Here is an 86,394-nt window from a genome sequence, read left to right as displayed (position 1 = left end):
ATAACTAACTGAAAAATATAGGGGAAATTTCAAAAAATAAACTTCAGCGACGGACAGCCGCTGTAATCAGACGCAGGCGCAGCAGCAGAAGCAGCAAAATCCCGCAGAAAACCACGACCGGGCGCGATTCCCAGACCTTGAGCGCCCAGAGCCAGTGCAGCGCGCCCAGAATCGCCGCGGGATAGATCAGCCGGTGCAGCTGCCTCCATCGCGCGCCCATGCGCCGGATCGAGGCACGGTTCGAGGTCACGGCCAGCGCCAGCAGCATGACAAAGGCGAGCATCCCAAAGATCAGATAGGGCCGCTTGGCGACATCCTTGAGCATCTGCGCCCACAGGAAAGCCATATCAAACACCACCCATGCTGCGAGATGGCAAAGCGCATAGGTAAAACAGATCAGCCCCAGCGCCTGACGAAACCGCATCATGTTCAGCCTCGTCAGTCGCAAAAGTGGCGTCACCGCCAGGGTCGCAAGCAGAAAATAGATGGCGGTGCGGCCCAGCCGATGCTCGATATCGCGCACCGGATCGACACCCAGATCTCCCTGCAGCGTATCCCAGACAAGCAACGCCAGCGGAATCAGCCCCAAAAGCCAGACCGCCCAAACCGGAAGCCGCCGCAGCCAGCCGTTGAGACGCTGCACCATCAGTAGTTCTTTGCCAGATCCATGCCCGTGTAGAGCCCGGCCACCTGTTCGCCATAGCCATTGAACATCAGCGTGTCCTGCCGGCCTCCGAACAGTCCGCTGCCGATGCGTCTTTCCGTGGCCTGCGACCAGCGCGGATGGTCCACCTGCGGGTTCACATTGGCATAAAAACCGTACTCGCTGGGTTGCAGCATCTGCCAGCTTGTCGGGGGCTGCTTGTCGGTCAAGGTGATGCGGACAATCGATTTGATCGACTTGAATCCGTATTTCCACGGCACCACCAGCCGGATCGGTGCTCCGTTCTGGTTGGGCAGCACCCGACCGTACAGCCCGGTCGCAAGAATGGTCAGGGGGTGCATGGCTTCGTCCAGCCGCAACCCCTCGCGATAGGGCCAGTCGATGATTCTGCTGCGCTGCCCGGGCATCTGCTCAGGATCGTGCAGCGTCTCGAATGCGACGAATTTCGCGCCGGACTGCACGCCCGCCTTGTCGAGCACCCCGGAAAGCGGCACGCCAAGCCAGGGAATGACGATGGACCACGCCTCGACGCAGCGCAGTCGGTAGATGCGCTCTTCCAGCGCGGCCTCGGGCACCAGATCCTCGACACCATAAGAACCGGGGCGATCGACCAGCCCGTCGATCTGGACCGACCACGGAGAGGTCTTCAGGCTGCCGGAGTTCTGCGCGGGATCGGTCTTGCCGGTCCCGAATTCGTAGAAGTTGTTGTAATTCGTGATCTCTTGCAGGCTGTTCGGCTTTTCGTCGGTAGAAAAGGCCGAGGGCTTTCCGCCCAGCCCCAGCGCCGGTGTCGCCACCGCTGCAATGCCTGCCGCAATAAAGGCCCTGCGGCTGAGGTAGGCCGCCTCGGGCGTTACATCCGACCATGTCAGCTTCATACCGGTCCCTCCTGCACGCATCATCTCACCCAGAAGCGGTCAGGACGATGAAACTTCGCGTGATTGGACCCGATGCCAATGTGAAGAAGATCAAGAAAGGGGCGGATGCCGCAGCACCCGCCCCGATCCGCTTAATGCAACGGCACCCGGGGTCCGCCCTCGTCCAGGCTGGCCGGGGCCACGCGGTTGCCAACGACCAGCCCTTCGGGTCCGGCAGTGACATGGACGGTCTGGCCGTCCAGAACCTCTCCGGCGAGGATCATTTCGGCCAGGGGGTTCTGCAGGCTGCGCTGCAACACCCGTTTCAGCGGCCGGGCCCCAAAGACCGGGTCATAACCTTCGTCAGCCAGCCATTTCCGCGCAGCCTCGTCCAGATCCAGCATGATCTTGTGCTGGGCCAGACGGCCTTCCAGCTGGGCAAGTTGCAGCCCGACAATGGCGTCCATGTTGCCGCGCGTCAGGCGGTGGAAGATGATGATCTCGTCCAGGCGGTTCAGGAACTCGGGCCGGAAATGCGCGCGAACCGCATCCATGACCTGCGCACGTGCCTGGCTGGAATCGGCCCCTTCGGGCAGGGTCGAGAGCGCCTGCGCCCCAAGGTTCGAAGTCAGGACGATCAGCGTCTGCTTGAAGTCCACCGTCCGGCCCTGCCCGTCGGTCAGCTGACCATCGTCCAGAACCTGCAACAGCACGTTGAACACGTCCGGATGCGCCTTTTCGACCTCGTCGAACAGGATCACCTGATAGGGCCGGCGCCGCACCGCCTCGGTCAACACGCCCCCCTCATCATAGCCGACATAGCCCGGAGGCGCGCCGATCAGGCGGGCAACCGAGTGTTTCTCCATGAACTCGGACATGTCGATGCGGACCATGGCGCTGTCATCATCGAACAGATATTCGGCGATCGCCTTGGTCAGCTCGGTCTTGCCAACCCCGGTCGGACCAAGAAAGAGAAAGCTGCCAAGCGGCCGTTTGGGATCGTTCAGCCCCGCACGCGCACGCCGCACGGCATTTGCAACCGCGCCCACCGCCTCGGTCTGGCCGATGACGCGCTTGCCAAGCACCTCTTCCATCTTCAGCAGCTTGTCACGCTCACCTTCCAGCATCTTGCTGGTGGGGATGCCGGTCCAGCGCTCGACCACCTCGGCGATCTGCTCGGGGCGGACGGTTTCCTCGACCATCAGCCCGTCCTCATTGCTTTCAGCATCGGCAAGCTGACGTTCAAGCGAGGGGATAATGCCATAGCTCAGCTCACCCGCGCGGGCCAGATTGCCCTCGCGCTTGGCCTGATCCAGCTCGGCGCGGGCGCGGTCAAGCTGCTCTTTAAGCGTGCGCGAGCCCTCAAGCTTGGCGCGCTCGGCCTGCCAGCGGGCGGTCAGACCGGCCGATTTCTCTTGCAGATCGGACAGCTGGCGCTCCAGCTTTTCCAGCCGGTCCCTGGAGGCGGCGTCGTCCTCTTTCTTCAGGGCCTCGGCCTCGATCTGCAATTGCAGGATCTGACGGTCCAGCTGATCCAGCTCTTCGGGTTTGCTGTCGACCTCCATGCGCAGGCGGCTGGCCGCCTCGTCCACAAGGTCAATGGCCTTATCGGGCAGGAAACGGTCGGTGATATAGCGATGCGACAGGGTCGCAGCCGCCACCAACGCCGCGTCGCTGATGCGCACGCCGTGATGCAGCTCATATTTCTCTTTGATGCCGCGCAGGATGCTGATCGTGTCCTCAACCGTCGGCTCTTGCACCAGAACAGGCTGGAAACGACGGGCCAGGGCCGCGTCCTTTTCGATATACTTGCGATATTCGTCCAGCGTCGTTGCGCCGACGCAATGCAGCTCACCCCGCGCCAAAGCGGGCTTGATCAGGTTCGCGGCATCCATCGCACCGTCGGTCTTGCCAGCACCGACCAGCACATGCAGCTCGTCGATGAAAAGGATGATCTCGCCAGCGGCGGTCTCGATCTCTTTCAGGACGGATTTCAGACGCTCTTCGAACTCGCCGCGATATTTCGCCCCGGCGATCAAAGCGCCCATGTCCAGCGCCCAAAGCTGCTTGTTGCGCAGCGATTCCGGCACATCGCCGTTGACGATGCGCAGGGCCAGACCCTCGGCGATGGCCGTCTTGCCGACGCCGGGCTCACCGATCAGCACCGGGTTGTTCTTGGTGCGACGGCTCAGCACCTGCATGGCGCGGCGGATTTCCTCGTCGCGACCGATAATCGGGTCGATCTTGCCCTCGGCAGCCGCCTCGGTCAGATTGCGGGCGTATTTCGACAAGGCCTCATAACTGTCCTCGGCACCGGCGCTGTCAGCGGTGCGACCCTTGCGGATCTCATTGATCGCGGCGTTCAGCGCCTGCGCAGTGACCTTGCCAGCCGTCAAAGCATCACGGGCATTGGTGTTGACGACGGCAAGCGCGGTCAGCACCCGCTCGGCCGGAACAAAGCTGTCGCCGGCCTTTTTCGCCAGATTCTCGGCCTCATCCAGCACGCGCACCAGCGAGGTATCAACATAGACCTGGCCCTGCCCGCCGCTGATTTTGGGCTGTTTGGCAACCGCCTGATCCACGGCCTGACGGACTGCCTGGGCATCACCCCCGGCGCGCGCGATCAGGTTGCTGGCAAAGCCCTGCTCGTCATCCATCATCGCCTTGAGCAGGTGCTCTGGCATGACGCGCTGGTTATCCTCGCGGATGGCGATGGTCTGCGCCGCCTGCAGGAAACCACGCGACCGTTCCGTGAATTTTTCCATATCCATATGAAGTTCCTTTCTTCAGCCCCCGCGTTGGATCGCCCGCATTGGCACGATCCGGCTCGGGTCCTGCCTCAGAAATGGGCAGGGACAAACAGGCTTTCAAGTCGGCAGGCATGGGCCTATAAGCGGGTCGTTTGTCGCAGGCTGAGGGGATCCATGGACGACCGTCTGATCGTGGCGCTGGACGTGCCGAATGCGCTTGCCGGGCTGGAACTGGCCCAGAAGATCGGCGACGCCGCCAGCTTTTACAAGATCGGCCTTGGCATGCTGACCGGGGGCGGACTTGCCCTTGCCAATGAGCTGAAGCAGGAACATGGCAAGCGCATCTTCCTTGACATGAAGTTCTTTGACATCGGCGCCACGGTCGAGGCAGCGGTCAGGGGCATTGCCCAATATGATCTGGATTTCCTGACCGTTCACGGCGACCCGCATGTGGTTCGCGCGGCCAAGCAGGGCGCGGGCAGTTCGGGGCTGAGGATCCTTGCCGTGACGATCCTGACCTCGCTTGACCGGGCCGACCTTGACGCCGGACTGATCGTGCCCGGCGATCTGGCCGAAATCGTGACCACCCGCGCCGCCCGAGCCTTTGAGGCCGGGGCCGACGGCGTCATCGCCAGCCCGCGCGAGGCGGCACTGATCCGCGCCCTGCCCGAAGCACGGGGCCGGCTGATCGTCACCCCCGGGGTGCGCCCGGCAGGCAGCGCAGCCGGTGACCAGAAGCGGATCGAGACCCCCGCCACCGCCATCGCCAGCGGCGCCGATCACATCGTCGTCGGCCGGCCGATCTGGCAGGCCGAGGACCCGCGCACCGCAGCACAGGCCATTCAGGCCGAACTGGCCGGGATCTGATCAGCCGAAATTGCGCTGAAAGACCGGGGCAAGATCCTCGCGCGCCGCAGTTGCACGCGCGATCGACCAGATTTTGGGCGTATGCTGCTGAAACCACTCGGGACCGGGTTTCCAGTTGGTCATCACCGCCAGATAGATATCCAGAGCCGAGAACCGCTCGCCAAGGAAATGAGGTCTTCTGACCGCGCCCTCGACGGCAGTCCACAGCTCTTTCAACCGCTCGCTGGTCGCCTCGCCCAGCTCTTTTTGCGCGGTGGGGTCGCTTAGAAAGCGGGACGGATCATCGCCAAAGGTAAAACAGGGATAGACCTGCGCCACCAGAAAGATCAGCCAGCGCAGGAAACGGGGCCGCTCGGTTGCGGTCGGCTCGGGTACCAGATCGTCGCGTCCGGTCATCTCGGCGAGATAGAGAGTGATCGCCGCGCTTTCCGACATCACCCGGCCATCAGGCAGGATCAGCACCGGAATCTGCCCTGCGGGGCTGATCCGCATCAGTTCTCGCCGGGCGGTGGCGTCCAGAAACAGGTCTGCGATCTCGATGCTTTCAGCCTCAAGCCCGTAATGGGCAAGCTGCGCCTCGATCAGCGCCGATCCCCAGCCGTTGCGGCGGTAAAGCTGCATCCGGGACATGCGTGCCTCCTTGCTGTCGATGCGGCGATCATGCACCCAGGCCGACGATTTTCAAATCCCGCATCCCGTCCCGGCAAGAACAAGCCGTACCCGATCCCGGAAATGCGGCACCGCGCGCGGATGGGCGACGAATTCGGCAACCGGCATCATCCGCCACTCTTGCCCCTCATCGCCGAAACGGATCGCCGTGATCTCATCCTTGCTGATCAAGCCGTGAAACAGCCACGAAACCCGGCCCACAGACGCGGACGAATCGAAAACCCGCGCCGTCAGCCGCCTGGGGTCGATCCGCAGCCCGAATTCCTCATGCAATTCGCGCAGGGCGCATTCGATGGGCGATTCGCCCGGCTCGGCCCCGCCACCGGGCAGATCCCAATGCGCCGGAAACGGGATCCAGTCGTAATCATCGCGCAGACATGTCAGCAGGTGCCCACCATGGGTAAGCACCAGCTTGGCACCGACGAAATCTAGTTGTCGTTGATGTCGCGGGTCCAGATCCGCACCTCGCTTCGGCTGGTGCCGAAAATGCGCCGCAGCACCAACCAGATCACCCCTGTCAGGATCGCCGTGACGACAAGCGCCAGTGGCAGCCCGCCGCCCCAGAGACCGGAAAGCAGGGCCAGACCCATCAGCAGAACCGCGGCGGCAAGCCCCAGAAAGAACCAGCCCGGCAATGCCAGCTCAAGCGCCGCGAAAACCAGCGCGACGATGATCCACAACCAACCGTTCGACCAAACCATCGGCTGTCCCCTTATTTCGCGCTGCGGAACATGCGGAACGCGTCGCCAAGCGCCTCGACCGCCGAGGCCGGCACGATCACGGTCTGACGGCCCTGCCCCTTGCCGACCTCGGCCAGGACATCGACCTGACGCATCGCGACCTGATATTGCGCGGCTTCAAGCCCGCCTTCGCGGATCGCAGTGGCGATGGCGGCGGTGGCATAGGCATCGGCATCGGCAAGCATGCGCTTGGCCTTGGCCTGCTGCTCGGCAGCGTAAAGCTCACCATCGGCGGCCAGCTCGACCGCGCGGCGGCGGCCTTCGGCCTCGGTGACCTGAGCGCGGCGGGCGCGCTCGGCATTAAGCTGTTGCAGCATCGCGGCCCGCGTCGCCTCGTCCAGATTGACGTCCAGGATCTCGGCCCGCGTCACCTCGATGCCCCAGTCATCGACGATATTGGCCAGCGCCTCGCGGATCCGCTCGATCAGCTGGGCGCGGTTCGACTGGACCTGATCCAGTTCCATCGTGCCGATTTCCGAGCGCACGATCCCCGCAACAGTGGTGCTGATCGCCGCGTCCACGTCGCGGATGCGATAGACGGCCTTTTCCGGCTCGATGATGCGGTAAAAGACGCTCGTCTCGACCTGCACCAGCACGTTGTCAGCGGTGATCGCATCCTGACGCGCAGTCGGAAGCTGACGTTCGAGGATCGAGATCCGGTGCGCGACCCGATCAAGGAAGGGCACAATGAAGTTGATCCCCGGCCCCAGCACCGAATGCAGCCGGCCAAAGCGTTCGACCACGTATTTTTCAGATTGCGGAACGATTCGGACAGCGCTGCGGACCGCAAAGAGGATCACCACAGCCAGAATGATCAGGGCGAGGTTCCGGCTGATCAGTTCGGCGATTTCAGGCGGCATGAGGAGGTCCTTTCGTTATCATTCAGCCGCAAAGGCCGAATCGCATTCATCAGGGCGCAGACGCGCCAGCCGCGCGATGACGCGGGCAAAGCGAGCCCGAAACTGGTCGAAATCGGCGCGCGGCTCAATCCGGTGTTCATCCATGTACAGCGAGCGGTCAAGCTCTAGCTGCACCACATGCACATTCTCGCGCGGGCGGCCATAGGTCTGGGTGATATAGGCCCCCGAAAAGGGAGAATTGCGCCGCAGGCGGAAACCTTCGGCCGCCACCGCCTCGGCCACCCCGGCGCTGATGCGGGGCGCAGCCGAAACACCGTTACGATCACCCAGCACCATGTCGGGACGCGGACGGGGCAGATGCGTCAGCGCATCGCGCGGCATCGAATGCATGTCGATCAGAACAGCGCCGCCAAAGCGCGACACCGCCTCCTGGATCAGGGCAGAAAGCGCCTGATGATAGGGACGCCACAACCGGGCGATTCGCTGATCGGCCTCTTCGCGGGGAATCGGGCGGTCGTGAATCGCCCTTCCTTGCGAGACGACACGGGGAATCACCCCCAGTCCGGCCATGATCCGCGGGTTCATCATCCCGGGCGCCCCGCCCGAAACGACGAGCGGGTCGATTTCCTCGGGGCCACGGTTCAGATCGACAACGCAGCGCGGCACCCGTGCCGTCAGTACCGCCGCACCATGGTCAAGCGCAGGCGCGATCAGGCGATCGACGAAAGCATCCTCGGACGAGCGCAGCTGCTGCGGGTCCAGCCGTGATTCGGCCAGAAACCAGTCAGGATAGGCCCGGCCCGAATGCGGCGAGGCAAAGATCACCCCACCCAGCCACCGCTGCGGCAGCATCAGATCGAAGGTCGGCTCAGCACTTTTCATTTCTGGCGTTTCCCGGCGGCGCGTCCGGCGCCAGTTCTGGGTGACAGACAGAAATGTTTATAAGCCATGAATGAGAAGCGCCAATAGCTGTCGATTGAGGGCTTGAAAGCCGCACGCGAGGTAGCTATAGACACGCGGACCAAGGCGATATGACAGCGAAAGCTGAAAGAATCACCTGTTCGGGGGCGGTTAGCTCAGCGGTAGAGCACTACGTTGACATCGTAGTGGCCACTGGTTCGATCCCAGTACCGCCCACCATTCAATTCACGCCCCGGGGCTTAACCGGGGGTATTTCGTTTCCAAGGCGCGACCTAGCGATGCGCCGCGATAGGAGAAGACCGATGAAGGTTCGCAATTCGCTCCGCTCGCTGAAGAGCCGTCACCGTGATTGCCAGATCGTGCGCCGCAAGGGCCGTATCTATATCATCAACAAGACCAACCCGCGCTTCAAGGCCCGTCAGGGCTGAGAACCGGCGAATCATCCGATTCGTGAACGCCCGTCGGCCCTGCGCCACGGGCGTTTTCCGTATGCGCGGGAAACCCTGTCATGTGGGGCTGACTGCCCCACACCCCGTGGATATTTGAACACGAAAGAAAATCAGAAGCGCGAGAGAATGAGCCCGCCGCCGACCATCAGGGCCGCAAGAAGGCGTGGGATAGACAGGTCGCGCACCGGCAGGCCAAAGGCCCCGATCCGGTCAAGCAGGATGGCCGCGATGATCTGGCCAAGCGCCAGGGCGCAAAGCGCGGTAAGCGTGCCGAGGCGCGGCAGGCTCCAGACCATGGTCCAGACGTAAAAGGCACCAAGCACGCCGCCTGTCCACATCCACCAATCTGCGGAGACTGCGCGCAGGAAGGCGCGGCCCTGTCCCATGGCGAGGGTTCCGAGCGTCAGCAGGACAAAGCCGATACCAAAGGAGATCGCCGCGGCAGCAAGCGGGCTTTGTACCTCACGCCCAAGGGCGGCATTGATCGGGGCCTGCACGGCAATGCAGACCCCGGCCAGCGTGACAAAGATGGCAGTGAGTAGCGGAAACTGCATGGATGCTCCTTTTACCGGAGGGTCAAGCGGATCGCGCGCGGAATGCGCGATCCCGATAGCACCATGGCAGCCCGGCTTCCAGAGCCGCAGCCCGCTGGGGGCTGTGCCTTATACCAGCGGCATGAACCATCGACTCTGAAGGTGGTTTGCTTTGCGGCCGACCTCTGATTCACTCCCTTGCAAGGCGGAGGAGGATCAGGATGGCAGTGGGCATCACACGCACGGACCTTTCAGCATCGGATCTGCGGCGAGAGGCGGCTCGCGTGAAGGACGCGCGAGCGACGCGCCGGATGCTTGCGCTGGCGCATGTGCTTGACGGGCGAAGCCGGACGGAAGCGGCACAGAGCTGCGGTATGGATCGGCAGACGCTGCGTGACTGGGTTCACCGTTACAATGCCGAAGGGCTGGCTGGCCTTGTCGATCGGCCGCTTCCTGGGCGGCCCCCGCGGCTCAGCGCCGAGCAGATGCGCGAACTTGCCGTGATCGTCGAGACGGGGCCTGACCCGTCGACGGATAAGGTCGTGCGTTGGCGTCGGATTGACCTCTGCGACGTGGTTGAGCAGCGGTTTGGCATTCGCGTGGCGGAGAGGACCATGAGCGCGATCCTTCACCGGCTCAGCTTTGCACGTCTCTCAGTCCGGCCGCGCCATCCGCAGGCCGATGGCGAAGCACAAGCGGTATATAAAAAACTTTGCCGAACTGGCGCGCGCGGCCTTGCCTGACGAAGCGCAAGGAAAGCCCTTGGAGATCTGGTTCCAGGACGAGGCCAGGGTGGGTCAACAGGGAACATTGACACGCGTGTGGGCAAGAAAGGGCACACGCCCGTGGGCGCCAAAAGACTGCCGCTACGCCTGGGCCTACATCTTCGGGGCGGTCTGCCCGGCCCGCAGGATCGGTGCGGCGCTTGTCATGCCCTACGCGAACACAGAGGCGATGAACGCCCACCTGGCCGAAATCAGCGGGCAGGTATCGCCCGGTGCACACGCGCTCCTTGTTCTCGATGGTGCTGGCTGGCACAGCTCCACAGACCTCATCATCCCGCCCAACATCAGCCTGCTGCCGCTGCCACCTTACAGTCCGGAACTGAACCCGGTCGAGAACCTCTGGCAGTTCCTCCGTCAGAACACCCTCGCGAACCGGGTCTTCGACAGCTACGAGGCCATCGTCGACGTCTGCTGCGATGCCTGGAACACGCTCCTCGCAATGCCGGAACGCGTCGCTTCAATCACCTCACGCGATTGCGCGCAGGTCAGTGGATAATGCCGTTGGTATTAGTCGTAGCTGCGGCGATCCTCGATCACCTTGCCGTCGTTTGGCAGCGAACCCGGTGCCACCAGCTCGACCCGACCGCGAAGCTTCAGCGTGTCGAGCACAGTGCCCTCGTATTGCGCGGCGTCTTCGGCCGGGGTTTCCAGCAGAACGGTCATGACATCCATATCCCCGCTACGGTCTGCGACCACGCGGGCGCGCAAGATTTCGGGATGGCGGGCGACCAGTGCCGCGACCTGTTCGGGGCGGACAAACATGCCCTTGATCTTGGTCGTCTGGTCGGCCCGGCCCATCCAGCCCTTGATACGCATATTGGTGCGGCCGCAGGGGCTTTCCCCCGGCAGAACCGCCGAGAGATCGCCCGTCGCAAAGCGCACCAGCGGATAATCGGGGTTGAGCGTAGTCACGACGACCTCGCCCACCTCGCCCTCTGGCACGGGATCACCGGTGCCGGGACGGACGATTTCGACGATCACGCGTTCATCGACGATCAACCCCTCCATCGCCGGGGATTCATAGGCGATCAGCCCCAGATCGGCGGTGGCATAGCATTGCGCCGTAGCGATGCCGCGATCAGCGTAAGCCTGGCGCAGACTTGGAAACAGCGCCCCACCCGAGACAACGGCCCTGGTAAAACGCAGGCGCTCACCCATCTGATCGGCCTTGTCCAGCATCACCTTAAGATAGTCGGGCGTCCCGGCGTAAACCGTGGTGCCGATATCGACAGCGGCGCGGATCTGCAGTTCGGTCTGACCGGTGCCGGCAGGCAGGGTCGCGGCCCCGACCGCGCGCGCAGCGCTTTCAAACATCATTCCCGCCGGTGTCAGATGATAGCCAAAGCAATTGTGCAGGATATCGCCCGGACCAACGCCCGCTGCATGCAGAAAGCGACCCAGCCGCCACCAGTCGCCATCGCGGCGGCCTGGTTCGTAGATCGGGCCGGGACTTTGGAAGATATTCTCAAAGTCATGGGCCGGACGGGTGGTGAAGCCGCCAAACGGTGGCGTCTTTTGCTGCGCCTCGGAAAGGGCGGATTTACGGATCACAGGCAGGCTGGCCAGCGCCTCGCGGCTGGTGATCTGGCCGGGCCCGACATCGGCAAGGATCTCGGCCAGCGCCGGAGCTTGCCGGGCGCGCATCAACGCAGCGGGCAGTTCAGCCGCCAGCCAGGATGCCCGCGCCTCGGCGCTGCGGGTTTCCAGTTCATCATAGAATGTCATGGGGATGCCTTTCTGCGCTCAGGCCAGCCAGCGTTTGCGCCGGCGATAGGATCGCACGTCGCGAAAGCTCTTGCGGCCCTGATCGGACATGCCGAGATAGAATTCCTTGACGTCGGGGTTCTCGCGCAGCGCATCCGCCGGCCCGTCCATCACCACGCGGCCGCTTTCAAGGATATAGCCGTAATGGGCATAGCGCAGCGCGACATTGGTGTTTTGCTCGGCCAGCAGGAAGGTCACGCCCTCCCCTTCGTTCACGGCCTTGACGATCTCAAAGATCTGCTCGACCAGCTGCGGCGCAAGACCCATCGAGGGTTCATCAAGCAAGATCGTCTCGGGTCGTGACATAAGCGCGCGGCCCATGGCGCACATCTGCTGCTCGCCCCCGGACGTATAGCCGGCCTGGCTTTTGCGACGCTCTTTGAGACGTGGGAAATAGGAATAGACCATCTCAAGATCACGGGCGATCTCGGCCCGGCCATCGGTGCGGGTATAGGCGCCGGTGAGCAGGTTTTCTTCGATCGTCAGGTGCTCAAAGCAATGGCGGCCCTCCATCACCTGAATCACGCCCTTCTTGACCAGTGCGGCGGGATCAAGCTCCTGTACCCGCTCGCCGCGGTAGCTGATCGTGCCTTTGGTGACCTCGCCCCGTTCCGAATGCAGAAGGTTCGAGATCGCCTTCAGCGTCGTCGTCTTGCCCGCGCCATTGCCGCCCAAAAGCGCAGTGATGCCGCCCTTGGGCACCGACAGGCTGACGCCCTTGAGCACCAGAATGACGTGATTGTAGATCACCTCGATATTGTTGACCTCCAGCAGGGTTTCGCGGTCAGGTGCGGCGTCGAACATGGGGTTCTCCCTCAAGGCGGGTGAGTGGCCCCGGCGGCGGACCGCCGGGGCAATAGGTCAGCAGCGCGGCGAAATACCGGCTTCCTTGGCATAGGCCTCGCTATCCTCAAGGATCAGCGGGTCCAGAACCTCCTGATCGGGCTGGGTAAAGTCCGAAATCAGCGTCCACTTGCCTGCCGAGGCGTCCCATTGCTGCAGCCGCGCCATCCCGCTGCCGCCATGGTTGTCGCAGGTCATGCGGATCTCGGGGCCAAAGTCGGGCAGGCCCAGTTCGGACAGCCGCTCGGGCGTGATCTCCAGCGCCTCGAAACCATCACGCAGCTGAGCTGCGGTGATATTCGATGTGCCCGACAGCTCTTGCGCCTTGCGGATCGCCTCGGCGATGACGACGGCGGCATACATGCCACGCGAATAAAGCACCGAACCGACGAATTGCCCGCCTTGCGAAGCCTTACCCGGTTCGATGACGAACTTCTTCATGTCCTCATAGATCGGGTAGCCGGTGCCGACACCGTGGAAGGTCAGCGCCTTGTAGCCGTTGGCGCTTGCGCCCACCGGCTTGACGTCCACCTCAGAGCCCGACCACCAGATCCCGATAAAGTTCTCCATCGGGAAGCGGATGTTGGCAGCCTCCTGAATGGCAGTCTGGTTCATCACGCCCCAACCCCACATCAGCACGTAATCGGGCTTGTCACGGCGGATCTGCAACCACTGGCTTTTCTGTTCCTGCCCGGGCGGGTCGACAGGCAGCTCGGTCAGGCTGAAGCCATGTTTCCTGGACAGTTCTTGCAGGGTGCGGATCGGCTCTTTGCCATAGGCCGAGTTGTGATAGATCAGCGCGATCTTTTTGCCTTCCAGGCTGCCGCCGTTCTGGTCTAGCAGGTATTTCACCGCCACGCTCGCCCCGTCCCAATAGTTCGCAGGAGCGTTAAAGACCCATTCGAACACCTTGCCGTTCTTGGCCGAGGTCCGGCCGTAACCCGGGGTGTAAAGCGGAATCTTGTCCGCCGAGACCTTGGGGATCAGCTGATAGGTGATACCAGTCGACAGCGGGTTATAGACCAGCGCACCAGAACCTTTGGTCGCCTCGTAACATTCGACGCCTTCTTCGGTGTTATAGGCGGTCTCGCATTCGGGGGTCTGGACCTTTTCGCCGCCGATGCCGCCGTCACGCTCGTTCAGCAGGGTAAAATAGTCGTTGAACCCATCGGCATATTGCGTGCCGTTCGCACCATAAGGTCCGGTCCGATAGCTGAGGTTCGGCACCACCAGATCGGCCATGGCCGGCGCCGCCGCCATAAGGGCCCCCAGCGCGACAGTTGCAAGCTTCAGTTTCATCTTGGTCTCCTCCCCAAGGGTGTGTTTCGCCGGTTGTCCGGTCGTTAATGCGGGAACGGCCACAGCCGCAGCTTCTCTTTTGCCAGCTGCCACAGCCGGGCCAGGCCATGCGGCTCAACGATCAGAAAGAACACGATCAGCGCGCCAACAATCATCAGCTCAAGATGGGCGGCGAGGTCGGTTGGCCAGCCCAGCTGCACAACCAGCAGGTTCTTAAGAAAGACCGGCAGCAGGACCAGAAAGGCCGCGCCGGCAAAGCTGCCAAAGATACTGCCAAGCCCGCCGATGATGATCATGAACAGGACCAGAAAGCTCTTGTTGATGCCAAAGGCCTCGGTCGCTTCAGCCGCACCCAGATAGACCGCAAAAAGCAGCGCCCCTGCGATGCCGACAAAAAAGCTTGATACGGCAAAGGCCGACAGCTTGGCGGTCAGTGGGTTAACCCCGATGATCTCGGCTGCGATATCCATGTCGCGGATCGCCATCCATTTGCGCCCGACACTGCCCCGGGTCAGGTTCCGGGCCACCCAGGCCAGCACGACAGCGAATACAAGACAGATCAGATACTTAGCCGAAGCCGTAGTCGCAGGCCCGGTCACCGCCCAGCCAAGAATGGTGCGCTCGGGTGCGTTGATCTGGCCCGAGGCCGAATAGTTGTAAAACCACGGCACCTTGTTGAACAACCAGACCAGAAAGAACTGTGCCGCCAATGTCGCCACCGCCAGATAAAAGCCCTTGATCCGCAGGCTCGGCAGACCGAACAGCACCCCGACCACGGCGGTAATCGCCCCGGCCAGCAGAATATGGATGATGATCGGCACCGCTGGCAGGGCAATCATCAGCTTGTAGACGGCATAGGCACCCACAGCCATGAAGCCGCCGGTGCCCAGACTGACCTGCCCGGCATAACCGGTCAGGATGTTCAGCCCGATGGCGGCGATGGCATAGATCAGGAAAGGCACCAGAACCGCATTGGCCCAATAGCTGTCGATGACCAGCGGCACGACCAGAAAGGCCACCGCCAGGATCGCGTAATAGCCCCAGCGGTCCAGCCGGATCGGAAAGGTCTGGCCATCGTCACGATAGCTCGTCTTGAAATCACCCGCCTCACGGTAAAGCATCCGTTCCTCCCAGCGTCAGGCCTTGCCAGCAGGGGCCATGCGCCCCCGCAATCCCGCCGGGCGGTGGCTCACGAAGGACAGGCCCGCGCCCTTCTTTCGTGCCCAAATATCCCCGCCGGAGGCATAGAAAGTTTTCATGTTCAGACCCGCTCGATGATGCGCTCGCCAAACAGGCCCTGCGGCCGAAAGACCAGAAAGATCAGCGCCAGCACATAGGCGAACCAGTTCTCGGTCGCGCCGCCGACCATCGGGCCAATGAAATATTCAAACAGCTTTTCGCCCATACCGATGATCAGCCCGCCGACAATGGCCCCGGGGATCGAGGTGAACCCGCCCAGCATCAGCACCGGCAGCGCCTTGAGCGCGATCAGCGACAGCGAAAACTGCACCCCCGATTTCGTGCCCCACATGATACCCGCGACAAGGGCGACGAAACCGGCAATCGACCAGACCATGATCCAGATGAATTGCAGGCTGATGCCGACGGACAGCGCCGCCTGATGGTCGTCGGCGACGGCGCGCATCGCCCTGCCCTGTTTGGTATATTGTGAAAACCCGACCAGCGCCGCGACCAGAACCGCCGCGATCATCGCCGCCCAGATATCCAGGCGGTCTATAAAGAAACCATAGCCCAGCCAGTCGTTGGTCAGCGTCTCGACAGTTTCGGAAATGCCCTGCGGCAGGCCGACGTCCAGCACTTTGACGTCCGCGCCCCACATTACGTCCCCAAGCCCCTCCAGGAACCATGCAAGACCGATGGTTGCCATGAACAGGATGATCGGCTCTTGCCCGACCAGATGTTTCAGCACCAGCTTTTCGATGGCGATGGCAACGCCGACCATGACCAGCGCGGTCAGAAGGATCGCCACGGCCCCCGGCACGGTCCAGCCAAAGCTGGACACATGAATCCCAAAGACCGCCCCCAAAAGATGGGCAAAGGGCACCCTGCCCTCCATGATGCCAACCAGCGTCATGGCGGCGAAAAGCGCCAGCACCCCCTGGGCATAGTTAAAGACGCCAGAAGCCTTGTAGATCAGCACGAATCCCAGGGCGACCAGCGAATACATCACCCCGGCCATCAGGCCGTTCAGCAGGATTTCGCTTGCATAGAGAAATTCCATCGCCGCCCCCTTACTCGTGCGCCACGCCCAGATAGGCGCTGATCACCTCGGGATTGTTGCGCACCTCGTCAGGGGTGCCGTCACCGATCTTGCGCCCGTAATCCATCACCACCACCCGGTCGCTCAGATCCATGACCACACCCATGTCGTGTTCGATAAGAGCGATGGTGGTGCCGAATTCGTCATTCACATCGAGGATAAAGCGGCACATGTCCTCTTTCTCTTCGACATTCATGCCCGCCATCGGCTCATCAAGCAGCAGGATCTTTGGCTCGGCCGCCAGCGCCCGCGCCAGTTCGACCCGCTTTTTCAGACCATATGGCAGCCGGCCCACCGGCGTCTTGCGGATGTTCTGGATTTCCAGAAAGTCGATGATCTTCTCGACCTGCTCACGGTTTTCGACCTCTTCGCGCTCGGCGCGACCCCACCACAGGGCCTGGCTCCAGATCGGCGCCTTCATCATGTTCAGGCGCCCGGTCATGATATTGTCCAGAACGGACATGCCATCGAACAACGCAATATTCTGAAAGGTGCGGGCAATGCCCAGCCGCGCTACCTCATAGGGTCTCATCGGGCCGCGCCGCTCACCGCGAAACCGGATCTCACCCTCTTGCGGGACGTAAAATCCGGAAATCACGTTCAGCATCGAGGACTTGCCCGCACCGTTCGGGCCGATGATGGCGCGGATCTCGCCCTCGCGGATGTTGAAGCTGATGTCCTTGATCGCCGTCACGCCGCCAAAGCGCAGGGTGATGTTTTTCAGATCCATCAGCACATCGCCGATGCGGCGGCCGTCGGGGGTAAGTTCTTCGGTCATTCGGCAGCCACCTTCTGCGATTGGGCGGTCGGGAAGGTCCGCGCGCTCTCGATCTTCAGCGTCGCGCGGATCTCACCCTTGCGGCCGTCCTCATAGGTCACTTCGGTCCGGGTGCTGACCGTGTCGCGCCCGTCATAAAGCGCATCAATCAGATCGGCGTATTTCTCGGCGATGATGTTGCGGCGGACCTTGCGGGTGCGGGTCATCTCGCCATCGTCGGGATCAAGCTCTTTGTGCAGCACCAGAAACCGGCTGATCTGACAGCCCGAAAGCATCGGGTCACGGGCGACCGAGTCATTGACCGCCTCGACATGCTCTTTGATCGTTGCATAGACCTGCGGATGGCCGGCCAGCTCTTGATAGCTGGCATAGGCGATATTATTGCGCTCGGCCCAGTTGCCGACCGCCGTCAGGTCGATGTTGATAAAGGCCGTGCACATGTCGCGGCCAGCGCCAAAGACCACCGCCTCAAGGATGTTGGGATAGAACTTCAGCTTGTTCTCGACATATTTGGGCGCAAACATCCGCCCGTCGGCCATGCGGCCCACATCCTTGGCGCGGTCGATGATGCGCAGGTGCCCGCTGCCTTCCTCAAAGAACCCGGCATCGCCCGTCGCCACCCACCCCTCGGCGTCCTTGGTCGAGGCGGTGCTTTCCGGGTTGTTGTAATATTCGACGAATACCCCGGGTGAGCGATAAAAGACCTCGCCACTGGGGGCGATACGCAGCTCGACCCCCGGCGAAGGCACGCCAACCGTATCCGAACGCACCTGCCCGTCAGGCTGCTGGGTGATAAAGACCGAAGCTTCGGTCTGGCCGTAAAGCTGCTTCAGGTTGATCCCGAGACTGCGGTAAAAATCAAAGATCTCGGGGCCGATCGCCTCGCCCGCGGTATAGCCGACACGAATGCGGGAATAGCCCAGCGTATTCTTGAGCGGGCCATAGATCAGCACATTGCCCAGCGCATGATGCAGCCGGTCCAGCAGCCCGACCGGCTTGCCGTCAAGCAAAGCCGGACCAACGCGGCGGGCAACAGCCATAAAGTGCCGAAACAGCCAGCGCTTCAAACGACCCGCGTCCTCCATGCGGATCATCACACTGGTCAGCTGACCCTCAAAGACCCGGGGCGGAGCAAAGAAATAAGTCGGCCCGATCTCGCGCATGTCGGTCATCATGGTATGCGCGCTTTCGGGACAGTTCACCGTAAAGCCCGCCCAATAAGCCTGGCCGACCGAAAAGATGAAATCGCCGACCCAGGCCATGGGCAGATAGGCGAGCACCTCTTCACGCTCGGTCAGATGATCAAAGGCCGCGCTGTTCTTAGCCGTTTCGATGATGTTGCGGTTGGACAGCACCACGCCCTTGGGCTTGCCGGTGGTACCCGAGGTGTAAAGCATGACGCAGGTGTCGTCATAGCCCAACACGGCGGTGCGGCTGTCCAGTTCGGCACCCAGCCGCTGCTCGGCGGCGCGACCCTCGGCCTGCACATCGGCCAGCGCATTCATGTGGGAATGGTCGTATTTCCGCATCCCGCGCTTGTCGGTATAGACGATATGCTCGACCGAGGGGGCGCGCTCGCCCACCTCCAGTACCTTGTCCACCTGTTCCTGATCGCCGCAGACGACAAAGCGCGCGCCGCAATGGTGCAGCACATAGGCCATCTCTTCGGCGACCGCGTCCTGATACAGCGGCACCGGTACCGCGCCGCACATCTGCGCCGCGACCATGGCCCAGTAATGGGCAGGCCGGTTGCGGCCGACGATGGCGACACGGTCGCCCCGGTTCAATCCCAGCACCAGAAAACCCAGCGCCAGAGCACGGATTTCAGTTGCAGCCTCGGCCCAGGTCCAGCTTTGCCAGATCCCGAATTCCTTTTCCCGATAGGCGGGCCGGCCGCCGAAACGCACGGCATTGCGCGCCAGCAACGCCGGAATCGACTGCAAGCCGGCTTGTGCCGCCTCAGCGTTCTGCATGATTCCTCCCCTTGCCGTCCGGGCTCCTCTTCCCTCTGGCTATTGCAGCTTATTGCAGCAATTCTTGCGTCAGTTTTTCCTGAATCCTACGAATTGTTACAGGTGCCGCGCAATGCCAGCGACTGACATGCCATCCAGCGACCGGCACGCCGAGCTGACCAGATCGGGGCTGAACCTGATCCAGCAGGCGATCTCGATCTTTGATGCGGACCTGCGACTGGCGGTCTGCAACCGGCCCTATCAGCAGATGTTCGGCCTGCCGGATAAGCTGACCCGCACCGGTGCGACTTTTCAGGATACCATCCGCTATCTGGTCGATCGCGGTGAATACGGCCCGCAAGAGGACCCCGAGGCCGCGATCCGAGAACGTGTCGATCAGGCCCTGACCTTTCAGCCGCATTATCTGGAACGCAGACGCGCCGATGGCCGCTGGATTTCGGTCGAGGGGGCACCCTTGTCCCAAGGCGGCTGGATCGCCGTCTATACCGACATCACCCATATCAAGCGGCAAGAGGCGCTGTTGCGCGCCCGTTCGGCCGAACTGTCCGAGCTGGTGCTGGAAAACGCCGAGCGGCTTTCTGCTGCAAACCGGGCGCTGGCCGCAACCAATGCCGCGCTGGAAGAGGCCAAGCGCATCCTGACCGAATCCGAGGCGCGGACCCGCCATGTCACTGCCATGGTCCCGGCCCATATCGCCCATATGGATCGTGAGTTCCGTTATACATTTTCGAACAACCAGATATCGCTGGTGTTTCCGGGCACCGATCCTTCGGTCATCGGCCGACGGTGCGAAGATGTTCTGGGGGCGGAAACATTTGCGCGGCTAAGACCCCATCTTGACCGCGCGGTATCGGGCCAGTCGCAGGTGTTCGAGATCACGCACCCGCCTTCGGGCCGGCGTATCCGCATCGCGCTGACGCCCGACCAGAACGGGCGCGGTGTCTATGTCCTTTCGACAGATGTCACCGCCGAGGTTCAGGCGCGCGAGGCGCTGACCCATGCCGCCAAACGCGCTGTGGCGGCCCAGATGACCTCGGGGCTCGCGCATGATTTCGGCAATCTTCTGACCATTATCCTTGGCCTGCAGGGACGGCTTGCCCGCGCCAGCCTGCCACCCGAACAGGCCGAGGATGTACAGGCGACGCTGGCCGCCGCCCGGCGCGGGGTGCGGTTGCTTGACGGTATCTCGGCGCTGACCGGCCGGCGCGAGCATCAGCCGCAACCGGTCGAACTGCGCTCGATGCTGGATGATCTGGCCGCCATGACCCGGCCGACGCTGGGCGCAGGCGTGACGCTGGACACGCATATCGGCGATCTGCCCGCGCGGGTGATGCTTGATCCCGGCGCGTTACAGGATGCGCTGCTGAACCTGATCCTGAACGCGCGTGACGCCATGCAGGGACAGGGCCGGATCGGGATCAAGATCCGCCCCGCCGGAAGGTGGCTGGAAATCATCGTTTCTGACAGCGGCCCCGGTTTCTCGCCCGAGGCGCTGGCCCGCGCGACCGAACCGTTTTTCACCACCAAGGGCAGTCAGGGCACCGGGCTTGGCCTGTCGATGGTCTATGACCAGATCAAGCTGTCGGGCGGGACACTGCGGCTGCTTAATACCGAGGGCGGCGGCGCGCAGGTCATCATCCGCCTGCCGTTGCGCGCTGCGCGTCCGCAACTTGTGCTGCTGGTCGAGGATGACGATGCCATCCGCGCCCATATCCGCGAGATGCTGACCACGCAGGGCCATTCGGTGATCGAGGCGGGTTCGCTTGGCGAGGCACGCGGCCTGACCGATCTGCCGGGGCTGACGCTGATCCTGTCGGACCTGCAACTGGGCGATGGATCGGGGGCGGATCTGCGTGGCCGCGGGCTGCCGCTGGTGCTGATGACAGCGCTGCCTCCGGGCGATCCGCGCAGGTCAGGGCTTGACTGTCCGATCCTGACCAAGCCCTTTGACGAAACCGAACTGGCCGTCGCCATGGCAAGGACCGATGACTGACGCACCTCTGATCGCCATTCTCGACGATGAGCCCGAGATCCGCCGCCTGCTGTCCTCGGCGCTGGAAGAGGCGGGCTTTCGCACCGTCGGCTTTTCCCGCGCGACCGAGTTCGAGGCCGCCTTGCGCCGCATCCAGCCCGATGCCTGTCTGATCGACCTTGGCCTGCCCGACCGCGACGGGCTGGCGCTGGTGCACCGGCTGGCCAGCGAATCCGGCACGGCAATCATCATCATTTCAGGCCGGGCACAGGTACAGGACCGGGTAACCGGGCTGGAGCTGGGGGCCGATGATTACATCATCAAACCTTTTGAACCGGCCGAGGTCGTGGCCCGCATCCGCGCCCGGTTGCGCAAACCCCAGCGCGAAAGCGGCCCGGGTCGCCAGCAGTTGCGCTTTGCCGGCTGGTCGGCGGATTTCGACCGCTACACGCTGACCTCGCCCGAGGGGGCCGAAACCCCGATCAGCCATGCCGAGGCCGAGGTCCTGCGCCTGTTTCTCGACAATCCGCGCCGCCTGATCTCGCGCGCGCAGATGCTTGAGGCGCTGGGCGGCACGGCAGGCGAAAGTTTCGACCGGGCGATGGATGTGCGTATCTCGCGCCTGCGCACAAAGCTGGGCGAGGACCCAAAGAACCCCCGCCTGATCAAGACCATCTATGGCGCAGGCTATATCTTTCTTGCCGAACTGGGCTAGATTGCCCCCCACTTTTGCGGAGAATGACATGCCCACCGTCTATGTCCTGAACGGCCCGAACCTGAACCTGCTTGGCCAGCGCCAGCCCGAGATCTATGGCAGCACCACGCTTGCCGATATCGAGCGTGACTGCCGCGGGCTGGCGGCCGATCTGGGTCTGGACATCGCCTTTCATCAGTCCAACCACGAAGGCGTGCTGATCGACCTGATCCATGAGGCACGGCAAAAGGCCCAGGCGATCGTCATCAACCCGGCCGCCTTTACCCATACTTCGGTTGCGATTCTTGATGCGCTGAACGCTTTCGACGGGCCGGTGATCGAGGTGCATATCTCGAACGTCCACAAGCGTGAAAACTTTCGCCACCATTCCTATGTCAGCCTGCGCGCCGAGGGTGTGATTGCCGGCTGTGGCTTTCATGGCTACCTGCTCGCGCTGCGTCATGTTGCAAGGCTGATCAGCTAGGAGGCGGGACGCCAGATTCCCCGGTTGCGGCGAAACCAGTCGTAACAGGCGGCATCGGCGGCACCCCGACCTTTGCCCTGCCACGAAAACCTTATAAGCGCGTCGCGGCGGGCAATCCTTCGCTTGCCCCGTATGACGCCCAAGGCGTTGAGCCAGATTCCGACCCCGTTCCGCGCAAAATTGCCCGATGGCCACGGATCATCCACGGTCCACAGCAGTTCGGGAATATCAAAGGCGCAATCAGGCCGGAATCAGCGCGCAACATGGCCCCGCCATAGCCTTTGAACATACCAGCATACCCCGATACCCACCCATGCCGAGGGCTTGTGCAGCCCCTGCGTGGCCAGCCGTAGCAACCGGCACAGGCTGCCATTCTTGCGTGGCACGGCACGGGGCAACGACCCTTCGCGGCGACCGGGAACAAAGGCCCCCGCCCCGGCAATCACGCGATCGGGGTGTTCCCGGCGCGCTGCAAGAAACCGGCTGGTCCACAGCGGGTCGTAGCGCCGGTCATCGTCGCAAAGCAGCAACTCGCAATCCTGCCCCCGAAACTCGTGCACCGCAGGCAGGATCTTGGTCGCAGGGCCATCGTCCTGATCGGTCCTGACCACGGTGATGCCTTGGGGAACCTGCGGCAGGCACCCGTCCCAATCGGGAAAACGGCGATAGCGGCGCGGCACGCAAAGCCGCACCTGATCCGGGGGATACGCTGGTTCAGCACCGATTTCAGCGTCGGCCCGATTCCGGCAAAGCGAGGCGGGGTCGAAGTCAGGGTCACGCGCAGGACTGCCTGATTCGGATTGTTCCCGGCCGCGCCCATCTGCCCTGCTGCAAATAGATCAGGGTACAGTCGCGCCGGCTGTGCGGACCTGACCCCATCAACCTGACAGGGGGCTGCCCCCCGCTGTCAAGAATACTTCAGAACAACCCGCGCCGCGCCAGCTCGTCGCCCAGCGCGCCGGCCCCGGTGAACTGGATCGCATCGATTCCCAGCCCTCGCGCCGCTTCGACATTCGGCAGGCTGTCATCAACGAATACGCAATCCTCGGGCCGCAAACCGTTGCGATCCATCACCATGCGATAGATCGCCGGGCCTGGCTTCATCATCCCGACGCGGCCTGACACAAGAATGTCCGCGAAAACCGCGCCCAGCCGAGGATGCAGCTCCAGCGCATGGGGCCATGTCTCGGCCGCCCAGTTGGTCAAAGCATATAGCGGAACGCCGCGCGCAACCAGGGCCTCGGCGACTTCCCACGTCCCGGGAATAGTCTTTTCGATGGTCAGCGGAAAAGCCGCGAGATAGCCCGCCAGATGCCGCGCCTCGTCGCCATGCTCGGCCCGTGCGGCGGCAAGACCGTCCTCAAAGCTGCGCCCGCCGTCCTGCAACCTGTTCCAGCCGGCAAAATCGATGCGCTGCATCCAGGCCTCGGCCTCGGCCCGGCTGGTAAAGATATCCGCAAAGGCCAGCGCAGGGTCCCAGTCGATCAGCACCCCGCCAAGGTCGAAAATCACGCTTTTCATGGCATCCTTCCGCTTCGGTTGCGCCCAGATCGTCCGGAATGCCCCGCCAAGTAAAGCCCCGAGCCGCCGATTCCCCCGATGCGGCCCGATCTTACCCCACGCGGCAAAAATCTGCGCGACAGCTCTGACAGATCCAATCTGAACTGGACTGTTTTCTTCAGAGTGGATAGGACCCCGCACATGCGTATTTCTGTCGCCGGGCTAGGCTATGTAGGAATGTCGATCGCGGTGCTGCTGGCGCAGCACAACGAAGTCATGGCATTCGATCTGAACGCAGAGCGCGTGGCATTGGTAAATGCCCGCCGCTCACCCATTCAGGACCCCGATCTCGAGGAATGGCTGGCTGGAAAGCAGCTGTCCCTGCAGGCCACGACCGACCAGGCCGAGGCTATGGCGGGGGCGGATTTCGTCATCATCGCCACGCCGACGAATTACGACCCGCGCACGAACCGCTTTGACACCCAAAGCGTCGAGGCTGTGATCGCCCAGGCCCGCGACCACGCCCCGCAGGCAACGATCGTGATCAAATCCACGGTGCCCGTCGGATTCGTGGCACGGATGCGGCAAGAAACAGGCAATGAGAACATCATGTTCTCACCCGAGTTTCTGCGTGAAGGCCGCGCGCTTTACGATAACCTTTACCCGTCGCGCATCGTCGTCGGGGATCATGGCCCCGCTGCGCATAAGCTGGCCGATCTGCTGGCACAGGGCGCGATCCGCAAGGATATGCCGGTGCTTTTCACCGGCCCCGCCGAGGCCGAGGCGATCAAGCTGTTCGCCAACACCTACCTTGCGATGCGCGTGGCCTATTTCAACGAGTTGGACAGCTATGCTCTGGCCCGCGGCCTGAACCCGCGCGAAATCATCGAGGGCGTCGGCCTCGATCCGCGGATCGGCGATCAGTACAACAACCCAAGCTTCGGCTATGGCGGCTACTGCCTGCCCAAGGACAGCAAGCAGCTTCTGGCCAACTATGATCAGGTCCCGCAGAACCTGATTGCGGCGGTGGTGGAAAGCAACCGCACCCGCAAGGACTTCATCGCCGACCAGATCATCGCACGCGAACCCAAGGTTGTCGGCGTCTATCGGCTGGTGATGAAGGCCGGCTCGGACAATTACCGCGACAGCTCGATTCAGGGCATCATGAAGCGGATCAAGGCCAAGGGCATTCCCTGCATCGTCTATGAGCCGGTGCTGACCGAGGATCACTTCTTTCACAGTCCGGTCATCCGTGACCTCGACGCCTTCAAGGCCGAGGCCGATCTGATCATCGCGAACCGCCTTGGCCCCGAATTGGCCGATGTGGCAGACAAGGTCTATACCCGCGACCTCTTTGGCGTGAACTGAACGCAGGCAGGGCCCTGCCCCCAGCTTCCCTGACACCCGGACCCCGCAGCCCTTGCAACCCGGGGCGCGGGGCCCTAGTGTCATGCAAACGACTCATACACTTGGGGGGCCCCGCAACGGGGCTGAGAGGTGCAAGGCACCGACCCATCGAACCTGATCCGGGTCATGCCGGCGTAGGGAAGGGTAGAGTGAAGCGGCAAGACCATCCGCAAAACTGTCCCGACCCCATCTGCATGCCCGGCTGAACTGAAAGGCGGGCCATGCCGGGATTTCCTTCCCCACCTATCGCGCTGACGATTGCCGGATCGGATAGCGGCGGCGGCGCCGGGATTCAGGCCGATCTGAAAAGTTTTTCAGCACTCGGCGTCTTTGGCGCTTCTGTGATCACAGCCATCACCGCCCAGAACACCCGCACCGTTGCGGCGGTCGAACCCGTCAGCCCGGCGATGATCGCCGCCCAGATCGATACGGTCTTTGGTGATCTTGATGTGCGCGCGGTCAAGATCGGCATGCTGGGCGGCCCGGATGTGATCACGGTGGTGGCCGACCGTCTGACCGCGCTTCTGGCAGCCAATCCGATCCCGGTGGTGCTTGACCCGGTGATGGTGGCAAAGTCGGGCGACCCGCTTTTGCCGGACGAGGCAGTCTCGGCCCTGCGTGAACGGCTTATCCCGCTTGCGACCGTTCTGACGCCGAACCTGCCCGAGGCCGCGCGGCTTCTGGATCGCGCCCCCGCGCAAACCCCGGATGAGATGCGGGCGCAGGGCAAGGCACTTTGCGCCCTTGGCGCCACACATGTGCTGATGAAGGGTGGCCATGCCAGCGGAGAGACCTGCACCGACCTGCTGATCGGAGCCGAACCGCTGACCCTGACCGCACCGCGCCAGCACACAGCGAACACCCATGGCACCGGATGCTCACTGTCCTCGGCCATCGCGGCAGGGCTTGCGCAGGGGATGACGGTGCCGGATGCGGCAGACCGCGCGCATGGCTGGTTGCAGGGTGCAATTGCGGCCGCAGATGAGCTGGCGGTGGGGCTGGGCCATGGGCCCGTGCATCATTTCCACGCGCTATGGAGGCAGGCATGACCGCGATTACCATCCTGGGCGCGGGGGTGATGGGTCTCTCGATTGCGACCGAACTGGCCGCGCGTGGGAAACAGCCGCGTATCATCGACCCTGCCGGCAAGCCCGGCTCACATGCCTGCAGCTGGCGCGCGGGCGGCATGCTTGCCCCCTATTGCGAGGCCGAAAGCGCCGAGCCGGTGGTGCTGCGCCTTGGCCTCGACGCCGCCGATTGGTGGGAAGCAAATGGCGCCGAGGTCACCCGGCGAGGCACGCTTGTGCTTGCCCCCTCACGCGACCGGACCGAACTTGACCGCTTTGCCCGGCTGACCAAGGCTCATCAGCCGGTGACCGGTGACGATATCGCGACGCTGGAACCCGAACTGGCCGGCCGCTTTTCGCGCGGGCTGCATTTCGGCACCGAGGCGCATCTGAACCCCCGCGCCGCCCTGCTGGCTCTGCGCGACCGGCTGGAACAGCGCGGCATCCGTATCGAGACCGAGGGCGCACCGACCGGCATGATCGTCGATGCGCGCGGCCTTGCTGCCAGGGACGAGCTGCCCGATCTGCGCGGCGTGCGCGGCGAAATGCTGGTGCTGCGCTGTCCCGAGGTCACGCTGACCCGCACCGTGCGGCTTTTGCATCCGCGCATCCCGCTTTACGTCGTGCCGCGTGGCGACGGGGTCTATATGATCGGCGCGACCATGCTGGAAACCGGCGGCAAGTATCGCGTCACCGCCCGTTCGGCGGTCGAGATGCTGTCGGCTGCCTATGCCCTGCATCCGGGCTTTGCCGAGGCCGAGATCCTTGAGCTTGGCTCGGACGCGCGCCCCGCCTTTCCCGACAATCTGCCCCGCCTGCGCCGGCGCGGTGGCACGCTTTTCGCCAACGGCCTTTACCGCCACGGCTACCTTCTGGCCCCTGCCGTGGCACGTATGGCCGCCGATTATCTGCTTGAGGGCCGGAAACCGGAGTTCATGGATGAAGATCACCCTTAACGGAGCGCCGCGCGACCTGACCGGCCCGACCGTACAGGACGTGCTGACCGAAATCGGACTTGGTACGGCCAAGGTGGCAACGGCACTGAACGGTGCCTTCCTGCCCGCCGCGGCCCGCCCGGAAACGACGCTCAGCGACGGCGACGCGCTGGAAGTCGTGGCCCCCATGCAAGGAGGCTGAGATGCCGGTCTTTTACGGAACCGAGGTCGCAAGCCCGCTGATGCTGGGCACCGCGCAATACCCCTCGCCCGCGATCATGGCCGAGGCATTCCGTGCCTCGGGCGCTGGCATCGCCACCGTCAGCCTGCGCCGCGAAGGCGGCGGCGGGCAGGACTTCTATCGCCTGATCCGCGATCTGGGCATCCCCGTCCTGCCCAATACCGCCGGCTGCCATTCGGTACGCGAGGCCGTGACCACCGCCCAGATGGCACGCGAGCTGTTCGAGACGCCCTGGATCAAGCTTGAGGTCATCCGCGACGACGACACACTTTGCCCCGATGTGATCGCGCTGGTCGAGGCGGCACGGGCGCTGTCCGGGGACGGCTTTCAGGTATTCCCCTATTGCACCGAGGATCTGTCGGTCTGCGGACGGCTGCTTGATGCGGGCTGCGAGGTGCTGATGCCCTGGGGCGCGCCCATCGGCTCGGGCCGGGGGCTGAACAATCCCTATGGGCTGCGCAGCCTTCGGGCGCATTTCCCCGGTATCCCGCTGGTGGTCGATGCAGGCATCGGCCTGCCAAGTCACGCCGCGCAGGCGATGGAGCTGGGCTATGACGCGGTGCTGCTGAACACCGCCGTCGCCAAGGCAGGCGATCCGGTCGCGATGGCCCGCGCCATGGCATCGGCGATCGAGGCCGGAAAACTGGCCCATGGCGCAAACCCGATCGAGGCACGCGACATGGCCGCGCCTTCGACCCCTCTGTTTGGAATGGCGGTGCTGGGATGAAACTGCCGCGCTTTTACCCGATCTTTGACAGCGCCGATTGGCTGCGCCGCGCCCTGCCTCTGGGCGTGAAACTGGTTCAGGTCCGCATCAAGGACCAGCCCCCGGCCCGGCTGATGGGCGAACTGGCATTGTGTCGGGAACTTTGCCGCGATCACGGCGCGACGCTGGTCGTCAATGATCACTGGCAGGCCGCCATCGACCTTGGCTGTGATTTCATCCATCTGGGACAAGAGGATCTGGACACCGCCGACCTGCCGGCGATCCGCCGCGCCGGGCTGCGGCTTGGCATCTCGACCCATGACCATGCCGAGTTGGAGCGGGCGCAGGCCCTTAAGCCTGATTACATCGCCCTGGGCCCGGTATGGCCGACCATTCTGAAAAAGATGAAATGGGAACAGCAGGGCCTTGACCGCGTCCGCGAATGGCGCAGGCTGGTGGGCGAGACGCCGTTGGTCGCCATCGGCGGCATGACACCCGGGCGCGCGCTGGAAGCCTTTGCCGCGGGCGCGGATATTGCTTCGGTTGTCACCGACATCACGCTGAATCCCGACCCCGAGGGCCGCATCCGCGAATGGCAGCGGGTGGCGGCATGACCCGCTATGCCCGCCAGATGGTCCTGCCCGAGGTCGGCGCAGCGGGGCAAGAGCGTATCTCTGCCGCCCGCGTGCTGATCGTCGGCGCGGGCGGTCTGGGTGTGCCCGCACTGCAATATCTTGCCGGGGCAGGCATCGGGCAGATCACCCTGATCGACGCTGATACGGTCGAGGAAACGAACCTGCACCGCCAGCCGCTGTACCGGATCGACGACATCGGTCAGCCCAAGGTCCGCGCCGCCGCGCAGGCGCTGGCGCGGCTGAACCCTGCCGTTAAGGTCGAGGCGCTAAAGGACCGGCTGACACCCGTGAATGCGCCTGCGCTGATCGCGGCGGCGGATGTGGTGCTGGATTGCGCCGACAGCTATGCGGCCAGCTACACCTTGTCTGATGGCTGCCTTGCAGCGGGAAAGCCGCTGATCTCGGCCTCGGCGCTGGGGCTTTCGGGCTATGTCGGCGGGTTCTGCGGCGGTGCGCCCAGCCTGCGCGCGCTTTTCCCCGACCCGCCTGACAGCGGCCAGACCTGCGCGACCGCTGGCGTGCTTGGCCCTGTCGTCGGGATGCTGGGCTGTATTCAGGCCCAGATGGCGCTGCGGCTGATCCTTGGCACCACGCCCTCGCCCTTGGGTGAATTCGTTCGCTTTGAGGCCGGCCGCTTCAGTCAGTTCCGCTTTGACGCCGCGCCCGAAACCACCGGCCCCCGCTTTATCGCACGTGATGAAATCGCCCCAGCTGATCTGGTCATCGACCTGCGCCCCGAAGACGAGGCGCCGCGCAAGGCCACCCCGCAGGCGCTGCGCCTGCCCGGATATGGCCCAACCGGTCCCCTGCCCGAGCCCGGTCAGCGTGTGGTGCTGGCCTGCCGTTCGGGTCTGCGTTCCTGGCGCGCCGCCGACGCGCTTTCCCACCGTTGGGATGGCGAAATCGCCCTTCTTGCCCTTGGAGACGAGAATTGATGAAACATTTCACCCTTGCCGCCGCCTTTGCCCTGCTGGCCCAGCCAGTGCTGGCCGAGGATAAGGTCACGCTGATCCTTGACTGGTTCGTGAACCCCGACCATGCGCCGATCATCGTTGCGCAGGAAAAGGGCTTCTTCAAGGACGAGGGGCTTGAGGTCGAGATCGTCGCCCCCGCCGATCCTTCGGATCCGCCCAAACTGGTCGCCGCGGGCAAGGCCGATTACGCCATCAGCTACCAGCCGCAACTGCATCTGCAGGTGCATGAGGGCCTGCCCCTGCGCCGCGTCGGCACGCTGGTCGCAACGCCGCTGAACTGTCTGATGGTCAAGGCCGATGGTCCGGTGCAAGAGATTGCGGATCTCAAGGGCAAAAAGATCGGCTATTCCGTCTCGGGCGTCGAAGAGGCGCTGGTGGGCCAGATCCTTGCCTCGGCCGGGCTGACGATGAACGATATCGAGATGGTCAACGTAAACTGGTCGCTGTCGCCCGCATTGATTGCCGGTCAGGTCGATGCCACCATCGGCGCCTATCGCAATTTTGAGCTGACGCAGATGCGGCTCGAGGGGGCCGAGGGCAAATGTTTCTTTGTCGAGGAACAGGGCGTTCCGACCTATGACGAGCTGATCTTTGTCGCCAACCCCGACAATCTGGATCGCGACCGCACCCTGCGCCTGCTGCGCGCGGTCGAACGCGGCGCACAATATATGGTCAACCACCCCGGCGAAGCATGGGAGCTGTTCTCGGCCACCGCGCCCGACCTCAAGGACGAGCTGAACTCTGAGGCGTGGAAGGAAACGCTGCCGCGCTTTTCGCAAAGCCCCGCCGCACTGGATCAGGGCCGTTATGCCCGGTTCGAGGAATTCCTGCACAAGGCCGGCCTGATCGACAAGGTGCTGCCCGTCTCGGATCTGGCGGTGGATGTGGGGGCCGCGCAATGACCAGCTATGGCCATGCCTTCGCCGCCTGGCGCGCCGCCTGCCAACCGGATTGGGATGCCTATACCCGTCATTCCTTTGTCGAAGGATTGCGCGACGGCACCCTGCCGCAATCGGCTTTTCTGACCTATCTGGTTCAGGACTATCTGTTCTTGCAGAACTTTTCGCGCGCATGGGCGCTGGCCGTGGTCAAGGCTGGTGATCTTACGGAAATGCAGACCTGCTCGACCACGGTTCACACGCTGCTGAACTATGAAATGGACTTGCATGTGCGCACCTGCGCCAGCGCCGGCATGGATCTCGAGGTGCTGAGCAACGCCCAAGAGGCGGTGACCAATATCGCCTATACCCGCTATGTGCTCGAGGCAGGCTATTCGGGCGATTTTCTGGACCTGCTTGCGGCGCTGATGCCTTGCGTGCTGGGCTATGGCGAAATCGGGCTGCGGCTTGCACGCGAGGCAGCGCCCGACACGCCCTACCGGAACTGGATCGACACCTATGCGGGCGAGGAATATCAGGCGGCCTGCGCCGAGGCCGGGGCGCTGCTTGACAGCGCGATCCGCAAACGGCTGGGCGACACCCCCGAACAAAGCCCCCGATGGGCCGCGCTCTCTGACCGCTTTGCGACCGCAACCCGGCTTGAGGTCGCGTTCTGGGAACGGGGAAAGCCATGACCGCCGCGGCAGCGCTGGTCCGTGGCCGTGCCTGGGTGGGCGAGGCCCCGTTGTTCGCACCGGTCGACCTGCGGCTTGAAGATGCGGGCTGGACCTGCCTGCTTGGCCCCTCGGGTGTCGGCAAATCAACCATCCTGCGGCTGATCGCCGGGCTTGAAACCGGAGCACGCTTTGAGGGTGAGGCGACGCGCGACAAGCCCGTGGCGCTGATGGCGCAGGACCCGGGCCTGATCCCCTGGCTTGATGTGACAGGCAATGTCACGCTTGGCGCAAGGCTGCGCGGCACGCTGCGACAAGGGGACGAGCCCGCCGCCCGCGCGGCCGCGCTGATCAAGGCCGTGGGGCTTACCGACCGCGCCCATCACCTGCCGGCGAATCTTTCGGGCGGGCAGCGCCAGCGCGTCGCCCTTGCCCGGACTCTGTTCGAGGACCGGCCGCTGGTGCTGCTTGATGAGCCCTTTTCGGCGCTTGACGCGCGGACGCGGGCACAGATGCAGGACCTGGCCGCGCGGCTGCTGGAAGGGCGTACGGTGCTGCTCGTTACCCATGACCCGGCCGAGGCAGCGCGGCTTGGCGACCGGATTCTGCTGCTGCGAGAGACGGGACTGACCGAATGGCCGGTCCCGACCCTGCGCCCCAAAGGCGCCGCCCGCCCCTATGACGCGCCCGAGGTCCTGCAATTGCAGGCCCGGCTGATGCGGGGGATGATGGCGTGAGAACAGTTATCGCGCTGATCGTCACCGTTCTGGTGCTGTGGCAGGGGGTCATCTGGCTGGCCGGCATGCCGCCCTTTCTGCTGCCCTCGCCCCGCGCGGTGCTCGAGTCGCTGTGGCTGAACCGGGCCGAGATCACCCGTCACGCCGCTTTCACGCTGGCCGAGGTGGTGCTGGGCTTTACCCTTGGCTCGGCCCTGGGGGCGGCGCTGGCGGTGGTGATGGGCTTTTCGCAAAAGCTGACCGGTGTGCTGCGCCCCATCCTGACATTCAGCCAGACCATTCCGGTCTTTGCGCTGGCGCCGATCCTGACGCTGTGGCTGGGCTTTGGCATGTCGCCCAAGGTCGCCATGACGGTGCTGATTGTCTTTTTCCCGGTGGTCAGCGCCTTTCTGGACGGGCTGATGCGGACGCCTCAGGCTGCGCTGGATCTGGCGCAGGTCATGGGCGCCAGCCCCATCCGTATCATGCGCCACCTGCGCATCCCTGCAGCACTGCCAGGCCTTGCGACCGGGCTGCGCCTGGCGGCAGTCTATGCCCCGATCGGGGCGGTGATCGGCGAATGGGTCGGCGGCGCACGCGGCCTTGGGGCGCTGATGATCCACGCCAACGGCCGGATGAAGACCGATCTGGTCTTTGCCGCCCTGTTGGTGCTGTCGGTAATGACCGTAGTCTTTGCCCGGCTGGTGGCACTGGCGCTGCACCGCCTGCTTTCGCGCTATGGGGTCTGAGCGCCTAGTCCAGCGTCCGGCGGAACCGCAACAGCGCCAGCGCCCCCAGCACCACCACCATGACCGAAAGCGCGCCGAATTGCACCAGCACATCGGGCAGCCCCGCCCCCTTTAGCATGATGCCCCGGACGAGGCGCAGCAGATGGGTGACCGGCAACAGTTCACCCAGCATCTGCGCCCAGCCGGGCATGCCCCGGAACGGGAACATAAACCCCGACAGCAGAATCGAGGGCAGAAAGACGAATATCGCAATCTGCATCGCCTGCATCTGCGTACGTGCGACGGTCGAGATCAGATAACCAAGCAGCACCAGCGCCAGTACAAAGACCATCACCCCGGCAAGCAACAGCGCGGGCGAACCCATGAAGGGCACATCGAACAGCGCCCATGCCGCACCAAGGATCACAAGGACCTGCACCGCCCCCACGCCAAGAAAGGGCGCGATCTTGCCCAGCATGATCTCGGCCGCGGTGGCGGGCATGGCAAGCAGGTTCTCCATCGTGCCGCGCTCGATCTCCCGGGTCAGGGCCATGGCGGTCATCATCACCATGGTCATTTGCAAGATCACACCCAAAAGACCGGGGACGATGTTGTAATGGGTGATGCCCTCGGGGTTATAGCGGCGGTGGACGACGATCTCGGGTCCTGCGGCCTCGGGCACCGCAAGGTCGCGGCGAAAGGCGCTTTTGGCGATACCACCCAAAGCGGCGATTGCGCCGCTGGTGGCCGTCGGGTCCGAACCGTCAGCCTCGACCAGGACCTGCGCCCGTTCGCCACGCAGCAACCGCTGGCCGAAATCAGCAGGTACGGTGACGACAAATGAGACCTTGCCTTGCGCAATCAGCCGCTCGGCCTCAGAGGGCTGCGCATCGGGATGGGTGATGCGATAATAGCCACTGTTTTCAAGCGCGGCGACAAGGCTGCGGCTGAACTGATCCTGAACCGGGGCGATCAGCGCCGTCGGCATGTGGCGCGGATCGCTGTTGATCGCATAGCCAAACAGCAGCAATTGCATGATGGGCACGCCCAGCATCATCGCAAAGGTCACCCGGTCGCGGCGCATCTGGATGAATTCCTTGCGCAGGATCGCCCACAGACGTGTCAGCGAAAGGCTCATTGCATATTGTCCTGCGACTGATCCATCAGGCGGATGAACACATCCTCAAGGCTTGTCTCGACCGGCTGGCCCGAGACCCCTTCGGCCGCCAACGCCGCCTCAAGCCTTGCGCGATCGGGCCCGGTCACATGCAGCGAGGTGCCAAAGGGTTCGACCTGCCCGACGCCCGGGGCCTTGCGCAACCGCTCGGCCAGCGCACCGGGCCGGGGCGACTGCACGGTCATCGTGATCAGCCCTGCCCCCGCGATGACCTTGGCCACCGTACCCGAAACCACCAGCCTGCCATAGGCGATGTAATTGATGCGGTGGCAACGCTCGGCCTCGTCCATGTAATGGGTCGAAACCAGCACCGTCATGCCCGACAGCGCGCGGGCGTGGATTTCGTCCCAGAACTGCCGGCGCGCCTTGGGATCGACACCCGCCGTCGGCTCATCAAGCAGCAAAAGACGCGGCTGATGCATGATGCAGGCGGCAAGCGCCAGCCGCTGTTTCCACCCGCCCGACAGGCTGCCGGCAAGCTGGGCGCGACGCGCGGTCAGGCCCAGATCCTCAAGCGTGTCGCGCACCGCCTGGCGCGGCAGGCCATAAAGCCCGGCGACGAAACCAAGGTTCTCTTCGATCGACAGGTCTTCATAAAAGGAAAACCGCTGCGTCATATAGCCGACCTGTCGGCGGATCGCCCGCTGATCGCGGCGCACGTCAAGGCCCAGCACCGTACCGCTGCCCGCATCGGGGGTCAGAAGGCCGCAGATCATGCGAATGCAGGTCGTCTTGCCCGAGCCGTTCGGGCCCAGAAACCCGGCAATTTCGCCCTCGGCGACCTTCAGGGCGACGTCATCGACCACCTTCCTGCCGCCAAAGGATTTCGTCAGGCCCGAGACATCAATGGCGGTCACCACGGTCATGGCTCAGCCCAGACCTCAACGATCTGGCCGGGCTTCAGCGTATTGCCGGGGTCCGGGACGGCCTCGACCAGATAGACCAGCTTTTGCCGGCTGTCGCGGGCATAGATGACCGGAGGCGTAAACTCGGCCTCATCCGCGATGAATGAAACGGTGGCCGTGACGGGCGCGCAACCGTCGCAACCGACCGTCAGCCGCGTCCCCAAAGCCAGCGCCGAAATATCCGCTTCGCTGACGTAAAAGCGCAGCCGCAGCGCCCCGTCCGGCAGAAAAACCAGCACAGGGGCCGAGGGTCCGGCCATTTCACCCGGATGGCGCAGGATATCGGTGACAATGCCCGGGGCTGGGGCGGTCAGGCGACGCTGCTGAAGCTGCCATTCCATCGCCTCGCGGTTCGCCCCGGCCTCGGACAGCGTGGCGCGGGCGGCAGCGATGGCATCGGGACGGGCGGGCAAGGCGACCACGGCCAGCCGGGCCTCGGCCTCATGCAGCGCGGCCTGCGCCATATCGGCAGCAGCGCGGGCATCGTCCAGCTGAGCGGGCGAGCTGACGCGCTGTGCAAGCAACCGCTCTTGCCGCACGGCCTCGCGCGCCGTCTGATCGGCATGGGCGCGGGCCGAGGCGACGGCGGCCTGGCTGGCGGCAATCTCGGGCGTGCGGCCACCTTTTTCCAGATCAGCTAATGCGCTGGCCGCGCGGGTATAGGCCGCCTCTGCCCCAGCCAGCGCGAACGCAGCGTCGCGGTTTTCCATCTGGGCCAAAAGCTGTTCCGCCTCGACCCGGTCACCGCGCTGGACTTCCAGCATCTCGACCCGGGCTGCTGCTATCGGTGCGATGTGGATATACTCGCCCTCGACATAGCCGGTGCCCAGCGGTGCGGATGACCCACAATAGGGCACCAACGCAGCAAGAAAGCCCAATGCGCACAGCAGGTCAGCCATCCCCGCCCCCGATCATCCGGTCAAGGTTGATCAGCATGCGGCGCATGATCGCACGGGCCTCGGTGCGGGAATACTGGCTCCACCCCATCCGGCGCTGAACGATGGGCGCGGCGACACGGAAATAGACCGCCTGCCCGAACAGCGAAAATACGGCAAGCTTGACGTCCTCATCCTCGGCATCGGCGCCTGTCGCGGCGGACCACAGCGCGCATAGCCCCCGGTGGCGCGGCTCGACCAGCGTCAGGTAAAGCCGGTCCAGCACCGGGCTGCCCGGCTGGGCCAGTTCGCGCAGCACAAAGGCTACCGCATCGCTGGCACCGGGGCTGACAATCAGAAAGGTCACGATCCGGCGGACCAGACGCCGCAGGATCAGACGCGCCAGACGCGCATCCGGCCGCTCTTGACCTGCGGGCAGAGGGCGGGCGACACGCGCCACCCATTCCGCCACCATATCGGCACAGGCAAGGCGCAACCCCTCTTTGCCGCCGAAATGATAGGCGATCGAGGAAATATTGACCCCCGCCTGCGCAGCGATGGCCCGGGTCGAGGCGGCCTCAAAGCCGCCATGCCCAAACTGCTCCATAGCAGCGCGGATCAGCGCGACGCGGGTCGGATGCGGTTTCATGGCCGTCATACCAGAAATCAATCAATCGATTGATACAGGATTTTCGCCCTTAAGTCGAGACCATCGCGCAAAGCGCCCGCACCCATTGCCTGCAGGAAAGCAAAAGATCACGAAACCCTGTCTGGCCCGCATGGCGGAGGGAGGAGAGGCGGCCAGACAGGGCTCGCGGTCAATGCAGACCGAACTCCGCCATCAGACGGCGGCGCATGGCAACAAAGCCCTGCTCGCTGCGATCCCGTGGTCGCGGCAGGTCCACATCAATCAGACGGGCGGGGTCGCTATTGTCGCGGGACAGGACCAGCACCCGATCGGCAAGAAAGATCGCTTCTTCAAGGTCATGCGTAACAAGAATCATGGTCACGCCCTCTTCACGCCAGATGCGGGCCAGCTCTTCTTGCATGGTCAGCTTGGTCATGGCGTCCAGCGCGCCAAAAGGCTCGTCCAGCAGCAGGATTTCGGGCTGCACGGTCAGGGCACGGGCGATGCCGACGCGTTGCGCCATGCCACCCGAAAGCTGGCGCGGCCACGCCTCGGCAAATTCGGTCAGACCGACAAGGTGAATGTAATGGCGCGCCCGTTCGCGGGCCTGAGCGGCGGGAACGCCCCGCACCTCAAGCCCGAAGGCGACGTTTTCCAGCACCGTGAGCCATGGCAGAAGCCGGGGTTCCTGAAAGATCACGGCCCGTTCCCGCCCGACGCCGGCTACCGGATGGCCGTCGATCAGAACCTCGCCCCGGTCGGGCGATTCAAGTCCGGCGAGTACCCGCAAAAGCGTGGTCTTGCCGCAGCCCGAGGGGCCGACGATGGCGAGGATCTCGCCACCGTTCACGTCCAGATCCAGATTACGCAGCACCGAAAGCGAACTGCGGTTCAGCGCATAGGATTTGGACAGGCCCCTGACCTTGACCTCTCCGCGCAGGATGGAAGGTTGCAGATCCGTCATTTCGCCGCCACCGCTTCGCCGCTGACCAGCAGAATGTCGGCTGCCTTGAGCTTGCCCTTTTCAACCTTGCCTTCGCGTTCAAGCACGTCGATCCAGAACTGGATGTCACGCTCGACCGGCAGGCCGCCTTTGCGCACACCGTAGCCGGCGAAATACTGCGCGACCTCGGGGTTTTCGCCCCGCTCGCTCAGCACCTTGGCGAATACCTTTTTGGCCTCGTCAGGGTTCTCGCGCGCCCAGTCCAGCGCCTTGGCCGCACCATCGACAAAGGCGCGCGCCTCTTGCGGATGGGCATCTACCCAGTCGCGGCGCAGAACGACAAAGCCGCCCGCGATCTCGCCCAGCACGTCGGTATCGTCAAAGATCGCGCGGATACCGCCACCCTGACGGGCCGCGCCCTCAAAGGTGGTCTGCCAATAGCCAAATGCCGACACATCCACCTGTTTTGAACGCAGCACCTGTTCAAGCTGCGGTCCCGGGACGACGACAAGGTTAACCGCATCCTGCGGCAGCCCTTTTTGGTGCAGCGCCTCGCGAACGGTATAATCCAGATGAGCACCCAGAGTGTTCACGGCGACAGTCTTGCCCGCGATATCCTCGATCGACTTGATCGGGCTGTCTTCGAGCACGTAAAAGATCGACTGGACCTCGTCATTGATGCCCTGGGTCGGATAGGCGGCGACAAAGTCATTCCCGCCGATAATCGAGTTCAGCACAGCCGAGGTCGCCGCGCTGCCGATATCGGCACTGCCCCCGGCAAGGGCGATCAGCGATTCAGGCCCGCCCGAGGCATAGCCAAGGTTTTCAAGCTTGATCCCGGTGCCTTCGTAATAGCCCAGTTCTTCGGCCAGTTCATGGGCCGACAGGCCGCCATGGCTGGCCAGATAGCGTAGGGTCACCTCGGCCTCAGCAGCGGTGCCGAACGAAAGGCCAAGCGCGGTCGTCAGCGCAAGGCTGCGCAGGGAAAAGATAGCAGTCATGGGGTGTCTCTTTCTTGAAAGGGGGGTGATCAGCGGACGGGCGCGGCCCAGCGGCACAGGCGGTTTTGCAGCGCAACAAGGATGAAGTTCGCCACAAGCCCCAGACCAGCCAGCAAAAAGATCGACGCGAACATCAGCGGGATCTGGAAATTGTACTGAGCGTTCATCACCTGAAAGCCCAGGCCCTTGTTCGCGCCGATCATTTCAGCCGCAATCAGCAGCAATAGCGCCGTGGTTGCCGACAGTCGCAGTCCGACAAAGATCGACGGAACCGACGCGGGCAGGATCACACGCCGGAACACCGCAAGGGGCGTCGCGCCATAGGTCCGGGCCATCTCGATCAGCTTGCGGTCCACCTCTTTCACGCCGCCGATGGTGGCCAACAGGACCGGAAACAGCGTCGCCCAGAAGATCACAAAGATCTTGGAGGTCTCACCCAGTCCCAATAGCAGGATAAAGACCGGGTAAAGCGCCAGTGCCGAGGTCTGACGGAAAAGTTGCAGGATCGGATCAAGCGCCCGTTCCACCGCCGCGATCTGGCCCATGAACAGCCCCAAAGGGATGCCCAGCACCACCGCCGCAGCAAAAGCGATACCCGAGCGTTGCAGACTGATCGCGATGTCATCGACCAGCGCACCCGAGGCGATCCCGTTCCACAGCGCCGATGCGATGGTATCCAGCGGCGGCAGCACCGAGGGGCTGACCCAGCCGGACCGGCTTGCCACCTGCCAAAGGATCAGGAAACCGGCAAGAAGGCCATAGCGCGACAATGCCTCACGGGCAAAAGCCGCCCCGCGACGGGTCAGGCCCGGCTCTGCGCTTTCGCCGGATACCTGCACGGTGGTGCTGTCGAGATGCTGATAGGTCATCGTGTCACTCCGCCGCATGAACCGAACGGCGCTGCACCGTCCAGCGGTTTTCAGGGAAGGGCAGGCCCAGATTTTCGCGCAGGGTCCGGCCTTCGTATTCGGTGCGGAACAGCCCGCGGCGTTGCAGCTCGGGGATGACCAGATCGACGAAATCGGTCAGCCCGGTCGGCTGCCACGGCGGCAGGATATTGAAACCATCCGCACCCTCGTTCTCGAACCATTCCTGCAGGGTATCGGCGACCTGCCGGGCGCTGCCCACAATGGTGAAATGACCGCGCGCCGAGGCGATCCATTGGTAAAGCTGGCGGATGGTAAAGCCGTTTTCATCGGCGATCTGGCGGATCAGCGTCTGGCGCGACTTCATCCCCTCGGTCGGATCAAGCGGCGGCAGCGGCCCATCCAGATCGGCGCCGGTCAGATCCAGCGTACCGCCTGTCAGCCCCTTGATCAGCGCGATTCCGTCCTCTTCCAGGATCAGGCTGGTAAGGCGCTCATACTTTTCGCGCGCTTCGGCCTCGGTCCGGCCGACAAAGGGCGAGACGCCCGGCATGATCAGGATGTGATCGGGGTTACGTCCCAGCCCACGCGCCCGGGCCTTGATATCGCGATAGAATTCCTGCGCGGTATCAAGACGCTGATGGGCGGTAAAGATCACCTCGGCGGTGGCGGCGGCAAGGCCGCGGCCGTCCTCGGACTGGCCGGCCTGGACGATGACCGGATGCCCCTGCGCCGAGCGCGAAACGTTCAGCGGCCCCCTGACCTTGAAATGTTCGCCCTGATGATCAGTGAAATGCACCTTATCGACGTCAAAGAACACCCCGGTTTCCTTGTCGCGGATAAAGGCGTCGTCCTCGAAACTGTCCCAAAGTTTCTTGACCACATCGACGAATTCCGCCGCCCGGCGATAACGCCATGCATGTGGGTGCTGGTGGTCAAGGCTAAAGTTATGCGCCGCGCTTTCCGTGGCTGTTGTCACCACGTTCCAGCCCGTACGCCCGCCCGATATCAGATCAAGCGAGGCGAATTTGCGCGCAAGGTTATAGGGTTCTTCGTAGGTGGTCGAAGCGGTGGCGATAAAGCCAAGGTTCCGCGTCAGCGGCGCAAGCGCCGAAAACAGGGTCACCGGCTCAAAGCCCGCGACCTTGGCATTGCCGCCCTCGATACTGCCGCCAAAGGCGATGGCAAGCCCGTCGGCAAGGAAATAGGCGTCAAAAAGGCCGCGCTCGGCCTCTTGAGCAAGCTTGAGATGGAAATCAAAACTGGTCGCCCCGTCGGCGGGCTGGTCGGGGTGGCGCCAGGCGGCAATATGCTGGCCGCCACCGGGAAGAAAGGCACCAAGGCGGATCTTGCGGGTCATCTGTGCTTTCCTTTTGGCAATACTCGGCTGGTCCCGCGAGAGGGCGGGTCAGCCTGGATCAGGGGATGAGATCTGGTGTGAGGGTCAGGCAGTCGCGGCGAACATGTGCCGCCGCATACATCGCGGTACGGCAATGGCGCAGATTGCGGCCTCATCTGCCATCAGAGCGACCGCCAGCATGGCTTGCGGCAGGCCGTCTGAACGGCCGGGATAACCGGCGATGCAGAGGGTCATGGGTCTCTCCTAATGACGATCTGATTTGTCGTCTAATATCCCTGACCAGAACGGCCGCAGCCATTCCAAAAACCCCGGGTCAGGGAGAAAGCTTTTATCGTCCGCAACCACGCGCAGAGATAAGGATGGCGGATTCGCCGGTCACCGCTGCCCAAAGGGCCGAGTCAGAGCAATGTTTTCTAAAGCGGCGCGGCCCTGACGAATCCGGCTGCGCGGGCCAGATCCTCGGGCGTGTTAAGGTTCATGAACGGATCGACGGGATGGCTGTCGAACACCGCGCGCCCCGGGTCATGGGCGGCGGCGAACTGACCGACGCGATGCAGGCCCGATTCCAGCGCGGCCCGCAATTCCCGTTGCAACGTGACCGGCCATAGCGCGCAGGTCGGATGGTCGTGCAATTGCCCGGTTTCATCCGGGCTTGCTGCAATGGCGACACCCGAGCGTCCCCGCGCCTCGCGCAGCCTGTGCACCAGATCGCCGGGCAGAAAGGGCGTATCGACACTGACGCTGACGACGCTGTCCGCCCCCTCACCGGCTGCCCATTCCATCCCGGCCAGAATACCGGCCAAAGGCCCGGCGAAACCGGCAATCCCGTCTGCGATCACCGGCAGGCCGTATTCGGCAAAGCCTTCGGGATCGCCATTGGCGTTGATGGCAATCTGGCCGCATTGCGGCAAAAGCCGGGCGATCACCCGGGCAAGCAACGTCTCGCCCTCCAGCATCCGCAGCGCCTTGTTCCCCCCGCCCATGCGTCTGGACAGACCTCCGGCAAGAATGACGGCGGGGGTGTGCTTCATTTCAACCCTGCTGCGATGGCGCGGGCCAGCGCAAAGACCCGCTGTTCAAGAATGACCGGAGTTTCACAGACATAGGTCAGCGCCTGCTGGCGATCCTGAAAGATGCGCGTGTCCCAGTCGAGCTGCTCTTCCTCAGCGTCAAGGGCATCGAAGTCCGGTTTTTCGGCCTTTTGCATCTCTTCCATCTTCTGGCGGTGATCCCCGATCCGCTTGGCCAAGTCTACCTGCTTGTTGCCATAACGGGCAATGCCCGCGATCAGCGCCGCACGATGCGGGTCGATCCGGTCGAAAATCGCCACCATCAGCGCTGTCAGCTGCTTGTTGTCAGCGGTCTTGGCAAATTCCGCAACCTCGGCCTCGGCCTTTTCCAAAGGCAGGCGCCGCTGCTCAAGCCGGTCGGCCAGCGCCGCGATTTCAGGCGTGCGCGCCAGTTCACGGACGGTCTCGTCCGGCTCGGGCCCGCTCCACATCTGTCCCAGCGACAGATGCGGCTGCTTGCGCTGGACACAAGGCCAGTCCGGGTCCGCGCCTGTTTCCGCCTGCGCCGCGCCTGCGACAAGACATAGTGCCAGAACCAGATATTTCATGCTCCCCCCTTTCGCCGCGCCCATAGCCCCTTACCCGGATCATACATGATCACGGCCCCTGCAAAGAACAGGACCAGACAGCCCGACACCACCAACAAGGACAAAAGATCCAGACGCGCGTAAAGGGCAAAACGGATCAGCTCAACCGCATGGGTGAAGGGGTTCACCGCGCAGATGTCGTGCAAGAGGGGTGAGCTTTCGTTCATTCTCCACAGCGGATAGAGCGCGCTTGAGGCAAAAAAGATCGGGAAAATGACGAAATTCATCACCCCGGCAAAGTTTTCCAGCTGCCGGATGGTCGAGGACAGGAAAAGTCCCATCGCCCCAAGCATCAGCCCCGACAGAAACAGCGCAGGCAGCACGGTCAGATAGCCGACAGGCGGCGCCTCGATCCCCCAGAGCCAGGCGATGCCAAGGAAGGTATAGACCTGGATGATCGAAACGATCACCCCCGCGACCAGCTTGCTTGCCAAAAGAAACCAGCGCGGAAACGGGCTGACCAGCAGCGTGCGCATCGCCCCCGTTTCACGGTCATGCACCATCGACAGCGAACTTTGCATCCCGTTGAAAAGCTGGATCATCGCGCAAAGACCGGGCGTCACATAGACCTCGTACAGAACATAGGTCTGATAAGGCGGCGTGATCGACAGCCCCAGGACGGCGCGGAAACCAGCGGCAAAGATAAACAGCCAGACCAGCGGACGGACCAGCGCCGCCAGAAAGCGGCCACGCTGATTGATGAAACGCAGCGTCTCGCGCCGGGCAATACCCAGAAAGGCGATCAGCCACATGCGGGGTGTCAGGCGGCGGCTCATACCTGTTCCCCCGTCAGGCGCAGAAAGGTCCGGGTCAGGTCCCCATCGCCGATCTCGCCCGCATTGCCATGGGCCAGGACCTCGCCTTTGTGCAGGATGATCAGCCCGTCCCCGGGGCGGATCTCGTCAAGGATATGCGTGGCCCAAAGCGCCGAAACCCCACCCTGCACCAAAGCGCGGGTCAGGGCCACCACCTCGGCCCGCGACCTGACATCAAGGCCGACCGTCGGCTCGTCAAGCAGCAAAAGTTCGGGGCGGTGGATCAGGGCACGGGCGATCTCGGCCCGGCGGCTTTGACCGCCCGACAGGGACGAAACCCGCGCGTTCAGCCGGTCGGCCAGATCGACCTGAGCCAGGACCTCAGCGATGCGCGGCCGCGCCTCGCGCCGGGAAATGCCATGCAGCGCGGCGTGATATTCCATATTCTGCACCACGGTCAGGTCGGGATCCAGCGCGCGGGACTGGAACACCACCCCCAGCCGCGCCAGCGCCGCGCCCGACTGGCGGCGCAGGTCATGGCCCGCGACCTCGATCCGGCCCGAGCGGTTGTCGTAAAGCCGGGTGATCAGCGAAAACAGCGTCGTCTTGCCGGCACCGTTTACGCCCAAAAGCGCGGTGAACCCACCGCGCGGCACGGTCAGAGACACATCCTTCAGCGCCTGAAAGCTGCCAAAGCTGTGGCTGACGTTCTGAATCGAAAGCGCGTCCTGTTGCTGCATCTGACAGAGGCGGAGCCCAAAGGCCCCGCACCCCTCGTCACTGGATGTTGAACACAGCCTGCTGCGTTTCACCATGCGAGCCGGGGACCGACAAAGTGTAGAGGCCCGGCACGATGGCGATAAAGCTGATCGTCGCAGTACCGGCATCGTCGAATTCCAGCGAATGCACGCCCATCGGCCGAATTTCGATATCGTTGATCACGACCTCATTGATCCAGATGGCGCGGAAGAAATCTCCGCCCGACAGCGCCAGTTCCTGACTGCCATCGGCATTGATGGCGATGCGGTAGAAGCCGCCCGATTTCAGCTTGTATTCCGCGGTGGCGACCGGCTTGCCCGCGCCCAGCGTCAGCGGGGCAAGATCAGTGCGGTTATCACGCGCCATGATCCCCGAGAAACCAAAGTCGAATTTCGAGCCGGCCTCGTGCACGCCCTCTTCGGCGGCGGCCTCTTCCTCATCGTCGTCGTCATCCTCGTCGCCATCGGCTTCGGGCGCGGCGGCCTCGGCGGCGGCAGCATCGTCGGGTTTCGGCGTCTCTTCCTGGGCGACTGCGGGCGCGGCAAGGCCAGCCATGATCAGCAGGATGGTCAGGAAACGGGTCATGTGATTCTCCTCCCTCGTTTTTTGGATCAGTTCGGTGCGACGACGACACCCCAGGGCTGCTGGCCCACAGGCACGGATTTGATGACCTTGTTTGCGGCCACGTCGATCACCGAGACATCGTTGGAATTGCCATTTGTGGTGAACAGGTATTTTTCGTCGGGGGTAAAGGCCATCTGCCAGACGCGCTGACCGACAAGCAGATAATCCTCGACCTCATCCGTCTCGCCATTGATGACCGCGACGCGGTTGGCAGGACCCAGGGCGACAAAGACCTTTTTGCCGTCTTTGGTCACGCGCACGCCGACGGGCTGGATCGCCTCGGGCAGAACGCCCGGGATTTCAAAGCTGATCTTCTTGGTGATCTGCTGCGTTTCGGGGTCGATCACGCTGACCGTGCCGCCAATTTCCGAGCTGACGTATAGCTTGTTCCCGGCATCGTTGAACTGGGCAAAGCGCGGACGAGAATCGACCAGCACATTGGCAAAGATCTCAAACGTCTCGCTATTGATGAAATGCGCCATATTGGTGGTTTCAGAGGTGTTGATCACCACCTTGCCATCAGGGCTGACGCCCATCCCCTCGGGTTCGACCCCGACCGGGATCTCGGCCAGAACCTTATGGGTCCGGGTATCGACCACGGTCACAAGGTTGTCGTCCTCATTGGCGATGTAAAGCGGGTTGCCCGAGGGATGCAGCACGAACAGTTCAGGGTCCGGACCCGAAGGCAGCGTATGCGTTTCCTCCATGGTCTCGGGGTTAAAGACCCGCACAAGGTCATCGTCCGAGGCGCAGACATACAGTTCCTTGCCATCGGGGCTGATGGTGATGCCGCGCGGGCGGGCGCCCACGGGGTAGGTGCCGATCACCTCCAGCGTCTCGCTGTCCAGAACGGTGACGTCATTGCCTTTTTCATTGCTGACAAAGACCCGGTTGGCGGCGGCCGGCAGGGCAAAACCAAGGCACAGAGCCGAGGTCAGGATGGCGGTTGCAGCTTTCATCTTACACCTCAGAACTTGCATTCGGTTTCGGGCCGGTCAAAGCCCAGCGTATCCAGTGCGGATGTCTGGTGCAGGTATTGATCCTGCGGGCTGACCGATGCGGTTACAGAGCCGGTTGTCAAAAGGATCGGCTGGCGCAGCTGATGGTCCCAGTCGCGCATGGTCAGTTTCTGCCCCTTGAAGCCCGCGACCTCAAAGTTATCCGAGAGCATGAATTCTTTGAGCTTGGCAGGATCGGTGCTTTGCGTGCGGGTCGCCGCCTCGCCGATCATGCGCAACGCGACCCAGGTCTGGTAGTCCTCTTCGCGGATCGGGCGGCCTGCCAGCTTTTCAAAGCGGTTCTGGAACTGCGTCGCCCCCCATGCCTCAAGCGAGGGCGCCCAGGACCGGGGCACCAGTCCGGACGAGCCGGTAACCGGCCGCGGGTCCCAGGTCGCATAGGGCAGCCAGTCGGCAAAGACGCCGTTTTCGTCGGCTGCGATCACAACGTCATGCGACGCCGCGCGCTGGGTAAAGACCGGCATCTGCTGCTGGACCTGAACATGGCCGCTGTCGCTGCGGCGGCTCCCGCCGGTATCCTCATAGGTCCGTTCCTCGACGATCTTGGCGCCAAACTTGACCGCTGCGCGACGATAGGCGTCGGCCAGTGCGACATCCTCGGGGTGACTGCCGGCGATCAGGAACCAGTTCGACCACTTCTTCCACATCAGGAATTGTGCCAGCGCATCGGCAAGCATCGCGTAGCTTGGTGCGGTATGGATCACGTTGATGCGGCAATCCGCGCCCCGCAGGTTGTCGCCCCGCGCCCGCGCGTTCAGCACCAGCGCCCTGTCGCCCACCTGATCGGCCAGCGCCAGTGTCTCGGCATCATCCGCCAGCGTGACGATAAAGGGGAACCCCTCGGCCAGCAGCTTATCCATTTCCGCTGCGGCGGTTTCAGGCGTGGCCGTGACCTCGACCGCCTCGAAATCCTGTCCCATGAAGCGGCCGGTGGTGTCGTTATCCTCGATCGCCAGCCGCGCACCGGCAAAACCCAGATCCTCGGGCGCCGCGTCCAGCCGCGAAATCGGCGGCAAATGCGGCGCATCGACCCGCAGCACCGCCGCCCGCACGGTCTGAGGCTGCGCCCCATCCGCGGAATTTTGTGCAAAGGCCTGGTTTGCTATGGACAATCCAGCCAAAAGTATGATGATTCTGCCTTTCATGGCGCTCCTCCCGCCTGCATCATGCCGGGCCAATCCGCCCGCGCCAACCCGGCAAACTCCCCTTGTCTGATCGGGCAGATTCTCCTGAAACTTAAGTCGCACGGACTTTCGTCTTATGGACGGGCAGGCTGCGGCGACGCATGATTCCCGCCATGGCATTCCTGCGGCACATCCTGATCGCCTGCGCCGTGACCCTGACCCTTGCGGGCATCGGGGCGGCAGAGCCGCTTCATGGTGCCGGGCCCGCGCCGGATAGCGCGGTCTGGTTCGGGCTGTACTTTATCGACACCTCGACCGAGGGGGCCATCAACGGCGTGCGCGAGGATGAAACCTTGCGAATCGAAATGGCCGAGGACGTTATCGCCGAGGACCTGCAGGCCCGTGGCTTTACCCTGATCGAGCCACCCGCCGATCAGGTCGCGCAGATCAGGAACCCCTCGCAATCGAACGGCAGCGACAGCCGCATCGCGCGCGAGATGGGCGCAACCTATGCCATATCGGGCGAGGTGCAAAAGGTTTCGAACCTGATCCTGTCGTTGAACCTTTATATCCGCGAAGCCGCCAGCGGAGAGATCGTGCGCGCCGGTACGGTCGATATTCGCGGCAATAACGACGAAAGCTTTCGCCGTGGCTATCGCTATCTGTTGAAAAACATCATCTTTCGGGAGGAACAAGGATGATCCGACTGCTGATCCTGACCATGGGCGCGGCGATGGCGCTGGCTCCGGCGGCCGAGGCGCATGGCCCACCCCGCCTGAAGGTGGAGCTGCAGCAAAAGCTGGACGCTACCCCGGACGAAGTCTGGGCCGTGATCGGCAAGTTCGACGATATGAGCTGGCACCCGGCTGTTGCAAGCCTTGAGCTGACCGGCGACGGTTCGGCCGACCAGCCCGAGAAATCGACCCGCGTGCTGCATCTGAAAGCCGACGGGGGTGATCCGACGATTACCGAGGTGCTGTCGAAGCTGCAGCCCGAAAAGCGCTGCTATGCCTATCGCATCGAGGCGGTCGAGCTGACCGTCCTGCCGGTGACAAATTATGCCTCGACCCTTTGTGTCAAGGATGAGGACGGCAAGGCGCTGGTTCATTGGAAGGGTGGCTTCTATCGCGGCTATCCCAATAACGAGCCCCCGCCCGAACTGAACGACGACGCCGCGACCACGGCGGTGACCGGCGTCTATCAGGCCGGGCTTGATGCGCTGTCCGAGAAATTTGGCAAGGCAGAGTAATCTGCCCTGCCCGCCTGAAAACGGGCGCTAGAAATCCACCGGGGTGGCGGGTACCAGCTCGCCACCCTGTTCTTGCCAGCCTTCGATTCCGTCGGGAAACCAGATGATGCCCTGATAGCCCAGCGCCACGGCGCGTTTGGCGGCATTCCAGCTCATCCAGCAGTCTCGCTTGCAGAACATGACCAGAGGCGCCGCCTTGTCACCGCCTGACAGACGTTCCAGCCCCTGCGCCAGCCGCGCCTCTTCGGCTGGGGCAAGCCGGTCATAGCCGGTGTTGTAAAGCCAGATCGCGCCGGGGATAGACAGGTGCGGCGGCTCATTCCACAACGTACCTTCAGGCAGACCCTCGGGCCGCGCGGTACGGGGCAGCACGTCGATAAAGGGCACGCCCTGGCCGTGCAGACGCATTGCCTCTGCCGCGTCGATCACCCGTGCACCGGCCAATGTCGCTGGGGTTTCCGAACGGTAGGGCTCTCCGTGGAAACCCTGCGGCCCGGTCACCTCGGCCCGAAGATGGGCCGGGGCAGCGCCGGCCAGAACCACCGCCAGCACCACCCCCAGCCGTCTCATTCCCTCAGCGCCTTGCCGTAATCGTCAAGCAGCGGCACACCGGCATCACGCAGGATCGCGTCGATTTCATCCTGATGGCGGCGGATCAGGCTGTTCAGCTGCCGCTTCCAGACATCCTCGCCCGGCCGCACACCCATGGTGATACGATAGAACATACGCGGCCCGGTCGTTTCCTTAAGCAGCGGAGTGAATTGCAGATCAGGGTCCTGCTTGACCAACGGTCCCGCCAGCGGTCCCCAGATCACGGCGGCGGCAAGCTCGCCCGATTTGACCTGAGCAAGCATATCGCCGACCGGGTCTTCGACCCGCCTGTCCACAAACAAATCCCAGCCGCGCATATCCTTGGCCAGCCCCGCCCGCGCGAGGTTGGTGGCCGGAGGCGTCCCCGCCACCACGCCGATCGGATGATCCTTCAGCGCCGGGTCCTCAAGCATATCGACAGGGGCAAGCGGGCTATCCTTGCGCGTCACGATACCATAGGCCGAGGTGTAATAATGGTTGGTGTTTTGCACCAGCTCATCACCCTGGGCATAGCCGATGACGACATCGCAGATCCCGGCCCTGAGGGTCTTGCGGATAAAGCCCGGCCCTTGCGGAAACCAGGTATAGACCACGGGCAAGCCCAGCTTTTCCCCGAAAAGCCGGGCGATGCGGTTTTCAAACCCGGTCTCGTCGCGCGACGACATCGGCACGGCAGCCGGATCAGCACAGACCCGGAATTCGGTCTTGGAGCGCAGATCGGCAACCTGCGCCATGGCCGGAGCCACGGCGCAGGTCAGCAGTGCGATAAGTGAAAGAGCGCGTCTCATCCGCTCATGCAGGAATCTTCCTGCGCCGCGAATTCATCGGACTTGCTCTCTTTCTTTGCCGGACGTCCGCGCGGCAGATCGCCTGCGCCCCGCGCCAGCAGATAGACGTAGATATCGTCGATATAGCACCACACGTTGCGGTTGGTGCCAAAGGCCGGCATGACGAGATTTGCCGCCGTGTTGACCTCCTGCTTGCCCGAGGCGACGATTTCCTGAAACTCGTAATAATCCAGCTTCAGGACCGAGTTCTTCAGCGCCGGAGCATAGGTCGAACCCTCGCCGTCCGGGCCGTGGCAGACATGGCATTCCGCCGAATAACGGCGATAACCCGAGAATGCAGCGTAATCGATCGTCCCGTCCTCGGCGATCTTGAAGGTCGGGATGCCTTCGGTCGTGTACCAACGACCGTTTTCCATATGGTCGGGGGTGATGTCCTGGCCGTTCGGCAGGACAAGCTTGCCACCCTGTTCGACAACCTCCAGGTCCTCCTCCTGGGGTGCCGCGGGGGCTGCTGCCCCGGCTGTGGGGTCCGCAGCAGGCTGCTGCGCATCGCCCGACACGGCGGCGGCTGCTCCTGCCCCGGTCTGAGCCGGTGGTGTCTGGTCTGTCTGCGCAAGGGCCGTTCCGGTGATGGCGCCGGCCGCGCATGCGACACAAATCGCCATCAGGCTGGCGGTCGTCTTGCTGGTCATGAATTTCCTCCCTGGGGCTGTCACCCGAAGATGATGGCTTCGCCCCAAGGTTACCCCTGGGGCGATATGTTTCGAGCTCACTTTTCGGTTTTCTGCACCAAAGTATTAACCCGGCAGCTCGAACACGGTCAGCTGACCGCCCAGTTCGGTGTATTGTGACAGCGAGGCATAGCCGCCGACGGCGCCAAGACCGTCGTTGGGGTTGGTCAGGCCCGCCGCAAGGCCGATCCCGGCCCAACCGCCGACGCCCGACAGGACGCCGATGTACTGTTTGCCGCCATGCTCATAGGTCATGATGTTACCGATCACGCCCGAGGGGGTCTTGAACTTGTAAAGCTCATCGCCCGTTTCGGCATCGACCGCCTTCAGATAGCCCTCAAGCGTGCCATAGAAGACCACGTTGCCGGCCGTCGCCAGAGCGCCCGACCAGACCGAGAACTGTTCCGGGATCGACCATTTGATCTCGCCCTTGACGTTGTCCCAGGCGATAAAGTTGCCCATGCCGCCATGGCTGTTCGGAGCAGGGTACATCGACAGCGTCGCGCCGACATAGGGCTGACCGGCGCTATAGGCGACGCGGAACGGCTCATAGTCCATGCAGACGTGGTTCGTCGGGACGTAGAACAGGTTCGTCTTGGGCGAGAAGGCCGCCGGCTGCTGATCTTTCGTGCCAAGCGCCGCCGGGCAGACGCCGGTGGTGTTGGTGTCTTCGCCGTTCTGGTCGGTCGAGTATTCGGCGACCACGGCCGGGCGGCCATAGGTTTCCGAATTCGGGTCCATATCGACGCCGGTGGTCCAGTTCACCGCCGGATCGTATTTTTCGGCCACCAGCAGTTCGCCCGATTCGCGATCCAGCGTGTAGGCGAGACCGTTGCGGTCAAAGTGGGTCAGCAGCTTGCGTTCCTGACCGTCGATGGTCTGGTTGGTCAGGATCATCTCGTTGACGCCGTCATAGTCCCATTCGTCATGGGGCGTCATCTGATAGAACCACCTGGCCACGCCGGTATCGGCATCACGCGCCATGATGGTCATCGACCACTTGTTGTCGCCCGGACGCTGAGCCGGGTTCCAGGTCGAGGGGTTGCCGGTGCCATAGTAGATCAGGTTCAGCTCGGGGTCATAGGAATACCAGCCCCAGGTGGTGCCGCCGCCGATCTTCCACTGATCGCCTTCCCAGCTGCTCAGCGAGCTGTCCTTGCCGACCGGTTTGCCCAGATGGGTGGTCTTTTCCGGGTCGACGAGGAGTTCTTCGTCCGGGCCGGTCGACCAAGCCTTCCACACCTCTTTGCCGTCAGCAAGGCTGTAGGCCGTCACCCGGCCGCGCACGCCGTATTCGCCGCCCGAGACACCGACGATGACCTTGTCCTTGACCGGCATCACGGTCGCGGTGTTCGTCTCACCAATGGCGGGATCGCCGGTCTTGACCGACCATTTCACCTCGCCAGTCTTGGCATCAAGAGCAACCAGGGTCGTGTCAGCCTGATGCAGCAGAATCAGGCCATCGGCATAGGCCACGCCGCGGTTCACGGTGTCGCAGCACATCACCGCGATGACGTTCGGATCCTGTTGCGGCTGATAGCGCCACAGGATCTTGCCGTTGTCGTTCAGATCCAGTGCATAGACGTTGTTCGGAAACGGCGTGTGGACATACATGATGTCGCCGATCACCAGCGGCGAGCCTTCGTGCCCGCGCAGCACCCCGGTCGAGAAGGTCCACGCTACCCGCAGGTCCTTGACGTTATCCTTGTTGATTTTGTCCAGCGTCGAATAACGCGTGTTCGCGTAGTCGCCCGTCTGGATCGCCCATTGCTCGGGCTTGGCAATCTCGGCCAGCACACTGTCATTGGCCAGCGCCGGGACGCCGGACAAGAGCAGCGCAAGACAGGCACTGTTCATCAGCTTTTTCATGAATTTTCCTCCGCCATGACGGTGACTGCGCGTCTCCTCCCGCGCGGGCACCTTCTGTAGGCCAAGGTTCAGGCCCAGCTGGCTTCACGTCAACGCGAGCGGCTGGCTGTTTGGACCAAAGTATTAGGGAAATTAGGTAATAGGTATGGGGCAAACGCCCTGCCCCATACTGTCGAAATCGCCCGGACCTCAGCCCAGCCGTTCAGCGTGCCACTGGATGTGGTCGGCCATGAAGGTCTGCACAAAGAAATAGCTGTGGTCATACCCCTGCTGCATGCGGAAGCAGCCGGGCTGACGACGCCCGGTCATCGCATGGGCCAGCGCCTCGGGCTTGAGCAGGTCAAGGAACTGGTCGTCCGTGCCCTGATCGATCAGGATTTCGCCCGGATAGCCGCGCTCGCGCATCAACAACGTCGAGTCATGGCCCCGCCATGCCGCCTTGTCCGCCCCCAGATAGGCGGTCAGCTGCTTGCGGCCCCAGTCAGATTCGCTGGGGTTGGCGATCGGGGCAAAGGCCGAAACGGACTTGTAACGCTCGGGGAATGTCATCGCGATGGTCAGCGCCCCATGCCCGCCCATCGAATGGCCGGTAATGCCCTGCGCATCACGATCAAGCGCGAAGTTGTTAAAGACCAGTTCGGGCAGTTCATGGGTAACATAGTGCCACATGCGGAAATGCGGTGCCCAGGGCGCCTCGGTCGCATCGACATAGAAACCCGCGCCCTGCCCCAGATCATAAGCCGGATCATCAGCCACCCCTTCGCCACGCGGAGAGGTGTCGGGAAAGATCAGCGCGATTCCAGCCTCGGCCGCCCATTCCTGTGCGCCGGCCTTGGTCATGGCGTTTTCATGCGTGCAGGTCAGGCCCGAGAGGTACCAAAGCACCGGCACCTTACGATTCCTGGCCTCTGGCGGCAGATAGACCGCAAAGGTCATGGCCGTACCGGTCGCCTGCGACTGGTGGCGATAGACGCCCTGAATGCCGCCAAAGCTGCGGTTCTCCGAGAGGGTTTCATAGGCCAGCGTCATGAGTTCTTCCCTTCTGTCAGGTCGTGGAACATGACCAGCGCGTCGACATAGCCATGTCGGGGATGAAGAAACGCGCCGGGCAGGCGGCCGACAATGGCGAAACCTGCTTTCTGCCACGAATGAACGGCATCGGAATTGGTCGACACCACGAAATTGAACTGCATCGCCCGGAAACCCTGCGTGCGCGCCCAGTCCTTGGCATGGGTAACCAGCCGGCTGGCGATACCACGACCGCGCGCCTCGGGGTGGGTGGCAAAGCTTGCATTTGCCACATGCGATGCAGGACCGGGCCGGTTGCGGCCGACGTGACTGGCGCCCAGCACCTTGCCGTCCAGTTCAGCGACAAAAGCGGTAAAGGGCGCGGCGAACCAGTCGGCCAGCGCCTCTTCCCGCGTGATGTCAGTCGGGATGCAATAGGTTTCGCCTGCACGATAGACAGGCTCAAGGATCGTCCAGATCGCCTCATGATCCGCAGGCGTTGCGGGACGGATCAGGATATCAGCCCCGCCCCGCATCAATGCGTTCCCTTCATTTCAGCTCATCCACCGAGCGGATAACCTTGCCCAGCAGACCGTAATCCAGCGCCTCTTGCGTGTTCAGCCAGAAATCACGCTGGGTGTCTTTTTCGATCCGCTCGACCGTCTGGCCGGTGGCATCAGCAAAGATCCGGTTCAGCCGATCGAGCATCAGGCGCATCTGTTCGGCCTGAATCATGATGTCGCTGGAAGTTCCGCCGATCCCACCCGAGGGCTGATGCAGAAGGAAACGGGTGTTGGGCAGGCAGTAACGGTTTTCCCGCTCGGCACCGACAAAGATCAGCGCCCCGGCCGAGACCACCCAGCCCGAGCCGATAGTGCGCACGGTCGGACGGATGAACTTGATCACGTCATGGATCATGTCGCCGGATTCGACATGACCGCCGGGCGAGCTGATCAGCATGTTGATCGGGGCGTCGCTGTCCTCGGCCAGGGCCAGCAGATGCGCCACGGTGCGTTGCGCCAGCTTGTCGGTGATCTGACCGGCAACGATTACCGTACGGGACTTGAAATAGAGCTTGCCGAGCCGGTCGCCTTCGGGAAGGCCAAGCCCTTCGTCCTTCTGGCCCTCCTGGCGGCGCTCGTCCTCGTTGTCGTCATCGTCGTCCAGGCGGAAGTGCTTTACCATGATCGGTCCTTTCATGTTGACGGCGGGACCGGTTTCCCGCCCCCGCCGTCCTTTTACCTAAGCAGGCCTTTACGATCAGTAAAGGACGACCGAGCGGATAGACTCGCCCCGGTGCATCAGATCAAAGCCTTTGTTGATCTCATCCAGCGTCAGGGTGTGGGTGATCATCGGGTCGATCTCGATCTTGCCTTCCATGTACCAGTCGACGATCTGCGGCACATCGGTGCGGCCGCGGGCGCCGCCAAAGGCCGTGCCCTTCCACACCCGGCCGGTGACAAGCTGGAACGGACGGGTGCTGATTTCGGCCCCCGCCGGCGCCACGCCGATAACGACCGAGACACCCCAGCCGCGATGGGTGCATTCCAGCGCGTCGCGCATCACCTTGACGTTCCCGGTGCAGTCAAAGCTGTAATCCGCGCCGCCGATCTGGTCGAAGGGCGTCTTGGTGACGTTGACGATTTCCTGCACCACGTTTTCGCAGTTCTTCGGGTTGATGAAATGGGTCATCCCGAAACGCTCGGCCATCGGTTTTTTGTCGTCGTTCAGATCGACACCGATAATCATGTCAGCCCCGGCAAGGCGCAGCCCCTGAATCACGTTCAGGCCGATGCCGCCAAGACCAAAGACAACCGCCTTGGCACCGATTTCGACCTTGGCGGTGTTGATCACCGCACCGATGCCAGTGGTGACGCCGCAGCCGATGTAGCAGATCTTGTCGAAAGGCGCATCCTCGCGCACCTTGGCCACCGCGATTTCGGGCAGCACGGTGTAGTTCGAGAAGGTCGAGCAGCCCATGTAGTGATAGATCGGCGTACCGTCGAGCATGCTGAAACGGCTGGTGCCGTCGGGCATGAGCCCCTGACCCTGCGTGGCGCGGATCGCGGTGCAGAGGTTCGTCTTGCGCGACAGGCAGGACGGACATTGGCGGCATTCAGGGGTGTAAAGCGGGATGACGTGATCCCCCGGCTTGACCGAGGTGACGCCGGGACCGACCTCGACCACGACGCCCGCACCTTCGTGACCAAGGATCGAGGGAAAGATCCCTTCGGGATCAGCGCCCGAAAGGGTGAATTCGTCGGTGTGGCAAATGCCGGTCGCCTTGATCTCGATCATCACTTCGCCCGCCTTGGGGCCCTCGAGATTGACTTCCATGACTTCCAGCGGCTTGCCGGCTTCCAGCGCGACGGCGGCACGGGTTCTCATATCACATTCTCCTTAAGTGTCGGCCCTGGGCCTGCTGTTTTCTCATGGATTCGGGGGCCGGTAAACCGACCCCCGCCATCTGTCACGACCGTCGGACACTCAGGCGGCAAGAACGCCCGAGCGCTTGGCGATATGGGTGGCAATCGCATCCATCAGCGGCGGCGACAGCGCGTCATAGGGTTCCAGCCCCAGTTCACGCAGTCGGGCGCGGATCGCGTCCATGCGGCTGGGATCGACGCCCGATTCAATGACCGAGCTGACAAAGGCCGCAAACTCGGGTTGCGACCAGCCGTCCTCATCCGACAGTTCGGTATGGACAAAGTCCAGCCCATAGAAGGGATGGTCCTTGTTTTCGATCCGGCCATACATATGCGCACCGCACCCTTTGCAGCGATGACGCTGGATCGGCGCCTCGGCATTCACGATCTCAAGCTTGTCGGCGCCTTGCACCACCTCAAGCGCGTCGCGGCTGACGACCGCGACCTGTGAAAAGATCGCGCCCTCGGGCTTCCAGCATTTGGTGCAGCCGCAGACGTGGTTATGCGCGGTTTGCGCGCGAATCGCGACCCGGACCGGATCGGTGCTGCACTTGCAATGCAACTCCCCACCCGAGAAGCCGGGTCTGGCCGGTTTGATGCCGTTATCCACGGCGGGATGTATCTTCACCCCCGAAGTATCCACCATAGTCCCGTTCTCCCCCTCAAAGCTGATGGGTCGAGGTTCGCGCGGCACCCGCTTGGGAACAAGTGGGCAAAAGGTTGTATTCGCTGGCAGTCCGGCTGCGTAGCCGGACGGGGCCGCACCTCATACCTCGGGCCGGGTGACAAGCCAGAGGCCGATCACCGCGCAAATCAGCGTCTGGGCGGCGACAAGCCGGGGATCAAGTCCAAGCCACAGCGACCAGCAAACACCGGCTGACATGGCAGCAACCGCCCAGATCTTGGCGGCGCGCCCGATGACGCCACGCTTGCGCCAGGCGCGGATCGGGGGCCCGAAGCGCGGATCGCGCATGATCCGGGCGCTGATGCGCGGGGACGAGCGCGCAAAGGCCCAGACCGCGACCAAAAGGAACGGCACCGTCGGCATGACCGGCAAGAACACCCCGATCACGCCCAGTGTCAGGGCGAGCCAGCCCACGGAAAGCCAAAGATAGCGCATTTTTATCCTGCCAGTTCGCGCAGGATCGCGTTCAGCACCGGCCGTCCGGCCTCGGTCGCCATCAGCCGGTCACCTTCGACAGAAATCAGCCCCAGTTCGGTCAGATGCGCCAGCCGCGCCTGCGGCAGTTCAGCCCCATGGGCAAGATAGCGCGACATCTCCATCCCCTCGGACAGACGCATCGACATCAAAAGATACTCCAGCGCCCGGTCGGCAAGACCAAGAGCCTCGCGCCCGCTTTCACCGTTGCCCCGCGACTCGACCGCCTCAAGCCAGGCCGCAGGGGCGCGATGGGCCTCGGTCGCCCAGCGGCCCGAGGGCAAGGTCAACCGGCCATGCGCGCCGGGACCCGCCGCCGCCCAGTCGCCCTGCCGCCAATAGATCAGGTTATGGCGGCTTTCCGAGCCAGGCCGGGCGTGGTTCGAGATTTCATAGGCGGGCATCCCGGCAGCAGCGCAGACCTCTTGCGTATCAAGATACATATCCGCCGAAAGATCATCATCCGGCAGGCCCCTGAGCCCACCCTTGGCGTGACGTGCGCCAAAGGCCGTGCCGGGCTCAATCGTCAACTGATAGGCCGAGAGGTGATCGACCGCCATGCCAAGAGCCTGCGTCAGCTCGCGCCGCCAATGGGCGCGATCCTGATCCTGACGGGCATAGATCAGGTCAAAGCTGACCCGCGTGAAGCAATCCCGCGCGATATCAAAGGCGGCGCGGGCCTCGGCCGCTGAATGCATTCGGCCCAGACGGCGCAGATCCTGGTCATTCAGCGCCTGCACACCCATCGACAGGCGATTGACCCCCGCCGCAGCATAGGCGCGAAAACGGCCCATCTCGACACTGGTCGGATTGGCCTCAAGCGTGATCTCGATGTCATTGGCAAAGGGCCAGGCCTCGCGGGCGGCCTCGATCACACCGGCGACGGTTTCAGGCGCCATCAGGCTGGGCGTGCCACCGCCGAAAAAGATGCTGTTCAGAACGCGGCCCGGGATCTCATCGCCCAGACGCGCGATTTCACGCCGATAGGCGGCAAGCCAGCGGCCCTGGTCTATCACCGCCGCGACATGGCTGTTGAAATCGCAATAAGGGCATTTGGCTGCGCAAAAGGGCCAGTGAACGTAAAGGCCAAAGCCCCCGGCCCGCCAGTCCTCGGCCAGCGTGGCGGCGGGATGCGCGGTGCCGTCTGGCGCAAAGGCTGGCGCGGGGGCTGGCATGGGTTGGGTCATTCCCGATAGGCGGTCACTTCGATCTCGACCTTCATTTCGGGTCTGATGAGCCCCGCTACAACCATTGTCGCGGCAGGTAACGCATCCTTCATCGCTTCGCCCAGAACCGGGGTAATCTCATCAATGATCCGGGGATCGGTGATCGTGTATTGCACCCGCACGATATCAGCGGGCGCAAAACCGGCCTCGGCCAGCGTGGCAAAGATGGTGGCAAATGCGTTACGCGCCTGATCTGCCGCACTTTCCGGCATGGTCATGGCCGTGTAATCATAGCCCGTGGTTCCCGAAACAAAGCACCACGGCCCCCTGACCACCGCACGGCTGTAGCCAAGTGCGGCCTCAAAGGGGGAACCGGTCGAGATTCTACGCAAGGAACGCCTCCAATTGACGAAAGGCGCGGGCGCGGTGGCTGATCGCGTTCTTTTGCTCGGCAGGCATTTCGGCATAGGTCACGTCATGACCTTCGGGCACAAAGATCGGGTCGTATCCATGGCCCTGTTCCCCACGCGGCGGCCAGACCAGATGGCCCGGAGCGACACCCTCAAAGATCTCTTCATGCCCGTCAGGCCACAGTAGGATCAGCGTAGCGCGGAATTGGGCGGTGCGTGGCTCGGGCACGCCGCGTTCATCAAGCTCGCGCCAGGTACGTGTCATGGCCTGCATGAAATCGCGCCCGTTCGGCGTCTCGGCCCAATCGGCGGTATAGACGCCGGGTGCGCCATCAAGCCCGTCAACCGTGATCCCACTATCATCGGCAAGCACCGGCAGGCCAGTCGCCTGCATCGCGGCCAGCGCTTTGATGCGGGCATTACCGATAAAGCTGTTTTCGGTCTCGGCGGGTTCGGGCAGACCCAGCTCTCCGGCGCTGACGACCTCGATCCCGTGCGGGGCCATCATGGCGCGGATCTCTTCAAGCTTGCCGCGATTATGGGTGGCAAGCAGCAGCTTTCTTTCGGTCAGCTTGCGCATGAGATCGCCTCGTTCTGGGCACGGACCAGTTCGGCGACGCCTGCCTCGGCAAGATCAAGCAACTGGTTCATCTCGGACCGGGTAAAAGTCGCGCCCTCGGCCGACATCTGCACCTCGATCAGGCGGCCCGCGCCGGTCATGATGAAATTGCCGTCCGTGCCTGCCTCGCTGTCCTCGGCATAGTCCAGATCCAGCACCGCCTGACCGGCATAGATCCCGCAGGACACCGCAGCGACATGGTCCATGATCGGATCAGAGGTGATGATCCCGGCCTTGAGCAGTCGGTTGACTGCCAGCCGCAGCGCCACCCAGCCACCGGTGATCGAGGCGCAGCGCGTGCCGCCATCAGCCTGGATCACGTCGCAGTCGATGACGATCTGCCGCTCGCCAAGGGCGCGGCGATCGACGCCGGCGCGCAGGGCGCGTCCGATCAGGCGCTGGATTTCCTGAGTGCGGCCCGATTGGCGGCCCGCCGCAGCCTCGCGCCGGTTGCGGCTGTTCGTGGCGCGCGGCAGCATTCCGTATTCCGCCGTCACCCAGCCCTGTCCCGAACCCTTAAGAAAGGGCGGCGCCTTATCCTCGATCGTGGCCGAGCAAAGCACGCGCGTATCGCCACAAGAGATCAGGCACGAGCCCTCAGCGTGGCGCAAAACCCCGGTTTCGATTGAAATCGGGCGCATATCACTTAAATTCCTGCCTGAGGGACGCATCTTTCATTCCTTTCGGGGGTTTTGCTGTTCAGATACAGGTCTGACGCTATCGACTGCAACCCGTGAACGACCTGACCAGATTGCCAATGCCTGAAACTCCGCTGCTATCCGATCTGAACGACCGCTCGCGCGAAGTGTTTCGGCGCGTGGTCGAAGCCTATCTCGCCACTGGTGAGCCCGTCGGCTCACGCACGCTGACCCGGGAAATGACCGAAAAAGTCAGCGCAGCAACAATCCGCAATGTGATGCAGGACCTTGAGCTTCTGGGCCTGCTTGATCACCCGCACATCTCGGCCGGACGCATGCCGACCCAGCTGGGGCTGCGGCTGTTCGTCGACGGGCTGATGGAGGCCGGTCCGGTCTCGTCCACTGATCGCGAGATGATCGAGGAAACGCTTGGCGATGAAAGCGGCGACACCGGCGCGATGCTTGACCGGGTCAGTACGGCACTGTCGGCGCTGACGCAGGGTGCCTCGCTGGTGCTGATGCCCAAGCAAGAGGCCCCTGTCCGGCATATTGAGTTCATCGGCCTTGCGGCCGACCGGGCGCTGGTCGTGCTGGTCTTTGCCGATGGTCGGGTTGAGAATCGTATATTTACCCCCCCGCCCGGCCATACCGCCAGCGCCATGCGCGAAGCAGCGAATTTCCTCAATACCGTGGCCGAGGGCCGCACACTGGCCGAACTGCGGCGCAGTGTCGCACAGGAGATCGAGGCAAGCCGCCGTCAGCTGAACAGCATGGCGGCCGAGCTTGCGTCCTCGGGCCTCGCAATGTGGGACGGGGAAAACAACGATCCGCGCCTGATCGTGCGTGGACGCGCCAATTTGCTGGCCCATGAACAGGCCGATCTGGACCGCGTCCGCCGGCTTTTCGACGATCTGGAGCGCAAGCGCGACATCGCCGAGTTTCTGGAACTGGCCGAGCAGGGTGAGGGTGTGCGTATTTTCATCGGCTCGGAAAACAAGCTTTTTTCACTTTCCGGTTCCTCTCTGGTCGTTTCGCCCTATATGAATGCCGACCGGAAGATTGTTGGCGCGGTCGGTGTAATCGGTCCGACGCGGCTGAACTATGGCCGCATCGTCCCGATCGTGGACTATACTGCGCAGCTTGTCGGCCGGGTGATCTCTGGCCGGAAAGGATGATGAGGATATGACAAAGGAAAACGCGAACGGCAGCCCGCTGGACGAGGAAACCATCGACCCGCTGGCCGATGAACAGGCCTCGCCCGATGTCGAGGCTCTGATCGCCGAACGGGACGACTATCGCGACCGGTTTATCCGCGCGCTTGCCGATGCAGAGAATGCCCGCAAACGCGCCGACAAGGACCGCCGCGAAGCCGAGCAGTACGGCGGCTCGCGACTTGCGCGTGACCTTTTGCCGGTACATGACGCACTGACCCGCGCCCTTGAGGCCGCCGGCGAAGAGCAACGCGCCGCGGCAGCCGCACTGATCGAAGGCGTGGAGTTGACCCTGCGCGAACTGAACAACGTCTTTGCCAAGCACGGAATTCAGGTCATTACCCCCGAAATCGGCGAGAAATTCGACCCGCAGAAACATGAGGCGATGTTTGAGGCGCCGGTTCCCGGCACCATCGCCGGCAATATCATTCAGGTTATGGATAACGGTTTCATGCTGCATGACCGTCTGCTCCGCCCGGCCAAGGTTGGCGTCAGTTCAACCCCTGCCAGCTAGGAACTACCCGTCTTCCCAGACAAAACCCCCGGGAGCTCACCCCGGGGGGTTTTTCATGCGTAATTGATTGATCTGGCTGGTTTTGTGGGAATATAGGCCAAATATACCAGATATAGTATCAGTTCCCGGCAAGAATCTGGCAAAGACGATCAAGCTGATCAAGGTCGCGATAGGAAATCACCAGCTGACCTCCGTCAGTTCCCGAGTGACTGATCGTCACTTTCATCTTCAGATGCGCGCTCAGATCACCCTCAAGGGCGCGGGTGTCTGCGTCCTTTTCCTGCTTGGGCGCCCTGGGCTTCTGGGCCCTCGGACCCTCGGCTTGCCGGCGAACCAGTTCTTCGGTTTCGCGCACCGACAGGTTCTTTTCAATCACCCTGCGTGCCAGCTCAACCGCATTCGGCGCAGTGATCAGGGCACGGGCGTGACCGGCAGTCAGTTTGCCTTCTTTGAGCCAGGCCTGAATCTGATCGGGCAGGTTCAACAGGCGAAGCAAGTTGGCGATATGGCTGCGGCTTTTGTTCAGTGCTTCGGCCAGCTTTTCTTGCGTATGGCCGAAACGCTCCATGAGCTGGCGATACGAGCTCGCCTCCTCGATCGCGTTCAGATCTGCGCGCTGAATGTTCTCGACAATCGCAACTTCCAGCACTTCGGTATCGTTCAGGTCACGAACGATGACCGGAACTTCATGCAGCTGGGCAATCTGTGCTGCACGCCAGCGACGTTCGCCGGCGACAATCTGGTAAAGCCCCCGATCAGTCGGATGCGGACGCACGATCAGCGGCTGCAGCATGCCGCGGTAGCGAAGCGAATCGGCCAGCTCCTGCAGCGCCTCAGGCGCAAAACTGCGGCGGGGCTGGTCGGGGTTGGGGGTGATCTGTTCGACCGGAAGCATCTGGCGCGGTGCCGGACGCTCGGACGGAATCAGGTCCACATCGGCCATCAGCGCCGAGAGGCCACGGCCAAGACCACGTCTTTCTACCCTGTTCTCTACCATGATTCCTCCTCAGGCGGTCGCTAATTGACGGGACAAGAATTCCTTTGCCAGCTCACGATAGGCCTGGCTTCCTTTGGAATTCGGATCGTAATGCAGCACTGGCTTTGCATGAGAAGGCGCTTCGGACAAGCGGACATTACGCGGAATCACCGTGCGATAGACAAGGCCAGACAGGGTGTTACGCGCATCAGCCTCAACCTGCTGGGACAGGTTGTTGCGGCTGTCGGCCATGGTCAAAAGCACGCCTTCGATCCGTAAATCGGGATTGGCGGTCTGACGCACCTCGCGCACCGTCATCAAAAGCTGCGACAGCCCTTCAAGCGCGTAGAATTCTGCTTGCAGCGGTACCAGCACACTATGCGCAGCCACCATCGCGTTAACCGTCAGCAGTCCAAGCGCCGGCGGACAGTCGATCAGGATATAGTCGAATTCCATCGTACCCGAAAGCTTGCGCCGCAAAAGCTGCGTTCGGCCGGCACGACTGGACAGCTCAAGATCCGCTGAGGCCAGATCACGGTTTGACGGCACGATTTGCAGGTCGGAAATATCGGTGTCTTGAAGGGTGTCCTGAAGTGTCTGCTCCCCGGTCAGCAGATCATAAGAGGTAAGCTCGCGCTCTTCCAGCGGCACACCTAATCCTGTGGATGCATTGCCCTGAGGATCAAGGTCTATGATTGCAACCTTCTGCCCCTGCTCGGCCAGCGCCGCACCCAAGTTGATGGCCGTGGTGGTTTTACCAACCCCACCCTTCTGGTTTGCAACGGCAATAATGCGAGTATCAAGCATGGCGAATTCCCGTGATCTCCAGAATGGCCGCGTCAGGATCTGTCGCGCTTGGGTGTGCTTTCAGGTCAAATGACCAGTCTTTCCGGGCCTCGGATACCTCGGCTTGCCAGTTACGACCCTTCATCAACCAGGCAGTTCCATCAGTTTCCAGATGCCGTTCCACATATGACATGAGGCGTGGAAGAGGGGCAAGCGCCCTTGCACTGACATGCGCTGCTTCGAGCCGATCCAGGACTTCGATCCGCTGGGAGATCACCTGCGCATTTTTCAACGACAGCTCACGTATCGCAGTACGAAGAAAGGATGCTTTCCGCTGATCACTTTCGACCATCGTTACATTAAGATCGGGGCGGGCAATGGCTAAGACAACAGCCGGTAAACCGCCTCCGCTACCTAAATCCGCCCATTTCCCCTGTGCCCCAACTGAAACTTCAGCCAGATGGGTGCAATCCGCGATATGGCGGGATTCGATCTGATCGACCGTCGAGGGGGCGATCAGATTGATAGCGGGATTCCACTTCCGTAGCAGCGCGGCATAACCCGCCAACTGCCCGGCTGTTTCACGTGAAACACTCAGCATGCTTTTTGGCGCATCCCAGTGCGTATAACGGCGAGAATGAGTGTCAAAGCTGCCGGGGTCATCCCTTCAATTGTCGCTGCTGCAGCCAGACTAGTTGGCTGATGTTGTTTGAGCTTTGATTTCAGTTCATTCGATAGCCCAGAGAGGGCATCATAATCAAAGTCAGTCGGGATAGCGACGGCTTCTTCCTTGCGCAACAGCTCAGCATCCCGACTCTGGCGATCCGCATATTGATGATACAGCGCATCAACGGCCAGCTGCTTGATGGTCGCTGCATCGTACGAACTAAGCTCTTGATCAAGTTCAAGTACTTGATCTTGAGGGATTTCATTCTGCCCCAAGAGAGAGAACAAACTGCGGCGCACGCCATCCTGACGAACCTCGATTCCTGCCCGCCGCAGATCCGAAGGAGAGAGGGTGATCGCCTCCGCACGCTGGCGGGCAAGAGTATAGCGTCTCTGCTTCTCGGCAAAAGCAGCCTGACGTTCTTGTCCCACGCATCCGGTTTCGATCCCGAGTGAGGTAAGCCGTTGATCGGCATTATCGGCACGAAGCGACAGTCGGAACTCTGCCCGCGAGGTGAACATGCGGTAGGGTTCGCTTACCCCGCGGGTAACCAGATCGTCGATCATCACCCCAATATAGCTTTGCGACCGGCTGAAATGCAGCGGACCCCTGCCCTGAGCTTTCAGCGCAGCGTTTAGGCCAGCAACCAGCCCCTGGGCGGCCGCTTCCTCATAGCCGGTAGTGCCGTTGATCTGTCCGGCAAGGAACAAGCCCGTTAACACTTTCGCCTCTAGCGCCGGGGTAAGGGCGCGCGGATCTACGTAGTCATATTCCACAGCATAGCCAGGCTGGACGATTTCGGCCTGCTCCAAGCCGCGAATCGAGCGAACATAGGCAATCTGTACTTCTTCCGGAAGGGAAGTTGAGATGCCGTTCGGATAGACCAGATCGCTGTCCAGCCCCTCTGGTTCAAGGAAAATCTGATGCGAATCTTTGTCAGCAAAGCGGACAATCTTATCCTCGATCGAGGGACAATAGCGCGGCCCGACGCCATCGATTCGTCCCCCGTACATCGCCGAACGACCGAGGTTTTCGCGGATCACCCGGTGGGTTTCAGTATTGGTGTGGGTGACTGCGCAACTGATTTGCTGAACCATTGGCGCCGAGTTCAGGTAAGAGAACATCGTCGGCTCGTCATCGCCGGGCTGCTGGTCAAGACTATCCCAGTCAATACTTCTGCGGGCAATGCGCGGCGGCGTCCCGGTTTTCAATCGACCCAGAGGCAGGTCCAAGGGCTTCAGCGAAGCCGCAAGTGAGACAGAGGCAGAGTCACCCCAACGGCCTGCCTGTTTGGTAACCTCTCCGATATGGATCAGCCCATTGAGGAAAGTCCCGGTCGTCAGAATAATCTGTCGGGACAGAAGCTCCCGCCCATCCGCCAGCCGCAGCCCGACAACCTGGCTATTTTCTTGAATTAATTCAGCCGCTTCTCCCAGAAGAACGGACAATCCCGATTGCGCTGCAACCGCTTGCCCCGCCGCCTGACGGTAGAGTTTGCGATCAGCCTGCGCGCGCGGCCCCTGCACAGCGGGACCTTTGCGACGATTAAGAAGGCGGAACTGGATTCCAGCTGCATCTGCCAACCGCCCCATAATCCCGTCCAGTGCATCAATTTCTCGCACCAAATGACCTTTTCCAAGACCACCTATTGCAGGATTGCAGGACATAGTGCCGATATCGGTCTGGTTCATCGTCACCAGAGCCGTTTCGACGCCCATACGGGCAGCGGCCATGGCGGCCTCGACGCCGGCATGGCCTCCACCAATCACGATTACGTCGTAATGTTTCACGTGAAACTCTACTTTCCGATGCAGAACGAGCTGAAGATCTCGTCCAGATAATCCTCGGCCCCGACCCTGCCAACCATCATCGCCAAAGCTTGAGCTGCCTGACGCAACCCTTCTGCAAGCAGCTCTGGCGCCATATGTTTGTTAACTTCCAAAGCAAGCAGTGCTCGCTGCAAAGCTTCTGCTTGGCGACGATGACTGACCAGACCTGAATCAGCAGCCCTGACTCGCAGGCGATCATAAACCATATCCAAAAGCTCTGCGACCCCTTCCCCGGTCATGGCCGAAATCGCCATTCCCTCACCTTGTCCCAGATCGGATTTGGAGCGAATGACAATATCTCCGTCCTTCACCTCCTCGACAGGCATGCCATCGACCGAAAGATGAATACGCAGATCAGCCTCTTCAGCGCGCTTCAGAGCTCTGGCCACGCCCATCGCCTCGACCGGATCACTGCTTTCACGCAAACCAGCCGTGTCCAGGAAAGTCACCGGCAGGCCACGCAGGTCAGTGCGCAGCTCAAGAATATCCCGTGTTGTCCCCGCAATATCGGAAACCAAGGCTACTTCGCGCTGTCCGATCCGGTTCAACAGTGTGGATTTACCAGCATTCGGAGGACCAATAATCGCTACCTCATAACCCTGACGCAGCCGTTCAGTGGCAGGATAAGTTGCAAGCATCTGCTGAATATCCAACCGCACTTTATCGATCAGATCAAAGACCTCTTCGGGAACATCCTCGGGAACATCCTCATCAGCAAAATCTATGCTGGCCTCAACCAGAGCTCCGGCCCGGATCAACCCCGAGCGCAGCTCGTCAGCTTTCTGCCCAAGCTCCCCCTCAGTCGCCCGCATGGCAAGTTTGCGCTGCGCCTCGGTCTCGGCTGCCAAAAGATCTGCCAGACCTTCAGCCTCGGCAAGATCCATACGGCCGTTCAGGAATGCACGCCTGGTGAACTCACCTGCCTCAGCCCGCCGCAGACCACGTGCCAGTAAAGCCTGAGTCAGCCGGTTCACTATGATCGGTGCACCGTGAATATGCAGCTCGGCCACTTCTTCGCCGGTAAAGCTGTGCCCTTCCTCGAACCATAGAACCAGGGCGCGGTCGATCAGATCTTCGCCATCCCTTAATGCGCGCAGCACCGCAATTCGTGGTGCTGCTATCGGTCCGGCAAGTGATTCCAGTGCCGCACGTGCCTTCGGCCCGCTCAGGCGGACAACCGAGACGCCTCCCCGACCGGGAGGCGTCGCCTCGGCAAAGATCGTGTCCACCGCATCCTCCGCGCCATCAGGCGTTCATTGAATCGAAGAACTCGCCATTGGTCTTGGTCTGCTTCAGCTTCGAGATCAGGAACTCGATCGCATCCGTTGTGCCCATCGGGTTCAGGATACGCCGCAGCAGATAGGTTTTCTGCAGATCTTTGGGATCGACCAGCAGTTCCTCTTTACGGGTGCCGGACTTAAGGATGTCCATCGCCGGGAAGACACGCTTGTCAGCGACTTTACGATCCAGAACGATCTCGCTGTTGCCAGTGCCTTTGAATTCTTCAAAGATCACCTCGTCCATGCGCGAACCGGTGTCGATTAGTGCTGTCGCGATGATGGTCAGCGAACCGCCCTCTTCGATATTCCGCGCCGCGCCAAAGAAGCGTTTTGGACGCTGAAGCGCATTCGCATCGACACCGCCGGTCAGAACTTTACCCGAACTGGGCACGACGGTGTTGAACGCCCTACCAAGTCTTGTGATCGAGTCGAGCAGGATGACAACATCTCGCTTATGCTCGACCAGACGCTTGGCCTTTTCGATCACCATTTCCGAAACGGCAACGTGACGGCTGGCCGGTTCGTCAAAGGTCGAGGAGATCACCTCACCCTTAACCGAACGCTGCATATCGGTCACCTCTTCCGGGCGCTCGTCGATCAACAGGACGATCAGATAGCACTCGGGATGGTTCTTTTCGATCGAATGCGCAATATTTTGCAACAGGACCGTCTTACCGGTGCGCGGCGGTGCAACGATCAGCGAACGCTGCCCCTTACCAATCGGCGCCACCAGATCAATGATCCGGGCCGAACGGTCTTTGATAGTCGGGTCTTCGATCTCCATCTTCAGCCGCTCATTGGGGTAAAGCGGGGTCAGGTTGTCAAAGGCGACCTTGTGACGGGCTTTGTCAGGATCCTCAAAATTGATCCGTTCTACTTTTGTCAGGGCGAAATAACGCTCATTCTCGCCGGGCGCACGGATCACGCCTTCGACCGTGTCACCGGTGCGCAGGCTGTGCTGGCGGATCATGTCGGGGCTGACATAAATATCATCAGGACCGGGCAGATAGTTCGCCTCGGGCGAGCGCAGGAAGCCAAAACCGTCCTGCACCACCTCAAGAACGCCGTCACCGCCGATTTCATAGCCTTCTTCGGCATGTTCTTTCAGCAACGAGAACATCATCTCGCCCTTGCGCATGGTCGAGGCGTTCTCGATTTCCCATTCCTCGGCCATGGCCAGCAGGTCAGCGGGGCTCTTGGCCTTGAGATCGGACAGATTGAGGCGTTCTTCGGTCATGTCTTGCCTATGGGCGAGCACCGCCTGGCACTCAGGCCGGCCGGCGCAGGAAAAATGTATCTGGAGAATCCCCGCCGGACGGCGGTTCCGGCTCACATAGGCAGAATTGGGCCGCGAGTCAATTCTTTCAGAACTTGACGATCACGGACAGGACAATAACCGCCATGAAAAGCGTCGGCAGCTCATTCATCATGCGATAGCTTCGCCCGCTCAGCCCTTTGCCTTGCAACAGTGCCTTGCGCTGACCAGCAAGCCACATGTGAAACCAGGTCATCCCGATGACGCCAAGGGCTTTGCTCCATGGCCAGATCATCGTCCAATCGACGATCCCCGGTGTCAGTACAAGGGCAAGCCCTGCCCCCCAACTGACGATCATCGCTGGATTCATGATCATCCGAAGAAGTTTTTCTTCCATGATTTCAAATGATTGAACAGGTTCATCGCCAATTCCCGCTCGTTCGGCATGATAAACGAACAGCCGAGGCAGATAGAACAGCCCCGCCATCCACGAAATCACTGCCATCACATGCAGTGATTTGATCCATGGATAAGCAAGGGACAGGAAATCAGTCATGACGAACCTCCGGCACGTCCTCTCTCTATCAAAGAAAGAATGAAGATAAAGAAAGGATGTGGTTGTAATAGGGCCTGTGGATGACTGGAAATCATTGTTTCAGGGCAAAATTTCCCAGCTGAGATCCTCTGTGGAAAACAAGAGTCCTGATCCGCCTTCTTTGAAAATTTATCAATAAAACATAGAGATATAAGATATCGTTCTGTGGATAAGTTTGTGAAAATTATTCTTTTCCATAGCTTGTGGAGGATTCCTCGTCAGTTTTGGACATGTGGAGAACCGATCTTCGTTCGTGCTCTGTTCAGGGCGGGAATGCGGGGATGGGAAAAGGGTGTGAGATCTCCACAGATTCGGCCCCCGGATGTCACGGAGTTATCCCCAGACTTGTTCCAAAGCTCTGCCCGACAGCTGCCTGCACGGTCCGCACAGGGATGGTTTATACTTGGTTGCTACCGGCAGCAGACGCGCCGGTACCCCTCCGATGTCTGTTTCCGTCATCCGAGCGTCGTATTTGGCGAATTACGCTGCCTCAAAGGGGTGCAATGCTTGGGTTGGGTTAGCTCTCTTGTGACGGAATCGAGCCATGTTGAACACAGCCGAAATTCTCAACCAGATCACCAACCGGCGAAAGGATCACGCCCTGACGCGTGATCTTTATTGCGATGAGGGAGTGTTCCAGGCGGATCTGGAACAGATCTGGTACAAAGAATGGATCTACGCCATCCCGGCCTGCGAGATCCCCAAGACCGGCAATTATGCCACCCTTCAGGTCGGTTCCTATCCGGTGCTGATCGTGCGCGGTGGTGATGGCAAAATCCGCGCCTTCCACAACGTTTGCCGTCATCGCGGCCAGCGCATCTGTTCCAAGCCGAACGGCTCGACCGCCAAACTGGTCTGCCCCTATCACCAGTGGACGTATGAGCTGGACGGCAAGCTGGTCTATGCCCGTGATATGGGCGACGACTTTGACGCCTCGAAATTCGGCCTCAAGCCTGTGCATTGCGTGGATCTCAGCGGCATGGTGTTCATCTGTCTTGCGCAGGTGCCGCCGGCGATTGCCGATCTGGCCAGCAAGCTTGCGACCTATCTCGCGCCCAGCGGACTTGCAGATGCCAAGGTCGCATTCTCGTCCAGCATCATCGAAAAGGGCAACTGGAAGCTGGTGATCGAGAATAACCGCGAATGCTACCATTGCGGCGGCAGCCATCCTTCGCTGTGCCGGACCTATTCTGACAACCCGCGCATGACAGCGATGGAAGGTCCCGACAGCGCCAGCCCCGAAATCCTTGAGCACTGGAACCGCTGCGAGGCGGCCGGCCTGCCCTCGCGCTTTATCAATCACCCGCGGATGCAATGGCGTCTGGCGCGCATTCCGCTGTTGAACAACGCTGAAAGCTATACGCTCAGCACCAAGGCCGCGGTGTCAAAGCGGATGGGCCAGATGCCCTTCAACGATGCGGGCAGCCTGTTGTTCTTCCACTATCCCAACACCTGGAACCACTTCCTTGCCGATCATTCGATCGTGTTCCGCGTCCTGCCGCTAAGCCCGACGGAAACGCTGGTCACGACCAACTGGCTGGTTCACAAGGATGCGGTCGAAGGTCAGGATTACGACATCGAGACCCTGACCCGCGTCTGGCTGAACACCAATGACGAGGACCGCCAGGTGGTCGAGGAAAACCAGCGCGGCATCCTGTCGCCCGCCTATGAACCGGGTCCCTATTCGATGATCCAGGAAGAAGGCGTGGTCCAGTTCATCGACTGGTATTGCGACACGATGGCTGAACGTCTGTCCCCGACCCCGGCAATGGCGGCTGAATAATGGCAGTACTGGTCAAGGCATTCGGCGATAAGCCGTGGAAAGACGACGAACCGCTGGAATGCGCGATGGTGGTGCCCGAGACATCGGACACCGCCACCTTTACCTTCCGTTCGCCGTCAGGGGCGTGGTTCGACTATCAGCCCGGTCAGTTCATCACGCTTGATCTGCCCGTGCCGGGCGGCAATGTGCAGCGGACATATACGATCAGCTCAAGCCCTTCGCGGCCGCTGTCGATCTCGGTCACGGTCAAGGCGCAGCCGGGCAGCATCGGCACGCGCTGGATGCTGGACCATCTGCGGCCGGGGATGCGCATCAAGGCCTTTGGTCCGGCGGGTATTTTCTCGTTCGTCCGGCATGAGGCGTCGAAATACCTGTTCATCTCGGCGGGGTCGGGCATCACACCGATGATGTCGATGACCACATGGGCCTGGGATTCGGGTGAAATGCCCGACATCGTCTTTGTCCATGCGGCGCGGACGCCCAGCGACATCATCTTTCGCCAGCGGCTTGAGGGCATGGCGGACCGGGTGCCGGGGCTGCAACTGCGCTTTTCGGTCGAAGAGGGCGACCCCTTCCGCAGCTGGCACGGCTATCGCGGGCGGCTGAACCAGATCATGCTGGGCCTCATGGCCCCGGACTATCTGGAACGAGAGGTCTTTTGCTGCGGCCCCGAGCCGTTCATGCAGGCGGTGCGCGACATGCTGATCGCGCTTGGCTTTGACATGGACCGTTATCATCAGGAAAGCTTTGGCGCGCCGGTCCGTAATGAGGCCGATGCCCCTGTGCTGGACGATGTTGTCCCTGATGAGGAAAGCGCGGCGCAGATCACTTTTTCGGCATCGGGCGTCACTGCGAAATGTCACGAGACGGATACCGTTCTGGCAGTTGCCAAGGCGAACGGGCTGAACATCCCCTCGGGCTGCACCTTTGGCCTTTGCGGGACCTGCAAGATCCGCAAAACCTCGGGCGAGGTGCATATGGTCCATAACGGCGGCATCACCGACGAGGATATCGAGGAAGGCTATATCCTTGCCTGCTGCTCGCATCCCATCGGGGCGGTCGCCGTTGATGTCTAGGACGCAGGATCAGGGCAAAACCTGACGAAAAACCTGTATTTTTCAAAGGCGCGGGCGGTTCCTTGGGGGACCGCCCGTTCCCGTGCCTGCCTTGACATTTCTACCATACAGGGCGCATCCTTGAGGGTACCTATCTACTCGACAGGCAAAAGGAGGGCACGATGAACATCGACCTCTCGCGGCGCGGTTTTCTAAAACTGGCCGGCGCGGGTGTCGCGGCGACATCGCTTGGGGCCATGGGCTTCGGCGGGGCAGAGGCGGCAGAGCAGGCGCGGGTCCGTGCCTTCAAGCTGGCCTCGATGACCGAGACGCGCAACACCTGTCCCTATTGTTCGGTCGCCTGCGGCATCATCATCTATTCGAACGGTGATCTGAAGGCCGGCGAAGAGGCCAGGGTCGTGCACATCGAAGGCGATGCCGACCATCCGACCAACCGCGGCACGCTGTGCCCGAAAGGTGCGGCGCTGAAGGATTTCGTCAATGCCGAAACCCGGCTGACGACGCCGCGCATCCGGCGCCCCGGTTCGGCAACCTTCGAAGAGATTTCCTGGGAAGAGGCGCTGGACAAGATTGCCCGTGCCCTTAAGGACGACCGCGACGCCAATATGGTCCTGACCAATGATGATGGCGTGACGGTCAACCGCTGGACCTCGACCGGTTTTCTGGCTGCGTCGGCAACCACCAATGAAACCGCATGGCTGACCTACAAGACGGTCCGGGCCATGGGGATTGTCGGATTCGATAACCAGGCGCGCGTCTGACACGGCCCCACGGTGTCCAGTTTGGGCCCGACATTTGGCCGTGGAGCGATGACCAACTCCTGGACCGACATCAAGAATACCGACCTCGTGGTCGTCATGGGCGGCAACGCTGCCGAAGCGCATCCCTGCGGCTTCAAATGGGTGACCGAGGCCAAAGCCCACCGTGGCGCCAAGCTGATTGTGGTGGACCCGCGTTTCACCCGCACGGCTTCGGTGTCCGATTACTATGCGCCGATCCGCCCGGGTTCGGACATCGTTTTCCTCATGGCTTTGATCAACTGGATGATCCAGAACGACAAGGTCCAGTGGGAATATGTGAAGGCCTTTACCAATGCGCCCTTCATCGTGAAGGAGGGTTTCGGCTGGAACGACGGCCTGTTCACCGGCTATGACCCCGAAAAGCGGGATTACGACCGCTCAAGCTGGGACTATGTCCTCGGCGAAGACGGATATGCCGAGGTTGACCCGACGCTGGAGCATCCGCGCTGTGTCTGGAACCTGCTGAAAGAGCATGTCTCGCGCTATACGCCCGAGCTGGTCGAGCAGGTCTGTGGCACGCCAAAAGATCGCTTCCTCAAGGTCGCCGAGATGATCGGAGAGTGCTCGGCCCCCGACAAGACCATGACCTCGATGTATGCTCTTGGCTGGACGCAGCACTCCAAGGGTTCGCAAAACATCCGCGGCATGGCGATGTTGCAGCTGATCCTTGGCAATATCGGTGTCCGGGGCGGCGGGATGAACGCCCTGCGCGGCCACTCTAACATCCAGGGTCTGACCGATATCGGTCTGATGTCGAACCTGATCCCGGGTTATCTGAATATCCCGACCGAAAAGGAACCGGACTGGCAGACCTATATGTCCAGCCGCAGCTTTAAGCCGCTGCGGCCGGGTCAGACCAGCTATTGGCAGAACTATCCCAAGTTCATGGTCAGCTTCATGAAGGCCATGTGGGGGGATGCGGCCACGGCCGAGAACGACTGGGCCTATCATTACCTGCCCAAGCTGGATGTGCCGACCTATGACATCCTGCGCATGTTCGAGTTGATGGATGCGGGCAAGGTCAACATCTATTTCTGTCAGGGCTTCAACCCGTTGCTGGCTTTCCCGAACCGGGGCAAGCTGACCTCGGCGCTGAGCAAGCTCAAGCTTCTGGTGGTGATGGACCCGCTGGCCACCGAGACGGCGCATTTCTGGGAAAACCACGGCGAACATAACGACGTGGACACCGCCTCGATTCAGACCGAGGTGCTGGAACTGCCCTCCAGCTGCTTTGCCGAGGACGACGGTGCGCTGGTCAACTCGGGCCGCTGGCTGCAATGGCACTGGGCTGCGGCGACGCCGCCCGGTCAGGCAAAGCACGACACCTGGATCATGGCGCAGATCTTCCTGCGCGTGAAAAAGCTGTATGAGGATGAAGGCGGGGTCTTCCCCGATCCGATCCTGAACCTGACCTGGGACTATGCCGACCCCGATGAGCCCTCGCCCGAAGAACTGGCCAAGGAACTGAACGGCAGGGCGCTGGAGGATGTCCGCGACACCGCCGACCCGGCCAAGGTTCTGACGGCCAGGGGCAAACAGCTGCTGAACTTTAGTCAGTATCGCGACGATGGCACGACCATGGGCGCCTGCTGGATTTATGCCGGCTGCTGGAACGAGGAAGGCAACAACATGGCCCGCCGGGACAATAATGACCCCGACGAGACCGGAGCCTATCCGAACTGGGCGTTCGCCTGGCCGCTGAACCGCCGGATCCTTTACAACCGCGCCTCTGCTGATGTGCAGGGCCGGCCCTGGGATCCGTCGCGCAAGCTGCTTGAGTGGGACGGCCAGAAATGGACGGGCTATGACGTGCCCGACATTGCCCCCGCCTCAAGGCCGGAAGAGGTCGGCCCCTTTATCATGAACCCCGAAGGCGTTTCGCGCCTGTTCACCCGGGGCATGATGCGGGACGGACCTTTCCCGACCCATATGGAGCCGTTCGAGTCGCCGATTGCCAACGTCTTTAACCCGGAGATGCGCGGCAACCCGGTGGCGCGGGTCTTTGCCAGCGATGCCGAGCAGTTCGCCACCAGTGACGAGTTCCCCTTTGTGGCGACCTCGTACCGGTTGACCGAGCATTTCCACTACTGGACCAAGCACAACCGCATCAACGCGGCCCTGCAGCCCGAATTCTTTGTCGAGATCAGCCGTGAGCTGGCCGCTGAAAAGGGCATTCAGCCTGGCGCTTCGGTACGGGTCTGGTCCAAGCGGGGCGAGGTCCGTGCCAAGGTGCTGGTGACCGGGCGACTAAAGCCCATGCAATGTGGCGACAAACTGGTGCATGTCATCGGCATCCCGCTGCACTGGGGCTTTATGGGGGCAGCGCGCAAGGGCTGGGGGCCGAACAGCCTGACGCCCTTTGTCGGCGACGCCAACGTCGAAACGCCTGAATTCAAGGCGTTCCTGGTCAATATCGAACCCGCCACAGGGGAGGCCGTATCATGACGACGGATGCGAACCTCGATAGTCCGCGCACGGCGGTTTCAAACCCGCCTGTACAACCGATGCAGGCCAATCTGGGGCCGGGCGATGTCGTCCGCGCCTCGGCCATGCCTGATCTGCCGCCGCCGACGCGCGAGTTGACGCCGGTGGCCAAGCTGATCGACGTGTCGAAATGCATTGGCTGCAAGGCCTGCCAGTCAGCTTGCGCCGAGTGGAACGACACCTCACCCGAGATCGAACATAATGTCGGTCTCTATGAGAACCCGCATGATCTGACGCCCGACATGTTCACCCTGATGCGCTTCTCGGAATACGAGAACCCGCAGACGGGCGATTTCGAGTGGCTGATCCGCAAGGACGGCTGCATGCATTGCGCCGATCCGGGCTGTCTCAAGGCCTGCCCGGCGCCGGGCGCCATCGTGCAATACTCGAACGGTATCGTGGATTTCATTCACGAAAACTGCATCGGTTGCGGCTATTGCGTCACCGGCTGTCCCTTTAACATCCCGCGGGTCAGCAAGACCGATCACAAGAGCTATAAATGCACGCTCTGTTCGGATCGGGTGGCGGTGGGTCAGGGGCCGGCCTGTGCCAAGGCCTGTCCGACCCAGGCAATCGTCTTTGGCACCAAAGAGGATATGCTTGCCCATGCCGAAGCGCGGGTCGAGGATCTGAAATCTCGCGGCTATGACAATGCCGGCATCTATGATCCCGAAGGGGTTGGCGGCACGCATGTCTTTTACGTGCTGCACCACGCCGATCAGCCCTCGCTTTACTCGAACCTGCCCGAAGAGCCGCGCATCTCGCCGGTGGTTCAGGGCTGGAAGGGCGTGACCAAGACGCTGGGCCTTGCCGCCATCGGCGCTGCTGCTGTCGGCTCGGTCCTGCATGGGCTGCTTGCACGCGCCAACAAGGTCTCGGCCGAGGATGAGGTCCATGCCGAAAAGCTGGTCGAGGGCAGCGAGTCCCCGACCACGCCAGAAAAGGGGGTGGTGTGATGTCGAGGCGTGTATTCTCGGCCAGGGGCGATCACATCGAAAGCCGCCGCCCGGTCACCGTCAGCCGTTATCGCGGCATCACCCGGCTGAACCACTGGGTGACGGCGGCCAGCCTGATCGTGCTGCTGGTCTCGGGGCTGGCGCTGTTTCACCCTTCGCTTTACTTCCTGACCGGCTTGTTCGGTGGGGGGCAGGTGACGCGCTGGCTGCATCCTTTCGTGGGTGTGCTGCTGTTTTTCAGCTTCCTGCTGCTGTTTTTGCAGATGTGGCGGCTGAACCTGCCCCGCCCCGAGGACCGGACCTGGGTCAGTCAGATCGGTGATGTCGTGCGCGGCGAAGAAGAGAAACTGCCTGAACTTGGCAAATACAATGCCGGACAGAAATTCGTCTTCTGGGCCATGTCGGTGCTGATCGTGGTGCTGATCGTATCGGGGGTGATGATCTGGCAGGAATATTTCCCTGATCTGGTCACCATCCCGGTGCGGCGCTGGGCGGTGCTTGTCCATGCGCTTGCTGCGATTGCGATCATCCTGACCTTTATCCTGCATGTCTATGCGGCGATCTGGACCCGCGGCACGCTGCGCGCCATGACGCGTGGCACCGTGACCGGCGGCTGGGCCTGGCGACACCACCGCAAATGGTTGCGTGAACTGGCTGGACGCGGGGAAAGCGGCCCGGCAAAGTAGGCCCAAGCGATCCGAAAGGAAGCCATGTCCACCGCTCTGAAACCCGACCCCTCGATGATCGGCGGCGTCGCCAAGGTTCCCTTGGCGCGCCTGCCCGATCCCGTGGCGCTGTTTACCACCCGGGCCGAGCGGTTCGATTTTCTGGCCGGACACAGCCCGAACCTTGCGCCCTATCTGCGCTTTCTGGCCGGGATCTGTCGCGCTCAGGCCGATCTGGCTGGCGAACTGCCCCGGCCCGGGCCCATCCCGGCCGAGCGGATCGAGCTTGCCCGCTCCAGCCGCATGCCACCGTTGGACCGCAATGCGATGCGCAGGGGGCTGGCAGAGGCCCTGCCCCTGCTGCTCAAGCGGCTTTCCGGGCTTGAGATGCCCGAACCTGCCCGGCTGGCGCTGGCTGCTTTGCAGGCGGCCGAGCCTTCGGATCTGGACTGGGTGATGGGCAATGTCCTGACCGACACCATCCCCGAGGATAGCGTTGCCCCGCATCTTTTTGCTGCTGCCGCGCTACAGGTCCTTGCCGCGACGCAGGCCGCGACGCTTGATCCTGAAAAGCTGGTGCGCATCCGCACCGGCACCTGTCCGGCTTGTGGCGGGCGCCCCGTATCAAGCGTGGTGACCGAGAATATCGGTGCCGAGGGCGCGCGCTATTGTTCTTGCGCGACGTGCCAGACGTTGTGGAACGAGGTGCGGGTGACCTGCCTTCGCTGCGGTTCGACCAAGGGCATCTCGTATCGCTCGGTCGAGACGGACGAGGCGACCGTCAAGGCCGAGGTCTGTCGCGAGTGTGAAAGCTGGGTCAAGATCCTTTATCAGAACCGTAACCCCTCGCTTGAGCCGGTGGCGGACGATGTTGCCAGCCTTGGGCTTGATCTGATGATGCGGGATACCGAATGGAAACGGGGCGGCTTTAACCCCTTCCTGATCGGTTACTGACGGCGGTGCGGCGCGGACGATGATCGTCGGCACGGCGGGGCATATCGACCATGGTAAGACCGCGCTGGTCCGCGCCCTGACAGGGGTCGAGACCGACCGCCTGGCCGAGGAAAAGGCCCGCGGCATCACCATCGAACTTGGCTTTGCCTACGCCGATCTGGGCGGTGGGACGGTTACTGGCTTTGTCGATGTGCCGGGGCACGAGAAATTCGTCCACACCATGCTTGCCGGCGCGGGCGGCATCGACATGGCGTTGCTGGTCGTGGCTGCCGATGACGGCATCATGCCGCAAACGCGCGAACATCTGGCCATTCTTGACCTGCTTGGCATCTCGCGCGGGATGGTGGCGCTGACCAAGGCCGATCTGGCTCTGCCAGACCGTATCGCCCGGCTTGAGGCCGAGATTGCGGCGCTTCTGGCCCCGACCGGCCTTGCCGGTGCGCCGGTCTTTGCGGTTTCGGCCCTGACAGGCGCGGGCATCGACCCTTTGCGTGTCGCGCTGATGCAGGCCGAGACCGAGACTGCCATACGTGCGACCGAGGCGCGGTTTCGTATGGCCATCGACCGCAGCTTTACGCTGGCCGGGACCGGTACTGTCGTCACCGGCACCGTTCTGTCGGGCCGGGTGGCGGTGGGGGATCAGATCGTGATCAGCCCCTCGGGTCTTGCTGCGCGGGTGCGCGGCATTCACGCCCAGAACCGCAAGGCTGGTGAGGGGCTTGCCGGTCAGCGCTGTGCCCTGAACCTTGCCGGAGAGGGCGTGGCACGCGATGCAATCCACCGCGGCGATGTCGCGCTGGACCCGGTGCTGCATGCGCCAAGCCAGCGCATCGACGTGGCCCTGCGGGTGCTTGGGACCGAACCAAAAGCACTGACCACATGGTTTCCCGCTCGCCTGCATCTGGGCGCGGCCGAGACCGGGGTCCGCGTCGTGCCGCTGGAGGGGCCGATTGCGCCCGGTGCTGAGAGGCTGGCGCAGCTTGTTCTTGACCGTCCGCTTGCCGCTACGGCGGGTGAGCGGTTCATCCTGCGTGATGTTTCGGCCCGGCGCACCATCGGCGGGGGACGGTTGATCGACCTGCGCGCGCCCGCCCGACACCGGGCCCGGCCTGAGCGTCTGGCAGCCTTGCGCGCCATGGCCATGCCTGACCCGGCGCGGGCGCTGACGGCTCTGGCTGATCTGACGGTGATCGACCTTGACGGCTTTGCCCGCGACCGTGCGCTTGCTTTGCCCGAGCTTGATCGCGCCGTCACGGCCTCGGGTGTCGCCACCATTCCGGGCAGCAGGCAGGCTCTGGCCCCTGCCCGGCTTGATGCGCTGCGCGAGGCGATGCAGGCAGAGCTTGCTGCCTTTCACGCCGAAAACGCCGATCTTCAGGGTGTGGGCCGTGAAAAGCTTCGGCTGATGTTGACCCCGCGCCTGCCCAAGGCTGATTTTGCGGCCCTGCTGCGGGCTGAGGCCGAGGCGGGCCGTATCGCGCTGGACGGTGCCTTTATCCGCCTGCCCGGCCACCTGCCCCGGCTTTCGCCCGAGGATGAGGCGCTGTTGGAGCTGATCCTGCCCCGGCTGAGCGGGGAGGAACGTTTTCGCCCACCCCGCGTGCGTGATTTTGCCCATGAATTCGGTGCCGGGGAAACCGAGGTCCGCCGCATCCTGCGCATGGCCGCCCGTCAGGGCCGCCTTGACCAGATTGCGCATGACCATTTCTTTGCCCGCGCCACCACGGTCGAGATGGTGGGCATCATCCGAGATCTGGGGGCGCGATCGTCAGACGGCTGGTTCACCGCGCCTGCCTTTCGCGACCGGGTGCAGAACGGGCGCAAAGTGGCGATCCAGATCCTTGATTTCTTTGACAAGCTGGGGCTGACCCTGCGTCGTGGCGATCTGCGTCGCATCAATCCGCACCGGATCGACCTGTTCACCCCCGATGGTCAAGGCGGCCAGCCCTGAGCGCAGGCGAATGACCAGAAAGGCTGGCGCTTAAGCGTTCCCTCGATGCGTTTGCGTCTGAGTTTCTATCTTGCCGTGACCCAGACAATGCACGGGCCGGCCGAGAAGGCCGGCTTCCGGTCAGGATGTGCTGGTGACTTTCAGCAGGTGTTGATGGGGACTACCCCTCATCCCCTTTGGTAGATCGGCGTCAGGGAATGATCTGGCAGGCAGGACCCCTTAAGCGTGGGATGCATGTCGGGTCACCCCTGCTGCTTTTGCGTCAGTCACCGGGGGATCGCTGCCCCTGTTGCCTGCGCCGCATTATGCTGGTTCCGTTCGCTGGAACGCCCGTGTTAAAGAGGCTCAATCGCGCCGGGAACGGAACGGGACCGTGACATGAACACACCGAACGTTGCGGGACCGGTAAGCTTTCTCTGACGGGGGGCAGGCGCTATGCCATTGAAAACAATGGCAATGGAAGAGAATCGTCCCCGGTGGGGCGGCCGGACTTCAAATCCGGTTGGGGCAGTGAGCCTGTCCCGGGTGGGTTCGACTCCCACTCTCTTCCGCCAATTGCGATGAGGGGACAGAATGGACAGCACGACGCTTGGCGGCAGCGATATCCGGGTCAGCGAGGTGTGCCTTGGCACGATGACCTTTGGCAATCAGACGGCAGAGGCCGATGGCCACACCCAGATGGACCGGGCGCTGGCCGCAGGCATCACCTTCTTTGATACTGCCGAGCTGTATCCGGTGAACCCGGTCCGCCGCGAGACCGTGGGCCAGACCGAGGAAATCGTCGGCAACTGGTTTGCCTCACGCGGGGGCCGCGACCGGGTACAGATTGCGACCAAGGCTGCCGGACCGGGTGACAAGGTGCGGGCCGAAGGGTTCAACGGCGCGATCCTGCGTCAGACCGTCGACGCCTCGCTGAAGCGGCTGAAGACCGATTACATCGACCTTTACCAGCTGCACTGGCCGGTGCGGGGCAGCTATGCGTTCCGTCAGAACTGGCGCTATGACCCCTCGAAACAGGACCGTGCCGAAACGCTGGCGCATATGGAGGACGTGCTGACCGCGCTGGACGAGGTTGTGCGCGCCGGCAAGGTTCGCGCCATCGGCCTGTCCAACGAATCCGCCTGGGGAACAGCGCGCTGGCTTGATGTGGCCGAGCGTCTGGGCGGACCCCGCATGGTAAGCATCCAGAACGAATATTCGCTGCTTTATCGCGCCTTTGACACTGATCTGGCCGAACTTGCGGTGAATGAAAAGGTGACGCTGCTGGCTTATTCGCCGCTGGCGGCCGGACTTCTGACCGGGAAATACCTGAACGGAGACGAGCCCGTTGGCAGCCGTGTTGCCACAGACCGCGCCACCGGCGGGCCGGGTGATCTGGGCGGGCGGCGCACTGTCCGCGCCGATCAGGCGGTCGCCGCCTGGCACGGGCTCGCGGCCGAGCTGGGGCTGGATCCGATCCATATGGCCATCGCCTTTACCCGGCAGCGGCCATTTCACTGCATCCCCATCCTTGGCGCGACCGATCTGGGGCAGCTGGATCACCTGCTGGCCGGGCTGGATCTGCGGCTGTCGGACGATGCGCTGGCACGGATCGACAGGCTGCATCGCAGCCATCCGCTGCCCTACTGAGCCACCGCGCGACGCCACGGCACGGTTGGCAGATCGACCGGGCGCGGGCAATCTACCCGCGTCACCAAGACACGAGGAACCCCATGCTGCCCCCGATCCTGTCGCGCCTGCGTCTTCCCGTCGTTGCCTCGCCCATGTTCATCGTCTCGGGGCCCGATCTGGTCATTGCGCAATGCAAGGCCGGGATCGTCGGCAGTTTCCCCGCCCTGAACGCGCGTGAAAAGGATGGTGAGCCGCCGCTGCTGGATGTCTGGCTGACCCGCATCCAGGAAGAGCTGGACCGCCACAATCAGGCCAACCCCGACAATCCCGCTGCACCTTTCGCGGTGAACCAGATCGTTCATCGCTCGAACGCGCGGCTGGAGCGGGATATCGAGATCTGTCACAGGCACAAGGTGCCGATCTGGATCACCAGCCTTGGTGCCCGGCCCGAGGTCAACGCGGCCGCCCACGACTGTGGCGGCATCGCGCTGCATGACGTGATCAACAATACCTTCGCCCGCAAGGCGATCGAAAAGGGTGCTGACGGGCTGATCGCTGTCGCGGCCGGGGCTGGCGGTCATGCCGGGCCGCAATCCCCCTTTGCGCTGGTGCAAGAGATCCGCACATGGTTCGACGGGCCGCTGTTGCTGTCAGGCGCCATCGCCACCGGGCGGGCGGTATTGGCGGCGCAAGCCATGGGTGCGGATCTGGCCTATGTCGGCAGCCCCTTCATCGCGACCGAAGAGGCGAACGCCCAGCCCGAATACAAACGCATGATCGTTGAAAGCGGCGCCGAGGATATCGTTACCTCATCGCTCTTTACCGGCGTGTCGGGGAACTATCTTGCGCCGTCTATCCGTGCGGCGGGGCTTGATCCTGACAGGCTTGAGCGCGGCGATGTCTCGGACATGAATTTCTCGGACGCCTCGTCGCGTCCCAAGGCGTGGAGCCAGATCTGGGGCTCGGGTCAGGGCATCGGTGCGGTGCGCGAGATCGTCCCGGCGGCCAGCCTGATCGACCGGCTGACACGGGAATATACCGAGGCCAAGACGGCGCTTTGCGCCTCGTGACCGGGGGCAGGCCCCGTACGGGGCCGCCCGTCAGGGGTCGTCAGGCGGCGCTCAGCCCTTCGGTCGTGGCAAAGAACATGGCTTGGCTGACAGCCGAACGCACCTGCTCTTCGGAATAGGGCTTTGAGATCAGGAAGGCCGGCTCGGGCCGGTCGCCGGTCAGCAGCCGCTCGGGGAAGGCGGTGATGAAGATCACCGGGATGTCGCCAAGGTCGCGCAGCAGTTCGTTCACCGCATCAATCCCCGATGAACCGTCTGCCAGCTGGATATCGGCAAGGATCAGGTCGGGGCGCTTTTGCTTGGCCAGATCGACGGCGGCGCTATGGGTGCGGGCAATGCCGGTCACATCATGGCCCATCGACTGAACAATGCCCTTCAGGTCCATGGCGATGATGGTTTCATCCTCGATCACCATGACCTTGCCAGCAATCGAGCGGCTCATTTCGTTCAGTGCGATCTGCACCAGCTCTTCGGCTTCGGGCTGGGTGCATTGCATGACGCGGGCGATCTGGTCGTAGCGCAGTTCCTCGATCGTACGCAAAAGCAGCGCCTCACGCGAATTCGGGGTGAGGCTGCGCAGATGGGCCTGGGCGCGGGCTTCGCGAGGGGACTGGGCCTCGATATCGACGGGCTGGCCCGAGCTTTGCCAGATCGCGTGGAAGGTGCGGAACAACCCGATGCGGGTGTCATCCTCGCCATCCATCAGGCTGCGATCGGACAGGATTGCTTCTAGCGTCGCGGCGGCGTAATTGTCGCCGGCGGTCTGACTGCCGGTCAGTGCACGCGCATAGCGCCGCAGGTAGGGAAGTTCCCGGCTGATGGACTGGGCAAGATCCGCTGCGGTCATTTGGGATACCTCAAAAAAAATGCGTCGTGTGATGGAACCTGATTGGATAGGTAACGGTTAGGCAACGTGCGCACAAGATTACCGGGAATAACTAAAAAATGAATACCAGGCGTGAGGAACGCAGGCGAGCAGCCATCCAGAAGCAGATCGACGAAAATCTGCGCCGCGTTTACGAACAGGATGTATCCCAGCAAGTTCCTGACAAATTCCTGCAACTGCTGGAAAAACTGCGCGAGCAGGAGTGAACTGGATGACCGATCAGAAATCGGTGCGCCCCGCCCGTCCCGAAGGCCATGCAGATCCTCGGGACGAGTTGGTCGAGCACCTGCCTGCGCTGCGCGCCTTTGCCCTGTCGCTGACGCGTGACGGGTCCTCGGCTGACGATCTGGTGCAGGACACCATCGTTAAGGCCTGGGCAAATATCGAAAAATTCCAGCCCGGAACCAATCTGCGCGCCTGGCTTTTCACCATTTTGCGAAACACCTTCTATTCTGCCCGGCGCAAGACGCGGCGCGAGGTGAACGACACCGACGGCATCCATGCCGCCCGGCAGGCCACCCGCCCCGACCATGACGGCCGTCTTGCGCTCAATGATTTCCGCGTGGCCTTTGAACAGCTGCCCGACGAGCAGCGCGAGGCCTTGATTCTGGTGGGCGCTTCGGGCTTTTCCTATGAGGAAGCGGCGGCCATGACCGGTGTTGCCGTGGGCACGGTCAAGTCGCGCGCCAACCGGGGCCGTCGTCGCCTGGCCGAGCTTCTGCATCTGGAAGAGGGCGAAGAAATCGAGATGACGGATCGTACCACTCTGGCTGTCATGGCACTGAATACCCCGATTCTGCGCTGAGTTTCGATCGTGCTGCGGCGCTTTCTGGACAGGCTGGAATTCAGCAAGGGCCTTGGTTTTCGGCTGGGCGGCCTCCTGTCGGTGGCGATTTTGCCCATCGGCCTGATCTCGGTCATTCAGACGCTGCATCTGTCGCGTGAATATGAACGTTCGGCCGAGATCGCGCTTCTGGGTCGCACCGCCACTTCGGCTGCGGGTGAGCGGGCGTTGCTGCAAAGCGCGCTCGGCACCGCAGATGCGCTGGGTCCGGCGGTGCTTGAGACGATGGACCGTCCGCAAGCCTGTTCGGATATCATGCGCGGGCTGGTGCAGCGCACGGTGAACTTTGTCTATGCCGGCTTCACCCGGCTGGACGGGGTGACGGAATGTTCCTCGGTGCGGGGGGTGCATGATCTCAGTGGCACGCCGGCCTTTCAGCAATTCATCGAAAGCCCCGGCACGCTGGTCACCACCAGCGAGCACGGTCCGGTCACCGGAAGGTCGGTGGTGGTGGTTATCCAGCCGCTTTACAGCGGGGTAGAGCTTTTGGGCTTTGTCACCGTTTCGATGTCGCATGATCTGCTGCGCTCGGCCCATGTGTCGGGGCTTGAGACGGATGGCGCGCGCATCCTGACCTTTAACAACCAGGGCGAGGTGATCTCTTCGGACCGCGAGGGTGACGGTGACATCACCGAGGTTCTGCCGCGCGGCAAATCCCTGCCCTCGCTTTTGTCGCGCAGCGAGACCACCTTCCGCGACATCTCGAACTCTGGCGAACGGCGGGTTTATAGCGTCGTGCCGGTGGTGCCGGGGCTGGTCTATGCGCTGGGTTCGTGGAACCGCGCCGAATCCGGCATCACCGGCATCGACATCACCCGGCGCACGGCGCTGATCCTGCCGCTGATCCTGTGGGCGGCTTCGCTTGCCGTTGCCTATTTCGCCGTCTACCGGCTGGTGTTGCGCCATATCCGCGAATTGCGTGGCCAGATGCGCCGCTTTGCCATCGGCGACCGCTCGGCCCCACCCCCGGTTCTGATCGACGCCCCGGCCGAAATCGAGGATATGAGCCAGACTTTCCACAATATGGCCCGCATCCTGATCCGTGACGAAGAGGCGATGGAGGCGGCAGTCAACGAAAAGACCGTCTTGCTGAAAGAGGTCCATCACCGGGTCAAGAACAACCTGCAACTGATCGCTTCGATCATCAACATGCAGATCCGGGTGATCGACCACGACGACGCGCGCCGGGTGCTGCGGTCGGTTCAGGACCGGGTTGCGTCTTTGGCCACAATCTATCGCAACCTCTATCAGGCCGAGCATCTGGACTCGGTCCATGCCGACCGGCTGATCAAGGACATCATCAACCAGATGGCCAATGCGACGCTGGGTCCGGGGGCGGGGCTGCGTATCGACACCCGGCTTGAGCCGCTTGAGCTGATGCCGGATCAGGCGGTCCCGCTGAGCCTGCTTGCGACCGAGGCATTTACCAATGCGCTGAAATATTCCGGCGCGTCAGACCCGGAGGGTGAGCCTTGGGTCCGGGTCTCGCTGCGCGCAGACGGGCCGCAACATGCGGTTCTGGAGGTCGAGAACTCGCTGGGGACCACCAGCCTTGCCGAAGGGACGGGGCTTGGCAGCCAGCTGATCGAGGCCTTTTCGACCCAGCTTGAGGGCGAGGCGCGGCAAGAGACCGGTGATGGCCGTTTCCTTCTTACCCTGCGTTTCCGGGTCGAGCATATGCACAAGCGTGAACCGGTCGAGACGCCGCCGGTGGTGCTGACCTCGGCCGCACGACCGGGTGCGCGACATTAGGCCCCCTGGTCTTTCTTGCTGACTGGAATGCTGGCTTCGCGTGCTGCCTGGCGCAGTTTTCGTGCGGCCACGACTCGGCGGCGGCGGGCCAGCTCGACATTGATAACCGCCCCCAGCATGACGGTGAACCCGCCCAGATAGAACCACATCAGCAGTGCGATCACCGCACCGATCGAGCCATAGATGCGGTTGTAGCTGTTGAAGCTGGCAAGATAGGCCGAAAATCCATAGGACGCCGCGGCCCAGGCCAGAGCCGCAAAAACCGAACCCCAGGTAAAGATCGGGGTGCGCGGGGCCTTCACGTTAGGGCCGTAGCGGTAAAGGATGCCGATCACCAGCAGCACGATCAGAAAGATCGCCATCCACGGCAGTGCACCGGTCAGCCAGCCAGTGGGCAAAAGCACTCCGGGCAGCAGGGTAAAGGCGATGGGCAAAATGACGATCATCGCAAGGCCAAGGGCGCAGACCGCGACGATGACCAGCGTCAGCACATAGGCAAGGACAAAACCCATGACCGTCGAATGTGAGCGCACACCATAGGCGGCATTCAGCCCCCGGATCAGCCCGTCAACGCCCGCGCGGGCCGAAACGGTGGCGATCAGAAAGGAAATCGCCGTCGCCCAGCCCAGTTGCGTGCGCCCGGCCGACGCCAGCGCGTTGATCTGGCCATAGATGATATCGGCGGCGCTGGGCGGGATGAAACCGTCGGTGGCGTGGACATATTCCTCGATCACCTGGGGGTCGTACCACAGGCCCCAGATCGCAAACAGCGCAGCAAGACCCGGAAAGACTGCGAACATGGCGTAGAAGGCAACGCCGGCCGCGATCAGGCTGAGGTGGATTTTGTCCATCCGTTCAAAGATCGCCAGAAGGAACTGCCACCATTCCCTGATCAATAGCCCGCCCTCGTTAATCGGTTGCATGAAACGGCGGGGAGGAAAGGGTTTCCCCGCAGCAAAGGTTCCGCTGGTCAGTTGGTCCCGGCACTGAGATAGCGCAGCCATACCGCCTTTTCGCCCAGCTTTTCGACAAAGGCGGCATGGGCCTCGGCCTCGGCGGCGGTGATGCGGGGGGGGAGGGGGCGTGGACGTGCGCTGCGTGGGCCGTTGCCCTGCGACACAGCTCCCGTGCCCGAGCGGCCGCGCAGCGGCCCGCCCTCCAGAACCAGCCCCGGCTGGCGGCCCCCGCGCAGGGCCAGATAGACCTCGGCCAGCAATTCGCTGTCCAGCAGCGCCCCGTGCAGCGTCCGGTTCGAGTTGTCGATACGAAAGCGCCGGCACAGCGCATCAAGCGAGTTTTGCGCCCCCGGAAACTGACTGCGCGCGATTTCCAAGGTGTCGATCGCGCGGCTGTAGGGCATGGTCGGATAGCCGCACAGCTTTAGCTCGGCATTGAGGAATTTCATGTCAAAGCTGGCGTTATGGATCACCAGCTTGGCGTCATCGCCGATGAATTTGA

Annotated in this window: 91 protein-coding genes, 2 tRNA genes, 1 pseudogene and 1 riboswitch (1 of these 95 running past the window's edge); of the genes and pseudogenes, 36 read left to right on the top strand and 58 right to left on the bottom strand. The window is 62.5% G+C overall.

The genetic code is table 11. The features are described 5' to 3' along the window. Positions 1–43: 43 nt before the first annotated feature. The 3 genes from msrQ to clpB all read right to left on the bottom strand — a co-directional run bounded on the left by msrQ (position 44) and on the right by clpB (position 4,292). Complete coding sequence (msrQ, locus tag PARACOCCUSGL_RS0101245) at positions 44–646, bottom strand: protein-methionine-sulfoxide reductase heme-binding subunit MsrQ (protein ID WP_010392239.1); 603 nt, start codon at positions 644–646, stop codon at positions 44–46. Beyond that, positions 646–1,542: a protein-methionine-sulfoxide reductase catalytic subunit MsrP gene (gene msrP / locus PARACOCCUSGL_RS0101240; RefSeq protein WP_010392237.1), complete on the bottom strand. Its 897-nt coding sequence runs from the start codon at positions 1,540–1,542 to the stop codon at positions 646–648. The genes msrQ and msrP overlap by 1 nt, the downstream gene beginning before the upstream one ends. A gap of 131 nt (positions 1,543–1,673) precedes the next feature. Beyond that, a complete protein-coding gene (gene clpB, locus PARACOCCUSGL_RS0101235; protein WP_010392235.1) occupies positions 1,674–4,292 on the bottom strand; it encodes an ATP-dependent chaperone ClpB in 2,619 nt (872 codons plus the stop codon). 153 nt (positions 4,293–4,445) lie between these two features. Here clpB and pyrF point away from each other — a divergent pair, with 153 nt between their 5' ends. Then, positions 4,446–5,138, top strand: coding sequence for an orotidine-5'-phosphate decarboxylase (pyrF, locus tag PARACOCCUSGL_RS0101230; RefSeq protein WP_010392233.1), 693 nt, complete (start codon positions 4,446–4,448; stop codon positions 5,136–5,138). Here pyrF and PARACOCCUSGL_RS0101225 read toward each other — a convergent pair whose 3' ends face one another. Genes PARACOCCUSGL_RS0101225 through PARACOCCUSGL_RS0101205 form a run of 5 tightly spaced genes read right to left on the bottom strand, consistent with a single transcriptional unit; the run spans position 5,139 to position 8,289 of the window. Continuing rightward, positions 5,139–5,768 (bottom strand): glutathione S-transferase family protein, encoded by a 630-nt coding sequence (locus PARACOCCUSGL_RS0101225; protein ID WP_029371251.1) that lies wholly within the window; start codon positions 5,766–5,768, stop codon positions 5,139–5,141. Between the two features lie 51 nt (positions 5,769–5,819). Further along, positions 5,820–6,215: an NUDIX hydrolase gene (locus PARACOCCUSGL_RS0101220; protein WP_010392229.1), complete on the bottom strand. Its 396-nt coding sequence runs from the start codon at positions 6,213–6,215 to the stop codon at positions 5,820–5,822. Positions 6,216–6,235: 20 nt separating this feature from the next. Then, complete coding sequence (locus PARACOCCUSGL_RS22315; protein WP_010392227.1) at positions 6,236–6,508, bottom strand: NfeD family protein; 273 nt, start codon at positions 6,506–6,508, stop codon at positions 6,236–6,238. A gap of 11 nt (positions 6,509–6,519) precedes the next feature. Next, entirely contained in the window at positions 6,520–7,407 is an 888-nt protein-coding gene (locus tag PARACOCCUSGL_RS0101210; protein ID WP_010392225.1) for an SPFH domain-containing protein, read from the bottom strand. A gap of 18 nt (positions 7,408–7,425) precedes the next feature. Continuing rightward, positions 7,426–8,289: an N-formylglutamate amidohydrolase gene (locus tag PARACOCCUSGL_RS0101205; RefSeq protein ID WP_010392223.1), complete on the bottom strand. Its 864-nt coding sequence runs from the start codon at positions 8,287–8,289 to the stop codon at positions 7,426–7,428. A gap of 183 nt (positions 8,290–8,472) precedes the next feature. On the opposite strand from PARACOCCUSGL_RS0101205, the gene PARACOCCUSGL_RS0101200 reads away from it, so the two are divergent. Beyond that, positions 8,473–8,547, top strand: a tRNA-Val gene (locus PARACOCCUSGL_RS0101200). Between the two features lie 83 nt (positions 8,548–8,630). Beyond that, entirely contained in the window at positions 8,631–8,756 is a 126-nt protein-coding gene (gene ykgO, locus PARACOCCUSGL_RS0101195; RefSeq protein WP_010392221.1) for a type B 50S ribosomal protein L36, read from the top strand. Positions 8,757–8,887: 131 nt separating this feature from the next. Here ykgO and PARACOCCUSGL_RS0101190 read toward each other — a convergent pair whose 3' ends face one another. Next, entirely contained in the window at positions 8,888–9,331 is a 444-nt protein-coding gene (locus tag PARACOCCUSGL_RS0101190; protein ID WP_010392219.1) for a DMT family transporter, read from the bottom strand. Between the two features lie 200 nt (positions 9,332–9,531). On the opposite strand from PARACOCCUSGL_RS0101190, the gene PARACOCCUSGL_RS21345 reads away from it, so the two are divergent. Next, a protein-coding gene (locus PARACOCCUSGL_RS21345) for an IS630 family transposase (RefSeq protein WP_138918257.1) occupies positions 9,532–10,591 on the top strand; the annotation gives its coding sequence in 2 pieces (ribosomal slippage) (positions 9,532–10,004 and positions 10,003–10,591; 1,062 coding nt in all). Positions 10,592–10,602: 11 nt separating this feature from the next. Here PARACOCCUSGL_RS21345 and PARACOCCUSGL_RS0101175 read toward each other — a convergent pair. The 7 genes from PARACOCCUSGL_RS0101175 to PARACOCCUSGL_RS0101145 all read right to left on the bottom strand — a co-directional run bounded on the left by PARACOCCUSGL_RS0101175 (position 10,603) and on the right by PARACOCCUSGL_RS0101145 (position 19,033). Next, positions 10,603–11,820 carry a phenylacetate--CoA ligase family protein gene (locus PARACOCCUSGL_RS0101175; RefSeq protein ID WP_010392215.1) on the bottom strand — a complete coding sequence of 406 codons (1,218 nt, stop codon included), beginning with the start codon at positions 11,818–11,820 and terminating at the stop codon, positions 10,603–10,605. Between the two features lie 18 nt (positions 11,821–11,838). Next, positions 11,839–12,663, bottom strand: a complete 825-nt coding sequence (locus tag PARACOCCUSGL_RS0101170; RefSeq protein ID WP_010392213.1) for an ABC transporter ATP-binding protein — start codon at positions 12,661–12,663, stop codon at positions 11,839–11,841. A 57-nt stretch (positions 12,664–12,720) separates the two neighbouring features. Next, a complete protein-coding gene (locus tag PARACOCCUSGL_RS0101165) occupies positions 12,721–14,001 on the bottom strand; it encodes an ABC transporter substrate-binding protein (RefSeq protein WP_010392211.1) in 1,281 nt (426 codons plus the stop codon). Positions 14,002–14,045: 44 nt separating this feature from the next. Next, the gene (locus tag PARACOCCUSGL_RS0101160) at positions 14,046–15,122 is read right to left on the bottom strand and encodes a branched-chain amino acid ABC transporter permease (RefSeq protein ID WP_010392209.1); all 1,077 of its coding nucleotides are present in this window, start codon (positions 15,120–15,122) and stop codon (positions 14,046–14,048) included. A gap of 140 nt (positions 15,123–15,262) precedes the next feature. Next, the gene (locus PARACOCCUSGL_RS0101155; RefSeq protein WP_010392207.1) at positions 15,263–16,243 is read right to left on the bottom strand and encodes a branched-chain amino acid ABC transporter permease; all 981 of its coding nucleotides are present in this window, start codon (positions 16,241–16,243) and stop codon (positions 15,263–15,265) included. 10 nt (positions 16,244–16,253) lie between these two features. Next, complete coding sequence (locus tag PARACOCCUSGL_RS0101150) at positions 16,254–17,060, bottom strand: ABC transporter ATP-binding protein (RefSeq protein WP_010392205.1); 807 nt, start codon at positions 17,058–17,060, stop codon at positions 16,254–16,256. Then, positions 17,057–19,033: an AMP-binding protein gene (locus PARACOCCUSGL_RS0101145; RefSeq protein ID WP_010392203.1), complete on the bottom strand. Its 1,977-nt coding sequence runs from the start codon at positions 19,031–19,033 to the stop codon at positions 17,057–17,059. The genes PARACOCCUSGL_RS0101150 and PARACOCCUSGL_RS0101145 overlap by 4 nt, the downstream gene beginning before the upstream one ends. A 112-nt stretch (positions 19,034–19,145) precedes the next feature. Here PARACOCCUSGL_RS0101145 and PARACOCCUSGL_RS0101140 point away from each other — a divergent pair, with 112 nt between their 5' ends. Genes PARACOCCUSGL_RS0101140 through aroQ form a run of 3 tightly spaced genes read left to right on the top strand, consistent with a single transcriptional unit; the run spans position 19,146 to position 22,183 of the window. Continuing rightward, positions 19,146–21,026: a PAS-domain containing protein gene (locus PARACOCCUSGL_RS0101140; RefSeq protein ID WP_010392201.1), complete on the top strand. Its 1,881-nt coding sequence runs from the start codon at positions 19,146–19,148 to the stop codon at positions 21,024–21,026. After that, positions 21,019–21,720 carry a response regulator transcription factor gene (locus PARACOCCUSGL_RS0101135; protein WP_010392200.1) on the top strand — a complete coding sequence of 234 codons (702 nt, stop codon included), beginning with the start codon at positions 21,019–21,021 and terminating at the stop codon, positions 21,718–21,720. The genes PARACOCCUSGL_RS0101140 and PARACOCCUSGL_RS0101135 overlap by 8 nt, the downstream gene beginning before the upstream one ends. 28 nt (positions 21,721–21,748) lie before the next feature. Continuing rightward, complete coding sequence (gene aroQ / locus PARACOCCUSGL_RS0101130) at positions 21,749–22,183, top strand: type II 3-dehydroquinate dehydratase (RefSeq protein ID WP_010392198.1); 435 nt, start codon at positions 21,749–21,751, stop codon at positions 22,181–22,183. 251 nt (positions 22,184–22,434) lie between these two features. Here aroQ and PARACOCCUSGL_RS21340 read toward each other — a convergent pair whose 3' ends face one another. Both PARACOCCUSGL_RS21340 and PARACOCCUSGL_RS0101120 read right to left on the bottom strand, forming a co-directional pair. Beyond that, a complete protein-coding gene (locus tag PARACOCCUSGL_RS21340; protein ID WP_010392196.1) occupies positions 22,435–22,863 on the bottom strand; it encodes a hypothetical protein in 429 nt (142 codons plus the stop codon). Positions 22,864–23,101: 238 nt separating this feature from the next. Further along, on the bottom strand, positions 23,102–23,704 hold the full coding sequence (locus tag PARACOCCUSGL_RS0101120; RefSeq protein WP_010392194.1) for an HAD family phosphatase: 603 nt from the start codon (positions 23,702–23,704) through the stop codon (positions 23,102–23,104). 180 nt (positions 23,705–23,884) lie between these two features. Here PARACOCCUSGL_RS0101120 and PARACOCCUSGL_RS0101115 point away from each other — a divergent pair, with 180 nt between their 5' ends. From PARACOCCUSGL_RS0101115 to PARACOCCUSGL_RS0101065, 12 genes and pseudogenes are all read left to right on the top strand, one after another. Continuing rightward, complete coding sequence (locus tag PARACOCCUSGL_RS0101115) at positions 23,885–25,051, top strand: nucleotide sugar dehydrogenase (protein WP_010392192.1); 1,167 nt, start codon at positions 23,885–23,887, stop codon at positions 25,049–25,051. A gap of 92 nt (positions 25,052–25,143) precedes the next feature. Next, a riboswitch (TPP riboswitch) is annotated at positions 25,144–25,248 on the top strand. Positions 25,249–25,311: 63 nt separating this feature from the next. Next, on the top strand, positions 25,312–26,139 hold the full coding sequence (gene thiD / locus PARACOCCUSGL_RS0101110; RefSeq protein ID WP_010392189.1) for a bifunctional hydroxymethylpyrimidine kinase/phosphomethylpyrimidine kinase: 828 nt from the start codon (positions 25,312–25,314) through the stop codon (positions 26,137–26,139). Further along, positions 26,136–27,113 (top strand): FAD-dependent oxidoreductase, encoded by a 978-nt coding sequence (locus PARACOCCUSGL_RS0101105; RefSeq protein ID WP_010392185.1) that lies wholly within the window; start codon positions 26,136–26,138, stop codon positions 27,111–27,113. Before thiD ends, PARACOCCUSGL_RS0101105 begins: the two co-directional genes overlap by 4 nt. After that, positions 27,097–27,294, top strand: a complete 198-nt coding sequence (thiS, locus tag PARACOCCUSGL_RS0101100) for a sulfur carrier protein ThiS (protein WP_010392183.1) — start codon at positions 27,097–27,099, stop codon at positions 27,292–27,294. Before PARACOCCUSGL_RS0101105 ends, thiS begins: the two co-directional genes overlap by 17 nt. Position 27,295: 1 nt before the next feature. Continuing rightward, complete coding sequence (locus PARACOCCUSGL_RS0101095; RefSeq protein ID WP_010392181.1) at positions 27,296–28,060, top strand: thiazole synthase; 765 nt, start codon at positions 27,296–27,298, stop codon at positions 28,058–28,060. After that, positions 28,057–28,653 carry a thiamine phosphate synthase gene (locus PARACOCCUSGL_RS0101090; RefSeq protein WP_010392179.1) on the top strand — a complete coding sequence of 199 codons (597 nt, stop codon included), beginning with the start codon at positions 28,057–28,059 and terminating at the stop codon, positions 28,651–28,653. Before PARACOCCUSGL_RS0101095 ends, PARACOCCUSGL_RS0101090 begins: the two co-directional genes overlap by 4 nt. Then, on the top strand, positions 28,650–29,609 hold the full coding sequence (locus PARACOCCUSGL_RS0101085) for a HesA/MoeB/ThiF family protein (protein WP_029371245.1): 960 nt from the start codon (positions 28,650–28,652) through the stop codon (positions 29,607–29,609). The genes PARACOCCUSGL_RS0101090 and PARACOCCUSGL_RS0101085 overlap by 4 nt, the downstream gene beginning before the upstream one ends. Further along, positions 29,609–30,550 carry an ABC transporter substrate-binding protein gene (locus PARACOCCUSGL_RS0101080; RefSeq protein WP_010392175.1) on the top strand — a complete coding sequence of 314 codons (942 nt, stop codon included), beginning with the start codon at positions 29,609–29,611 and terminating at the stop codon, positions 30,548–30,550. Before PARACOCCUSGL_RS0101085 ends, PARACOCCUSGL_RS0101080 begins: the two co-directional genes overlap by 1 nt. After that, on the top strand, positions 30,547–31,221 hold the full coding sequence (tenA, locus tag PARACOCCUSGL_RS0101075; protein ID WP_010392172.1) for a thiaminase II: 675 nt from the start codon (positions 30,547–30,549) through the stop codon (positions 31,219–31,221). The genes PARACOCCUSGL_RS0101080 and tenA overlap by 4 nt, the downstream gene beginning before the upstream one ends. Then, a complete protein-coding gene (locus tag PARACOCCUSGL_RS0101070; RefSeq protein ID WP_010392168.1) occupies positions 31,218–31,937 on the top strand; it encodes an ABC transporter ATP-binding protein in 720 nt (239 codons plus the stop codon). The genes tenA and PARACOCCUSGL_RS0101070 overlap by 4 nt, the downstream gene beginning before the upstream one ends. A gap of 86 nt (positions 31,938–32,023) precedes the next feature. Further along, positions 32,024–32,128: pseudogene (locus PARACOCCUSGL_RS22665) on the top strand (ABC transporter permease); the annotation flags it as partial. Next, the gene (locus tag PARACOCCUSGL_RS0101065) at positions 32,102–32,665 is read left to right on the top strand and encodes an ABC transporter permease (RefSeq protein ID WP_369750401.1); all 564 of its coding nucleotides are present in this window, start codon (positions 32,102–32,104) and stop codon (positions 32,663–32,665) included. The pseudogene PARACOCCUSGL_RS22665 and the gene PARACOCCUSGL_RS0101065, both read left to right, overlap by 27 nt. Positions 32,666–32,669: 4 nt before the next feature. Here PARACOCCUSGL_RS0101065 and PARACOCCUSGL_RS0101060 read toward each other — a convergent pair whose 3' ends face one another. The 16 genes from PARACOCCUSGL_RS0101060 to PARACOCCUSGL_RS0100985 all read right to left on the bottom strand — a co-directional run bounded on the left by PARACOCCUSGL_RS0101060 (position 32,670) and on the right by PARACOCCUSGL_RS0100985 (position 46,358). Continuing rightward, positions 32,670–33,782, bottom strand: coding sequence for an ABC transporter permease (locus tag PARACOCCUSGL_RS0101060; protein WP_010392165.1), 1,113 nt, complete (start codon positions 33,780–33,782; stop codon positions 32,670–32,672). Further along, positions 33,779–34,687, bottom strand: a complete 909-nt coding sequence (locus tag PARACOCCUSGL_RS0101055; protein WP_010392163.1) for an ABC transporter ATP-binding protein — start codon at positions 34,685–34,687, stop codon at positions 33,779–33,781. The genes PARACOCCUSGL_RS0101060 and PARACOCCUSGL_RS0101055 overlap by 4 nt, the downstream gene beginning before the upstream one ends. Next, positions 34,684–35,625: an HlyD family secretion protein gene (locus tag PARACOCCUSGL_RS0101050; RefSeq protein ID WP_010392161.1), complete on the bottom strand. Its 942-nt coding sequence runs from the start codon at positions 35,623–35,625 to the stop codon at positions 34,684–34,686. Before PARACOCCUSGL_RS0101050 ends, PARACOCCUSGL_RS0101055 begins: the two co-directional genes overlap by 4 nt. Beyond that, a complete protein-coding gene (locus PARACOCCUSGL_RS0101045; protein WP_010392158.1) occupies positions 35,618–36,259 on the bottom strand; it encodes a CerR family C-terminal domain-containing protein in 642 nt (213 codons plus the stop codon). Before PARACOCCUSGL_RS0101045 ends, PARACOCCUSGL_RS0101050 begins: the two co-directional genes overlap by 8 nt. A 160-nt stretch (positions 36,260–36,419) precedes the next feature. After that, entirely contained in the window at positions 36,420–37,193 is a 774-nt protein-coding gene (locus tag PARACOCCUSGL_RS0101040) for an ABC transporter ATP-binding protein (protein WP_010392156.1), read from the bottom strand. Continuing rightward, positions 37,190–38,173 carry an ABC transporter substrate-binding protein gene (locus tag PARACOCCUSGL_RS0101035; RefSeq protein ID WP_010392154.1) on the bottom strand — a complete coding sequence of 328 codons (984 nt, stop codon included), beginning with the start codon at positions 38,171–38,173 and terminating at the stop codon, positions 37,190–37,192. The genes PARACOCCUSGL_RS0101040 and PARACOCCUSGL_RS0101035 overlap by 4 nt, the downstream gene beginning before the upstream one ends. 29 nt (positions 38,174–38,202) lie before the next feature. Next, on the bottom strand, positions 38,203–39,042 hold the full coding sequence (locus PARACOCCUSGL_RS0101030; RefSeq protein WP_010392152.1) for an ABC transporter permease: 840 nt from the start codon (positions 39,040–39,042) through the stop codon (positions 38,203–38,205). A gap of 4 nt (positions 39,043–39,046) precedes the next feature. Further along, a complete protein-coding gene (locus tag PARACOCCUSGL_RS0101025; RefSeq protein ID WP_010392151.1) occupies positions 39,047–40,399 on the bottom strand; it encodes an LLM class flavin-dependent oxidoreductase in 1,353 nt (450 codons plus the stop codon). Between the two features lie 84 nt (positions 40,400–40,483). Then, complete coding sequence (locus PARACOCCUSGL_RS21945) at positions 40,484–40,633, bottom strand: hypothetical protein (RefSeq protein WP_010392150.1); 150 nt, start codon at positions 40,631–40,633, stop codon at positions 40,484–40,486. A gap of 179 nt (positions 40,634–40,812) precedes the next feature. Continuing rightward, positions 40,813–41,430 (bottom strand): molybdenum cofactor guanylyltransferase MobA, encoded by a 618-nt coding sequence (mobA, locus tag PARACOCCUSGL_RS0101015; protein WP_010392149.1) that lies wholly within the window; start codon positions 41,428–41,430, stop codon positions 40,813–40,815. After that, positions 41,427–42,017: a hypothetical protein gene (locus PARACOCCUSGL_RS0101010; RefSeq protein WP_010392148.1), complete on the bottom strand. Its 591-nt coding sequence runs from the start codon at positions 42,015–42,017 to the stop codon at positions 41,427–41,429. Before PARACOCCUSGL_RS0101010 ends, mobA begins: the two co-directional genes overlap by 4 nt. Continuing rightward, complete coding sequence (locus PARACOCCUSGL_RS0101005) at positions 42,014–42,832, bottom strand: ABC transporter permease (protein WP_010392147.1); 819 nt, start codon at positions 42,830–42,832, stop codon at positions 42,014–42,016. The genes PARACOCCUSGL_RS0101010 and PARACOCCUSGL_RS0101005 overlap by 4 nt, the downstream gene beginning before the upstream one ends. After that, on the bottom strand, positions 42,829–43,551 hold the full coding sequence (locus PARACOCCUSGL_RS0101000; protein ID WP_010392146.1) for an ABC transporter ATP-binding protein: 723 nt from the start codon (positions 43,549–43,551) through the stop codon (positions 42,829–42,831). Before PARACOCCUSGL_RS0101000 ends, PARACOCCUSGL_RS0101005 begins: the two co-directional genes overlap by 4 nt. Positions 43,552–43,588: 37 nt before the next feature. Beyond that, a complete protein-coding gene (locus PARACOCCUSGL_RS0100995) occupies positions 43,589–44,155 on the bottom strand; it encodes a hypothetical protein (RefSeq protein WP_010392145.1) in 567 nt (188 codons plus the stop codon). A gap of 26 nt (positions 44,156–44,181) precedes the next feature. Beyond that, positions 44,182–45,153, bottom strand: coding sequence for a YVTN family beta-propeller repeat protein (locus PARACOCCUSGL_RS0100990; protein WP_010392144.1), 972 nt, complete (start codon positions 45,151–45,153; stop codon positions 44,182–44,184). 8 nt (positions 45,154–45,161) lie between these two features. Continuing rightward, positions 45,162–46,358 carry an ABC transporter substrate-binding protein gene (locus PARACOCCUSGL_RS0100985; protein ID WP_010392142.1) on the bottom strand — a complete coding sequence of 399 codons (1,197 nt, stop codon included), beginning with the start codon at positions 46,356–46,358 and terminating at the stop codon, positions 45,162–45,164. A 152-nt stretch (positions 46,359–46,510) separates the two neighbouring features. Here PARACOCCUSGL_RS0100985 and PARACOCCUSGL_RS0100980 point away from each other — a divergent pair, with 152 nt between their 5' ends. Further along, entirely contained in the window at positions 46,511–47,038 is a 528-nt protein-coding gene (locus PARACOCCUSGL_RS0100980) for a DUF3280 domain-containing protein (protein WP_010392141.1), read from the top strand. Further along, on the top strand, positions 47,035–47,586 hold the full coding sequence (locus PARACOCCUSGL_RS0100975) for an SRPBCC family protein (RefSeq protein WP_010392140.1): 552 nt from the start codon (positions 47,035–47,037) through the stop codon (positions 47,584–47,586). Before PARACOCCUSGL_RS0100980 ends, PARACOCCUSGL_RS0100975 begins: the two co-directional genes overlap by 4 nt. 27 nt (positions 47,587–47,613) lie before the next feature. Here the strand turns inward: PARACOCCUSGL_RS0100975 and PARACOCCUSGL_RS0100970 are convergent, their stop codons facing one another. The 14 genes from PARACOCCUSGL_RS0100970 to rph form a co-directional block, all read right to left on the bottom strand. Further along, a complete protein-coding gene (locus tag PARACOCCUSGL_RS0100970; protein ID WP_010392138.1) occupies positions 47,614–48,156 on the bottom strand; it encodes a PQQ-dependent catabolism-associated CXXCW motif protein in 543 nt (180 codons plus the stop codon). Next, a complete protein-coding gene (locus PARACOCCUSGL_RS0100965) occupies positions 48,153–48,965 on the bottom strand; it encodes a substrate-binding domain-containing protein (RefSeq protein ID WP_010392136.1) in 813 nt (270 codons plus the stop codon). The genes PARACOCCUSGL_RS0100970 and PARACOCCUSGL_RS0100965 overlap by 4 nt, the downstream gene beginning before the upstream one ends. Continuing rightward, positions 48,962–49,657: a c-type cytochrome, methanol metabolism-related gene (locus PARACOCCUSGL_RS22130; RefSeq protein WP_010392134.1), complete on the bottom strand. Its 696-nt coding sequence runs from the start codon at positions 49,655–49,657 to the stop codon at positions 48,962–48,964. The genes PARACOCCUSGL_RS0100965 and PARACOCCUSGL_RS22130 overlap by 4 nt, the downstream gene beginning before the upstream one ends. Before the next feature lie 105 nt (positions 49,658–49,762). Beyond that, positions 49,763–51,565 carry a methanol/ethanol family PQQ-dependent dehydrogenase gene (locus PARACOCCUSGL_RS0100955; protein WP_010392133.1) on the bottom strand — a complete coding sequence of 601 codons (1,803 nt, stop codon included), beginning with the start codon at positions 51,563–51,565 and terminating at the stop codon, positions 49,763–49,765. Between the two features lie 189 nt (positions 51,566–51,754). After that, entirely contained in the window at positions 51,755–52,594 is an 840-nt protein-coding gene (gene fghA / locus PARACOCCUSGL_RS0100950; RefSeq protein WP_010392131.1) for an S-formylglutathione hydrolase, read from the bottom strand. Further along, the gene (locus tag PARACOCCUSGL_RS0100945; RefSeq protein ID WP_010392129.1) at positions 52,591–53,109 is read right to left on the bottom strand and encodes a GNAT family N-acetyltransferase; all 519 of its coding nucleotides are present in this window, start codon (positions 53,107–53,109) and stop codon (positions 52,591–52,593) included. The genes fghA and PARACOCCUSGL_RS0100945 overlap by 4 nt, the downstream gene beginning before the upstream one ends. Before the next feature lie 13 nt (positions 53,110–53,122). Then, positions 53,123–53,758, bottom strand: a complete 636-nt coding sequence (locus PARACOCCUSGL_RS0100940) for an ATP-dependent Clp protease proteolytic subunit (protein WP_029371233.1) — start codon at positions 53,756–53,758, stop codon at positions 53,123–53,125. A 75-nt stretch (positions 53,759–53,833) separates the two neighbouring features. Next, entirely contained in the window at positions 53,834–54,961 is a 1,128-nt protein-coding gene (locus tag PARACOCCUSGL_RS0100935; RefSeq protein WP_010392127.1) for an S-(hydroxymethyl)glutathione dehydrogenase/class III alcohol dehydrogenase, read from the bottom strand. A gap of 99 nt (positions 54,962–55,060) precedes the next feature. Next, on the bottom strand, positions 55,061–55,645 hold the full coding sequence (gene gfa / locus PARACOCCUSGL_RS0100930) for an S-(hydroxymethyl)glutathione synthase (protein ID WP_010392124.1): 585 nt from the start codon (positions 55,643–55,645) through the stop codon (positions 55,061–55,063). Between the two features lie 120 nt (positions 55,646–55,765). Next, entirely contained in the window at positions 55,766–56,119 is a 354-nt protein-coding gene (locus PARACOCCUSGL_RS0100925) for a YbaN family protein (protein WP_010392123.1), read from the bottom strand. 2 nt (positions 56,120–56,121) lie between these two features. Then, positions 56,122–57,333 (bottom strand): radical SAM family heme chaperone HemW, encoded by a 1,212-nt coding sequence (hemW, locus tag PARACOCCUSGL_RS0100920; protein WP_010392121.1) that lies wholly within the window; start codon positions 57,331–57,333, stop codon positions 56,122–56,124. 8 nt (positions 57,334–57,341) lie between these two features. Next, the gene (locus PARACOCCUSGL_RS0100915; protein WP_029371229.1) at positions 57,342–57,716 is read right to left on the bottom strand and encodes a RidA family protein; all 375 of its coding nucleotides are present in this window, start codon (positions 57,714–57,716) and stop codon (positions 57,342–57,344) included. Further along, positions 57,709–58,314 carry an RdgB/HAM1 family non-canonical purine NTP pyrophosphatase gene (gene rdgB / locus PARACOCCUSGL_RS0100910; RefSeq protein WP_010392116.1) on the bottom strand — a complete coding sequence of 202 codons (606 nt, stop codon included), beginning with the start codon at positions 58,312–58,314 and terminating at the stop codon, positions 57,709–57,711. Before rdgB ends, PARACOCCUSGL_RS0100915 begins: the two co-directional genes overlap by 8 nt. After that, positions 58,302–59,024 (bottom strand): ribonuclease PH, encoded by a 723-nt coding sequence (gene rph, locus PARACOCCUSGL_RS0100905; RefSeq protein ID WP_010392113.1) that lies wholly within the window; start codon positions 59,022–59,024, stop codon positions 58,302–58,304. Before rph ends, rdgB begins: the two co-directional genes overlap by 13 nt. Before the next feature lie 86 nt (positions 59,025–59,110). Between rph and hrcA the strand changes: the two genes are divergently transcribed. Then, positions 59,111–60,166, top strand: a complete 1,056-nt coding sequence (gene hrcA / locus PARACOCCUSGL_RS0100900) for a heat-inducible transcriptional repressor HrcA (protein WP_010392110.1) — start codon at positions 59,111–59,113, stop codon at positions 60,164–60,166. A 7-nt stretch (positions 60,167–60,173) separates the two neighbouring features. After that, on the top strand, positions 60,174–60,716 hold the full coding sequence (locus PARACOCCUSGL_RS0100895) for a nucleotide exchange factor GrpE (protein ID WP_010392108.1): 543 nt from the start codon (positions 60,174–60,176) through the stop codon (positions 60,714–60,716). 118 nt (positions 60,717–60,834) lie between these two features. Here PARACOCCUSGL_RS0100895 and PARACOCCUSGL_RS0100890 read toward each other — a convergent pair whose 3' ends face one another. From PARACOCCUSGL_RS0100890 to PARACOCCUSGL_RS0100860, 7 genes are all read right to left on the bottom strand, one after another. Beyond that, positions 60,835–61,713: a ParB/RepB/Spo0J family partition protein gene (locus tag PARACOCCUSGL_RS0100890; protein ID WP_010392106.1), complete on the bottom strand. Its 879-nt coding sequence runs from the start codon at positions 61,711–61,713 to the stop codon at positions 60,835–60,837. Between the two features lie 9 nt (positions 61,714–61,722). Beyond that, complete coding sequence (locus PARACOCCUSGL_RS0100885; protein ID WP_010392105.1) at positions 61,723–62,499, bottom strand: ParA family protein; 777 nt, start codon at positions 62,497–62,499, stop codon at positions 61,723–61,725. Next, a complete protein-coding gene (gene rsmG / locus PARACOCCUSGL_RS21330) occupies positions 62,492–63,079 on the bottom strand; it encodes a 16S rRNA (guanine(527)-N(7))-methyltransferase RsmG (protein ID WP_010392103.1) in 588 nt (195 codons plus the stop codon). The genes PARACOCCUSGL_RS0100885 and rsmG overlap by 8 nt, the downstream gene beginning before the upstream one ends. Further along, on the bottom strand, positions 63,073–64,935 hold the full coding sequence (mnmG, locus tag PARACOCCUSGL_RS0100875) for a tRNA uridine-5-carboxymethylaminomethyl(34) synthesis enzyme MnmG (RefSeq protein WP_010392101.1): 1,863 nt from the start codon (positions 64,933–64,935) through the stop codon (positions 63,073–63,075). The genes rsmG and mnmG overlap by 7 nt, the downstream gene beginning before the upstream one ends. Before the next feature lie 8 nt (positions 64,936–64,943). Continuing rightward, positions 64,944–66,203 (bottom strand): tRNA uridine-5-carboxymethylaminomethyl(34) synthesis GTPase MnmE, encoded by a 1,260-nt coding sequence (mnmE, locus tag PARACOCCUSGL_RS0100870; protein WP_010392099.1) that lies wholly within the window; start codon positions 66,201–66,203, stop codon positions 64,944–64,946. A gap of 16 nt (positions 66,204–66,219) precedes the next feature. Beyond that, on the bottom strand, positions 66,220–67,491 hold the full coding sequence (rho, locus tag PARACOCCUSGL_RS0100865) for a transcription termination factor Rho (RefSeq protein ID WP_010392096.1): 1,272 nt from the start codon (positions 67,489–67,491) through the stop codon (positions 66,220–66,222). Between the two features lie 127 nt (positions 67,492–67,618). Next, positions 67,619–68,065 carry a CopD family protein gene (locus PARACOCCUSGL_RS0100860; protein ID WP_010392094.1) on the bottom strand — a complete coding sequence of 149 codons (447 nt, stop codon included), beginning with the start codon at positions 68,063–68,065 and terminating at the stop codon, positions 67,619–67,621. A gap of 583 nt (positions 68,066–68,648) precedes the next feature. Here PARACOCCUSGL_RS0100860 and PARACOCCUSGL_RS0100855 point away from each other — a divergent pair. The 10 genes from PARACOCCUSGL_RS0100855 (at position 68,649) to PARACOCCUSGL_RS0100805 (ending at position 81,454) form a co-directional block, all read left to right on the top strand. Continuing rightward, on the top strand, positions 68,649–69,887 hold the full coding sequence (locus tag PARACOCCUSGL_RS0100855) for an aromatic ring-hydroxylating dioxygenase subunit alpha (RefSeq protein WP_010392092.1): 1,239 nt from the start codon (positions 68,649–68,651) through the stop codon (positions 69,885–69,887). Then, complete coding sequence (locus PARACOCCUSGL_RS0100850; RefSeq protein ID WP_010392090.1) at positions 69,887–70,963, top strand: hybrid-cluster NAD(P)-dependent oxidoreductase; 1,077 nt, start codon at positions 69,887–69,889, stop codon at positions 70,961–70,963. The genes PARACOCCUSGL_RS0100855 and PARACOCCUSGL_RS0100850 overlap by 1 nt, the downstream gene beginning before the upstream one ends. 161 nt (positions 70,964–71,124) lie before the next feature. After that, a complete protein-coding gene (gene fdnG / locus PARACOCCUSGL_RS0100840) occupies positions 71,125–74,208 on the top strand; it encodes a formate dehydrogenase-N subunit alpha (RefSeq protein WP_083825800.1) in 3,084 nt (1,027 codons plus the stop codon). Next, positions 74,205–75,203 (top strand): formate dehydrogenase subunit beta, encoded by a 999-nt coding sequence (gene fdxH / locus PARACOCCUSGL_RS0100835; RefSeq protein WP_010392084.1) that lies wholly within the window; start codon positions 74,205–74,207, stop codon positions 75,201–75,203. The genes fdnG and fdxH overlap by 4 nt, the downstream gene beginning before the upstream one ends. Further along, on the top strand, positions 75,203–75,889 hold the full coding sequence (locus PARACOCCUSGL_RS0100830) for a formate dehydrogenase subunit gamma (RefSeq protein WP_010392082.1): 687 nt from the start codon (positions 75,203–75,205) through the stop codon (positions 75,887–75,889). The genes fdxH and PARACOCCUSGL_RS0100830 overlap by 1 nt, the downstream gene beginning before the upstream one ends. A gap of 24 nt (positions 75,890–75,913) precedes the next feature. Further along, positions 75,914–76,822 (top strand): formate dehydrogenase accessory protein FdhE, encoded by a 909-nt coding sequence (gene fdhE / locus PARACOCCUSGL_RS0100825; RefSeq protein WP_010392080.1) that lies wholly within the window; start codon positions 75,914–75,916, stop codon positions 76,820–76,822. Between the two features lie 19 nt (positions 76,823–76,841). Then, positions 76,842–78,773: a selenocysteine-specific translation elongation factor gene (selB, locus tag PARACOCCUSGL_RS0100820; protein ID WP_010392078.1), complete on the top strand. Its 1,932-nt coding sequence runs from the start codon at positions 76,842–76,844 to the stop codon at positions 78,771–78,773. Positions 78,774–79,231: 458 nt separating this feature from the next. Continuing rightward, a tRNA-Sec gene (locus PARACOCCUSGL_RS0100815) sits at positions 79,232–79,327 on the top strand. A gap of 19 nt (positions 79,328–79,346) precedes the next feature. After that, positions 79,347–80,402: an aldo/keto reductase gene (locus tag PARACOCCUSGL_RS0100810; protein ID WP_010392077.1), complete on the top strand. Its 1,056-nt coding sequence runs from the start codon at positions 79,347–79,349 to the stop codon at positions 80,400–80,402. 83 nt (positions 80,403–80,485) lie between these two features. Continuing rightward, on the top strand, positions 80,486–81,454 hold the full coding sequence (locus tag PARACOCCUSGL_RS0100805) for a nitronate monooxygenase family protein (protein WP_010392075.1): 969 nt from the start codon (positions 80,486–80,488) through the stop codon (positions 81,452–81,454). A gap of 40 nt (positions 81,455–81,494) precedes the next feature. Here the strand turns inward: PARACOCCUSGL_RS0100805 and PARACOCCUSGL_RS0100800 are convergent, their stop codons facing one another. Further along, positions 81,495–82,301 (bottom strand): response regulator, encoded by an 807-nt coding sequence (locus PARACOCCUSGL_RS0100800; protein WP_010392073.1) that lies wholly within the window; start codon positions 82,299–82,301, stop codon positions 81,495–81,497. Positions 82,302–82,399: 98 nt separating this feature from the next. On the opposite strand from PARACOCCUSGL_RS0100800, the gene PARACOCCUSGL_RS0100795 reads away from it, so the two are divergent. Genes PARACOCCUSGL_RS0100795 through PARACOCCUSGL_RS0100785 form a run of 3 tightly spaced genes read left to right on the top strand, consistent with a single transcriptional unit; the run spans position 82,400 to position 84,936 of the window. Beyond that, positions 82,400–82,546 carry a NepR family anti-sigma factor gene (locus tag PARACOCCUSGL_RS0100795; protein ID WP_010392070.1) on the top strand — a complete coding sequence of 49 codons (147 nt, stop codon included), beginning with the start codon at positions 82,400–82,402 and terminating at the stop codon, positions 82,544–82,546. A gap of 5 nt (positions 82,547–82,551) precedes the next feature. Beyond that, on the top strand, positions 82,552–83,145 hold the full coding sequence (locus PARACOCCUSGL_RS0100790) for an RNA polymerase sigma factor (protein WP_010392068.1): 594 nt from the start codon (positions 82,552–82,554) through the stop codon (positions 83,143–83,145). 9 nt (positions 83,146–83,154) lie between these two features. Continuing rightward, on the top strand, positions 83,155–84,936 hold the full coding sequence (locus PARACOCCUSGL_RS0100785; protein WP_010392066.1) for a sensor histidine kinase: 1,782 nt from the start codon (positions 83,155–83,157) through the stop codon (positions 84,934–84,936). Here PARACOCCUSGL_RS0100785 and PARACOCCUSGL_RS0100780 read toward each other — a convergent pair. Continuing rightward, positions 84,933–85,859 (bottom strand): YihY/virulence factor BrkB family protein, encoded by a 927-nt coding sequence (locus tag PARACOCCUSGL_RS0100780; protein WP_010392064.1) that lies wholly within the window; start codon positions 85,857–85,859, stop codon positions 84,933–84,935. The two genes, PARACOCCUSGL_RS0100785 and PARACOCCUSGL_RS0100780, sit on opposite strands and share 4 nt — an antisense overlap. 47 nt (positions 85,860–85,906) lie before the next feature. After that, a protein-coding gene (dnaQ, locus tag PARACOCCUSGL_RS0100775; RefSeq protein ID WP_010392062.1) for a DNA polymerase III subunit epsilon crosses the window boundary here: on the bottom strand, positions 85,907–86,394 show its 3' portion. 232 nt of this gene lie beyond the right edge of the window; 488 of the gene's 720 nt are visible here — the last part of the coding sequence; the start codon falls outside the window, past its right edge; its stop codon occupies positions 85,907–85,909.

This window comes from Paracoccus sp. TRP, assembly GCF_000185925.1.
Taxonomy (GTDB): Bacteria; Pseudomonadota; Alphaproteobacteria; order Rhodobacterales; family Rhodobacteraceae; genus Paracoccus; species Paracoccus kondratievae.
Note: the sequence above shows the minus strand (reverse complement) of the source record. Positions and strands in the feature narration are given on the sequence as shown.

Excerpts from the sequence above, each read along its gene's own strand:
- msrQ (WP_010392239.1), bottom strand. The coding sequence starts at position 646 with ATGGTGCAGCGTCTCAACGGCTGGCTGCGGCGGCTTCCGGTTTGGGCG.
- msrP (WP_010392237.1), bottom strand. The coding sequence starts at position 1,542 with ATGAAGCTGACATGGTCGGATGTAACGCCCGAGGCGGCCTACCTCAGC.
- clpB (WP_010392235.1), bottom strand. The coding sequence starts at position 4,292 with ATGGATATGGAAAAATTCACGGAACGGTCGCGTGGTTTCCTGCAGGCG.
- pyrF (WP_010392233.1), top strand. The coding sequence starts at position 4,446 with ATGGACGACCGTCTGATCGTGGCGCTGGACGTGCCGAATGCGCTTGCC.
- PARACOCCUSGL_RS0101225 (WP_029371251.1), bottom strand. The coding sequence starts at position 5,768 with ATGTCCCGGATGCAGCTTTACCGCCGCAACGGCTGGGGATCGGCGCTG.
- PARACOCCUSGL_RS22315 (WP_010392227.1), bottom strand. The coding sequence starts at position 6,508 with ATGGTTTGGTCGAACGGTTGGTTGTGGATCATCGTCGCGCTGGTTTTC.
- PARACOCCUSGL_RS0101210 (WP_010392225.1), bottom strand. The coding sequence starts at position 7,407 with ATGCCGCCTGAAATCGCCGAACTGATCAGCCGGAACCTCGCCCTGATC.
- PARACOCCUSGL_RS0101205 (WP_010392223.1), bottom strand. The coding sequence starts at position 8,289 with ATGAAAAGTGCTGAGCCGACCTTCGATCTGATGCTGCCGCAGCGGTGG.
- ykgO (WP_010392221.1), top strand. The coding sequence starts at position 8,631 with ATGAAGGTTCGCAATTCGCTCCGCTCGCTGAAGAGCCGTCACCGTGAT.
- PARACOCCUSGL_RS0101190 (WP_010392219.1), bottom strand. The coding sequence starts at position 9,331 with ATGCAGTTTCCGCTACTCACTGCCATCTTTGTCACGCTGGCCGGGGTC.
- PARACOCCUSGL_RS0101175 (WP_010392215.1), bottom strand. The coding sequence starts at position 11,820 with ATGACATTCTATGATGAACTGGAAACCCGCAGCGCCGAGGCGCGGGCA.
- PARACOCCUSGL_RS0101170 (WP_010392213.1), bottom strand. The coding sequence starts at position 12,663 with ATGTTCGACGCCGCACCTGACCGCGAAACCCTGCTGGAGGTCAACAAT.
- PARACOCCUSGL_RS0101165 (WP_010392211.1), bottom strand. The coding sequence starts at position 14,001 with ATGAAACTGAAGCTTGCAACTGTCGCGCTGGGGGCCCTTATGGCGGCG.
- PARACOCCUSGL_RS0101160 (WP_010392209.1), bottom strand. The coding sequence starts at position 15,122 with ATGCTTTACCGTGAGGCGGGTGATTTCAAGACGAGCTATCGTGACGAT.
- PARACOCCUSGL_RS0101155 (WP_010392207.1), bottom strand. The coding sequence starts at position 16,243 with ATGGAATTTCTCTATGCAAGCGAAATCCTGCTGAACGGCCTGATGGCC.
- PARACOCCUSGL_RS0101150 (WP_010392205.1), bottom strand. The coding sequence starts at position 17,060 with ATGACCGAAGAACTTACCCCCGACGGCCGCCGCATCGGCGATGTGCTG.
- PARACOCCUSGL_RS0101145 (WP_010392203.1), bottom strand. The coding sequence starts at position 19,033 with ATGCAGAACGCTGAGGCGGCACAAGCCGGCTTGCAGTCGATTCCGGCG.
- PARACOCCUSGL_RS0101140 (WP_010392201.1), top strand. The coding sequence starts at position 19,146 with ATGCCAGCGACTGACATGCCATCCAGCGACCGGCACGCCGAGCTGACC.
- PARACOCCUSGL_RS0101135 (WP_010392200.1), top strand. The coding sequence starts at position 21,019 with ATGACTGACGCACCTCTGATCGCCATTCTCGACGATGAGCCCGAGATC.
- aroQ (WP_010392198.1), top strand. The coding sequence starts at position 21,749 with ATGCCCACCGTCTATGTCCTGAACGGCCCGAACCTGAACCTGCTTGGC.
- PARACOCCUSGL_RS0101120 (WP_010392194.1), bottom strand. The coding sequence starts at position 23,704 with ATGAAAAGCGTGATTTTCGACCTTGGCGGGGTGCTGATCGACTGGGAC.
- PARACOCCUSGL_RS0101115 (WP_010392192.1), top strand. The coding sequence starts at position 23,885 with ATGCGTATTTCTGTCGCCGGGCTAGGCTATGTAGGAATGTCGATCGCG.
- thiD (WP_010392189.1), top strand. The coding sequence starts at position 25,312 with ATGCCGGGATTTCCTTCCCCACCTATCGCGCTGACGATTGCCGGATCG.
- PARACOCCUSGL_RS0101105 (WP_010392185.1), top strand. The coding sequence starts at position 26,136 with ATGACCGCGATTACCATCCTGGGCGCGGGGGTGATGGGTCTCTCGATT.
- thiS (WP_010392183.1), top strand. The coding sequence starts at position 27,097 with ATGAAGATCACCCTTAACGGAGCGCCGCGCGACCTGACCGGCCCGACC.
- PARACOCCUSGL_RS0101095 (WP_010392181.1), top strand. The coding sequence starts at position 27,296 with ATGCCGGTCTTTTACGGAACCGAGGTCGCAAGCCCGCTGATGCTGGGC.
- PARACOCCUSGL_RS0101090 (WP_010392179.1), top strand. The coding sequence starts at position 28,057 with ATGAAACTGCCGCGCTTTTACCCGATCTTTGACAGCGCCGATTGGCTG.
- PARACOCCUSGL_RS0101085 (WP_029371245.1), top strand. The coding sequence starts at position 28,650 with ATGACCCGCTATGCCCGCCAGATGGTCCTGCCCGAGGTCGGCGCAGCG.
- PARACOCCUSGL_RS0101080 (WP_010392175.1), top strand. The coding sequence starts at position 29,609 with ATGAAACATTTCACCCTTGCCGCCGCCTTTGCCCTGCTGGCCCAGCCA.
- tenA (WP_010392172.1), top strand. The coding sequence starts at position 30,547 with ATGACCAGCTATGGCCATGCCTTCGCCGCCTGGCGCGCCGCCTGCCAA.
- PARACOCCUSGL_RS0101070 (WP_010392168.1), top strand. The coding sequence starts at position 31,218 with ATGACCGCCGCGGCAGCGCTGGTCCGTGGCCGTGCCTGGGTGGGCGAG.
- PARACOCCUSGL_RS0101060 (WP_010392165.1), bottom strand. The coding sequence starts at position 33,782 with ATGAGCCTTTCGCTGACACGTCTGTGGGCGATCCTGCGCAAGGAATTC.
- PARACOCCUSGL_RS0101055 (WP_010392163.1), bottom strand. The coding sequence starts at position 34,687 with ATGACCGTGGTGACCGCCATTGATGTCTCGGGCCTGACGAAATCCTTT.
- PARACOCCUSGL_RS0101050 (WP_010392161.1), bottom strand. The coding sequence starts at position 35,625 with ATGGCTGACCTGCTGTGCGCATTGGGCTTTCTTGCTGCGTTGGTGCCC.
- PARACOCCUSGL_RS0101045 (WP_010392158.1), bottom strand. The coding sequence starts at position 36,259 with ATGACGGCCATGAAACCGCATCCGACCCGCGTCGCGCTGATCCGCGCT.
- PARACOCCUSGL_RS0101040 (WP_010392156.1), bottom strand. The coding sequence starts at position 37,193 with ATGACGGATCTGCAACCTTCCATCCTGCGCGGAGAGGTCAAGGTCAGG.
- PARACOCCUSGL_RS0101035 (WP_010392154.1), bottom strand. The coding sequence starts at position 38,173 with ATGACTGCTATCTTTTCCCTGCGCAGCCTTGCGCTGACGACCGCGCTT.
- PARACOCCUSGL_RS0101030 (WP_010392152.1), bottom strand. The coding sequence starts at position 39,042 with ATGACCTATCAGCATCTCGACAGCACCACCGTGCAGGTATCCGGCGAA.
- PARACOCCUSGL_RS0101025 (WP_010392151.1), bottom strand. The coding sequence starts at position 40,399 with ATGACCCGCAAGATCCGCCTTGGTGCCTTTCTTCCCGGTGGCGGCCAG.
- PARACOCCUSGL_RS21945 (WP_010392150.1), bottom strand. The coding sequence starts at position 40,633 with ATGACCCTCTGCATCGCCGGTTATCCCGGCCGTTCAGACGGCCTGCCG.
- mobA (WP_010392149.1), bottom strand. The coding sequence starts at position 41,430 with ATGAAGCACACCCCCGCCGTCATTCTTGCCGGAGGTCTGTCCAGACGC.
- PARACOCCUSGL_RS0101010 (WP_010392148.1), bottom strand. The coding sequence starts at position 42,017 with ATGAAATATCTGGTTCTGGCACTATGTCTTGTCGCAGGCGCGGCGCAG.
- PARACOCCUSGL_RS0101005 (WP_010392147.1), bottom strand. The coding sequence starts at position 42,832 with ATGAGCCGCCGCCTGACACCCCGCATGTGGCTGATCGCCTTTCTGGGT.
- PARACOCCUSGL_RS0101000 (WP_010392146.1), bottom strand. The coding sequence starts at position 43,551 with ATGCAGCAACAGGACGCGCTTTCGATTCAGAACGTCAGCCACAGCTTT.
- PARACOCCUSGL_RS0100995 (WP_010392145.1), bottom strand. The coding sequence starts at position 44,155 with ATGACCCGTTTCCTGACCATCCTGCTGATCATGGCTGGCCTTGCCGCG.
- PARACOCCUSGL_RS0100990 (WP_010392144.1), bottom strand. The coding sequence starts at position 45,153 with ATGAAAGCTGCAACCGCCATCCTGACCTCGGCTCTGTGCCTTGGTTTT.
- PARACOCCUSGL_RS0100985 (WP_010392142.1), bottom strand. The coding sequence starts at position 46,358 with ATGAAAGGCAGAATCATCATACTTTTGGCTGGATTGTCCATAGCAAAC.
- PARACOCCUSGL_RS0100980 (WP_010392141.1), top strand. The coding sequence starts at position 46,511 with ATGGCATTCCTGCGGCACATCCTGATCGCCTGCGCCGTGACCCTGACC.
- PARACOCCUSGL_RS0100975 (WP_010392140.1), top strand. The coding sequence starts at position 47,035 with ATGATCCGACTGCTGATCCTGACCATGGGCGCGGCGATGGCGCTGGCT.
- PARACOCCUSGL_RS0100970 (WP_010392138.1), bottom strand. The coding sequence starts at position 48,156 with ATGAGACGGCTGGGGGTGGTGCTGGCGGTGGTTCTGGCCGGCGCTGCC.
- PARACOCCUSGL_RS0100965 (WP_010392136.1), bottom strand. The coding sequence starts at position 48,965 with ATGAGACGCGCTCTTTCACTTATCGCACTGCTGACCTGCGCCGTGGCT.
- PARACOCCUSGL_RS22130 (WP_010392134.1), bottom strand. The coding sequence starts at position 49,657 with ATGACCAGCAAGACGACCGCCAGCCTGATGGCGATTTGTGTCGCATGC.
- PARACOCCUSGL_RS0100955 (WP_010392133.1), bottom strand. The coding sequence starts at position 51,565 with ATGAAAAAGCTGATGAACAGTGCCTGTCTTGCGCTGCTCTTGTCCGGC.
- fghA (WP_010392131.1), bottom strand. The coding sequence starts at position 52,594 with ATGACGCTGGCCTATGAAACCCTCTCGGAGAACCGCAGCTTTGGCGGC.
- PARACOCCUSGL_RS0100945 (WP_010392129.1), bottom strand. The coding sequence starts at position 53,109 with ATGCGGGGCGGGGCTGATATCCTGATCCGTCCCGCAACGCCTGCGGAT.
- PARACOCCUSGL_RS0100940 (WP_029371233.1), bottom strand. The coding sequence starts at position 53,758 with ATGGTAAAGCACTTCCGCCTGGACGACGATGACGACAACGAGGACGAG.
- PARACOCCUSGL_RS0100935 (WP_010392127.1), bottom strand. The coding sequence starts at position 54,961 with ATGAGAACCCGTGCCGCCGTCGCGCTGGAAGCCGGCAAGCCGCTGGAA.
- gfa (WP_010392124.1), bottom strand. The coding sequence starts at position 55,645 with ATGGTGGATACTTCGGGGGTGAAGATACATCCCGCCGTGGATAACGGC.
- PARACOCCUSGL_RS0100925 (WP_010392123.1), bottom strand. The coding sequence starts at position 56,119 with ATGCGCTATCTTTGGCTTTCCGTGGGCTGGCTCGCCCTGACACTGGGC.
- hemW (WP_010392121.1), bottom strand. The coding sequence starts at position 57,333 with ATGCCAGCCCCCGCGCCAGCCTTTGCGCCAGACGGCACCGCGCATCCC.
- rdgB (WP_010392116.1), bottom strand. The coding sequence starts at position 58,314 with ATGCGCAAGCTGACCGAAAGAAAGCTGCTGCTTGCCACCCATAATCGC.
- rph (WP_010392113.1), bottom strand. The coding sequence starts at position 59,024 with ATGCGTCCCTCAGGCAGGAATTTAAGTGATATGCGCCCGATTTCAATC.
- hrcA (WP_010392110.1), top strand. The coding sequence starts at position 59,111 with ATGCCTGAAACTCCGCTGCTATCCGATCTGAACGACCGCTCGCGCGAA.
- PARACOCCUSGL_RS0100895 (WP_010392108.1), top strand. The coding sequence starts at position 60,174 with ATGACAAAGGAAAACGCGAACGGCAGCCCGCTGGACGAGGAAACCATC.
- PARACOCCUSGL_RS0100890 (WP_010392106.1), bottom strand. The coding sequence starts at position 61,713 with ATGGTAGAGAACAGGGTAGAAAGACGTGGTCTTGGCCGTGGCCTCTCG.
- PARACOCCUSGL_RS0100885 (WP_010392105.1), bottom strand. The coding sequence starts at position 62,499 with ATGCTTGATACTCGCATTATTGCCGTTGCAAACCAGAAGGGTGGGGTT.
- rsmG (WP_010392103.1), bottom strand. The coding sequence starts at position 63,079 with ATGCTGAGTGTTTCACGTGAAACAGCCGGGCAGTTGGCGGGTTATGCC.
- rho (WP_010392096.1), bottom strand. The coding sequence starts at position 67,491 with ATGACCGAAGAACGCCTCAATCTGTCCGATCTCAAGGCCAAGAGCCCC.
- PARACOCCUSGL_RS0100860 (WP_010392094.1), bottom strand. The coding sequence starts at position 68,065 with ATGACTGATTTCCTGTCCCTTGCTTATCCATGGATCAAATCACTGCAT.
- PARACOCCUSGL_RS0100855 (WP_010392092.1), top strand. The coding sequence starts at position 68,649 with ATGTTGAACACAGCCGAAATTCTCAACCAGATCACCAACCGGCGAAAG.
- PARACOCCUSGL_RS0100850 (WP_010392090.1), top strand. The coding sequence starts at position 69,887 with ATGGCAGTACTGGTCAAGGCATTCGGCGATAAGCCGTGGAAAGACGAC.
- fdxH (WP_010392084.1), top strand. The coding sequence starts at position 74,205 with ATGACGACGGATGCGAACCTCGATAGTCCGCGCACGGCGGTTTCAAAC.
- PARACOCCUSGL_RS0100830 (WP_010392082.1), top strand. The coding sequence starts at position 75,203 with ATGTCGAGGCGTGTATTCTCGGCCAGGGGCGATCACATCGAAAGCCGC.
- fdhE (WP_010392080.1), top strand. The coding sequence starts at position 75,914 with ATGTCCACCGCTCTGAAACCCGACCCCTCGATGATCGGCGGCGTCGCC.
- selB (WP_010392078.1), top strand. The coding sequence starts at position 76,842 with ATGATCGTCGGCACGGCGGGGCATATCGACCATGGTAAGACCGCGCTG.
- PARACOCCUSGL_RS0100810 (WP_010392077.1), top strand. The coding sequence starts at position 79,347 with ATGGACAGCACGACGCTTGGCGGCAGCGATATCCGGGTCAGCGAGGTG.
- PARACOCCUSGL_RS0100805 (WP_010392075.1), top strand. The coding sequence starts at position 80,486 with ATGCTGCCCCCGATCCTGTCGCGCCTGCGTCTTCCCGTCGTTGCCTCG.
- PARACOCCUSGL_RS0100800 (WP_010392073.1), bottom strand. The coding sequence starts at position 82,301 with ATGACCGCAGCGGATCTTGCCCAGTCCATCAGCCGGGAACTTCCCTAC.
- PARACOCCUSGL_RS0100795 (WP_010392070.1), top strand. The coding sequence starts at position 82,400 with ATGAATACCAGGCGTGAGGAACGCAGGCGAGCAGCCATCCAGAAGCAG.
- PARACOCCUSGL_RS0100790 (WP_010392068.1), top strand. The coding sequence starts at position 82,552 with ATGACCGATCAGAAATCGGTGCGCCCCGCCCGTCCCGAAGGCCATGCA.
- PARACOCCUSGL_RS0100780 (WP_010392064.1), bottom strand. The coding sequence starts at position 85,859 with ATGCAACCGATTAACGAGGGCGGGCTATTGATCAGGGAATGGTGGCAG.